This is a genomic window from Lentzea sp. CA-135723 (genome assembly GCF_050936595.1).
Lineage (GTDB): Bacteria > Actinomycetota > Actinomycetes > Mycobacteriales > Pseudonocardiaceae > Lentzea.
This window is the reverse complement of record NZ_JBNJMK010000001.1, coordinates 5,567,573-5,679,705: the sequence shown is the minus strand read 5'-3', so window position 1 is coordinate 5,679,705 and position 112,133 is coordinate 5,567,573. Positions and strand designations below refer to the sequence as shown.

The 112,133-nt window shown below is 68.8% G+C and carries 108 protein-coding genes, 5 tRNA genes, 1 other RNA gene and 1 pseudogene (2 of these 115 running past the window's edge); 69 read left to right on the top strand and 46 right to left on the bottom strand.

Features of this window, described 5'->3' with window-relative positions; all coding sequences use genetic code 11:
* From ACQEU1_RS26065 to ACQEU1_RS26015, 11 genes are all read left to right on the top strand, one after another.
* Positions 1-30, top strand: partial view of a hypothetical protein gene (locus tag ACQEU1_RS26065; RefSeq protein ID WP_433206826.1) — the end only. It extends 657 nt beyond the left edge of the window; the window shows 30 of its 687 coding nt (coding positions 658-687); its start codon lies off the left edge, out of view; its stop codon occupies positions 28-30.
* 6 nt (positions 31-36) lie between these two features.
* Positions 37-1,200, top strand: a complete 1,164-nt coding sequence (locus ACQEU1_RS26060) for a glutathionylspermidine synthase family protein (protein WP_433206823.1) — start codon at positions 37-39, stop codon at positions 1,198-1,200.
* Positions 1,201-1,221: 21 nt separating this feature from the next.
* Positions 1,222-1,674: a DUF350 domain-containing protein gene (locus ACQEU1_RS26055; protein ID WP_394614616.1), complete on the top strand. Its 453-nt coding sequence runs from the start codon at positions 1,222-1,224 to the stop codon at positions 1,672-1,674.
* Positions 1,675-1,791: 117 nt separating this feature from the next.
* Positions 1,792-3,039, top strand: a complete 1,248-nt coding sequence (serS, locus tag ACQEU1_RS26050) for a serine--tRNA ligase (RefSeq protein WP_433206820.1) — start codon at positions 1,792-1,794, stop codon at positions 3,037-3,039.
* 97 nt (positions 3,040-3,136) lie between these two features.
* Positions 3,137-4,507, top strand: coding sequence for a hypothetical protein (locus ACQEU1_RS26045; protein ID WP_433206817.1), 1,371 nt, complete (start codon positions 3,137-3,139; stop codon positions 4,505-4,507).
* A gap of 110 nt (positions 4,508-4,617) precedes the next feature.
* Positions 4,618-5,316, top strand: coding sequence for a UDP-N-acetylglucosamine acyltransferase (locus ACQEU1_RS26040; RefSeq protein ID WP_433206814.1), 699 nt, complete (start codon positions 4,618-4,620; stop codon positions 5,314-5,316).
* Between the two features lie 33 nt (positions 5,317-5,349).
* Positions 5,350-5,589: an acyl carrier protein gene (locus tag ACQEU1_RS26035; RefSeq protein WP_089907749.1), complete on the top strand. Its 240-nt coding sequence runs from the start codon at positions 5,350-5,352 to the stop codon at positions 5,587-5,589.
* The gene (locus ACQEU1_RS26030) at positions 5,582-6,316 is read left to right on the top strand and encodes an SDR family NAD(P)-dependent oxidoreductase (protein WP_433206809.1); all 735 of its coding nucleotides are present in this window, start codon (positions 5,582-5,584) and stop codon (positions 6,314-6,316) included. Before ACQEU1_RS26035 ends, ACQEU1_RS26030 begins: the two co-directional genes overlap by 8 nt.
* On the top strand, positions 6,313-7,686 hold the full coding sequence (locus ACQEU1_RS26025; protein ID WP_433206806.1) for an AMP-binding protein: 1,374 nt from the start codon (positions 6,313-6,315) through the stop codon (positions 7,684-7,686). The genes ACQEU1_RS26030 and ACQEU1_RS26025 overlap by 4 nt, the downstream gene beginning before the upstream one ends.
* Positions 7,683-8,738, top strand: a complete 1,056-nt coding sequence (locus ACQEU1_RS26020) for an acyl-protein synthetase (RefSeq protein ID WP_433206803.1) — start codon at positions 7,683-7,685, stop codon at positions 8,736-8,738. The genes ACQEU1_RS26025 and ACQEU1_RS26020 overlap by 4 nt, the downstream gene beginning before the upstream one ends.
* Positions 8,735-9,961, top strand: coding sequence for an acyl-CoA reductase (locus ACQEU1_RS26015; RefSeq protein WP_433206800.1), 1,227 nt, complete (start codon positions 8,735-8,737; stop codon positions 9,959-9,961). Before ACQEU1_RS26020 ends, ACQEU1_RS26015 begins: the two co-directional genes overlap by 4 nt.
* Positions 9,962-10,023: 62 nt before the next feature.
* Here ACQEU1_RS26015 and ACQEU1_RS26010 read toward each other — a convergent pair whose 3' ends face one another.
* The 6 genes from ACQEU1_RS26010 to ACQEU1_RS25985 all read right to left on the bottom strand — a co-directional run bounded on the left by ACQEU1_RS26010 (position 10,024) and on the right by ACQEU1_RS25985 (position 17,416).
* Complete coding sequence (locus ACQEU1_RS26010; RefSeq protein WP_433206797.1) at positions 10,024-11,421, bottom strand: glucosaminidase domain-containing protein; 1,398 nt, start codon at positions 11,419-11,421, stop codon at positions 10,024-10,026.
* Positions 11,422-11,450: 29 nt separating this feature from the next.
* Positions 11,451-12,815 carry an FG-GAP-like repeat-containing protein gene (locus tag ACQEU1_RS26005; protein WP_433206794.1) on the bottom strand — a complete coding sequence of 455 codons (1,365 nt, stop codon included), beginning with the start codon at positions 12,813-12,815 and terminating at the stop codon, positions 11,451-11,453.
* 136 nt (positions 12,816-12,951) lie between these two features.
* Positions 12,952-14,133 (bottom strand): L-2-hydroxyglutarate oxidase, encoded by a 1,182-nt coding sequence (lhgO, locus tag ACQEU1_RS26000; protein WP_433206791.1) that lies wholly within the window; start codon positions 14,131-14,133, stop codon positions 12,952-12,954.
* Between the two features lies 1 nt (position 14,134).
* The gene (locus ACQEU1_RS25995; RefSeq protein WP_433206788.1) at positions 14,135-15,337 is read right to left on the bottom strand and encodes a glycosyltransferase family 4 protein; all 1,203 of its coding nucleotides are present in this window, start codon (positions 15,335-15,337) and stop codon (positions 14,135-14,137) included.
* A gap of 4 nt (positions 15,338-15,341) precedes the next feature.
* Positions 15,342-16,322, bottom strand: coding sequence for a Gfo/Idh/MocA family protein (locus ACQEU1_RS25990; protein ID WP_433206785.1), 981 nt, complete (start codon positions 16,320-16,322; stop codon positions 15,342-15,344).
* A complete protein-coding gene (locus tag ACQEU1_RS25985) occupies positions 16,319-17,416 on the bottom strand; it encodes a DegT/DnrJ/EryC1/StrS family aminotransferase (RefSeq protein WP_433206782.1) in 1,098 nt (365 codons plus the stop codon). The genes ACQEU1_RS25990 and ACQEU1_RS25985 overlap by 4 nt, the downstream gene beginning before the upstream one ends.
* Before the next feature lie 226 nt (positions 17,417-17,642).
* Here ACQEU1_RS25985 and ACQEU1_RS25980 point away from each other — a divergent pair, with 226 nt between their 5' ends.
* Positions 17,643-18,656, top strand: a complete 1,014-nt coding sequence (locus tag ACQEU1_RS25980) for a lysylphosphatidylglycerol synthase transmembrane domain-containing protein (RefSeq protein ID WP_433206779.1) — start codon at positions 17,643-17,645, stop codon at positions 18,654-18,656.
* Positions 18,657-18,859: 203 nt separating this feature from the next.
* Here ACQEU1_RS25980 and ACQEU1_RS25975 read toward each other — a convergent pair whose 3' ends face one another.
* Entirely contained in the window at positions 18,860-19,663 is an 804-nt protein-coding gene (locus ACQEU1_RS25975; protein ID WP_433206776.1) for an HAD family hydrolase, read from the bottom strand.
* A gap of 63 nt (positions 19,664-19,726) precedes the next feature.
* Here ACQEU1_RS25975 and ACQEU1_RS25970 point away from each other — a divergent pair, with 63 nt between their 5' ends.
* Positions 19,727-20,632, top strand: coding sequence for an LLM class flavin-dependent oxidoreductase (locus ACQEU1_RS25970; RefSeq protein WP_433206773.1), 906 nt, complete (start codon positions 19,727-19,729; stop codon positions 20,630-20,632).
* Here the strand turns inward: ACQEU1_RS25970 and ACQEU1_RS25965 are convergent.
* The gene (locus tag ACQEU1_RS25965) at positions 20,622-22,589 is read right to left on the bottom strand and encodes a DUF6541 family protein (protein WP_433206770.1); all 1,968 of its coding nucleotides are present in this window, start codon (positions 22,587-22,589) and stop codon (positions 20,622-20,624) included. The two genes, ACQEU1_RS25970 and ACQEU1_RS25965, sit on opposite strands and share 11 nt — an antisense overlap.
* Positions 22,590-22,777: 188 nt before the next feature.
* On the opposite strand from ACQEU1_RS25965, the gene glf reads away from it, so the two are divergent.
* Together glf and ACQEU1_RS25955 are read left to right on the top strand one after the other, a co-directional pair.
* The gene (glf, locus tag ACQEU1_RS25960; protein ID WP_394614595.1) at positions 22,778-23,962 is read left to right on the top strand and encodes a UDP-galactopyranose mutase; all 1,185 of its coding nucleotides are present in this window, start codon (positions 22,778-22,780) and stop codon (positions 23,960-23,962) included.
* Between the two features lie 176 nt (positions 23,963-24,138).
* A complete protein-coding gene (locus ACQEU1_RS25955) occupies positions 24,139-26,040 on the top strand; it encodes a glycosyltransferase (protein WP_433206766.1) in 1,902 nt (633 codons plus the stop codon).
* Between the two features lie 274 nt (positions 26,041-26,314).
* On the opposite strand, the gene ACQEU1_RS25950 is transcribed toward ACQEU1_RS25955, so the two are convergent.
* From ACQEU1_RS25950 to ACQEU1_RS25915, 8 genes are all read right to left on the bottom strand, one after another.
* On the bottom strand, positions 26,315-27,127 hold the full coding sequence (locus ACQEU1_RS25950) for a carbohydrate ABC transporter permease (RefSeq protein WP_433206763.1): 813 nt from the start codon (positions 27,125-27,127) through the stop codon (positions 26,315-26,317).
* Positions 27,124-27,975, bottom strand: coding sequence for a carbohydrate ABC transporter permease (locus ACQEU1_RS25945; protein WP_433206760.1), 852 nt, complete (start codon positions 27,973-27,975; stop codon positions 27,124-27,126). The genes ACQEU1_RS25950 and ACQEU1_RS25945 overlap by 4 nt, the downstream gene beginning before the upstream one ends.
* Positions 27,972-29,198 carry an ABC transporter substrate-binding protein gene (locus ACQEU1_RS25940; RefSeq protein WP_433206757.1) on the bottom strand — a complete coding sequence of 409 codons (1,227 nt, stop codon included), beginning with the start codon at positions 29,196-29,198 and terminating at the stop codon, positions 27,972-27,974. Before ACQEU1_RS25940 ends, ACQEU1_RS25945 begins: the two co-directional genes overlap by 4 nt.
* A gap of 121 nt (positions 29,199-29,319) precedes the next feature.
* On the bottom strand, positions 29,320-30,222 hold the full coding sequence (glfT1, locus tag ACQEU1_RS25935) for a galactofuranosyltransferase GlfT1 (protein ID WP_433206754.1): 903 nt from the start codon (positions 30,220-30,222) through the stop codon (positions 29,320-29,322).
* A gap of 3 nt (positions 30,223-30,225) precedes the next feature.
* The gene (gene wzt, locus ACQEU1_RS25930; RefSeq protein WP_433206751.1) at positions 30,226-31,044 is read right to left on the bottom strand and encodes a galactan export ABC transporter ATP-binding subunit Wzt/RfbE; all 819 of its coding nucleotides are present in this window, start codon (positions 31,042-31,044) and stop codon (positions 30,226-30,228) included.
* Between the two features lie 16 nt (positions 31,045-31,060).
* On the bottom strand, positions 31,061-31,975 hold the full coding sequence (gene wzm, locus ACQEU1_RS25925) for a galactan export ABC transporter permease subunit Wzm/RfbD (RefSeq protein WP_433206748.1): 915 nt from the start codon (positions 31,973-31,975) through the stop codon (positions 31,061-31,063).
* A 59-nt stretch (positions 31,976-32,034) separates the two neighbouring features.
* Positions 32,035-32,886 (bottom strand): class I SAM-dependent methyltransferase, encoded by an 852-nt coding sequence (locus tag ACQEU1_RS25920; RefSeq protein WP_433206745.1) that lies wholly within the window; start codon positions 32,884-32,886, stop codon positions 32,035-32,037.
* A gap of 58 nt (positions 32,887-32,944) precedes the next feature.
* Positions 32,945-33,421, bottom strand: a complete 477-nt coding sequence (locus ACQEU1_RS25915) for a bacterial proteasome activator family protein (protein WP_382442309.1) — start codon at positions 33,419-33,421, stop codon at positions 32,945-32,947.
* Positions 33,422-33,512: 91 nt separating this feature from the next.
* Here ACQEU1_RS25915 and ACQEU1_RS25910 point away from each other — a divergent pair, with 91 nt between their 5' ends.
* Complete coding sequence (locus ACQEU1_RS25910; RefSeq protein ID WP_433206741.1) at positions 33,513-34,712, top strand: cysteine desulfurase-like protein; 1,200 nt, start codon at positions 33,513-33,515, stop codon at positions 34,710-34,712.
* A 21-nt stretch (positions 34,713-34,733) separates the two neighbouring features.
* On the top strand, positions 34,734-35,378 hold the full coding sequence (locus ACQEU1_RS25905) for a class I SAM-dependent methyltransferase (RefSeq protein WP_433206738.1): 645 nt from the start codon (positions 34,734-34,736) through the stop codon (positions 35,376-35,378).
* Here ACQEU1_RS25905 and ACQEU1_RS25900 read toward each other — a convergent pair.
* The gene (locus ACQEU1_RS25900; RefSeq protein ID WP_433206735.1) at positions 35,362-36,327 is read right to left on the bottom strand and encodes an NAD(P)H-quinone oxidoreductase; all 966 of its coding nucleotides are present in this window, start codon (positions 36,325-36,327) and stop codon (positions 35,362-35,364) included. The two genes, ACQEU1_RS25905 and ACQEU1_RS25900, sit on opposite strands and share 17 nt — an antisense overlap.
* Before the next feature lie 45 nt (positions 36,328-36,372).
* Between ACQEU1_RS25900 and ACQEU1_RS25895 the strand changes: the two genes are divergently transcribed.
* The gene (locus tag ACQEU1_RS25895; protein WP_433206732.1) at positions 36,373-36,999 is read left to right on the top strand and encodes a GNAT family N-acetyltransferase; all 627 of its coding nucleotides are present in this window, start codon (positions 36,373-36,375) and stop codon (positions 36,997-36,999) included.
* Positions 37,000-37,077: 78 nt separating this feature from the next.
* The gene (locus tag ACQEU1_RS25890; protein ID WP_433206729.1) at positions 37,078-38,589 is read left to right on the top strand and encodes a M28 family metallopeptidase; all 1,512 of its coding nucleotides are present in this window, start codon (positions 37,078-37,080) and stop codon (positions 38,587-38,589) included.
* Between the two features lie 146 nt (positions 38,590-38,735).
* On the opposite strand, the gene ACQEU1_RS25885 is transcribed toward ACQEU1_RS25890, so the two are convergent.
* Positions 38,736-38,820 (bottom strand) — tRNA-Ser (locus ACQEU1_RS25885).
* A gap of 29 nt (positions 38,821-38,849) precedes the next feature.
* Complete coding sequence (locus tag ACQEU1_RS25880; protein WP_433211760.1) at positions 38,850-39,281, bottom strand: MarR family winged helix-turn-helix transcriptional regulator; 432 nt, start codon at positions 39,279-39,281, stop codon at positions 38,850-38,852.
* Between the two features lie 164 nt (positions 39,282-39,445).
* Between ACQEU1_RS25880 and ACQEU1_RS25875 the strand changes: the two genes are divergently transcribed.
* From ACQEU1_RS25875 to ypfJ, 4 genes are all read left to right on the top strand, one after another.
* Positions 39,446-41,161 carry a bifunctional metallophosphatase/5'-nucleotidase gene (locus tag ACQEU1_RS25875; protein ID WP_433206726.1) on the top strand — a complete coding sequence of 572 codons (1,716 nt, stop codon included), beginning with the start codon at positions 39,446-39,448 and terminating at the stop codon, positions 41,159-41,161.
* Between the two features lie 99 nt (positions 41,162-41,260).
* Complete coding sequence (locus tag ACQEU1_RS25870; protein WP_433206723.1) at positions 41,261-41,821, top strand: hypothetical protein; 561 nt, start codon at positions 41,261-41,263, stop codon at positions 41,819-41,821.
* Between the two features lie 56 nt (positions 41,822-41,877).
* On the top strand, positions 41,878-42,642 hold the full coding sequence (locus ACQEU1_RS25865) for a hypothetical protein (protein ID WP_433206720.1): 765 nt from the start codon (positions 41,878-41,880) through the stop codon (positions 42,640-42,642).
* 574 nt (positions 42,643-43,216) lie between these two features.
* Positions 43,217-44,113 (top strand): KPN_02809 family neutral zinc metallopeptidase, encoded by an 897-nt coding sequence (gene ypfJ, locus ACQEU1_RS25860; RefSeq protein ID WP_433206717.1) that lies wholly within the window; start codon positions 43,217-43,219, stop codon positions 44,111-44,113.
* A gap of 42 nt (positions 44,114-44,155) precedes the next feature.
* Here the strand turns inward: ypfJ and ACQEU1_RS25855 are convergent, their stop codons facing one another.
* The 3 genes from ACQEU1_RS25855 to ACQEU1_RS25845 form a co-directional block, all read right to left on the bottom strand.
* Positions 44,156-44,863, bottom strand: a complete 708-nt coding sequence (locus tag ACQEU1_RS25855; RefSeq protein WP_433206714.1) for a class I SAM-dependent methyltransferase — start codon at positions 44,861-44,863, stop codon at positions 44,156-44,158.
* 143 nt (positions 44,864-45,006) lie between these two features.
* Complete coding sequence (locus tag ACQEU1_RS25850; protein WP_433206711.1) at positions 45,007-45,426, bottom strand: VOC family protein; 420 nt, start codon at positions 45,424-45,426, stop codon at positions 45,007-45,009.
* Between the two features lie 11 nt (positions 45,427-45,437).
* Positions 45,438-45,869, bottom strand: a complete 432-nt coding sequence (locus ACQEU1_RS25845; RefSeq protein ID WP_433206708.1) for a helix-turn-helix transcriptional regulator — start codon at positions 45,867-45,869, stop codon at positions 45,438-45,440.
* A 145-nt stretch (positions 45,870-46,014) separates the two neighbouring features.
* Between ACQEU1_RS25845 and ACQEU1_RS25840 the strand changes: the two genes are divergently transcribed.
* Positions 46,015-48,501, top strand: coding sequence for a hypothetical protein (locus ACQEU1_RS25840; protein ID WP_433206705.1), 2,487 nt, complete (start codon positions 46,015-46,017; stop codon positions 48,499-48,501).
* A gap of 122 nt (positions 48,502-48,623) precedes the next feature.
* Positions 48,624-49,373: a sulfite exporter TauE/SafE family protein gene (locus ACQEU1_RS25835; RefSeq protein WP_433206702.1), complete on the top strand. Its 750-nt coding sequence runs from the start codon at positions 48,624-48,626 to the stop codon at positions 49,371-49,373.
* Between the two features lie 3 nt (positions 49,374-49,376).
* Here ACQEU1_RS25835 and hisC read toward each other — a convergent pair whose 3' ends face one another.
* On the bottom strand, positions 49,377-50,444 hold the full coding sequence (hisC, locus tag ACQEU1_RS25830; RefSeq protein ID WP_433206699.1) for a histidinol-phosphate transaminase: 1,068 nt from the start codon (positions 50,442-50,444) through the stop codon (positions 49,377-49,379).
* Positions 50,445-50,520: 76 nt separating this feature from the next.
* Between hisC and ACQEU1_RS25825 the strand changes: the two genes are divergently transcribed.
* The 11 genes from ACQEU1_RS25825 (at position 50,521) to ACQEU1_RS25775 (ending at position 58,700) form a co-directional block, all read left to right on the top strand.
* Complete coding sequence (locus tag ACQEU1_RS25825; RefSeq protein WP_433206696.1) at positions 50,521-51,162, top strand: dienelactone hydrolase family protein; 642 nt, start codon at positions 50,521-50,523, stop codon at positions 51,160-51,162.
* A 211-nt stretch (positions 51,163-51,373) separates the two neighbouring features.
* Positions 51,374-51,847: a hypothetical protein gene (locus ACQEU1_RS25820; RefSeq protein ID WP_433206693.1), complete on the top strand. Its 474-nt coding sequence runs from the start codon at positions 51,374-51,376 to the stop codon at positions 51,845-51,847.
* Positions 51,844-53,169, top strand: coding sequence for a PPE domain-containing protein (locus tag ACQEU1_RS25815; protein ID WP_433206690.1), 1,326 nt, complete (start codon positions 51,844-51,846; stop codon positions 53,167-53,169). The genes ACQEU1_RS25820 and ACQEU1_RS25815 overlap by 4 nt, the downstream gene beginning before the upstream one ends.
* The gene (locus ACQEU1_RS25810; protein ID WP_433206687.1) at positions 53,166-53,921 is read left to right on the top strand and encodes an ESX secretion-associated protein EspG; all 756 of its coding nucleotides are present in this window, start codon (positions 53,166-53,168) and stop codon (positions 53,919-53,921) included. The genes ACQEU1_RS25815 and ACQEU1_RS25810 overlap by 4 nt, the downstream gene beginning before the upstream one ends.
* 75 nt (positions 53,922-53,996) lie before the next feature.
* A complete protein-coding gene (locus ACQEU1_RS25805) occupies positions 53,997-55,940 on the top strand; it encodes an acetoacetate--CoA ligase (protein ID WP_433206684.1) in 1,944 nt (647 codons plus the stop codon).
* Positions 55,941-56,095: 155 nt separating this feature from the next.
* Positions 56,096-56,185: transfer RNA gene (locus tag ACQEU1_RS25800), tRNA-Ser, on the top strand.
* A 42-nt stretch (positions 56,186-56,227) separates the two neighbouring features.
* A tRNA-Arg gene (locus ACQEU1_RS25795) sits at positions 56,228-56,300 on the top strand.
* A 94-nt stretch (positions 56,301-56,394) separates the two neighbouring features.
* A complete protein-coding gene (locus tag ACQEU1_RS25790; RefSeq protein WP_433206681.1) occupies positions 56,395-57,015 on the top strand; it encodes a hypothetical protein in 621 nt (206 codons plus the stop codon).
* Positions 57,016-57,224: 209 nt separating this feature from the next.
* Positions 57,225-58,067, top strand: coding sequence for an SAM-dependent methyltransferase (locus ACQEU1_RS25785; RefSeq protein ID WP_433206678.1), 843 nt, complete (start codon positions 57,225-57,227; stop codon positions 58,065-58,067).
* Between the two features lie 92 nt (positions 58,068-58,159).
* A complete protein-coding gene (locus ACQEU1_RS25780; protein ID WP_433206675.1) occupies positions 58,160-58,342 on the top strand; it encodes a hypothetical protein in 183 nt (60 codons plus the stop codon).
* 31 nt (positions 58,343-58,373) lie between these two features.
* Positions 58,374-58,700, top strand: a complete 327-nt coding sequence (locus ACQEU1_RS25775; protein WP_433206672.1) for a hypothetical protein — start codon at positions 58,374-58,376, stop codon at positions 58,698-58,700.
* Here ACQEU1_RS25775 and ACQEU1_RS25770 read toward each other — a convergent pair.
* Positions 58,684-59,505, bottom strand: a complete 822-nt coding sequence (locus ACQEU1_RS25770) for a serine hydrolase domain-containing protein (protein ID WP_433206669.1) — start codon at positions 59,503-59,505, stop codon at positions 58,684-58,686. The two genes, ACQEU1_RS25775 and ACQEU1_RS25770, sit on opposite strands and share 17 nt — an antisense overlap.
* A gap of 23 nt (positions 59,506-59,528) precedes the next feature.
* Between ACQEU1_RS25770 and ACQEU1_RS25765 the strand changes: the two genes are divergently transcribed.
* On the top strand, positions 59,529-60,440 hold the full coding sequence (locus ACQEU1_RS25765; RefSeq protein ID WP_433206666.1) for a ribonuclease Z: 912 nt from the start codon (positions 59,529-59,531) through the stop codon (positions 60,438-60,440).
* Here the strand turns inward: ACQEU1_RS25765 and ACQEU1_RS25760 are convergent.
* On the bottom strand, positions 60,385-61,230 hold the full coding sequence (locus ACQEU1_RS25760) for an NAD-dependent epimerase/dehydratase family protein (protein ID WP_433211757.1): 846 nt from the start codon (positions 61,228-61,230) through the stop codon (positions 60,385-60,387). The two genes, ACQEU1_RS25765 and ACQEU1_RS25760, sit on opposite strands and share 56 nt — an antisense overlap.
* Positions 61,231-61,308: 78 nt before the next feature.
* Here ACQEU1_RS25760 and ACQEU1_RS25755 point away from each other — a divergent pair, with 78 nt between their 5' ends.
* Complete coding sequence (locus tag ACQEU1_RS25755; protein WP_382442340.1) at positions 61,309-61,518, top strand: hypothetical protein; 210 nt, start codon at positions 61,309-61,311, stop codon at positions 61,516-61,518.
* A gap of 159 nt (positions 61,519-61,677) precedes the next feature.
* Here the strand turns inward: ACQEU1_RS25755 and ACQEU1_RS25750 are convergent, their stop codons facing one another.
* A complete protein-coding gene (locus ACQEU1_RS25750; protein WP_433206663.1) occupies positions 61,678-61,851 on the bottom strand; it encodes a hypothetical protein in 174 nt (57 codons plus the stop codon).
* On the opposite strand from ACQEU1_RS25750, the gene ACQEU1_RS25745 reads away from it, so the two are divergent.
* Positions 61,831-63,123, top strand: a complete 1,293-nt coding sequence (locus tag ACQEU1_RS25745) for a hypothetical protein (protein ID WP_433206660.1) — start codon at positions 61,831-61,833, stop codon at positions 63,121-63,123. The two genes, ACQEU1_RS25750 and ACQEU1_RS25745, sit on opposite strands and share 21 nt — an antisense overlap.
* Before the next feature lie 6 nt (positions 63,124-63,129).
* Here ACQEU1_RS25745 and ACQEU1_RS25740 read toward each other — a convergent pair whose 3' ends face one another.
* Positions 63,130-63,888 carry a hypothetical protein gene (locus tag ACQEU1_RS25740; RefSeq protein ID WP_433206657.1) on the bottom strand — a complete coding sequence of 253 codons (759 nt, stop codon included), beginning with the start codon at positions 63,886-63,888 and terminating at the stop codon, positions 63,130-63,132.
* Positions 63,889-63,950: 62 nt separating this feature from the next.
* Here ACQEU1_RS25740 and ACQEU1_RS25735 point away from each other — a divergent pair, with 62 nt between their 5' ends.
* Positions 63,951-65,156 carry a DNA cytosine methyltransferase gene (locus tag ACQEU1_RS25735; RefSeq protein WP_433206654.1) on the top strand — a complete coding sequence of 402 codons (1,206 nt, stop codon included), beginning with the start codon at positions 63,951-63,953 and terminating at the stop codon, positions 65,154-65,156.
* Positions 65,157-65,470: 314 nt separating this feature from the next.
* The gene (locus ACQEU1_RS25730) at positions 65,471-66,706 is read left to right on the top strand and encodes a thioester domain-containing protein (protein WP_433206651.1); all 1,236 of its coding nucleotides are present in this window, start codon (positions 65,471-65,473) and stop codon (positions 66,704-66,706) included.
* Between the two features lie 89 nt (positions 66,707-66,795).
* Here the strand turns inward: ACQEU1_RS25730 and ACQEU1_RS25725 are convergent, their stop codons facing one another.
* Positions 66,796-68,136: a BNR-4 repeat-containing protein gene (locus ACQEU1_RS25725; protein ID WP_433206648.1), complete on the bottom strand. Its 1,341-nt coding sequence runs from the start codon at positions 68,134-68,136 to the stop codon at positions 66,796-66,798.
* A gap of 164 nt (positions 68,137-68,300) precedes the next feature.
* Between ACQEU1_RS25725 and ACQEU1_RS25720 the strand changes: the two genes are divergently transcribed.
* The 4 genes from ACQEU1_RS25720 to ACQEU1_RS25705 all read left to right on the top strand — a co-directional run bounded on the left by ACQEU1_RS25720 (position 68,301) and on the right by ACQEU1_RS25705 (position 70,196).
* Complete coding sequence (locus tag ACQEU1_RS25720; protein WP_433206645.1) at positions 68,301-68,471, top strand: antitoxin; 171 nt, start codon at positions 68,301-68,303, stop codon at positions 68,469-68,471.
* A gap of 81 nt (positions 68,472-68,552) precedes the next feature.
* Positions 68,553-69,113: a putative glycolipid-binding domain-containing protein gene (locus ACQEU1_RS25715; RefSeq protein ID WP_433206642.1), complete on the top strand. Its 561-nt coding sequence runs from the start codon at positions 68,553-68,555 to the stop codon at positions 69,111-69,113.
* A 104-nt stretch (positions 69,114-69,217) separates the two neighbouring features.
* Positions 69,218-70,027, top strand: coding sequence for a Scr1 family TA system antitoxin-like transcriptional regulator (locus ACQEU1_RS25710; protein ID WP_433206639.1), 810 nt, complete (start codon positions 69,218-69,220; stop codon positions 70,025-70,027).
* Between the two features lie 13 nt (positions 70,028-70,040).
* Complete coding sequence (locus ACQEU1_RS25705; protein WP_433206636.1) at positions 70,041-70,196, top strand: DUF397 domain-containing protein; 156 nt, start codon at positions 70,041-70,043, stop codon at positions 70,194-70,196.
* Here the strand turns inward: ACQEU1_RS25705 and ACQEU1_RS25700 are convergent.
* Both ACQEU1_RS25700 and ACQEU1_RS25695 read right to left on the bottom strand, forming a co-directional pair.
* A complete protein-coding gene (locus tag ACQEU1_RS25700) occupies positions 70,193-72,295 on the bottom strand; it encodes a prolyl oligopeptidase family serine peptidase (protein ID WP_433206633.1) in 2,103 nt (700 codons plus the stop codon). The genes ACQEU1_RS25705 and ACQEU1_RS25700 overlap by 4 nt on opposite strands.
* 24 nt (positions 72,296-72,319) lie before the next feature.
* A complete protein-coding gene (locus ACQEU1_RS25695; RefSeq protein WP_433206630.1) occupies positions 72,320-72,916 on the bottom strand; it encodes a DUF4097 family beta strand repeat-containing protein in 597 nt (198 codons plus the stop codon).
* A 188-nt stretch (positions 72,917-73,104) separates the two neighbouring features.
* On the opposite strand from ACQEU1_RS25695, the gene ACQEU1_RS25690 reads away from it, so the two are divergent.
* The gene (locus ACQEU1_RS25690; protein WP_433206627.1) at positions 73,105-73,818 is read left to right on the top strand and encodes a helix-turn-helix domain-containing protein; all 714 of its coding nucleotides are present in this window, start codon (positions 73,105-73,107) and stop codon (positions 73,816-73,818) included.
* Positions 73,819-73,825: 7 nt separating this feature from the next.
* On the opposite strand, the gene ACQEU1_RS25685 is transcribed toward ACQEU1_RS25690, so the two are convergent.
* The 6 genes from ACQEU1_RS25685 to ACQEU1_RS25660 form a co-directional block, all read right to left on the bottom strand.
* Positions 73,826-75,010 (bottom strand): thiolase family protein, encoded by a 1,185-nt coding sequence (locus tag ACQEU1_RS25685; RefSeq protein WP_433206623.1) that lies wholly within the window; start codon positions 75,008-75,010, stop codon positions 73,826-73,828.
* A gap of 19 nt (positions 75,011-75,029) precedes the next feature.
* Positions 75,030-76,754 carry a hypothetical protein gene (locus tag ACQEU1_RS25680; protein ID WP_433206620.1) on the bottom strand — a complete coding sequence of 575 codons (1,725 nt, stop codon included), beginning with the start codon at positions 76,752-76,754 and terminating at the stop codon, positions 75,030-75,032.
* Between the two features lie 18 nt (positions 76,755-76,772).
* Positions 76,773-78,308: a hypothetical protein gene (locus ACQEU1_RS25675; protein ID WP_433206617.1), complete on the bottom strand. Its 1,536-nt coding sequence runs from the start codon at positions 78,306-78,308 to the stop codon at positions 76,773-76,775.
* A gap of 9 nt (positions 78,309-78,317) precedes the next feature.
* Positions 78,318-79,265 carry a prephenate dehydrogenase gene (locus tag ACQEU1_RS25670; RefSeq protein WP_433206614.1) on the bottom strand — a complete coding sequence of 316 codons (948 nt, stop codon included), beginning with the start codon at positions 79,263-79,265 and terminating at the stop codon, positions 78,318-78,320.
* Between the two features lie 39 nt (positions 79,266-79,304).
* A complete protein-coding gene (locus tag ACQEU1_RS25665) occupies positions 79,305-79,505 on the bottom strand; it encodes a hypothetical protein (protein WP_433206611.1) in 201 nt (66 codons plus the stop codon).
* Between the two features lie 199 nt (positions 79,506-79,704).
* On the bottom strand, positions 79,705-80,910 hold the full coding sequence (locus ACQEU1_RS25660) for a M20 metallopeptidase family protein (RefSeq protein ID WP_433206608.1): 1,206 nt from the start codon (positions 80,908-80,910) through the stop codon (positions 79,705-79,707).
* Positions 80,911-80,970: 60 nt separating this feature from the next.
* Here ACQEU1_RS25660 and ACQEU1_RS25655 point away from each other — a divergent pair, with 60 nt between their 5' ends.
* The 3 genes from ACQEU1_RS25655 (at position 80,971) to ACQEU1_RS25645 (ending at position 82,022) form a co-directional block, all read left to right on the top strand.
* On the top strand, positions 80,971-81,459 hold the full coding sequence (locus tag ACQEU1_RS25655) for a tRNA adenosine deaminase-associated protein (protein WP_382442357.1): 489 nt from the start codon (positions 80,971-80,973) through the stop codon (positions 81,457-81,459).
* Between the two features lie 14 nt (positions 81,460-81,473).
* A complete protein-coding gene (locus ACQEU1_RS25650; RefSeq protein ID WP_433211754.1) occupies positions 81,474-81,905 on the top strand; it encodes a nucleoside deaminase in 432 nt (143 codons plus the stop codon).
* Between the two features lie 32 nt (positions 81,906-81,937).
* Positions 81,938-82,022, top strand: a tRNA-Ser gene (locus ACQEU1_RS25645).
* Between the two features lie 65 nt (positions 82,023-82,087).
* Here the strand turns inward: ACQEU1_RS25645 and ACQEU1_RS25640 are convergent.
* Complete coding sequence (locus tag ACQEU1_RS25640; protein WP_433206604.1) at positions 82,088-82,261, bottom strand: hypothetical protein; 174 nt, start codon at positions 82,259-82,261, stop codon at positions 82,088-82,090.
* Between the two features lie 111 nt (positions 82,262-82,372).
* Complete coding sequence (locus ACQEU1_RS25635; protein ID WP_433206601.1) at positions 82,373-83,143, bottom strand: maleylpyruvate isomerase family mycothiol-dependent enzyme; 771 nt, start codon at positions 83,141-83,143, stop codon at positions 82,373-82,375.
* A 134-nt stretch (positions 83,144-83,277) separates the two neighbouring features.
* Between ACQEU1_RS25635 and ACQEU1_RS25630 the strand changes: the two genes are divergently transcribed.
* A complete protein-coding gene (locus tag ACQEU1_RS25630; RefSeq protein ID WP_433206598.1) occupies positions 83,278-83,604 on the top strand; it encodes a hypothetical protein in 327 nt (108 codons plus the stop codon).
* 49 nt (positions 83,605-83,653) lie between these two features.
* On the opposite strand, the gene ACQEU1_RS25625 is transcribed toward ACQEU1_RS25630, so the two are convergent.
* Positions 83,654-84,424 carry a maleylpyruvate isomerase family mycothiol-dependent enzyme gene (locus tag ACQEU1_RS25625; RefSeq protein WP_433206595.1) on the bottom strand — a complete coding sequence of 257 codons (771 nt, stop codon included), beginning with the start codon at positions 84,422-84,424 and terminating at the stop codon, positions 83,654-83,656.
* Positions 84,425-84,623: 199 nt separating this feature from the next.
* Between ACQEU1_RS25625 and ACQEU1_RS25620 the strand changes: the two genes are divergently transcribed.
* Positions 84,624-87,062, top strand: a complete 2,439-nt coding sequence (locus ACQEU1_RS25620; RefSeq protein WP_433206592.1) for an endonuclease/exonuclease/phosphatase family protein — start codon at positions 84,624-84,626, stop codon at positions 87,060-87,062.
* Positions 87,063-87,116: 54 nt separating this feature from the next.
* Here the strand turns inward: ACQEU1_RS25620 and ACQEU1_RS25615 are convergent, their stop codons facing one another.
* The 4 genes from ACQEU1_RS25615 to ACQEU1_RS25600 form a co-directional block, all read right to left on the bottom strand.
* Positions 87,117-87,749 (bottom strand): GOLPH3/VPS74 family protein, encoded by a 633-nt coding sequence (locus ACQEU1_RS25615; protein ID WP_433211751.1) that lies wholly within the window; start codon positions 87,747-87,749, stop codon positions 87,117-87,119.
* A gap of 2 nt (positions 87,750-87,751) precedes the next feature.
* The gene (locus ACQEU1_RS25610; RefSeq protein WP_433206589.1) at positions 87,752-88,432 is read right to left on the bottom strand and encodes a GOLPH3/VPS74 family protein; all 681 of its coding nucleotides are present in this window, start codon (positions 88,430-88,432) and stop codon (positions 87,752-87,754) included.
* 10 nt (positions 88,433-88,442) lie between these two features.
* On the bottom strand, positions 88,443-88,973 hold the full coding sequence (locus tag ACQEU1_RS25605; RefSeq protein ID WP_433206586.1) for a GOLPH3/VPS74 family protein: 531 nt from the start codon (positions 88,971-88,973) through the stop codon (positions 88,443-88,445).
* Between the two features lie 62 nt (positions 88,974-89,035).
* A tRNA-Ser gene (locus ACQEU1_RS25600) sits at positions 89,036-89,120 on the bottom strand.
* Positions 89,121-89,469: 349 nt separating this feature from the next.
* On the opposite strand from ACQEU1_RS25600, the gene ACQEU1_RS25595 reads away from it, so the two are divergent.
* From ACQEU1_RS25595 to ACQEU1_RS25580, 4 genes are all read left to right on the top strand, one after another.
* Positions 89,470-90,183 (top strand): hypothetical protein, encoded by a 714-nt coding sequence (locus tag ACQEU1_RS25595; protein ID WP_433206583.1) that lies wholly within the window; start codon positions 89,470-89,472, stop codon positions 90,181-90,183.
* 104 nt (positions 90,184-90,287) lie between these two features.
* Positions 90,288-90,626, top strand: a complete 339-nt coding sequence (locus tag ACQEU1_RS25590) for a YciI family protein (RefSeq protein WP_433206580.1) — start codon at positions 90,288-90,290, stop codon at positions 90,624-90,626.
* Positions 90,627-90,630: 4 nt separating this feature from the next.
* The gene (locus ACQEU1_RS25585; protein ID WP_433206577.1) at positions 90,631-91,803 is read left to right on the top strand and encodes an RNA polymerase sigma factor; all 1,173 of its coding nucleotides are present in this window, start codon (positions 90,631-90,633) and stop codon (positions 91,801-91,803) included.
* A 2-nt stretch (positions 91,804-91,805) separates the two neighbouring features.
* Positions 91,806-92,153: a maleylpyruvate isomerase N-terminal domain-containing protein gene (locus ACQEU1_RS25580; protein WP_433206574.1), complete on the top strand. Its 348-nt coding sequence runs from the start codon at positions 91,806-91,808 to the stop codon at positions 92,151-92,153.
* 78 nt (positions 92,154-92,231) lie between these two features.
* On the opposite strand, the gene ACQEU1_RS25575 is transcribed toward ACQEU1_RS25580, so the two are convergent.
* Complete coding sequence (locus ACQEU1_RS25575; RefSeq protein ID WP_433206571.1) at positions 92,232-93,968, bottom strand: beta-N-acetylhexosaminidase family protein; 1,737 nt, start codon at positions 93,966-93,968, stop codon at positions 92,232-92,234.
* Between the two features lie 115 nt (positions 93,969-94,083).
* Between ACQEU1_RS25575 and ffs the strand changes: the two genes are divergently transcribed.
* From ffs to ACQEU1_RS25550, 5 genes are all read left to right on the top strand, one after another.
* Positions 94,084-94,178: signal recognition particle sRNA small type (gene ffs, locus ACQEU1_RS25570), an RNA gene on the top strand.
* Positions 94,179-94,209: 31 nt separating this feature from the next.
* On the top strand, positions 94,210-96,264 hold the full coding sequence (locus ACQEU1_RS25565) for a DNA polymerase III subunit gamma and tau (protein WP_433206568.1): 2,055 nt from the start codon (positions 94,210-94,212) through the stop codon (positions 96,262-96,264).
* A gap of 480 nt (positions 96,265-96,744) precedes the next feature.
* Entirely contained in the window at positions 96,745-97,047 is a 303-nt protein-coding gene (locus ACQEU1_RS25560) for a YbaB/EbfC family nucleoid-associated protein (RefSeq protein WP_433211748.1), read from the top strand.
* A 3-nt stretch (positions 97,048-97,050) separates the two neighbouring features.
* Entirely contained in the window at positions 97,051-97,659 is a 609-nt protein-coding gene (gene recR / locus ACQEU1_RS25555; protein ID WP_433206565.1) for a recombination mediator RecR, read from the top strand.
* A 41-nt stretch (positions 97,660-97,700) separates the two neighbouring features.
* Positions 97,701-98,177, top strand: a complete 477-nt coding sequence (locus ACQEU1_RS25550; RefSeq protein WP_433206562.1) for a uridine kinase family protein — start codon at positions 97,701-97,703, stop codon at positions 98,175-98,177.
* Here the strand turns inward: ACQEU1_RS25550 and ACQEU1_RS25545 are convergent.
* Complete coding sequence (locus ACQEU1_RS25545) at positions 98,153-101,431, bottom strand: AfsR/SARP family transcriptional regulator (RefSeq protein ID WP_433206559.1); 3,279 nt, start codon at positions 101,429-101,431, stop codon at positions 98,153-98,155. The two genes, ACQEU1_RS25550 and ACQEU1_RS25545, sit on opposite strands and share 25 nt — an antisense overlap.
* A gap of 216 nt (positions 101,432-101,647) precedes the next feature.
* Here ACQEU1_RS25545 and ACQEU1_RS25540 point away from each other — a divergent pair, with 216 nt between their 5' ends.
* The 6 genes from ACQEU1_RS25540 to ACQEU1_RS25515 all read left to right on the top strand — a co-directional run bounded on the left by ACQEU1_RS25540 (position 101,648) and on the right by ACQEU1_RS25515 (position 108,129).
* A complete protein-coding gene (locus tag ACQEU1_RS25540; protein WP_433206556.1) occupies positions 101,648-103,327 on the top strand; it encodes an ABC transporter substrate-binding protein in 1,680 nt (559 codons plus the stop codon).
* A 96-nt stretch (positions 103,328-103,423) separates the two neighbouring features.
* The gene (locus ACQEU1_RS25535) at positions 103,424-104,428 is read left to right on the top strand and encodes an ABC transporter permease (protein ID WP_382443233.1); all 1,005 of its coding nucleotides are present in this window, start codon (positions 103,424-103,426) and stop codon (positions 104,426-104,428) included.
* A 5-nt stretch (positions 104,429-104,433) separates the two neighbouring features.
* Complete coding sequence (locus tag ACQEU1_RS25530) at positions 104,434-105,360, top strand: ABC transporter permease (protein ID WP_433206552.1); 927 nt, start codon at positions 104,434-104,436, stop codon at positions 105,358-105,360.
* A 6-nt stretch (positions 105,361-105,366) separates the two neighbouring features.
* The gene (locus ACQEU1_RS25525) at positions 105,367-106,365 is read left to right on the top strand and encodes an ABC transporter ATP-binding protein (RefSeq protein WP_433206549.1); all 999 of its coding nucleotides are present in this window, start codon (positions 105,367-105,369) and stop codon (positions 106,363-106,365) included.
* Positions 106,362-107,468, top strand: a complete 1,107-nt coding sequence (locus ACQEU1_RS25520) for an ABC transporter ATP-binding protein (protein WP_433206546.1) — start codon at positions 106,362-106,364, stop codon at positions 107,466-107,468. Before ACQEU1_RS25525 ends, ACQEU1_RS25520 begins: the two co-directional genes overlap by 4 nt.
* A 79-nt stretch (positions 107,469-107,547) precedes the next feature.
* On the top strand, positions 107,548-108,129 hold the full coding sequence (locus ACQEU1_RS25515) for a TetR/AcrR family transcriptional regulator (protein ID WP_433206543.1): 582 nt from the start codon (positions 107,548-107,550) through the stop codon (positions 108,127-108,129).
* Between the two features lie 20 nt (positions 108,130-108,149).
* Here ACQEU1_RS25515 and ACQEU1_RS25510 read toward each other — a convergent pair.
* A pseudogene (locus ACQEU1_RS25510) lies at positions 108,150-108,569 on the bottom strand (DedA family protein); the annotation flags it as partial.
* Positions 108,570-108,864: 295 nt separating this feature from the next.
* Between ACQEU1_RS25510 and ACQEU1_RS25505 the strand changes: the two are divergent.
* The 3 genes in view from ACQEU1_RS25505 to ACQEU1_RS25495 are tightly spaced (at most 30 nt apart) and all read left to right on the top strand, a layout consistent with a single transcriptional unit that may run on beyond the window.
* Positions 108,865-110,433 carry a discoidin domain-containing protein gene (locus ACQEU1_RS25505; RefSeq protein ID WP_433206540.1) on the top strand — a complete coding sequence of 523 codons (1,569 nt, stop codon included), beginning with the start codon at positions 108,865-108,867 and terminating at the stop codon, positions 110,431-110,433.
* Positions 110,434-110,463: 30 nt separating this feature from the next.
* A complete protein-coding gene (locus tag ACQEU1_RS25500; RefSeq protein WP_433206537.1) occupies positions 110,464-111,597 on the top strand; it encodes an MFS transporter in 1,134 nt (377 codons plus the stop codon).
* Positions 111,594-112,133 carry the 5' portion of a hypothetical protein gene (locus ACQEU1_RS25495; RefSeq protein ID WP_433206534.1) on the top strand. Its footprint extends 405 nt past the window's final position, so the window shows 540 of its 945 coding nt (coding positions 1-540); the start codon lies at positions 111,594-111,596; the stop codon falls past the right edge of the window. Before ACQEU1_RS25500 ends, ACQEU1_RS25495 begins: the two co-directional genes overlap by 4 nt.

Sequence of the window (112,133 nt, the reverse complement as noted above, 5' to 3'; positions counted from 1 at the left end):
AGCAGCGGATCGTCGAGCAGCGGAGGCTGAGCACACTTGCGCAGGGAAGCTTCACATCCGCGGCCTGACTGGCAGCGGACGGTCTCCGACCAGGGCCTGGTGTTCGGCCTGCCCGCGAAGTACGCGAACGGCGCCGACCGTCCTTACTGGGACGAGTCGGTGCACTACGTGTTCGAGATGAGCGAGATCCTCTCGCTCGAAGCCGACGTCGAGCTGCTCCACTCCATGTGCCTCGACGCGGTGGACAACGTCGTGCTCACCGAGCGGTACCGCGACTTCGGCATCCCCGAGTGGGTGTGGCCGCACATCGCCGAGTCGTGGCGGCGCCGCGACCCGCACCTCTACGGCCGCTTCGACCTGCGCTACGACGGCTCTGGCCCGGCGAAGATGCTGGAGTACAACGCGGACACCCCCACGTCGTTGCTGGAGGCCGCCTACATCCAGTGGTACTGGAAGGAAGAGGTCTTCCCGGACGACGACCAGTGGAACTCGCTGCACGAGCGCCTGGTCGAACGCTGGACGGAGATCGGGGCGAAGCTGCCCTCCGGCGAGCTGCACTTCAGCTGGTCGGGTGCCGACCCGTCCGGTGAGGACCACCTGACGACCGCGTGCCTGCAGGAGACCGCGGCCGAGGCGGGGCTCAACACCGTGGGCATCGCGATCGAGGACATCGGCTGGGACTCGCTGCTCAACCGGTTCGTCGACCTCGAAGAGGCCCCGATGGGCACGCTCTTCAAGCTCTACCCGTGGGAGTGGGTGGTCGAGGAGCAGTTCGGCCGCCACGCCGTGGAGTCGCTGCCCAGCACGCTGTTCATCGAGCCGCTGTGGAAGATGCTGCTCTCCAACAAGGCGCTGCTCGCGATCCTGTGGGAGATGTACCCAGGCCACCCCAACCTGCTCCCCGCGTACCTCAACGACCCCGGCATGCTCACCGAGTACGTGCGCAAGCCGCTGCTCGGCCGCGAGGGGTCGAACATCCAGATCGTCGCACCGGGCTACGAGACGCAGACCGGTGGCGTGTACGGCAAAGAAGGCTTCGTGTACCAGCTGTTCGATCCGCTTCCGGAGTTCGACGGCTACCGCCCCGCGTTGGGTGCCTGGGTCGTCGGCGACACGTCGGCAGGCCTCGGCATCCGGGAAACGGTCGGTCTGGTGACCGACGACGGCGCGGCGTTCGTGCCGCATCGAATTGTTGAGTAAGACTCCGAAAGGGAACGGGAAATGGACTACACGCTCGCGTTGGACCCCGGCTTCGGCTCGGCCATCGGCCGGGGCATCGGCGCGATCGCGCTGTACGCCGTCGTCGGTCTGGTCCTCATGGTGTTCGGCTTCTACGCGATCGACTGGACGACGCCGGGCAAGCTGTCGCTCCTGGTCCGCAACGGTGCCCCGAACGCCGTGATCGTCACCGCCTCCGGTCTCGTCTCGATGGCGTTCATCGTCGTCGTCGCGATGCTCAACGCCGTCGGCAAGCTCGACGAGGGCCTGCTCACCGCGTTGATCTACGGCATCGTCGGCATCATCGTGCAGGTGGCGGCCGTGCGGTTGCTGGAGTGGGTGACCAAGCTGGACATCGGCTCGATCATCGAGTCGGACGAGTTCGCCCCGGCCTCCGTCGTCGTCGCGGCTGCCCACGTCGCCCTCGGCCTCGTGGTGGCGTTCGCCATCTACTAGGCCACGCGCCTTCGGAAGGACCCGGTGCTCACGGAGCGCCGGGTCCTTCGTTCGTTGAACAGCGCGAACCGGATATCCGGATGAAGCCCACAACGGGCGGGGACTACCCTTCGCAGGGTGATTGACCTCAAGGTGTTGCGCGAGAACCCGGAGATCGTGCGCGCTTCGCAGCGTGCCCGTGGCGAGGACGAGGCCGTCGTGGACAGCCTGCTGTCCGCGGACGAGCGCCGGCGTTCCGCCATCTCCCGCGCCGACACCCTGCGCGCCGAGCAGAAGGTGCTCGGCAAGGAGGTCGGCAGGGCCAAGGGCGACGACCGCACCGCGTTGCTGGGCAAGGCGAAGGACCTGGCCGCGGAGGTCAAGGCCGCCGAGGCCGAGCAGCACGCCACCGCCGACGAGGTCAACGAGCTGCTGGCCAAGATCCCGAACCTGGTCCACCCGGACGCGCCCGTGGGCGGCGAGGACGACTTCGTGGTCGTCAAGACCGTGGGCACGCCGCGCGAGTTCGACTTCGAGCCGCAGGACCACCTCGACCTGGGCACCAAGCTCGGCGCCATCGACATGGAGCGGGGCGCGAAGGTCGGCGGCAGCCGCTTCTACTTCCTCAAGGGCGTGGGCGCGCAGCTCGAGCTCGCGCTGCTCAACATGGCGGCGGCGCAGGCCACGGCCAACGGGTTCGAGCTCATGATCACGCCGACCCTGGTCCGGCCCGAGATCATGGCGGGCACCGGCTTCCTGGGCGCGCACTCGAGCGAGATCTACCACCTGCCGAACGACGACCTGTACCTCGTGGGCACCTCGGAGGTGCCGCTCGCGGGCTACCACGCCGACGAGATCCTCGACGGCGAACGCCGGTACGCGGGCTGGTCGTCGTGCTACCGGCGCGAGGCCGGCTCGTACGGCAAGGACACCCGCGGCATCATCCGCGTCCACCAGTTCAACAAGGTGGAGATGTTCTCGTACGTGAAGCCCGAGGACGCCGAGGCGGAGCACGCCCGGCTGCTCGGCTGGGAAGAGGAGATGCTCGCCAAGATCGAGGTCCCGTACCGGGTCATCGACACGGCGACCGGTGACCTCGGCACGTCCGCGCACCGCAAGTTCGACTGCGAGGCGTGGGTCCCGACCCAGCAGAAGTACCGCGAGCTGACCTCGACGTCGAACTGCACGACGTTCCAGGCGCGCCGCCTCAACGTCCGCTACCGCGACGAGAACGGCAAGTCGCAGATCGCGGCCACGTTGAACGGCACCCTGGCGACGACGCGCTGGATCGTCGCGATCCTCGAGAACCACCAGCAGGCCGACGGCTCCGTCGTGGTGCCCGAGGCGATGCGGCCGTTCATGGGCGGCCTGGAAGTTCTGAAGTAAAACTTTTCCAAAACCTGTATTTCTGCGGACCTGACGGCGTCTTCATTGCAGAACACCACATGGGGGTGTGGTGTCCACAAGCAATGGGGGAGTCGTCATGTCCTTTGAAGCAGCTGTCGGCGAAGTCGACATCACGCCGGTCCACCCGCCCTACCCGAGTCTGTGGATGGGCGGGTACGGCTGGTCTCCGCGCGGCAACCACGGCGCGGTGGCGCGCCGGTTGCGGGCCCAGTGCCTCGTGCTCTGGGACGGCGGGACGCCGAAGGTCCTGCTGCGCGCGGACCTCGTCAGCATCCCGAGGGACGTCAACCAGCAGATCAGGACCACCCTCGTCAGCGAGGGGCTGGTCGCGGCCGAGGACCTGATGCTGCTGGCGAGCCACACGCACTCGGGGCCGTTGTTCGGGGACACCCGGCCGAGCCCGCAGGTGATGATGGGGCTCACCCAGGCCGACGTCGACGCGGTCAACGGCACCACGTCGATGATCACCGAGCTGATGGTCCAGCTGGTCAGGGACACGGTGGCCGAGCAGCGCACCGCCGTCACGCTCTCCTACGCGGAGGGGCAGGCCAAGATCGGCTACAACCGGGTCGCCGGCACCGGCGCCGTGCTGGACACCGTGCCTGTGCTGCGTCTGAAGAAGACCGGCGGCGCCCTGTTCGCGGTCGTCTTCGGGGCGGCGTGCCACCCGGTCTCGCGCGGCAACGACGACGTGTTCGACGGCGAGTTCCCCGAGGTCGCGGCCAAGCTGGTCGAGAACGCGCTGGGCGTGCCCGCGCTGTTCGTCCAGGGCGCGTGCGGTGACCAGGAGGCGAACGACCCGCACAGCCCGGCCACGACGGAGCAGCTCGGCACCGCGCTCGGCCAGGAGGTCCTCGACGTGCTGGCCGGTCCCGGCTTCAGCACCGTCACGGGCCCCGTCGCGACGGCGTTGACCGAGGTCAGCCTGCCGTTCCACACCGACACCACCGACCCGGCCGTGCGCGCGGCGGTGCTGCACAAGTACGAGATCCGCCGCCGGGTGCTGCCCAAGACGGACCCGAACCGCCGGCACGCCGACCTGATGGTGAAGTCGATCAACGCGGGCACCCTGCCCACGTCGATCCCGATGCCGATCCAGCGCTGGCGGTTCGGCGGGCTGAGCATCCTCGCCCTCGCCCACGAGCCGCTGTCGACCTACCACGTGCGGCTGCGCGCGGAGTTCGCCGGGAAGCTCTGGGTCATGGGGTACGCCAACGAGTGCGAGGGCTACGTCGCCGACAACGACACCCTGCGTTCGGGCGGCAACCTGCACTTCGGGTACGAGGCGGGGTGGAACAAGAGCGACCCCACCATCGCCGCCGAGGGCAGCTACTGCATCTCCTACGCGTGGCCCGGCCCGCTGAAGTTCAGCGACACGGCGGTCCCGGCCGCCGGCACCACTGAGCGCATCGTGATGGACGCGAGCCTGGGCCTGCTCAGCTCGTAGCCGGTCAGGCCCTGTCCTGCCCGTGAAGTAGAGTGGCCTACCGGCCCCGTCGGGTGGAAGTGCCCTGGTGACGTGGGTTACACCTCAATTCACGGGCAGGACAGGGAACAGTGGCGAACCGCATTCACGAGACCGCGATCATCGGCAAGGACGTCGAGATCGGCGACGACAACGTGATCGGGCCGTACACGGTCATCGCCGGGCCGGCCCGGATCGGTGACGGCAACTTCATCGGCCCGCACGTCAGCATCGGCGGGCCCGCCGAGTACCTGAGCGCCCCGCACCTCGCCGGCTGGGACGGCGAGAACGACGGCCCCGGCGTGGTGATCGGCGACCGCAACCGCATCCGCGAGTTCGTCACGATCAACCAGGGCGCCAAGGACGCGACCCGCCTCGGCAACGACAACTACGTGATGGGCCGCGCCCACATCGCGCACGACTGCGTCGTCGACAACAGCGTCGTGATCACGAGCGCCGTGCAGATCGCCGGCCACTGCCACGTGTGGAGCGGCTCCAACATCGGCCTGGGCACCGTGGTGCACCAGGGCACGCAGATCGGCCCCGGCGCGATGATCGGCCTCGGCTCGGCCATCCGCAAGGAGGTCGGTGCGTTCACCATCACCCTGGGCAACCCGGCCCGCACGACCGGCGTCAACGTCATCGGCCTGTCGCGCCGCGGCTGCGACGAGGCCACGGTCGCCGCTCTCACCGGTTTCCTCACCGGCAAGGAGGCGGAGCTCCCCGCCGGCCTGCCGGAGGAGCTCGCCGCGCTGCTCAAGGCGTGGACCGAGCGTTCGAACGAGCACTGAGACCCAGACCTCGAAGAGAGAACGAGAAAAACGATGGCCCTGAACGACCGTCTTCGCGGTGTCTTCGTGGACGCCCTCCAGCTCGACGACTCCGTGGACGTCGAGAACCTGAAGTACCGCGACATCGACGAGTGGGACTCGGTCGGCCACATGGCCCTGGTCGCCGCCATCGAGGACGAGTTCGACGTCCAGTTCGAGACCGAGCAGGTCATCGACATGAGCAGCTTCAAGGTCGCCGTCGACATGCTCAAGGGCTTCGGCGCTGGTGAGTGACTTCGCCGGCAAGGTAGCGGTCGTCACCGGCGGCACCCGCGGCATCGGGTTCGCGACGGCCGCGCTGCTGGCCGAGGCGGGCGCGACGGTCGTCATCACCGGCCGCGACCGGGAGACGGCCGAGAAGCGTGCCGCCGAGCTCGGTGACCGCGTGCACGGCGTGGCGCTCGACGTCGCCGACTCGGCCGCCGTCAAGACCGTCTTCAAGGACGCGGCGAAGGAGCACGGGCGCATCGACGTGCTCGTGGCCAGCGCGGGCGTGCTCGAGGGCGGCCTCATCGGCATGCTCACCGACGAGCACGTCAACAAGACGCTGACCACGAACGTCGCCGGCACGATCAACTCCGTGCAGGCGGCCGCGCGGGCCATGATGCGCAAGCGCACCGGTTCGATCGTGCTGATCGGCTCGATCGTCGGCGAGCGCGGCAACGCGGGTCAGATGGTCTACGCGGCGTCCAAGGCGGCGCTGGTCGCGGCCGCGAAGTCCGCGGCGAAGGAGCTCGGCAGGCACGGGATCAGGGTCAACGCGGTCGCGCCCGGCGTGATCGCGACGGACCTGATCTCGGAGCAGTCCGACGAGGTGCTGGAGCGGGTGAAGGGCGACACCGCCCTCGGCCGGCTCGGCACCGCGGAAGAAGTGGCCAAGGTGATCCGATTCCTGGTCAGTGACGACGCTTCGTTCGTCACCGGTCAGGTGCTCGGGATCGACGGAGGTTTGGTGCTGTGACGCTGCTGCACGCTCAGGCCCGCCTGCGTGACGCAACGACCGGTGAGCTGCTCGGCGGTGCCGAGCTCGCCGGTCGCGTGTCCGAGGCGGCGAAGGAACTCGCCGATCTGCCGTCCGGGGTGTTGTTCCTCCGGGTCGGCCTGGACCTGACGAGCGTGCTGCGGTACCTGGGTGCGTTCGAGGCGGGCCGCGCCGTCGCGCTGCTCGACCCGGCGCAGGACCGCGAGGTGCTGGACGGGCTCGTCGCCCGGTTCCGCCCCGCGGCGGTGCTGGGCATCGAGGACGAGCCCGCGCCGGGCTACTCGGCGGACTGGGTGCGCGAGGACGCGGATGGCGTCGCCCCGCACCCCGACCTGGCCGTGATGCTCCCGACCAGCGGTTCCACCGGCAACCCGAAGTTCGTGCGGCTCTCCCGCGCGGCGATCCTCGCGAACGCCGACGCGATCGCCGAGGTGCTCGGCATCGACTCCAACGAGGTCGCGCCGACCAGCCTTCCGTTGCACTACAGCTACGGCATGTCCGTGCTCAACAGCCACCTGCGCCAGGGCGCGACGGTGCTGCTGGAGGGCTCCGGCGTGGTGGCGCGGCCGTTCTGGGACGCGGTCACGCAGTACGGCGTGACGTCGCTCGCCGGCGTGCCGTACCACTACGAGATGCTGCGCCGGCTGCGGTTCGACCCGGCGAAGTACCCGACGCTGCGCACGCTGACCCAGGCGGGCGGCAAGCTCCGCAGCGACCTGATCAGCGAGTTCAACGACAAGATGCGCGCCGCCGGCGGGCAGATGTTCGTGATGTACGGCCAGACCGAGGCCGCGCCGCGGATGGCCACCGTGCCGGCCGAGCGCCTGGCCGAGAAGGTCGGCTCCGCCGGTCCCGCGCTGCCCGGTGGCACGTTCGCGATCCGCGACGAGGCCGGGAACGAAATCGCCGAGTCCGGTGTTGCCGGTGAGGTGGTGTACCGCGGTCCCAACGTGATGATGGGCTACGCCGAGTCCGAAGCCGAGCTCGCGCTCGGTGACGAGACCGGCGGCGTGCTCGTCACCGGCGACCTCGGATACCTCGACGAGGACGGGTTCCTCTACATCACCGGCCGGCTCAAGCGGATCGGCAAGGTGTTCGGCAACCGGGTCAACCTGGACGACCTGGAGCAGATCGTGAAGGGCTTCGGCGCGGCCGCCGCCGTGCCCGCGGGCGACAAGGTCGTCGTCTTCCTCGACAGGGCCGAGAAGGACACCTGCAAGCAGGCCGCGAAGTTGCTGTCCGAGACGCTGCACCTGCACGTCACGGGCTTCGACGTGCGGCCGGCGGAGGGTTTCCCGCAACTGCCCAGCGGCAAGATCGACTACCGGTCACTGGAGGCACAGGTATGAGCGTCTTCGGGCGCAACCAGGCCGAGCGCGAGACCGCGCTGCTGGCCGAACTGACCGAACTGACCGAGCACCACCGCGCGCACTCCGAGCAGTACGACCGCATCCTGTCGTCGCTCGGCATCACGTCGGGCGAGAAGTTCGGCTCGTTGAACGACCTGCCGTGGCTGCCGGTGCGCATGTTCAAGACGCACGAGCTGAAGTCCATTCCGGACTCCGAGGTCTTCAAGGTCCTCACCTCGTCCGGCACGACCGGTGGTGGCGCGTCGCGGATCTACCTCGACAAGGACGCCGCCGCGGTGCAGACGCGCCAGCTCGGCGCGACCCTGCAGGAGGTGCTCGGCGGCAAGCGGCTGCCGATGCTGATGGTCGACACCATCGGCATCATCAAGAACCGCCGCTCGTTCTCCGCCCGCGGCGCCGGTGTGCTGGGCATGGCGACGTTCGGCCGCGGCCACGTCTACGCGCTGGACGAGAACGACCGGCCGGACGTCGAGGCGGTCAAGGAGTTCCTCGCCAAGCACGGCAACGAGCCGTTCCTGATCTTCGGCTTCACCTTCATGGTGTGGCAGTACCTCTACGAGGTCGCGCGCGAGCACGAGCTCGACCTGTCGAACGGCATCCTGATCCACTCCGGTGGCTGGAAGAAGCTCATCGACATCGCGGTCGACAACGCGGAGTTCCGCAAGCGCTTCGCCGAGGACACCGGTCTGACCCAGATCTACAACTACTACGGGATGATCGAGCAGATCGGCACGGTCTTCCTGGAGGGCCGCTCCGGCAACTCGTTGTACTGCCCGGACTTCGCGGACGTCATCATCCGCAACCCGGAGACCTGGGAAGAGCAGCCGGTCGGCGTGCCCGGCGTGATCGAGGTCGTCTCGACGCTGCCGCGCAGCTACCCCGGTCACGTGCTGCTGACCGAGGACCTCGGTGTGGTGCACGGCATCGACGACGGCGACTGGCCGGGCAAGCGGTTCTCCGTGCTCGGCAGGCTCCCGCGCGCCGAGGCCCGCGGCTGTTCGGACACCTTCTCTGGAGCTGTTGCCTCATGAAGCGCCGTTTCCCGGCAGGCCCTGACGTCTCCTCGGTCGACGAGCTGCTCGCGAGCATCTCCGGCGAGCCCACCGACGGCCGCCTGAAGGTCGGCGACGAGCGGATCATCGACTTCCTGGTGAAGTTCGCGCGCAAGCTCCTCGCGCCGCAGATGGCCCGCCGCTACCCGGAGCTCGCCTCGCTCGGCTTCTTCCTGCGCCGCGGCGAGATCCAGAAGGTGCTGCGCCGGCTGGAGACCCCGGAGGGCGTGATGCGCTTCGGCCGCGGTCTCGTCTTCCACATCCCGCCGGCCAACGTCGACACGATCTTCGTGTACTCGTGGGCGCTCTCGGCCCTGGCCGGCAACAGCAACGTCGTGCGCATCTCGCCGCGTTCGGCCGGTGCGGCGGAGGCCGTCGTCGAGGCGCTGAACGAGGCGTTGCAGGACGCGCACCCGGCCGTCGCGCAGACTCAGGTCATGGTCACCTACGACCGCGACGACAAGGTGACCGCCGCGTTGTCCGCGGCGTGCGACCTGCGTGTCGTGTGGGGTGGCGACCGTGCCGTCAACGAGGTGCGCAAGCTGCCGTTGGCACCGCACGCGCGTGACGTGACGTTCCCGGACCGCGCGTCGTTCGCGCTGATCTCCGTCGAGGGCTGGACGAAGGCCACGCCGGAGCAGAAGCGCGAGGTGGCCGTCGGTTTCTACAACGACTCGTACTGGTTCGACCAGGCCGCCTGCTCGTCGCCGCGCGCGTTGTTCTGGGTCGGTGACGAGGTCGCGGGCCAGCAGGCGCGCACCGAGTTCCGGGCCGAGCTGAGCGCGGTGCTCGACGCGAAGAACCACGTCGTAGAACCGGCGATGGCCGTGCAGAAGCGCGTCTCCGCCTACGGTGTCGCGGCGGACGGCCACGCGAAGTCGATCTCCTTCGACGGCAACGCGGTGGCCACGCTGGAGCTGACGGCGGCGGCGGACGTGCCGCGCGAGTGGCTCGGCGCGGGCACCTTCCCGTTCGCCACGCTGCCGACGCTGTCCGCGCTGGTGCCCATGGTGCAGCGCAAGGACCAGACGCTGTCGGTGTTCGGCTTCTCGCAGGAGGAGCTGACCGCGCTGGCGCACGAGCTGTCCGGCCGCGGCATCGACCGCATCGTGCCCTTCGGCAACGCGCTGACGTTCTCGGACCACTGGGACGGCTTCGACCTGCCGGCGGAGTTCACCCGCCTGGTGACGGTCAAAGCCTGATCTGCCAACGCAAAACGCTCGGCTGGGAAGTCCCAGCCGAGCGTTTTGCTTTCTCCCCCAGATCAGATCAGGTGCAGGTTGGTGTTGGTGAAGCCGGTGGCGAAGATGACCTCGTTGTCCCAGGGGTTGTTCGCGAACCCGTGGTAGTTGTGCCAGGCCTTCACCCGGCCGTCGGGCAGGGCCGTGGCGATCTCGGCCTTGCCGTCGCCGTCCAGGTCCGCGAAGTGCAGGCTCTCGTTGGTGAAGCCGGATCCGATGATCGCCGCGTTGTCCCACGGGCTGTTGGCGAAGCCGTGGTAGTTGTGCCAGGCCTTGACCTGGCCGTCGGGCAGGGCGGTGATGATCTCGGCCTTGCCGTCGGCGTCGAGGTCGGCGAAGTGCAGGCTCTCGTTGGTGAAGCCGGTGGCGATGATCGCCGCGTTGTCCCACGGGTTGTCCGCGAAGCCGCCGCCGTTGTGCCACGCCTTGACGCTGCCGTCCGGGAGGACCGTGATGATCTCGGCCTTGCGGTCGCCGTCGAGGTCGGCGAAGTGCAGGCCCTCGTTGGTGAAGCCGGAACCGATGATGGCTTCGGCGTCCCAGGGCGATGCCGTGACGCCGCGGCCGTTGCGCCACGCCTTGACGTTGCCGTCGGCGAGGACCGTGATGATCTCCTTAGCGCCGTCACCGTCGAGGTCGGCGAAGTGGGCGTTGGTGTCGTTGAAGCCTGAGGCGACGATGGCGTCGGCGTCCCAGGGGTTTTCCGCGAAGCCTCGGCCGTTGCGCCAGACCTTCACGTCGCCGTTCGGGAAGATGTAGGCGATGTCGGTCTTCGCGTCACCGGAGAACGAGGAGCCCACCGCGCTCGGCCCGCCGGTGTTGAAGCGGTACAGGTTGTAGTTCTGCATCAGCGTGATGTTCTTGGTGGCGTAGTTCGGGTCCGTCGCGTACTTCTTGGCGACCTCGCGGATGAACTGGTCGGGGTTGTTGTCCCGGTAGGGCAACGCGCTGTCGTAGATGCCGCTGGTGGTGATGAGCCTGCCGTAGTCGCGGAACGAGTCCGTCATCGAGCGGTAGACCCGGAAGTACGCGGTGGTGACGTGGCAGGTGGGCGTGCACTCCTCGGTCTGGTAGGCGTGGCAACCGATCGCGATCGGGCCGGGGCTCGTCGGGTTCACGCACTTGAAGCCGAAGTAGTTCTTGTCGTTGGTGGAGAGCCTGCTGCGGCCCCAGTCGGACTCGAGGATCGACTGCGACGCGGTCACCGACGCGGGGATCCGGAACTCGGCCTGCACGGCCTGGGCTGCCGGGCCGGCGATGGCGATGTAGTCGTCCTGGAAGCCGGCGGCGGTCAGCGTGCTCGCCGTCGCGCGGTCCCGGATCTCCTGCTGTGACTCGGCTTCCGGCGGTGCCGCCTGGGCGGTGCCCATGATCAGACCCGCGAACGCGGTGGCGAGCAGGGTCGAGGTCAGCTTCTTCATGACTGTTCTCCGTTGCCTTTCGTCTCGGGTCAGATCAGGTGCAGGTTGGTGTTGGTGAAGCCGGTGGCGAAGATGACCTCGTTGTCCCAGGGGTTGTTGGCGAACCCGTGGTAGTTGTGCCACGCCTTGACGCGGCCGTCCGGGAGCGCGGTGGCGATTTCGGCCTTGCCGTCGCCGTCCAGGTCGGCGAAGTGCAGACCTTCGTTGGTGAAGCCGGATCCGATGATCGCGGCGTTGTCCCAGGGGTTGTTCGCGAAGCCGTGGTAGTTGTGCCAGGCCTTGACCTGGCCGTCGGGCAGGGCGGTGATGATCTCGGCCTTGCCGTCCGCGTCCAGGTCGGCGAAGTGCAGACCGGCGCTGGTGAATCCACTCGCGATGATCGCGGCGTTGTCCCACGGGCTGTCGGCGAACCCGCGGCCGTTGTGCCACGCCTTGACGGTGCCGTCCGGCAGGACCGTCATGATCTCGGCCTTGCGGTCGCCGTCGAGGTCGGCGAAGTGGATGTTGTCGTTCGTGAAGCCGGTGGCGATGATCGCCTCAGCGTCCCAAGGGGACGGGGTCACGCCGCGGCCGTTGCGCCACGCCTTCACGCTGCCGTCGGCGAGGACGGTGATGATCTCCTTGTCGCCGTCGCCGTCCAGGTCGGCGAAGTGCGCGTTGGTGTCGTTGAAGCCGGAGGCGACGATGGCGTCGGCGTCCCACGGGTTCTCCGCGAAGCCTCGGCCGTTGCGCCAGACCTTCACGTCGCCGTTCGGGAAGATGTAGGCGATGTCGGTCTTGCTGTCACCGGAGAACGAGGAGCCGGTCGACGTCCCCAGGTCCTCGACGATGTTGTTGTAGCGCTTGGCCATGTAGGACGCCGTGTAGGCGGCGGACCAGACCCGCTCCTCGGCGACCTGACCGAAGTCCCACTCCTCCCAGACGACCGCCTGGGTCTGCGCCGCGTCCGCCCAGCGCATGAAGAGCGCGATGTGCTGCTGGTCGCTGTTGTGCTTCCACAACGCGTCGCCCGGTCGCAGGTCGGACTTGTTGATGGTGTGCATGAACGGCTGCAGCGAGTACGTCGTGTAGCTGTTGTCCATGCCCCAGGCCAGGGACGTGAAGCCGGAGCAGTCCTGGCGGTAGCGGCCGTACTGGTTCGTGTACCAGACCGTCTGGCTGTACGGCACCCGTGCGTCGATCCAGGTGCGCGCCCGTTTCACCACCTCCGATCTCGCGATCGGGTTGTTGGCTTGGATCGTGAAGCTCGTTTCCGGCTCCGCGCCCTGCTTCGCGTACCCGCCGTCGTTGACCAGTGCGCCGGGCTCCGGCGCCGCCTGGCCGGTGCTCGTTCCCAGGAACGCCAGTGCCGCCGTGAGCAGGGCCACCAGGGTGGTAGTCCGTCGCAGTCGCATCGCTCGTCCTCCGTGAGTTCGTGTCCGTCCTGCTGACAACACGAACTCTGCGGGGAGGGTCTGCAAACGATCTACAAGGTCTCTGTCACCGGGCCTGTAGAAGTTCTACAGGCCCTGCAGAAGGCCTCTGACGTGCTCAGACGAGCATGGCGACGGTCTCGTCGGCGATGTGGCTGCCGATCTGGAGAGCACTGGTCGCGGCCGGCGACGGCGCGTTCAGCACGTGCACCTGGCGCGGGGCCGACTCGATCAGGAAGTCGTCCACCAGCGACCCGTCCGGCAGCATCGCCTGGGCGCGGACGCCCGCCTCGGCGCGCACGATGTCGGTCTCCTCGATGGCCGGCACCAGCCGGGCCAGGCTCGCCGCGAAACGCTTGCGGGAGAACGACCTCAGCACCTCGTCGAGGCCGGTCCTGCCGAACTTCCCGGCCAGCTTCCAGGTTCCGGGGAAGCGCAGCACGTCGGCGATGTCGCGCGGCGAGATCTGGCTCCAGCGGTAACCCTCGCGGCGCAACGCCAGCACCGCGTTCGGGCCCGCGTGCACGGAACCGTCGAGCATGCGCGTCAGGTGCACGCCCAGGAACGGCAGCGCGGGGTCCGGCACCGGGTAGATCAGGCCGCGCACCAGCTCACGGCGTTCCGGCCGCAGCTCGTGGTACTCGCCGCGGAACGGCACGATCGTCGCTTTCGGACGCAGCCCGGCGAGGCGGGCGATCCGGTCGCTGTGCAACCCCGCGCAGTTCACCAGCGCGTCGGCGCGGACGATGCCCTGCGGCGTGGCCACCATGACACCCGAACCTTCGGCACGGATGGCGAGAGCAGGGGAGTTGAGGCGGAGATCGGCGCCTTCGAGCAGCTTCACGAGCACTCGGCAGACGGCCGGGAAGTCGATGATCGCCGTCGACTCGACGCGCAGGGCGGAGACGGCGGACACCTCGGGTTCGTACTCGCGAACCTCGGCGGGGGAGATCAGCCTGGCCGGCACGCCGTTGGCCTCGGCGCGGTCGGCCAGCGTCTGCAACCGGGGCAGCTCGTCGGTCGACGTCGCCACGACCAGCTTGCCGCAGACGTCCACGGGAACGCCGTGCTCGTGGGCGAACGCCACCATGGAAGCGTTGCCCGCCACGGACATCCGGGCCTTGAGCGAACCGGGCCTGTAATACAGACCTGCGTGCACGACGTTGCTGTTGTGCCCGGTCTGGTGCGCGGCCCAGTGGGACTCCTTCTCCAGCACGGTCACGTCGTGACCGCGCCGGAGGAGTTCGCGAGCGGCGGAGAGTCCGAGGATCCCTCCGCCGATCACGACGACATGACTCACGTCAGGCCTTGCCCGACACGCTCTTGAGGATGTCGAGGTTGGCCTCGCAGATCTTCGGCATGTCGAAGTTGTCGAAGACCCACTGACGACCGGCCTCGCCGATCTTCTTGGCGACGCCCTCGTCCTCGATCAGCCGGTTGATCTGCTCCGCCAGCCCGGAGTGGTCGCCCGGCTTGGTGAGCAGCGACTCCGTGCCGTTGGTGATCACGGCGTTCGGGAAGTAGTCGGCCCGCTCGGCCATGACCGTCGGGACGCCCGCCGCCATCGCCTCGAGCGACGCGATGCCGATGCCGAAGCCCTGCAGGTCGTGGACCTCCATGTCGGAGCCCGCGAGCAGACCGGGGATCTCCGCCTTCGGCAGCGTGCCGGTGCACACCAGCGCGTGGTCGACGCCCAGTTCCTTGGCGATGTCCATGAACTGCGTGTTGTACAGGCCGCCGATGACCAGGACCTTGGTGTCCGGGTGCTTGCGGAGCACCTCGGGCAGCGCCTTGACCAGGTTGATCCGGTCGCGGACCGGGATCACGTGGCCGAGCGACGAGATGACCGGGCCGTCCCCGATCTCCGGGAACCGCTCGCGCATCTTCGCGCGCTCGGTGGCGTGGTCGAGGTCGTGGAAGCGGTCGAGCTCGACACCGACGGCGAGCTTCTCGATCCGCTCGTCCGGGGTCTTGTACCTCTTCTTGATGTACTCGTAGAAGATCGTGTCGATCGCGACGAGCTTCGTCGGCTTGTTGTACGACATGACCGGCTTGACGACGAACGCGTCGAGCATCCGGAAGACCGCGTGGATCGGCTTCATCGGGCTCTGCAGGCGGGTGTGCAGCGTCAGGACCGACGGCACCTTCCGCTTGCGCGCCCACAGACCGCTCTGCCAGGTCAGGTCGAAGAACTGGCCGTGCTGGTGGACGACGTCCGGCTTGAAGCCGTCCAGCAGCTTGAAGACCTTCTTGCGGTTGCCCCACTTCAACGCGAACGTGATGTCGAAGTTGAAGGAGATGCGGGTCTCCGGCAGCGTCCACGACGGCAGTCGCACGATCTTGATGCCGTCGCGTTCCTCCACCGGCAGCGCACCGCCGTACGCGGCCGTGATCACGAGGACCTCGTGACCCTGCGCCGCGTAGTAGCGCGCCAACGTGTCGGACACGTAGGCGCTGCCGCCCATGCGGGGCGGGAAGAAGTTGTTGATGATCGCGATCCGCATCGCGTCAGGCCTTCCCGTTGGTGGCCGAGATGGTCGCCTCGTGGACGACCTTGTGCGCCGGGAGGATCGCGTTGCGCTCAGCCAGCACCTCGTCCGAACCGGCGCCCAGCTCGAGCAGGTTCAGGAAGTGGTTCAGCTGCGCGGCGAGCGGCTCGGCGCTCTGCAGGATCGTCGGCAGCTCGATGACGGTCTGCGACTGGTAGCCGACGCCGTCCGCCGCGGGCGAGTCCGCCACGTGCCGGTAGATCGTGATGTCCCGGCGCAGCAGGTCGATCTCGATCAGGCGGTCGATCTCCAGCACCGAGATCTGCCGCACCTTGCGCTGGCTGATCCGCGACGCCGAGATCGTGGCGAGCGCGCCGCTCTCGAACGACATGGTGGCGTCCGCCGAGTCCTCGGACTGGTTGTCCTGGGACTGCTTGTGGAAGAAGCCGAACGAGCCCTTGACCGCGGCCGGCGCGTTGCCGACGAAGCGGATCGCGAGGTCGACGTCGTGGATGAGCAGGTCGCCCGCGACACCGGTCTTGATCCGCGGCACGAACGGCGAGTGCCGCATCGCGTTGATCTGCACGACCTCGCCCACGAACTGCTTCGCGGTGAGGATCGCCGGGTTGAAGCGCTCGAGGAAGCCGCAGACGAGCGGCAGGCCGCGCTTCTCCGACTCGGCGACGAGCTCCTCGGACTGCGCGTACGTGGCGGCCAGCGGCTTCTCGATGAGCAGCGGCTTGCCGAGCTCCAGCGCCTGCTTGGCGATGGCGTAGTGCGCCTCGGTGGCGGCCGCGATGACGACGGCGTCGACATCCTTCAGCCCGTCCAGCGAGTCCGTGTAGTCGATGCCGAAGCGGTTGGCGATCGCCTGACCGGTCTCGGCGTTGTGCTCCACGACGAACTTGAAGTCGACGCGGTCGGACTGCGACAGCACGCGGGCGTGCAGCGAGCCCATGGTGCCGGCGCCGACGAGGGCGACCTTGGGACGGGCGGTCACGCGCCGAACACCTCCCGGACGGACGAGACGATGGTCTCGAGCTCTGCGTCGGTCAGCTTCGGGTGCACGGGCAGCGAGAGCGCCTGCTCGGCGACCTTCTTCGCGACCGGCACGTCGGAGGCGATGACCTGGGGGTTGTCCCGGTAGCAGTCGTAGTCGAACACGAGCTTCGGGTAGTAGATGCCGTTGCCGATGCCCTTCTCGGTGAGCTTCGCCGCGAGCTCGTCGCGGGTCACCGGGGCGTCGTCGCCGACCAGGATCGTGTACTGGTGCCACACGTGCTCGCGGCCCGGCAGCACGGCGGGGACGGTGAGACCCGTCACGCCGTCGAGGCCCTTGGACAGCGCCTCGGCGTTGCGCCGGCGCGCGTCGGTGAGCTGCTGCAGCTTCTCGAGCTGCGGGATGCCCAGCGCCGCGTGCAGGTCCGTGAGGCGGTAGTTGTGGCCCGCCATCTCGTACTGGTAGCGGGCGCGCATGCCCTGGTTGCGCATGACGCGCAGCTTGTCCGCCAGCGCGTCGTCCGACGTCGTGATGACGCCGCCCTCGGCGGTGGTGATGTTCTTGGTGGCGTACAAGGAGAAGCAGCCGATGCCGAACGAACCGGCGGGCTTGCCCTCGAACGTCGCGCCGACCGCCTGCGCCGAGTCCTCGACGATCGTCAGGCCGTGCTGCTGCGCCAGCGGGACGAGGCGGCCCATGTCGGCCATCTGGCCGTACAGGTGGACCGGCATGAGGACCTTGGTGCGGTCGGTGACCGCGCCGCTGACCTTCTCCGGGTCGATGTTGAAGTCGACCGAGTCGATGTCCGCGAACCGAGCGGTAGCGCCCGCTTCCAGGATCGCGTTCAGCGTGGCCACGAAGGTGAACGGCGTGGTGATGACCTCATCACCGGGCTGGAGGTCGAGCGCCTGGATGGACGCGACCAGCGCGGTCGTGCCGTTGTTGACGGCGACCGCGTGGCTCACACCGGCAACGGAGGCGAAAGCGTCCTCGAACCGCTTGACCATCGGTCCCTGTGCGATGACACCGGAGCGGAGCACTTCCAGCACGAGCGGTTCGGCGTCCTGAACGTCGACGACGGTAATCGGAATCATGCAGCAGACTTTCCACTTCCGGAGACGGTTGGATGCGTCCGGTACAGTTGCCCCGCGGTGTTACTGCCAGGTGCAGACCAGGCGCGGACCACAGGCTACCTGCCTGATGGAGTGATCCTCTTCAGGGTCCGTTGTGGATCCGCAGCGCAGGAGAACGACCCTCATGGACGCCCAGCCCGCCGTGCCCGGCCCGTCGCTGGGAAGCGAAGCAGGAAGCGGAGAACCGATGACCGTCGAGCCCGACGTGGCTGCCACCGACGCTGAGAAGGTCGAACCGCCCGCTCCGGCGAACACGCGAAAAGCGCTGGTCATCGCTTGGGCGAAGCGACTGCTGATCGTCGCGGTGCTCGCCGCCGCCGTGTTCTCGGTGTACTCCCAGTGGGACGAGGTCTACCCGGCACTCGCCGCGCTGCCGTGGCAGTCGGTCGTGCTGTCGCTGATCGCGGTGTTCGTCGGCATCTTCCTGGGCCCGCTGGTCTGGAAGATCGTTCTGTCCGACCTGGGCGCTCCCGTCCGATTCGTCGACGCCTCGAAGTTCTACCTCGTCGGGCAGCTCGGCAAGTACGTCCCCGGCGCCGTCTGGGCCGTGCTGCTCTCGATGGAGCTCGCCCGTGAGGCGGGCGTCAACCGCGCGCGCAGCTTCACCGCCGGGTTGGTCGCTACCGGCATGGGTGTGCTCGCTTCGTTGATCGCCGGACTTGCTGCTTTGCCGGTCATGTTGAACGGCCGGCCTGAGGCGAACCAGCTGCTGTGGCTGTTCCTGCTGCTGCTCGTCGGGCTGCCGTTCCTGCACCCGCGCCTGCTGACCTGGTCGGTCAACCTGGTGCTGAAGGTGCTGCGGAAGGCTCCGATCGAGCGCCGGTTCACCGGGGTGGAGATCCTCAAGGCTCTCGGCACCGCCGTCGCCATCTACCTCTGCTACGGCGTGCACCTGTGGCTGCTGGTGAACTCGCTCGGGTCGCCTCGGTGGGACACGCTGATCCTGTCCACCGGTGCCATGGCGTTGTCCATGACCGCCGGGCTGCTGGCGTTCTTCCTGCCTTCCGGGCTGGGGGCCCGCGAGCTGGTCATCACGGCGACCATTGCGACCGTTCTGCCCTCTGGTGAGGCCATCGCGCTGGCATTGGTTTCTCGGTTGATGTTCACGATCGCGGACCTGGCGGCTGCCGGGTCGGCCGCTTTGATCGCTTACCTGCAGAAGCGGCGTGGTGGGCCGGTGCCGGTGCCTGCCGAGGACTGATTTTTGACTTTTGCCGCCCATTGACCGTTTTGGTCGATGGGCGGTTTTTTGTTTTGGCCGGGTTGGTCGCTTACCCGGCCTCAAGGCCGAGGCGAAAGGCGCCTCGGCCGGACCGAGCAGCAGCCAGGCATCAGCCCGTTCGGGCTGATGCCTGGGTGGCTTGCGGGCGTGGTGCGCTTTGCGTTGACGACTGCGGTTTGGCTCTAGAACCAGCGCTCCAGCACCTGGGCCACGCCGTTCTGCTCGTTCGACGCCGTGATCTCGTCCGCCACCGCCTTCAGGTCCGGGTGCGCGTTGGCCATCGCCACGCCGTGGCCCACCCACTGGATCATCGGGATGTCGTTGGGCATGTCGCCGAACGCGATCACGTCCTGCGCCGCGACTCCGAGGCGTTCGCAGACGTCGGCCAGGCCCGTGGCCTTGGTCACGTCCCGTTCGGAGACCTCGATCAGGCCCGCGTTGGTCGAGTAGGTGATGGCGAACTCGTCGCCGAGCACCGCGGTCGCGGCGGTCGTCATTTCGGCGCTGGTCATGTCGACTCGTCTGACCAGCAGTTTGATCGCCGGGTGGCCCAGGACCTCTGCTCGGGTGGCGGAGTCGTGGGTCTCCGGCCAGGCGTGCTGGTAGCCGTTCTCTGCGAGGAACGTCACGGTGTCCCCTGCTCGTTCGCCCACCCGTTCTGCCGCCACCGCGCAGCCCGGGATGGCCGTGTCCAGGGCGTGGACCAGGTCGGTGAGGCGGACCGGGTTGATGCCGCGCTGCCAGACGACTCGGTCCTCGCCCACGTGGTAGAGGACGGCGCCGTTCGCGCAGACCGCGTAGCCGGTGGAGTTCAGGGACTCCGCGATTCGGGGGACCCACCTCGGTGGGCGGCCTGTGACCAGCACGAACGGGGTGTTGTCCGCCAGGACCCTGCCCACCACGGCGGCGGTGTGGTCGCTCACCTGTTCGTGCGTGCTGAGGATTGTGCCGTCTACGTCCGATGCCACCAGTGCCGGTTTCTCCACGACGTCCATCCTCGCTGATGGCGGATTCGTTGAACTACGGAGCTGGTTCGCTAGGGTCGTCCGGTGCGAGTTGGTGTGGTGATCCTTCCCGAGTACCGCTGGTGGGTGGCGGAGCCCAAGTGGCGCGCGGCCGAGGAGCTCGGGTTCTCCCACGCGTGGACGTACGACCACCTCGGCTGGAGGACACTCGTCGACGGGCCCTGGTTCTCGGCGGTGCCGACGTTGACGGCCGCCGCGATGGTCACGTCGAAGATCCGGCTCGGCACGTTGGTCGCGTCGCCGGTTTTTCGGCACCCGGTCTCTTTCGCGCGCGAGATCCTGACGCTCGACGACGTGTCGGACGGGCGGTTGAACGTCGGCGTCGGCTCCGGCGGCACCGGTAGCTACGACTCGGACGCCATCGGTGGGCAGGAGCTCACGGCCGGGCAGCGCACTCAGCGGTTCGGGGAGTTCGTCGAGCTGCTGGATCTGCTGCTGACCAGGGACAAGACCACGTGGAAGGGCGAGTTCTTCGCCGCCGACGAGGCTCGTGGGCACCCCGGGTGCGTGCAGCGGCCGCGGGTGCCGTTCGTGGTCGCGGCGGACGGGCCCAAGGCCATGAACATCGCCGCCCGGTACGGGACGGGGTGGATCACCACCGGGTCGCGGCAGGTGGAGAACCCCGGCTACGAGGACTGGTGGCGTGGCGTCGCGCAGGTGACGCGGCGGTTCAACGACGAGCTCGCGTCGATCAACCGGGCCAAGGGCACCATCGACAGGTACCTGAACCTGGACTCGGCGCCGGTCTACTCGCTGTCCAGCAAGGGTGCGTTCCAGGACGCCGCCGGACGGGCCCGTGAGCTGGGGTTCACCGATCTGATCGTGCACTGGCCGCGCAGCGAAGGCGTCTACTTCGGGCACGAGACCGTGCTGGAGCAGGTGGCCGGGGACGTGTTCCCCGGCCTCGCCGACTCCGAGATCAGGGGCTGACCGGCGCGCCCGGTTCCGGGACCAGCTTGTAGATCGTCGAGTCCTGGTTGGAGAACACCTTCTGCACGAACGGCTTGCCGTCGAGGTTCTGCAGGCCCGCGACGCGGTCCTTGCCGCCGTGCACGTAGCCGACGTCCACGATGATGTACGTGACGTTGAGGTGCTTCACGGCGTCGCGGACCTCGGAGTCGGTCGCGTAGTCGTTGAACTCGGACTGCAGGGTCGCCACGGCCGGTGACTCGGCCGAGCCGTCGTAGTGGCCGACGACCGGCTGCACGCCCGCGAGCGCGTACATCCAGACCGTTCCGTCGCGGCGGTCGTTGAGCACCCGCTCGCCCGGCTTGACCAGCTTCGCGAGTTCCTGGAACGCGAGCACCTCTGTCGGGCTGACGACCATGTTGTGCCGGTCGGCGCCCGGCTGGTTGCCGTAGCCGAGCTTCACCTGGCTCGCGTTGAGGTTGTAGTAGAGACCCTGGCTGAGCAGCGCGAACGCCGCGAGGACCAGGCCGCCGGCGACGTAGCGCCCGGGACCCGCGGCCAGCTTCACCTTCGCCGCGCCGAGCTTCGCGAAGTCGTAGACCTGCGCGAGGCCGTGGCCCGCGACGACGGCCAGCGGCACGCACGCCAGCGCGATCAGGCGCCACTGGTCGTTCCACCACGGGCTGGTCACCTTGGCGACCCAGAACTGCGAGTACGACGCCGTCAGCACGAACACGCCACCGAAGAACGCGGCAGAGCCGAGCAGCCAGCGCAGGTCGCCGAGGCGCGAGGCGAAGATCAGGCCGACCCACAGCGCGAGCGCGAGCCAGTACTGCGGCAGCGCGATGACGTGCTGGAACGTCAGCAGGGCGCCGACCGACTGGCTGACCGGGAACGTCGACGGCCAGTCCACGATCGCGATCTTGCCGCCGACCGCGAGCGCGCCCAGCAGGTGCGGCAGCGTCACGACCACGGCGACGACCGCGGGCACGAGCAGCTTGACGAAGTCGCGCCAGATGATCCGCAGGTTGCCCCACCAGCGCTGGATGAACATCGGCAGCACGAAAAGGATGCCGCCGAAGAGCGTGCTGGAGTGGATGGCGAGCAGGCCGACCGCGACGCCGCCGAAGTAGATGCCCGTGTCGAGCGACGCGCGCTTGAGGTAGGCGTCCATCGCGATGGCCAGCACCGGCATGACCGCGATGCCGAGCGTGAACGTCAGCAGCGGGCCGCGCCACAGGTTGTCGTAGGTGGCGCTGGTGCAGGCGACGGTGACGAGCGCGGTGAAGACGGCGGTGACGGCACGGCCCTTGAAGTGCCGGATCATCGCGACCAGGGCCAGCGCGAGCAGACCGGGCAGGAGCACGGTGTTCGCGTTCAGCACGGCCGGCACGGCGGCACCGGTCAGCTTGAACACGAGCGCGCCGACCAGGTGGTAGGCGTTCGGGTAGAAGACGCCGTCCGGCAGCTCGTACCAGTTGACCTTGCCGGTCGCGTAGAGGCTGCCCTCGCCGGTCTCGGCGATGTAGCGGATGCCGTTCGCGTGGTAGGCCGCGTCCCAGTCCTGCGGGATCGAGTTGAGGTCCCAGCGCATCGCCGTCATCAGCACGGCGAACCCGACGACGGCGGCGGCCAGCAGCGTCACCGCGACGGCGACGTGCGCGGTGCGCGTCCAGGGCGACGGCTCGCGCTCGATCGGGCCGTTGCGGCGCACGACGAACCAGCGGGCGAGGCCGAAGAGCACGGTCACGACGACCGTGGTGACCAGGAACGTCCAGATGGTGAACGGGATCCCGATCTTCCACAGCCACGGGCCCGCCAGGCCTGCGATCAGGTACGTGAACACCGGTGCGCTCGCGGCGAGCGCCCAGCCCCGCACACCCGCGGCCGCGGCGGCCAGTCCGCCCGGCAGCCACAGGACGGCGAGATACGTCCCGATCGTCGCCACGGTCAGCAGCGTGCTCGCTTCGGTCGGCACAGGACCACCCATGTTTGCTCTGCAAGTGGATGTGCGGGAGTGACCCGCGATAACGCGACCAAGGCTATCCCGACCGGCGTTCTCGGCCGCCGACGGCCTCTCGCACGCGTTTTAGCTGATCAAGGCCGGTGCGGTTCGCGGAGGGGGTGTTGGGACCACGCCTGGGAGCACCGGTACCCTCCACGTTCGTGAGCTTCGCTGGTTTTGACCTCATCGTCGTCGGATCCGGTTTCTACGGACTGACCGTTGCCGAGCGCGCCGCCTCCCAGCTGAACAAGCGGGTGCTCGTTCTGGAACGTCGTTCCCACATCGGTGGCAACGCGTACTCGGAGGCTGAGCCCGAGACAGGAATCGAGGTGCACCGCTACGGTGCGCACCTCTTCCACACCTCGAACAAGAGGGTCTGGGAGTACTGCAACCAGTTCACCGAGTTCACGGGCTACCAGCACCGCGTCTTCGCGATGCACAAGGGCACCGCGTACCAGTTCCCGATGGGCCTGGGTCTGATCACCCAGTTCGTCGGCAAGTACCTGTCGCCGGACGAGGCTCGCGCGTGGGTCGCCGAGCAGGCGTCCGAGATCGACAGCAAGGACGTCACGAACCTCGAGGAGAAGGCGATCTCGCTGGTCGGCCGTCCCCTCTACGAGGCGTTCATCCGCGACTACACCGCGAAGCAGTGGCAGACCGACCCGAAGGAGCTGCCGGCCGCGGTCATCAGCCGCCTCCCGGTCCGCTACAACTTCGACAACCGCTACTTCAACGACACCTACGAGGGCCTGCCGGTCGACGGCTACACCGCGTGGCTCGAGAAGATGGCGGAGCACGAGAACATCGAGGTCCGCCTCGACACGGACTTCTTCGACGTGAAGGACGAGATCCCGGCGGGCACGCCGGTCGTCTACACCGGTCCGGTCGACCGCTACTTCGACTACTCCGAGGGCTGGCTCGGCTGGCGCACGCTCGACTTCGAGCAGGAGGTCCTCCCGACGGGTGACTTCCAGGGCACGCCGGTCATGAACTACAACGACGCGGAGTTCCCCTACACCCGCATCCACGAGTTCCGCCACTTCCACCCGGAGCGGGACTACCCGAAGGACAAGACGGTCATCGTCCGCGAGTTCTCCCGCGCCGCGGAGAAGGACGACGAGCCGTACTACCCGATCAACACCGCAGAGGACCGCGAGAAGCTGGAGCGGTACCGGGTGCTCGCCAAGAAGGAGGCGGCCGAGAAGAACGTCCTCTTCGGCGGCCGTCTGGGCACCTACAAGTACCTCGACATGCACATGGCGATCGGATCCGCGCTGAGCGCGTTCGACAACAAGATCGCTCCGCACCTCACCGAGGGCACGCCGATCAACGGCGACCTGGACTGATGGTGACGATTTAGTTCGTTTTTCGCCCGGCCGTACAACCTGTGCGGCCGGGCGATCGTCTTTGCACAATGAGTACTATGGGCGCTTGACGCGCCGCGCCACGACTACTTTCTGTGGCGGTAGCCATCCATGAAGCTGACCCGAACCGACCGCGTGCGGTTCGCCGGAGGAAGCACGTGACCGAGCAGGCCAAAGCCGCAAGCGCTACGAAGATCAACCCGACCCAGGTCCTGCAGCGGGTGATCATGCCGCGGGACGAGGACCCGCTGGACGTGCGACCGCTCTACCTCGACGAGCCGGCAAACGTGCACAGCCACGTTTCGGGCCGCCGCGCGGTGACGGTGCCGACCTCGGCGAAGGTGTCGTTCGCGTCGTACTTCAACGCCTTCCCCGCGAGCTACTGGAAGCGCTGGACGGTGATCGAGGACGTCGTGCTGCGCCTGCGCGTGCGCGGTGCCGGTCGCATCGACGTCTACCGCTCCAAGGCCAACGGCGACATCGTGCACCTCGACGGCCACGTCGTGCGCACTCCCAAGGCCTACTCCGACATCGCCATCAAGGTGTCGCTCAAGCCGTTCGAGGACGGCGGCTGGATCTGGTTCGACGTCTTCACCGACGACACCACGATCGAGATCGAAGAGGCGGCCTGGACCACCGAGCAGGTGCTGCCGACCCAGACCGTCGCCATCGGCATGACGACGATGCGCCCGGTCGACGCGGTCATCGCGCTGCGCACCCTCGGCGAGGACCCGGCCGTGCTGGCCGTCCTGAAGAAGGTCTTCGTCGCCGACCAGGGTTCGGTCAAGGTCCGCGACACCGAGGGCTACGCCGAGGCCGTCAAGGCGCTCGGCGACAAGCTGGAGATCATCGAGCAGGACAACCTCGGTGGCTCCGGCGGCTTCACCCGCGGTCTGTACGAGGCGATCGAGCACACCGACGCCGACCAGATCATGCTGATGGACGACGACATCCGCCTGGAGCCGGACGCCGTCCTGCGCTCGAACGCGTTCGCGCGCGCCGCGGCCCAGCCGGTCATCGTCGGTTCGCACATGCTGAACCTCCAGGCCCGCGCCCGCCTGCACAGCATGGGCGAGGTCGTCGACCTGGGCACCTGCTACTGGCGCGCGGCGCCTGGTGCGCTCACCGACCACGACTTCGGCGCCGAGACGCTGCGCGAGACCGAGGAACTGCACGCCCGCATCGACTCCACCTACAACGGCTGGTGGATGTGCCTGTTCCCGCGTGAGGTCGTCCAGCGCACCGGTTACCCGCTGCCGCTCTTCATCAAGTGGGACGACGCGGAGTACTCGCTGCGCGCCCTCGAGCGCGGCTACCCGACGGTGTCGCTGCCCGGCTCCGCCGTGTGGCACATGCCGTGGACGGACAAGAACGACGCCACCGACTGGCAGGCGTACTTCCACACCCGCAACCGCCTCGTCCTCGCGGCGCTGCACAGCCCGTACGACGTGCGGTCGACGCTGCTCAAGCAGGGCCTGAAGCTGTCGCTGCGGCACCTGCTGTCGATGGAGTACTCGACCGTCGCCGTGCAGCAGAAGGCGATCGAGGACTTCCTGGCCGGCCCGTCGAAGCTGTTCGACTCGCTGCGCACGGCCCTCCCGGCCATCCGAGAGCTCCGCAAGGACTACTCGGACGCCCAGGTCCTGCCGTCCGCCCGCGAGTTCCCGGCCCCGACGTTCGACATGGTCCGCGCCGAGCAGATGCTCACGCCGCCCACGAACCCGGTCACCATCGCGTCCGAGGCCGCCAAGGCGCTCATGCACAACCTGCGCGAGCCCCAGGCCGCCACGGCCGAGCGCCCGCAGATCAACGTGCCGGCGACCAACGCCCGCTGGTTCCTCCTGGGCAACCTGGACAGCGCCACGGTCTCCAACGCCGACGGCAGCGGTGTCGCGTTCCGCAAGCGCGACCCGAAGGAGTTCCGCGCCCTGATGAAGCGCGCGGTCCGCAACTACCGCCGGCTGTCCGCCGAATGGCCGCGGATGCAGAAGGTGTACCGCGACGCGCTGCCCGAGCTCACCTCGGTCGAGTCGTGGCGCAAGGTGTTCGAGAACAACTGATCCGGTTGTGAGAAAAGGGCCCTCGGAATTCCGGGGGCCCTTTCTTCGTGGGCCACTGAGCCTTGCGCATCTCTTCCTGCGCTTCCCGAAGCTCGACCGCTTCGTCTACACGGTCGCCCACCAGGAGCGCGAGCGACAAGTCGATGTTCGCCGACGCCACGCACCCACCCAGGCAGTGTGGTTGCGCTTCGCGTCCGCCTTGATCCGTGAGCTGCGGGGTTGTGCCTTCGTGCCGATTGCGGACCTGACAGGCGCGGAGTAGCCGTGCAACCGCTCATCCCTTGATTCCGGTCTCGGTGACGCCGCGCACCAGGAACCGTTGCAGTGCCACGAACACGATCACCAGCGGCGCAATCGACACCGCAGCCGCGAGGAACAGCTCGTGCAGGTTGAGCGCCTGCGCCGTGAGGAACGTCGACAGCGCCACCTGCACCGTCCACGAGTCCTGGTCCTGCGCGATCACCAACGGCCACAGGAACTGGTTCCACGACGTCACGAACGAGATCACGCCCAGCGCGGCGAAGAACCCGCGCGAGTTCGGCACCACGATCCGCCAGAACGTGCCCCAGTGGCCGAGCCCGTCGATCCGGGCCGCCTCCTCCAGTTCGCGCGGGAACGTCAGGAAGTACTGCCGGAACAGGAACGCGGTGAACCCGCTGAACAGGCCCGGGATCACCAGTCCGCGCAGGTCGGAGACCCAGCCGAGGGTCGACACCACCACGAACGACGGCACGAACGTCACTGCCGCCGGGATCATCAGCGTCGCGACCACCAGGTACAGCACGACGTTCGCGTACCGGTACGGGATGCGCGCCAGGCCGTAGCCCGCCAACGAGCACAGCAGCAGCTGTCCCAAAGTTTGCAGCACCGCGACGACGAGAGAGTTGAGCATGCTCCGCAGCAACGGCACGGCGGGGTCGTTGAACAGCTCGGCGAAGTTCTCCCAATGGACTTCGGAAGGCCACCACGTCCACGACGTCGCCGAGATCTCGGACTCGAGCGCGAGACCATTGCGCAGCACCAGGTAGAACGGCAGCAGGAAGAAGACCGTGACCACCGTCAAAGCCGTGTACCGCAGGGCTTTCATCGCGTGAACACCCGGCCCTGCGCCAGCGTCACGCCCGCGATCAGCAACGACAGGATCACCGCGCCCGCGCTGCCGTGCCCGAAGTCCTGACCGCCGCTGCCCAGCGACGTGTAGTAGAGGTACACGAGCGGAGGCCTGCCGAACGGGCCGGAGCCCAGCACGTTGTAGAACTCGTCGAACGCCTGATAGGCCGCGATCAGCAGAAGCAGCAGCACCGCGACCGATGTCGTGCGCAGCTGCGGCAACGTGATGTGCCGCAACGCCTGCCACGGCCGTGCGCCGTCGATCCACGCCGCTTCGTAGAGGTGGTGCGGGATCCGTTGCAGGCCGGCGATGAACAGGATCATGTAGAACCCCAGCTGGAGCCACAGCCGCAACGTCACGAGCACCACCCAGTACCAGGGCGGCGTGACGGTCCACGCGATCGGCTCCGCGCCGAACCAGCCCAGCACCGTGTTCGCCAGGCCGTACCGCACGCCGTTGAACAGCGACAGCTTCCACACCAGCGACGCGACGACGTACGAGCAGGCGAACGGCAGGAAGAACACCGAGCGGAAGAACGCCTGCATGAAGCGGATTCCGTTGACCAGCAACGCCAACGCCAGCGCGAGCACGAACGTCAGCGGCACCACGAACAACGCGAACACGCTGAACGTGCCCAGCGACTGGAGGAACGGGCCGTCGGTGAGCATGTCGGCGTAGTTGTCGAACCCCACGAACGTCGTCGGCGTGACCGTGTTGCGCGCGTCGAAGAACGAGAGCAGCACGCTCCACCCGATCGGCACGTACACGAACACCAGCAGCCCGAGGAAGAACGGCCCCACGAACAGCCAGAACGAGCGCGTCATCCGTAGAGGCGCTTCAGCTCGTCCCGCACCTTGCCGACCGCGCCGCGCAGCTCCGCCGAAGCGTCGGCGCCTTCCCGCACGACCTTCGCGACCGCGTCCTCGAACGCCGTCCGCATCGCCGACGTCCAGTCCGGCGGGTTGGACGACTTGGCGTTGTCCCGCACCAGCGTCACGGCCTCGGCGCCCGCACCGGTCTTCAGCTTCTCGGCAGCGGAAGCGAGCGAGGACCGCGGCGGGATGTGAAAGCCGTACGACTGGTTGAAATCAGCCTGGTAGTCGGTGCGTTCCACCCACAGCCAGCGCACGAACTCCTTGGCCTCGGCCACCTTCGCCGACCGGGCGTTCACCATCGCCCCGTACGCCCCGACCGGCACCGAGGCACGGCCGGAGGCGTTCAGCCGCGGCCACGGCAGCACCCCGAAGTCGTCACCCAAAGCCTTCTGCACGGCCGGAACCGTCCACAACCCCGTCCACTGCATCGCCACGAGCCCCTGCGTGAACGCGTCCGGCTCCGACCAGTCCTTCACCGCGCCCAGCAACAACGCCCCGCTCGTCTGCAACGACCGCAGCTTGCCGATCGCCTCCGCCGCAACGGGATCGTCGAACCCGACCTGGTGCTCGGGCGTCACGTAGTCGAGCCCCGCCGACCACAGCGCGGGCCCGGCGAGCACCTTCACGCCGGCGTCGTTGCCCGCGAACAGCCCCTTGACCCCGCTGGTCGTCAGCCGTCGCGCCGCGTCGACCAGTTCGTCCACAGTGGAGGGAGGAGAGACCCCGGCCGCGGCGAGCATGCTCTTGCGGTAGAACAACATCTGCACGTCGACGGCCTGCGGGATGCCGTAGAGCTGCCCGTCCACGGTGTGCCCGGCGAGGATCGACGCGGTGAAGTCGTCACGGGCGGACGCGATCACGTCGTCGAGCGGGGTCAGCTGCCCCGCCCGCACCGCGCTCACCTGCGTGGTGGCCTCGAAGACGTCGGGTCCGGTGCCGGACAGCAACGCCGTGGCGAGCTTCGAGTCGTAGTCGCCGGGGTTCCACTGCACGTCCACCGGCACCTTGCCGTACGCCTGCGCGTACCGCTCGACCGCCTGCTGCACCCCCGGCTCGCCGTACGCGTGGTACCACTGCCGAAGGCCCTGGGAGTCACGTCCGGTGTTCGATCCGCACGCCGAAAGCAGTGTCAGCGCACCAGCGGTGGTCAGAAGTCTGCGTCGGGAGATCACTACCCAACGTTTACTCCCCTTACCGGGAGTAGGCGATCACAACGCGCGAGAAACCGGCTACCGGCCGTGAAACGACGACGGCCCCCTCCCGGAAAACCGGAAGGGGGCCGTCGACCAGAGCTCACTTGCGGAAGAACTGCTCCCGCCGGCCCAGCCGGACCAGCTTCAGCCACTCCACGAACGCCTTCGGGTCCTTGCGGACGCCGAGGAAGTACAGGCCGAACCGGAACAGCTCCAGCAGCCCCAGCTTGCGCATGCCGGGCTGAGCCAGCAGGTAGCCGCGGTTGCGGTAGGTGTAGTAGCGCTTGATCGGGTTTTCCGGGTCCTGCGCGTGGAAGCGGCCACCGAGCATCGGCTTGAACTCGTCAGAGCCGTCCGGGTGCACGTACGCGACCTTCAGGGACGTGCCGAACGGCAGACCGCTGCGCACCAGGCGGCGGTGCACCTCGACCTCGTCGCCGCGGAAGAACAGGCGGTAGTCCGGCACACCGACGACGTCGAGCGTCGTGGCGCGGAACAGGGCGCCGTTGAACAGCGAGGCGATGCCCGGCAGGAAGTCGGTGCCGAGGTCGGCCGCCGAACGCTTCCAGGTCAGGCCCCTGCGCAGCGGGAACGCGAGCTTGTCCGGCGAGTCGATGTTCGTGACGACCGGCGAGATCTCGGCGAGGCCCCGGCGCTCGGCCTCCTCCAGCAGGACTTCCAGCACGTTCTCGTCGGCGGGGCGGCCGTCGTCGTCCGCGAGCCACACCCACTCCGCACCCAGCGACAGCGCGTGCAGGATGCCGAGCGCGAAGCCGCCGGCGCCCCCGAGGTTGCGGTGCGACGCCAGGTAGGTCGTGGGCAGGGGGCACTGCTCGACCAGGTCGTTGACCGGCTGGTCCGGCCCGTTGTCGACGACCACCAGGTGGTCGGGGACGCGCGTCTGCGTCGAGAGGGCCTTGAGCGACTCGGCGAGCAGCTCGCGGCGGTGGCGGGTGACCACCACCGCCACCACGGAGCCCTTGGGCAGTGCCTCGAGGTTCACTGTCTATTCGCCGCCGTTTCCGCTGAGGACGGGGGAGTCGTAGCCGAGCCTGGCCAGCTGCTCGGTGCTCATCCGGTCGAACGGGTCGAAGCCCTTGTACTCGGTCAGCACCTCGCGAAGACCACCGTGCATCTTGACACGGCCCTCGTCCATCCAGATCGCGCTGTCGCAGAAGTCCAGCAGCGTTTCGTCCGAGTGGTTCGCGAACACCAGCAGACCGGAGCGGGCCACCAGGTCCTTGAGGCGGTCCCTGGCCTTCGCCATGAACGCCGCGTCGACCGCGCCGATGCCCTCGTCGAGCAGCAGGATCTCGGGGTCGATCGAGGTGACCACGCCGAGCGCGAGCCGGACGCGCATGCCGGTCGAGTACGTGCGCAGCGGCATCTGCAGGTAGTCACCGAGCTCGGTGAACTCCGAGATGTCGTCGACGCGCTTTTCCATCTGCTTGCGAGTCATGCCGAGGAACAGGCCCCGGATCATGATGTTCTCGTAGCCGGAGATCTCCGGGTCCATGCCGACGCCGAGGTCGAAGACCGGAGCCACCTTGCCGACGATGCGGGACTGGCCGCGGGTCGGCTCGTAGATGCCGGCCAGCAGGCGCAGCAGCGTGGACTTGCCGGCGCCGTTGTGGCCGACCAGGCCGACGCGCGCGCCGTCCTTGAGCGACAGCGAGATGTCGTGCAGCGCCTCGATGATCGGCACCCGGCCCTCAGAGCCGATCTTGCCGCCGACCTTGCCGAGCGCGAGCTTCTTCAGCGACCTCGACTTGGCGTCGAAGATCGGGAAGTCGACCGATGCGTTCCAGACGTCGATGCTGACCATGGTGAGTCGACCTCCTCTAGACCCAGTAGGAAACGCGGGCGCGGTAGTTGCGCAGGATGACCATCGCGAGCCCCCAGCCGCCGACGGTGAAGCCGCCGACGATCGCCCAGTGGTGCCAGTCGACCGCGTGGCCGAGCAGCGGGGCGCGGACGACCTCGACGAAGTGGTACACGGGGTTGAGCTCGGCGATCAGGATGCGCCAGTCGTTGCTGCCACCGCCGGTGACCTTCTGCAGCACGCCCGCGTCCCAGACGATCGGCGTCATGAAGAAGACCAGGTTGATGAAGCTGGTCACGACCGGCGGGATGTCGCGGAAGCGGGTGCTGATGACGCCGAACGCCAGCGCGACCCACACCGCGTTGAGCGCGAGCAGTGCGAAACCGGGGATCGCGAGCACGATGGTCCAGCTCAGGCCCGGGTGGACGGGTCCGTTGGGGCTGATCTGGTACTGGTGGCTGAGCGCGGGGAAGAAGATCGCCAGCACGACCGCGTAGACCGCGAGGTTGTGCAGCAGGAACAGCACCTGGCGCCACACCATGCGCATCACGTGGACGGTGATCGGCGCGGGGAGGTGCTTGATGAGCCCCTCGTTCGCGATGAACACGTCCGTGCCCTCGGTGATGCAGCCGAGGATGAAGTTCCAGACGATGAAGCCGACCGTCACGTACGGGAGGAACGTCGGCACGTTGGTCTCGAACAGCACCGAATACAGCAGGCCGAGCGCGAGAGCCGTGGTGCCCATCGAAATGGTGATCCACAGGGGACCGATCACCGAACGGCGGTAGCGCTGCTTGATGTCCTGCCAGCCGAGGTGGCCCCACAGTTCGCGGTGGTCCCACGCTTCCCGCACGTCGGCGAACGCGCGCTTGAAGCTGCGCGACTTGACGGCAGGCGGCGCCTCGGGGTGCTCGAGGGTACTGGTGGCTTGCACGAGGACTGAGCGTACCGGCGTCCGTTCACCGACCTGGACGCCGGTACGTCACGGAGTGGTCAACGAGCGGGGATCTTGGTCACCCGCATGGCTACCTGCTCGTTGTCGTAGGTGAACGCCTCGTAGCCGAACTCGATGCCCGTCGCCTCGACGTACTCCGTCCAGGCCTTGTGCTCGTGGTCCTGCCAGCCGGGGAAGTTGAAGTACTCGTCGAAGTGGATGACGCTGCCTTCGACGAGCCTCGGCCCGACCAGTTCCAGCACGGTCTTCGTGGAGGAGTAGAGGTCGCAGTCGACGTGCAGGAACGTCACCGGGCCCTCGTGCTCCGCGAGGAAGCCCGGCAGCACCTCGTCGAACCAGCCGACGACGAGCTCGGCGCCCGGCACCTCCGGCAGGCCGTCGACGTTGAACGCGCCGGCGGGGAAGCCGTTGCGCCAGTTCTCCGGTAGGCCCTCGAACGAGTCGAAGCCGAAGACGCCCTCGCCGCCGCGCGCGGTGGCGATGATCTTCAGCGTGGTGCCCTGGTAGACGCCGAACTCCAGCGCGAGCCCGCCTTCGGGGGCGAGCGAGAGCGCGTGTTCGAGCGTCTCGTGCGGGTGGCCGAACTGCGGGACGTGCGGCATGTGCTCGCGCACGAACTGCGCGCTCTGCAGCGCGGCCTCCTGCTCGCCCGCGAAGACCAGGTCGCGGCGCGTGCGGATCTCCAGCTGGCGGGTCTGGTCGACGGACCTGTCGCCCTGGTGGCGGATCTCGTCCTGCACCTGCCGGCCGAGGTCGTCCACCTTGCGTTGCAGGTCGTCGACCTGCGCGCGGATCGGGGCGACGGCGTCCGCCACCAGTTCGATCGCCTTCACCCGCAGCTTGTGGCGCAGTTGCTTCGCCGACAGGGCACGGCGCACCTGCTCGAGCACGATGGCTCCTCTCCAGGAAGTTCAGCGGGCATCGTAGAACCAACACCCGGTCCCTCGGCTAGAGGTACTGGCCGGTGCCCTTGCCCGTGATGCCACCTTCCGCGCCCTCGCCACCGCTGCCCGCGGGCAGCGCGCGGCCGCGCATCTGCTCCAGCTGGGCCCGTGCCGCCATCTGCTGGGCGAACAACGCCGTCTGGATGCCGTGGAAGAGGCCCTCCAGCCAGCCGACGAGCTGGGCCTGCGCGATCCGCAGCTCGGCGTCCGAGGGCGTGCCCTCCTCGGTGAACGGCAGCGACAGCCGCTCCAGCTCCTCGCGCAGCTCGGGCGCGAGGCCGTCCTCGAGCTCCTCGATGGACCGCTTGTGGATCTCCTTGAGGCGGTTGCGGCTGGCCTCGTCCAGAGGTGCCGCGCGGACCTCCTCCAGCAGCTGCTTGATCATCGTGCCGATCCGCATGACCTTGGCCGGCTGTTCGACGAGGTCGGCGATGTCGCCGTCCTGGCCGCCGACGATTACGACGGGCTGCTCCTGGTTCATGGTCTCCATCCTCGCGCCATTCACGTTTTCGAAACCAATCGGGGTGGGGCTGGTAGTTGCTGTGTTTGCCCATATACGTACGGTGTGTGTCATGGCGTTCGACGTCGCACGGGTACGAGGGCTCTTCCCCGCGCTCGGCGACGGCTGGGTCCACCTCGACGCACCGGCCGGCATGCAGGTGCCGGAACAGGTCGCCACCGCCGTCTCCACCGCACTGCGCGCCCCGGTCTCCGGCCCGGGAGGCATCTTCCCCGCGTCCCAGCGCGCCCAGGGCATCGTGGACGCCGCCCGCCGGTCGGTCGCCGACCTGGTCGGAGGCGATCCCGCCGGTGTCGTGCTCGGGCCGTCGTCAGCGGTGATGCTGCAACGGCTCGCGGACGCGATGACGGACGACTGGTTCATGGGTGACGAGGTCCTGGTTTCCCGGTTGGACCACACGGCGAACATCGCGCCGTGGCTGCGGGCGACCCAGCGGACCGGCAGCGCGGTCAAGTGGGCCGAGATCGACATCGAGACGTGCGAGCTGCCGAGCTGGCAGTTCGACGAGCTCGTCACCGACCGCACGAAGCTGATCGCCATCACGGCGGCGTCCGGCGTGGTCGGCACCAGGCCCGACCTGGCGAAGATCTCGTCCGTGGCGCGTGCGCACGGCTCGTTGATGGTGGTCGACGCCTCCGCCGCGGCGCCGTTCGTGCCGTTGGACATCGTTGGCATGGGTGCCGACGTCGTGGCTCTTTCGGCCGGGCAGTGGGGCGGGCCGCCGGTCGGCGCGCTGGTGTTCCGCGACCCGTCGGTGCTGGAGCGGCTGCCTTCGGTATCAGTGGATCCGATGGCGCGCGGCCCGGAACGGCTCGAGCTCGGCCCGCACGCGTATCCGATGCTCGCCGGGCTCGTTGCGTCCGTCGAGTACCTCGCGGACCTGGACGACGCGGCCTCCGGTACGCGCCGCGAGCGGTTGCTCACGTCGCTCGGGTCCGTGAAGGCCTACCAGGCAGGACTGCTCGCTAACCTCATCAACGAACTGCGGTCGCTGCGACACGTGATGGTGATCGGCGACGCCATGCGGCGGGTGCCCGCGCTGGCGTTCTCGATCGCCGGGGTCAAGGCGGAGGACGGCGTCGAACACCTCGCGTCGCGGGGCGTCTGCGCGTTCGCCGACCCCGGCCAGCACGGCGTGTTCTCGGTGCTGGGCGTCGGTGAGATCGGTGGCGCCATCCGCATCGGGCTCGCGCACTACACGAACGCCGTTGAGATGGACGACCTGGTGCGGGCGGTGGCCGAGCTGGGCTGACAGGGTTTGGAGAGATCCTCTTTGGACGACTCGCTGGCTCGCGAGCTGGCTGATCTCTCGGCCCTGCAGCGCATCGGCTCGTTGAACACCGAGTACCTGCCGGCGACCGTCGGCGACCTGAGGCCCGCGGCACTGGTCGCGGTGATGGACGAGGTCGTGCTCGGCGCGCGGACCGTTCTGGTGGAGCTCGGGTGCGGGGCGTCCTCGGTGTTGCTGGCGCGTTTGTTGCAGCAGCGCGGTTTCGGGCACCTGTTGTCGATCGAGCACGACGAACGGCTCGCTGCTTTCGTTGCGTCGCAACTTCGTCGTGAGGGGTTGGGCTCCGTTGCTCGCGTCGTGCACGCGCCGTTGTCACGGCATCCGGCGGCGTTGTCGCGACACGGCCAGTGGTACGCGCCGCAGCAGGTGCACGACGAAGTGCTCAGTTACGTAGAACGGTTCGGTCTGGTGGACCTGCTGCTCGTGGACGGTCCTGGGTTCGGCGACTCGCGTTATCCGGCGTTGCCCGTGCTGCGGGCCGTGCTGGCGCCGGGCGCGACGGTGCTGGCCGACGACGTGGACCGGCCGGACGAGGCGGCGGTGCTGGCGCGGTGGTCCGAGGAGTACGGGCTGGAGTTCCGCACGGCTCCCCGGACCTCGCTCGCGGCGGCTACCGCTCTCGCTTGAGCAGGACCTTGCCGAAGACGTCGCCGTTGTCGAGCAGCCGGTGCGCCTCGGCGGCGTTCGACATCGGCACGACCTCGCCGACGATCGGGTGCACGGCGCCGCTCTCGATCAACGGCCAGAGGTGTTCGCGGACCTGGGCGACGATGGCGCCCTTGCTCTCGACGCTGCGGCCGCGCAGGCCGGTCGCCATCACCGACGCGCGTTTCGCGAGCAGCTTGCCGATCGGCAGTTCGCCCTTCACGCCGCCCTGCATGCCGATGATCATCAACCGGCCGTCCGGTGCCAGCACGTCGATGTTGCGGCCCAGGTAGGAGGCGCCCATGTTGTCGAGGACGACGTCGGCCTTCTCGACTTCTTCGACGAAGTCCTGGGTCTTGTAGTTGACCGTGATGTCCGCGCCGAGCTCCTTGCACTTCGCGAGGCGCTCGTCGGAGCCCGCGGTGACCGCGACCGTCGCGCCGAGGGCCTTCGCGACCTGGATGGCGTGCGTACCGATGCCGCCGGCGCCGCCGTGCACGAGGAACGTCTCGCCGAGCTTGAGCCTGCCGTCCATCACGACGTTCGACCAGACCGTGCAGGCGACCTCGGGCAGCGCGGCCGCCGTGACGACGTCGACGTTGCTCGGAACCGGCAGCACCTGGGGGGCGGGCACGACGACCTTCTCCGCGTAGCCGCCGCCCGCGAGCAGCGCGCACACCTCGTCGCCGACGCTCCAGCCCGTGACGCCCTCGCCGAGCGCTGCGATCGTGCCGGAGCACTCCAGGCCGATGATGTCGGACGCGCCCTTGGGCGGCGGGTAGAAGCCCTGGCGCTGGAGCAGGTCCGCGCGGTTGACCGCACTCGCGGCGACGTCGATCAGCACCTCGCCCGGACCCGGCACGGGGTCGGGGACCTCGGTCCAGGTGAGCACCTCTGGGCCGCCGGGTTCGTTCACGGTGATCGCACGCATACAGTCGACCGTAATACCGTTCGACAGGTCCGGCACCATCGGATCATGGACGCCTGGCCGTTGCGACATCTCGTTCTGCGCACCCCGCGCCTGGAGCTGCGCCCCGACGACGACGCCTCGTTGCACGAGCTGGTCGAGGTGGCGCGCGAGGGCGTGCACGATCCGTCCGAGATGCCGTTCAACGTGCCGTGGACCGACCACCTCGGCGACGGGCGTGGGCTGCTCCAGCACTTCTGGGGGCAGCGGGCGAAGTTCTCTCCCGAGGACTGGGTGATCGCGTTCGTCGTGCGGTACGAGGGCAGGGCGATCGGCGTGCAGGACGTCGGCGCGCGCGACTTCGCCACGTTGCGTGAGGTGGGCACCGGGTCGTGGCTCGGCAAGAGGTTCCATGGCAACGGATTCGGTACGGAGATGCGTGTTGCCGTGCTGCAGTTCGCGTTCGACCACCTGGGTGCGGACGTCGCTCGTTCGGCGGCATGGCTCGGTAACCACGCGTCCAACCGTGTGAGCGCCAAGCTCGGTTACGTGCAAGACGGCACGATGCGCCTCGCACCGCGCGGAGAACGCCTTGAGCACGTGCGACTGCGTCTGGACGCCGCCGATTTCGTGCGCCCGGAGTGGGACGTGACTGTCGAGGGGCTAGCGGAGTGTGTTCAGCTGATCACCAGCTGAACTCCCGCCGACCGACGGATTGTGTCGTGGGTCTCCCTTTTGTGAGGGTTCAGCAATCTCGAACGAAGGGGAACGTTCATGTCCGGCAGATCCAAGCTGGCGGCTGTGCTTGCCATCTCGGCACTAGTCGCTGCCCCTACCGCCACGGCGTCCGCCGCCGCTGAGCCGGCTGGTCCCGCTCTCGCGAAGAAGCTCGCGAAGAAGGTGACGACCGAGGGCGTCAACCGTCACCTCATCGCGTTCCAGCGCCTCGCCGACCGCAACGGCGGCAACCGCGCGGCCCTCACCCCCGGCTACGACGCGAGCGTCGACTACGTCGCGGGCAAGCTCCGTGACGCGGGCTTCATCGTCAGCACGCCGAACTTCAGCTTCGACATCCCGGTCAACGACGCCGAGACCGCCCGCGTGGACGGTGTGAACTACCAGGCGATCGTGATGATCGAGTCGCCGCAGACCCCGGTGGGCGGCATCACCGGCCCGTTGCGCGTCGTCCCGGAGGACACCACCACGGGCTGCGAGGCGTCCGACTTCGCGGGCCAGAACTTCACCGGCTCCGTCGCCCTCATCCGCCGCGGCGGCTGCACGTTCGAGCAGAAGCACCTCAACGCGTTCGCCGCGGGCGCCGTCGCCGTCCTGGTCTCGAACAACACGGCCGGCCCGCTGAAGGACGTGACGCTGACCAACCCCGGCAAGATCCCGACCGGCGGCATCTCCCAGGCCGACGGCACCACCCTCGCCGGCAAGGCGGGCGCCTCGGTCACCGTGGACATGCGCTTCCACACCGAGTCCCGCACCCAGCGCAACGTCATCGCCGAGACCCGCACGGGCCGCAAGAACAACGTCGTCATGGCCGGCTCCCACCTCGACAGCGTCGAACTGGGCGCGGGCATCAACGACAACGGCTCCGGCTCCGCCGCCCTGCTGGAGACCGCACTGCAGCTCGGCTCCAACCCGAAGGTCGACAACGCGATCCGCTTCGCCTGGTGGGGCGCGGAAGAGCGCGGCCTCATCGGCTCCGAGGAATGGGTCCGCTCCCTGACCTTCGAGCAGCAGCTCGACATCGCCCTCTACCTGAACTTCGACATGGTCGGCTCCCCGAACGCCGCCTACTTCATCTACGACGGCGACGACAGCGACGCCACGGGCGCGGGCCCGGGCCCGTTCGGCTCGGCCCAGATCGAAAAGGCCTTCGCCGACTACTTCGCCGCCAAGGGCGTCCCGACCGAGGGCACGGACTTCTCGGGCCGCTCCGACTACGGCGAGTTCATCGCGCAGGGCATCCCGGCAGGCGGCCTCTTCACCGGCGCCGAGGGCGTCAAGACCGCGGCCCAGGCAGCCAAGTGGGGCGGCACCGCAGGCGTCGCCTACGACCCCTGCTACCACGCCAAGTGCGACAACCTCGGCAACATCGACCGAGTCGCCCTGGGCCGCAACGCAGGCGCCATCGCCTTCGTCACGGCCGCGTACGGCGTGTCGACGGAGGACGTCAACGGCGTCCCGCCGCGCCAGAAGCGCGCGGAGGCCCGCAAGTCGGCAACGCTGATGAAGTCGGCTTCCGCGGCCGACCACTCACACGCAGCCGCGTCGTAGTTTCCCTTTGATGAACGGCGGCGGTGCCCACTCGGGTACCGCCGCCGTTTAGTTTCAGCCCGAGGCGATAGCCGCTGTGAATGGGCGAAATGAAGACTTGTCCGGCGTGAAGGCCGTCAGACGGCCCGCACACCCCTCGCTACTTGCGGAAGCGGAGGGATTTGAACCCCCGGACGGTTGCCCGTCTCCCGCTTTCAAGGCGGGTGCATTCGGCCGCTCTGCCACGCTTCCAACGGCGCCACGAAGCGCCACCGGCAAGCCTAGCCGTTCGTGTCCCGCAGGTGTGTCATGACCCGGTCGAACACCTTGGCCAGCACCTCGCCCTCCTCCGGCGAGATCAGGTCCACGATGTGCGCCCGCACGCCGCGCAGGTGCGTGGGAGCAGCGGCGACCAACTGGGCGAGACCGGCGGGAGTCAGTTCGGCCAGCACGCCGCGTCCGTCCTCGGTGCACTCGCGGCGGGAGACGAGGCCGGCCTTCTCCATCCGCGCCACCTGGTGCGAGACGCGCGACTTGGACGAGGCGACGTCCTCGGCCAGTTGCGTCATGCGCATGCAGTTGTTGGGTTGCTCGGACAGGCGCACGAGGATCTCGTAGTCGGCCAGTGACACTCCGTGGGTGTCCTGCAGTTCGCGGTGCAGGCGGTCCATGAGCATCGAGGAACCGTTCACGTAGGTGCGCCACGCGCGCATCTCGCCCTCGTCGAGCCAGCGCGGCTCCTGCTCACTTGGTGTCACGGGAACAAGGCTAGACGGCAGGATGACGATCCTGTCATTCCTCTGGAAAACGGCGCAGCGAAAAGGCAGACTCCCGGGCCGTACACGCGCGTTAACCACGCCTTCGAGAGGCTCTACCCATGAGTTCGTTCAGACGGCTTTCCGTTCTGGCGATCACCGCCGCCGCGGCCACTGTCATCAGCGCTACCGGGCCTGCCCAGGCCGATGTCCAGTCACTGCGCGGTCGGGGCACGGTTGACGTGCGCCTGATCGGCATCAACGACCTCCACGGCAACATCGAGCCGCCCAGCGGGTCTTCCGGGCGCGTCGTGCTGGCCGACGGCACGACCGTCGACGCCGGTGGCGCCGCGTTCAACGCCACGCACATCAAGAACCTCCAGAAGGAGGTCAAGAACTCCGTCATCGTCGGGCAGGGCGACCTGATCGGTGCCTCGCCGATCGTGTCCGCGCTGTTCCACGACGAGCCGACGATCGAGGTGCTCAACAAGGTCGGCATGGACGCGACCGCGGCGGGCAACCACGAGTTCGACGAGGGCTACAAGGAGCTGCTGCGCATGCAGCGCGGCGGCTGCCACCCGGTGGACGGGTGCCAGTTCAGCGAGAAGTACAAGGGCGCGAACTTCCCGATCCTCGGCGCGAACGTCACGGACGCGAAGCACGGGCTGCCGGCTCTGCCCCCGTTCTGGGTCGAGATCCGGGACGGCATCCCGATCGGCTTCATCGGCATGCCGCTCAAGGACGTGCCGATCCTGGTCGACCCGAACGGCATCAAGGACATCAAGTTCGGGGACGAGGTGAAGGCGGCCAACAAGTACGCCAACCTCCTCGACGCCATCGGCATCAAGTCGATCGTGCTGCTCGTGCACCAGGGCGACCAGGTCACGGCGCCGACCGGCGGGCCCAACGCGTGCAACGTCGCCCCCAACAACCCCGGCAGCGTCATCGCCACGCAGGTCAGCCCGAAGATCGACGCGGTCTTCTCCGGCCACAGCCACCAGCACTACAACTGCGTGGTCAAGGACCCGGCCGGCAACCCGCGGCCGTTCATCGAGGGCCTGGCCTTCGGTCGTGAGCTGAGCGTCGTCGACCTCAAGATCGACCGCCGGACGCGCGACGTCATCCGCGGCGAGACCAAGGCCGACAACAAGATCGTCACCCGCACGGTCACGCCGGACCCGCAGGTCCAGGCGATCGTCGACCTGGCCAAGACCAAGTCCGGCCCGATCGCGAACAAGCAGGTCGGCACGATCAGCGCGGACATCGTGCGGGCGCAGAACCCCGCCGGTGAGTCGCCGCTCGGCAACCTGATCGCCGACTCGCAGCTCGAGGCCACCAAGGGCAACGGCGCGGTGCTCGCGCTGATGAACCCCGGTGGCGTGCGCGCCGACCTCACGTACGCGACGTCGCCTGCGAACGAGGGCAACGGTGTGGTCACCTACGGCGAGGCGTTCACCGTCCAGCCGTTCGGCAACATCCTGCAGACGGTCACGCTGACCGGCGCGAACATCAAGGCCGTGCTGGAGCAGCAGTTCACCGCGGCCAGGACGTTCGTGCTCCAGCCGTCCTCCGGCCTGAAGTACAGCTGGTCGGCGTCGGCACCGTTCGGTTCGAGGATCTCGAACGTCACGCTCAACGGCGTGGCACTCGACCCGGCCGCGAGCTACCGCGTGACGATCAACAGCTTCCTGCAGGGCGGTGGTGACGGCTTCAGCGAGTTCACCAAGGGCACGACCATCACCGGTGGTGGCATCGACCTGGACGCGTTCTCCGGCTACCTGAGCACGCACCCGAACACGGCGCCTCCCGCGCTCGACCGCATCACGCAGCTGCCGTAGTCGCAGACCGCGGCAAGAAGGCCATCCCGGCGACGCGATGTCGCCGGGATGGCTTTTTTCGCACCCCTGACTGCTCCATTTGATCTAGGGTGAGGGCCGATGTCGTGGTTGCGTCGGCTCCTGCTGCTCGCCGGTCTGGTGACCGGCGCCTGGCTGCTGGGCGGCGCAGGCCAGGCGAACGCCGACGTCCGGGTCGAGATCGGCCAGCTCGGGGTCGAGGTGAAGCTCCCCGTCGTCGAGATCGCGCTGAAGGTCGAGACCGCGCGGCCGGAGATCCCCGTCCCGCCGGCGACCGAGCCGGACCCGCGCGTCGAACCGGCTCCCGAACCGGCACCGGCACCGGCACCGCAGCTCGCCCCGCACCGGCCGGCAGCACCCGTGCACGCCGAAGCGCCCCAACAGCAGCAGGAAGCGCCGGCAGCACCCGCGACGGCACAGGACGAGCCCGCACCCGCCCCGCAGCCTCAGCAGGCCGAGCAGCCGGTCCCCGGCACGCTCCCGCAGAGCGGCGCGGGCAGCAGCACGAGCAACCAGACGCCGGTGGGCACGCTGCCGCACGGAACAAGGCCGCCCACCACCACAGCGCACCTCACGAACTCCGAGCACCACGACGTGCCGCACACCGTGCGCGCGGAGGAGCCGACGTTCTCCCCTGACTGAACCCCGGACGCCATCGAGCCGGAAGGGACCAGTCAACTCAGGGAGAACCAGAAGTCATGCGCAAGAACCTCAACCGCACCATGTCCGCGGCCCTGCTCACCGGTGGCCTGATGGTCGCGACCGCCGGCTGGGCCCAGGCGATCCCGGTGCCGGTCAACGTCGACGACGAGGTCCGCGTCGGCAACCTCGTGAGCGTTCCGGTCAAGGTCTGCGGCAACGCGATCAACGTCCTCGGCCACAGCGACTCGACCTGCGACACGAAGTCCGGCGAACGCCTCCAGGCCGACAAGGCGCTGGTCTCCGCTCCTGTCACGGTGTGCGGCAACTCGGTCGGCGTCGCCGGCGGCGGAGCGGGCAGCTGCGGCGAGACCAAGCCGGAGCCGGCGAACGGCACGATCGAGGCCCCGGTGACGGTCTGCGGCACCGCAGCGGGCGTGCTGGGCACCGCGAGCGGCGACTGCGGCAAGACCGAGACCCCCGAACAGCCGGGCGAGAACCCGGAGCAGCCGGAGCAGCCGGGCGAGAACCCCGGTCAGAACCCCGGCGAGAACCCCGGCGGCAACCCGGGCAACGAGAACCCCGGCAACGGCAACCCCGGCGGCGGCAACAACCACGACAACTCCGGCAGCGGCACGACCGGCGACGACTCGGGCGCGGGTCTCCCGCAGACCGGCAACAAGGCCTCCGAGCACGCCGCCCCGGTCATCCCGAACCTCTCGAAGACGGGCGCGGACCCGCTGGAGTTCCTGCTGGTCGGCCTCGGCCTGATGACCGCCGGCGTGATGGCACGGCGCGGCGCGCGCCGCGTCACGAAGGCCTGATCACCAAATACCCGATCTTTTCTCACAATCGCCCGGCGAGATTCTTTCTCGCCGGGCGATTGCTGTCTGCAGTGTCGATCTCCGCAGGTCACCCGTCCGACTTCACCAATTCAGGTTTGCGGTGAGGTGTTGTGAAACGTGGCGATCAAGCGCATAGTCGATAACGAGCTGGCAACCGGCAGGTGAATGAACTAGACCACCCGGTGGCCACGCCCAGAAGGGGTAGGTGGTGCTGTGCAGGTATCTCCTCGCTGTGGCGAAACGCGGTCTGTCGCATCCCCGCGAGCGGATCGGACGTGACCGGTCCGGTCGCGACTGTGTAGCGGCGGACACGAGGTTTCGGGTGCCCAGGCGCCGTCAGGCGTTCGCTCGGCGCACTCCGACGCTGTTGAGCTCGGCATCGGTGTCGTCTCAAGGCGTCACCGGCTGAGCGCCACGCCACCTTCGTGGGCCGTAGTCGTCACAACCAAATGGGAAAGCCCAGGTGCGGTGCCCCGACGTCGGGTCCCGCACCTGGGCGTCTTTCGTGCTTTATCGTGTGCCGCCTACGGGTCCTTGGCCATGGAGGCACGCGGTGCAGTTCAACGAAGGCGCGGAACTCGACCTTTCGCAGGTTTCGGACCAACGCGGCGTCGGTGGCCGGGTCGCCGGTGTCGGCGGCGGCCTCGGCGTGGTCGGCCTCATCATCTACTTCCTGTTCCAGCAGTTCACCGGGATCCAGCTGCCCGCGAGCGGCCTGGAGGGCATGGGCAACAACACCCAGGTCGAGTCCGGTCAGCTGGCGGAGAAGTGCAAGACCGGCGCCGACGCGAACCGCGACAGCGACTGCCGGGTCGTCGCCACGATCAACTCGATCCAGTCCTTCTGGACCGACCAGTTCGCCCGCTCGGGCAACACCTACCAGGTCACCAAGACCAACTTCTTCCGCAACAGCGTGAACACCCGCTGCGGCAACGCGACCTCGGCGGTCGGCCCGTTCTACTGCCCCGCCGACTCGCAGGTGTACATCGACCTGGACTTCTTCAACGAGCTGCGCACCAAGTTCGGCGCGACCGGCGGCCCGTTCGTCGAGGCCTACGTGCTCGCCCACGAGTACGGCCACCACGTGCAGAACCTGCTGGGCACCTCGGACCGCGTCCGCCCCGGCACCGGTCCGACCTCGGACGGCGTGCGCCTGGAGCTGCAGGCCGACTGCTACGCGGGCGCCTGGGGCAAGGCGGCGACGACCGTCCCGTCCGCCAACGGCCAGCCGCTGATCACGAACATCACCCAGGAGGACGTGAACGCGGCCCTCGACGCGGCGGCGCGCATCGGTGACGACTTCATCCAGCGCGAGCTCGGCGGCGGCAGGGTCGACACGACCAAGTTCAGCCACGGCAGCTCGCAGCAGCGGCAGAAGTGGTTCACGACCGGCCTGGAGACCGGCGACCCGGCGCGCTGCAACACGTTCGACACCAACAACCTGGGCTGACCGGGACGAGCGGCCCGCCCCGAGGGACGGGCCGCTCGGTTCTCACCGACGTGCCACGGCCAGCAACCGGTGGCTGCCCAGCCGGAACGCGCTGCCGTCGACGTCGCCGAACAGCTCGACCGACGAGAACCCGGCGGTGTTCAGCATCCGGGTCAGCTCGCCGGCCGTGTAGACGTGCTGCACGCAGGTCGACTCCTGGACCCGGTCCCCGTCGGTGAACGTGAAGCGGATCAGCAGCCGCCCGGTGGCGACGTCGTAGGTGTTCACGGCGACGCAGTCCACGCCGCCGAACGACATCCGCAGCTCACCCGGCAGGTTCGGCAGCAACGACTCGGCCGTGCAGCCGTAGTCGATCACCAGCACGGGCGCGGCGGCGGCCAGGTCGCCCAGGAACCGCTGCGAGCCCTCGTGGTCGAGGTACCCGAAGCTGTTGCCCAGGCAGAGGGCCAGGTCGGCGGTCACGCCGAACGAGCCCAGCGACGCGAGGTCGCCCTGCCGCCAATCGAGGTCCGGAGCCGACGCACGGGCGTGCGCGATGGCTTCAGAAGAGATGTCGATTCCAACCGTCGTGTAGCCACGGCGGGTCAGCTCGATGCTGTGCCTGCCACTGCCGCACGGCGCGTCCAGCACGCGTGGACCGGCGCTGAACCCGGTGATGAAGTCGATCTCGGCCGAGGTCTGCTCCGGCTGGACGGCGCCACGCCAGAACCTGTTGGCGAGATCGGTGAAGAACGAGGTGTACCAGCTCAAGGTGATGCTCCTGGTGATCGCGAGAAACAGAAACGCGAGTTGTCACCGGGTACGGCTGAAGCACCCGGTGCGTCCGGGGGCTGCCATGGCATCGACCTTCTCCGTGTAACCGCCTTGTGGCACTACTGAAGCACAGCGGCGTCCTAACCGGGAAACGGATTTCGGCGCGTCGACGAGAAGCGGATCATGTTGCCGGACGGGTCGCGGAAAGCGCAGTCGCGCACGCCGTAGTACTGGTCGATCGGCTCCTGCATCACCTCGGCGCCTGCCCCGCGGACCTGCTCGAACTTCGCGTCCACGTCGTCGTGCGTGAAGATGATGCCCTGCAACGATCCCTTGGCCAGCAACGCGTGCAACGCCTCGTGATCGGTCGGCGGGACGGGCGGGCCGATCAGGGCCAGTCCGATCTCGACCTCCGGCTGCTCAGGAGGACCGACGGTGAGCCAGCGGTAGCCGTTCTCGATGGTGGCGTCCGTGCGCACCTCGAGACCGATGACGTCGCGGTAGAACTTCAACGCGACGTCCTGGTCCTGGACGAAGAGGAACGTGTGCGAGAGCTTCATGCCGCAGAACCCTAGGTACGCGGTGAAGGAGTCGCTTCTCGAAATCTGCTCGGTCGGGTCAGGCCCTTCAACTGGCAGCCGGGCACCGCCGCCAGCGCGTCGTGCGAGCGCGCCCGGTAGGCCGACGGCGTCTCCCCGACCAGTTCGGTGAACCGCGCCGAGAACGACCCGAGCGACGTGCAACCGACCTCGACGCACACCTCGGTCACCGACAGCTTCCCCAGCCGCAGCAACGCTTTCGCACGCTCGATCCGGCGCGTCATCAGGTAGCCGTACGGGGTCTCGCCGTAGGCCGCGCGGAACTGCCGGGAGAAGTGCGACGGCGACATCAGCGCGGCACGGGCCATCGCGGGCACGTCCAACGGCCGCGCGTACTCGCGGTCCATCAGGTCGCGGGCGCGGCGCAGGTGCGCGAGGTCCTCCGGCGTCACGACGTCCAGCATGCCACCCCGAGAGCAGACGAACCCCCGCGATGCTCACGCTCGAAGAGCCCTGCCGGTTGCCCTGGTCGACGAGAAGTTCGAACCGGGTCTTTGACACTGAACAAAGGGCTTTTGCCAGGTCACAGCCTTGCGGTACGGTCCGCGCGTGGTCAAGACCGGTGTGCTGACAACCGTCCTGATGCTCGCCCTGAGTACGACACCCGCCCTCGCGCAGGACGCCCCCACTGGCGGCATCTCAGGCGTCCTCTACATCGACAGGAACGACAACGGCACGCTGGACCCCGGCGAGATCGCCAAGGGCGCCAAGGTGACCGTCATCGACTACTGGGCCAACGCCGAGTTCGAGACCACGACCGACGACCAGGGCACCTTCGCCTTCGCCGACCTCCCGCCCAGTGAGACCTACGAGGCGTTGTACGAGCTGCCGGACGGCTGGGTCGTGCACAGGGGCGAGCGGGAGGACTACGAGTTCGAGGTCGTCGCCGGCCAGACCACGCAGCTGACCGCACGGGGCGAGCGCCCGTACTCGGAGCAGCTGAAGGTCACCACGTCGGCCGACCGCGACAGCTACCGCTCCCCGGCGACGGCGAAGATCACCGTGACCCTGGAGAACGTCGGCACCCGCCGGATCGAGGGCATCGAGGGCGAATGCAGGCGCCTGGTCTCGGCCAGCACGGACTGCATCACCGCCGCCTGGTTCGGACTCGGGGGCACCCGGGGCATCGCGCTCGATCCCGGCCGGCGGATCACGTACGTGGTCGAGCAGCCCCTGCCGGAGGACGCCCTACCCGACGGGAAACTCCTGATCGAGGTGGGGTTCGCGCCGCACGTGGGCTCGAACACCGACGGCCCGAAGTCGCGCATCGAGATGAAGCTGACCGGCGGCCTCGACCACAGCATGGTCCTCGGCGAGGACCGGAACGCCGACCAGCGCATCGACGAGTCTGAGCTGGTCAGCGGCGCGCGGGTCGTCCTGGTGAACCCGAAGGACGGGACGCGGATCACCGAGCGCACCAGCGGCGCCGACGGCAGGATCGACTTCAGCGGCCTGAGCGACGGCGAGTACCAGGCGTTGCTGGTCGGGTCGTGGGACTTCACCGACGACGGCCAGCAGCGCGTGGTCGTGCCCGCCCGGAGCGGCGGCGTCAAGTTCCTCAAACGCGCGGCACCGGCCGCGTTGAGCGCCACGTTGAAGTTCGACAAGCCGCGCTACGGGTCGCACGAGACGGTGCGAGTCGACCTGACGGTCACGAACACCGGCGGCAGGACCGCGGAGCTGTTCAAGGTGATCCCCGACTTCCAGGAAATCGGGGTCGACCCCGGCACCTGGCAGGACCTGATGGTGGTCGGGACGCGGATCCCGGCGGGGGAGTCGCGCACGTTCAGCGCCACGGGCACGATCTGGTCCTTCACCGACAACGAGGTGGGCGCCTCGGTGTGGATCAAGTACTTCGGCCTGGAGGAGGACTGGAAGGTCAGCGCGGAGAAGGCCGAGATCGTGCCGACCGCCGGGAACGTCACCGGTGTCGTCTACGTCGACCGCAACGTCAACGGGCAGCAGGATCCCGGCGAGGAGGCCCCGGACACCGTGGTCGAGGCCAACGGCGGTGCGCCTTACGGCTACTTCAAGACGACGACGGACGCCCAGGGCCGGTTCACGTTCCGCGACATGCCCTCCGGCCAGTACGTGTTCGGCTACACGCTGGCGGACGGCTGGATCGTGCGCTGGGAGACCGAGAACATGCTGCACGGCGTCGGTCCGGAGGAGCAGCTGCAGCTCGTGGCCCGCGCCGAGCGCCCGTACAGCGAGAAGCTCGGCGTGCAGGTGGTGCTCGACAAGTCGTTCTACGCGGTCGGTCAGGAAGCCAGGATCGCCGTCACCCTCACCAACAAGGTCGGCTACCCGTTGAAGGGCATCCAGGCCTACTGCAACCCGGCGGGCAAGCCGGACGAGTTCGGCGGCAGGCCGATGCCCGACGGCTGGGGCGACTTCCGCGACAAGGGCGTCGACCTGGCACCGAACGAGACCAGGACGTTCACCATCGTCGAGAAGGTGCCCGAGGGCGCGCGAACCCTCAGCCGGGTCACCGCGAACTGCGAGTTCTCGTCGTTCGTCGAGTGGAACGAGGACGGCCCGACGGGGTACGACTGGGCTTCGATCTCCGGCGAGACCGGCAACCTCAGGGCGACGCTCGCGCACGACGTGAACGGCAACGCATGGCTCGACCCCGGTGAGGCGATCGCGAACGCCCGTGTCCTGCTGATGTCCGAACGCGAGTTCGGCGGCATCGTCGCCGAGGCCACCTCGGACGCCTCGGGCACGGTGCTGTTCGAGCAGGTGCGGCCCGGCACCTACTGGGCGAAGGTCGACGGCCCGTGGAAGTTCACGGGCGACCTGGACCAGGTGTGGGTCGCCGCCGGCCGGGAGGAGACCAGGTCGTTGTGGGTGGTGCCCGGTCCGCCGCCGGCCCAGCCGGCCCAGCCGGACCCGCCCTCTGCCGACACCCCCGAGCCCGGCGGCAGCAAGGCGCTCGCCAGGACGGGGGCCAGCGTGCTCGGCCTCGGAGTGGTCGCCCTGCTGCTCGTCGCGTTCGGCTTCGGCGCTCGTGTGGCGGCCCGCCGCCGAACCTGATCAAGCCTGGAACGGCAGGCCCGGTGCTCACGCTGAGTACCGGGCCTGTTGTCATGAGCGCCACAGTTCGTGGTCCCGAGTCAAGTGTTAGCGTCGCGAACCATCGGGTACCTGGGGGTGACATGTCGTTCTGGGAAGCAGTTGCCGTGGTCATCGCGGGTGTGTTCGCGGGCGGCATCAACACCGTCGTCGGCAGCGGCACCCTCGTGACGTTCCCGGTGCTGCTCGCCGTCGGTTACCCACCCGTGGTCGCGAACGTGTCGAACAGCCTCGGCCTGGTGCCGGGCTCGCTGTCCGGCGCGTGGGGCTACCGCGAGGAGCTCAAGGGCCAGGGCGACCGGATCAAGCGGCTGCTGCCCGCGTCCATCCTCGGTGGCGTGGTCGGCGCGATCCTGCTGGTCACCCTGCCGGACAAGGCGTTCACCGCGATCGTGCCGGTGCTGATCGTGATCGCGCTGGTGCTCGTGGTCGCCCAGCCGTGGCTCAACCGCAAGCTCGCCCACCGCCGCAACGACAACGATGGCGGCGTGCTGCTGTGGTTCGGCGTCTTCGCCGCGGGCATCTACGGCGGCTACTTCGGCGCGGCCCAGGGCGTGCTGGTCATGGGCCTCATGGGCGTGCTCGTCAGCGAGCACCTGCAGCGGATGAACGCGCTGAAGAACGTGCTGACGGCGTTCGTGAACCTCGTCGCCGGCGTCATGTTCATCTTCATCGCCGACGTGGCGTGGCTGGCCGTGCTGCTGCTGGCCGTCGGCTCCGTGGTCGGTGGCCAGATCGGCGCGAAGATCGGCCGCAAACTCCCACCCGCCGTGCTGCGCGGCGTCATCGTGGTGGTGGGAGTCGCGGCGATCGTGCAGCTGCTCACCAAGTAGTTCCTAGGCGAGGAACGCGCGGGCGGCGGCCAGGAAGGCGTCGTTCTCGTCCGGCTCGCCGATCGTCACGCGTGCGCCTTCGTCGACGAACGCCCGCACGACGACCTTGTGCTCCAGGCAGTGCGCGTTGAACTCGGCGGTGCGTTCGCGCAGCGGCAGCCACACGAAGTTCGCCTGCGTCTCCGGCACGTCGTAGCCCATGGCCAGCAGTTCGCCACGCACGCGCGTGCGTTCCGCGACGATCGCACGGCAGCGGACCATCAGCTCGTCCTCGGCGTCGAGCGACGCCATCGCGGCCACCTGGGCCAGCGCGTTCACCGAGAACGGCACGTAGACCTTGCGCAGCACGTCCGCGACGACCGGCGGCGCGACCGCGTAGCCGATCCGCAGGCCCGCGAGGCCGTACGCCTTGGAGAACGTCCGCAGCACGGCGACGTTGTCGTGGCCGGCCGCCCACTGCTGCTTGGCGAGCTCGACGCCGTCCGGCACGTGCGCGTCGTCGACGAACTCCTTGTAGGCCTCGTCGAGCACCACGAGCACGTTGCGCGGGACCTTCGCGATGAACGCCTCGATCTCCTCGGTGCGCAGCGCGGTGCCCGTCGGGTTGTTCGGGTTGCAGACGAAGACCATCCGCGTGTTCGGCGTGATCGCCGCCAGCATCGCGTCCAGGTCGTGCGTGTGCTCCGAGTTCAACGGCACGCGGATCTGCTTCGCGCCCGCCACGTGCGTGACGATCGGGTACGCCTCGAAGGACCTCCAGGCGAACAGCACCTCGTCGTTCTCGGTGCAGGTGGCCTGGACGAGCTGCTGGCACAGGGTCACCGAGCCGCAGCCGAGGGCCAGGTGGTCGGCAGGGACGCCGAGCCGCTCCGAAAGCCGGTCGGTGAGTTCGACGCAACCCGAATCGGGGTACCTGTTGATGCCGGTGGCCGCGTCGGCGATCGCCTTGACGACGCTCGGGAGCGGTCCGGCGGACACCTCGTTGCTCGCGAGCTTGATGGCGCCGGGGATGGACCTGCCGGGCACGTAGGAAGGCAGGGACGCCAGGTCAGCACGGGTTCGCACGGTCATGCCACCGATCCTCGCATTGCTCCGTCCGATTGGTCACGTTGACTGGAGTTCACCCCGTCGTGGAAGGGTGGGAATCATGACCAGTACCCGCGTCGAGACGCTTTCCCTCACCGACGGCCGTGAGCTGAGGGTGACGATCGCCGAACCCGACTCCGCCGTCCGTGGCGGACTCGTGGTGCTGCACGAGGCCCGCGGTATCACCGCCGGTGTGCGCACGCTCGTCAGCAGCCTGGCGGACGAGGGATGGCTCGCGATCGCCCCGCACCTCTACGACGCCGACCGCGTGCACGGCGACGACATCAGGGACCAGGTCAGCAAGCTCAACGGCGACCGGTTGCTCGCGGACACCGACGTCGCGTTCGTCTGGCTGGGCCAGCAGGGCGTGAGCGCCGATCGGATGGGCGTCGTCGGGTTCGACATCGGCGGCACGATCGCCATGGTCGTCGCCGCGAGCCGCACGATCGGCGCGGCCGTCACCGTGCAGGCACCGGGCATCCTCGAGCCGCTGTCGGAGGGCCTTCCCGCCCTGGTGGACGTGGCCGGCGACCTCACCTGCCCGTGGCTCGGCATCTACCGGGACGAGGACTCGGAAGAAGTGAGCAAGCTTCGCGATGCTGTGATCAGCTCCGAAACCGCGTCAGATCTGGTCCGTTTCACCGTTTCGAGTGACGAAGCATGGGTTCGTGCGTTGAACTGGTTTGACGCTCACATGAGGTAAGAGTCTTTCCGGCGGATTGGAACCGAACTGTCGTCCAGGTACATCTAAGAGGTGCTTCGGACGGCTGGCTGGGTGTAGCTGTGAGTAACGCCCAGCGCTGCGGTGACGAGTTATGCAGTGCAGGGGGTTATGAGGGATGGCTGAAGGCACTGGGACAGGCACCACCACTGGTACGACGACCGGTACAACTCCGACGACAGGCGCTCCGCCGGTGACGCCGGACGTTTCGACGTCGGTCACCGCGCCGATCACCGCTGAGCAGCTGGCGGCGGCGAAGCCCGTCCTCCAGCAGCAGATGCTGGCGGACAAGGCGGACGCGAGCCACGCGGCGGCCAAGCTCGACGAGGCCGCCGACTCCGGCAAGCTCACGCTCGACGTCGAGGCCGCCGACGCGCTGATCAAGGCCGTCGACACCGCGCGCGACCAGGTGATGGACCTGTGGCAGCGCGCCACCGACCAACTGGCCACCCCGCTGCAGCTGGGGGAGAACCCGGTCGCCAAGGCGATCAGCGCGCGGTTCTCCGACCTGGCCGTCGGCGAGGACTCCGGCGCCGCCAAGGCGTTGCTGGACCTGTTCAAGGTCCTGGACGACATCGGCAACGCGCTGCGCCGCAACCGCGACAGCATCCGCGATGCCGACGAAGAAGCCGAGAAGTCGATGAAGAACGCCGGGGGGTCCTGGTGAGCCACGGTTCGCACGGCAACAAGGGCAACGACAACAGGGGCGACGACAAGGACAACAAGTCGTCGCACCACGACGACGACAAGTACGACCGCAGCGACCTGCACGAGCCGGTCGACTGGATGACGTACACGCACGAGCAGCTCTACAACATGGTGCACACGGGCGTGAACCTCGACGGCGCCCAGGCCGCGGCCACGAACTGGAAGAAGATCGGCGAGGACATCGCCGGCGTCCGGACGAGCCTGCTCAAGGCCGTCGAGGACTCCTCCGTCGGCTGGGACAGCGAGTCCGCGCGGCTCGCCCGCGGTGGCATCACCGAGGTCACCAACTGGGTCGACGACACCGCGAACTACGCGACCAAGGTGTCGGCCGCGATCACCACGGAGACCAGCAACGTCGAGGCCGCCCGTGCCGCGATGCCGCCGCCTCCCGCCGCACCCGCACCGCCGGTGCCGACGGACGCCGCGCTGGTGAACCCGAACCTGGCGAACCCGGCGTTGGCGAACCCGGCGCTCGTGAACCGGTTCCAGGCCGTCGACCAGGTCGACAGCTTCAACAGCCCCGTGCTGCGCGAACAACTGCTCACGCCGAACACCGGTGAGTTCGCGGGCTTCCAGACCGTCGGCAGCAGCCCCGTCGACACGCTCGCGGCCAACGACGCCTCGCACCGCCTCGCGGCGGACGTGATGGCGGCGTTCCAGCGCAACTCGGCGGCGGTCGACCAGACCGTGCCGTCGCAGTTCACGCCTCCGGTCAACCCGCTCGCGCCGACGCCGACCGGTCCCGACATCACCACCCGTGGTCCGGGTGGCGGTGACGGTGGCGCCGGTGGTGGTGGCGCTGGTGGCCCGGTCACGACGACGAACCCGCAGAACGCGCAGAACCGCGGCACCACGAACACGTCGTCGCGCTACGGCGGTGGTGGCGGCGGTGCCGGTGGCCGAGGTGGCGCAGGAGGGTTCGGCGGCTTCGGCGGCATGGCCCGTCCGTTCGGCTCCGGCAACCAGGGCGCGGCCGCCAGCGGTGGCGGCAGTGGCGCCGCCGGTGGCGGTATCGGCGGTGGCGCGGCCGGCGTGAGCGAGGGCTCGCGCGGTGGTGGCGGTGCCGGTGGTGCGGCGGCGGCAGCTTCTGCGGCGCCGGGCAACACGACCAAGGCGTTCCAGAACCCGCTCGCGATGGGCGGCGCGCCGATGGCGGCCGGTGCTCCCGGCGCCGGTGGCCAGAACGACTCCCGCGAGCACAAGACGGCGAGCTACCTGGAAGAGGACGACAACGTCTTCGGCCTGGACCGCAAGGCGGCCCCGCCGGTGATCGGTCAGTGAACCAACGCCAGTTCACGGTGAGCTCGCAGGAGTTCTTCCTGCTGTGGCAAGCCGTGCACGGCGAGGACCGCGTCGTGCCGCTCGGCACGCCCCACGTGGGCGCGACCAGGGCGGCACGGCAACGTCTCGTCGAACAGAGCTCGCAGACGCTTTCGGCGCGGCGGCTCGGCACGATCCAACGTCCGGACCCCGACCTGCGCGCCCTCGTCGCCGGTCTGGGCGAGTTCGACCGGGCGCTGGAGATCGCGTACTTCAAGGGGACCGAACTGGCCCGCGGCATCGCCTGCGCGGGCTGGGGCGGTGCCTTCGCGGCCCGCGTGAACGACCAGGTGCACCTGTACCCGTTCCACCCGACCGCGCTGGCCTCGGCCACGGTGTCATCGTTGCCAGGCCTCGCGCCCGGCACCGGCCGTTCCGTGAACGTGCGCTGGGACGACTACGTCCGCGCAGGTCAGGCGGGCGAGCAGGAGGGCAAGCAGGCGTTCCTCGAGATCCTGCGGGACGCCGGCATCCGCGAGCCGGAGGCGCAGAACCTGATGCGGATCGTCACGTCCCGCATCGGCGGCGGTGAACTGGGCCTGACCGCCCGCAACCGCGACGGCGTGCCGCGCCCGACCGGCCGTTCGGTCTCGTGGCTCGACACTCGTGAGGGCCGCTACCTCCTGCGCAAGCAGGACGGCTGGCTGGTGCTCGCGCCCGCCGACGCCTCGCGCCTGACCAGCGCCGTCGACGAGCTGATCGCGGCGGGCTAGATCCACACAGGTGGGCTGCGGCAAGTCCGCCAATCACACATGGACGTGCGGTTGTGCCTCGGTTAGACATGGGGCATGACCGACACCGACGTCGAACTGCTGTGGCGCCCGGACCCCACGAGGGACAACGGGATGACCGCTTTCCGCTCGTGGCTGGCTGACCGCGGGCATTCTTTTGGTGACTACGAGTCGCTGTGGGAGTGGTCCGTCTCCGACCTCGAGGGGTTCTGGGGCGCCATAGCTTCGTACTTCGACGTCCGGTTCCACACGCCCTATGAGCGCGTGTTGGGGTCTGCGGAGATGCCCGGCGCCTCGTGGTTCCCCGGCGCGACCCTGAACTACGCCGAGCACGCGTTGCGTTCAGGCGGCGACGACGACCTCGCCGTGATCTTCCATCGCGAAGACGGCGTCGCATCTTCTTTGACGTTCGGCGCGCTGCGTTCCCGCGTGGCCTCTTTCCGGGCCGCATTGGCGTCTCTGGGCGTCTCCGCCGGCGACCGGGTGGTGGCACTCGTCCCGAACGCCCCCGAGGCCCTCATCGCCTTCCTGGCGGCCGCCTCCCTGGGCGCCACGTGGTCGTCCTGCTCCCCGGACTTCGGCGCCCGCGCCGTGGCCGACCGCTTCACCCAGATCGAGCCCGCGGTCTTCGTCGCCGTCTCCGGGTACGTCTACAACGGACGGTCGTTCGACTGCCGCCCGGTCGTCGAGGAGATCCGCTCCCAGCTGCCGGGCCTGCGCGCCACGGTCCTGATCGACTACCTGGACAACGGCTCGACGCTGCCCGACACGCTGTCGTTCAGCGAGTTGGTGGCCGAGCACGAGGGCGCGGCGCTGGAGTTCACACCGGTGCCGTTCGACCACCCGCTGTGGGTGCTCTACTCGTCCGGCACCACGGGCCTGCCGAAGGGCATCGTCCAGGGCCACGGCGGCATCGTGCTGGAACACCTCAAGATGCTGGGCCTGCACAGCGACCTCGGCCCCGGCGACCGCTTCTTCTGGTTCACCACCACGGGCTGGATGATGTGGAACTACCTCGTCGGCGCGTTGATGGTCGGCACGACCATCGTGCTGTACGACGGCAGCCCCGCCTACCCGTCGCTGAACACGTTGTGGCACTTGGCCGAACAACACCGCGTCACGTACTTCGGCACCTCGGCCCCGTACGTCCAGTCGTGCCTCAAGGAGGGCCTCGACCCCTCCTCCCGCTACGACCTGACGGGCCTGCGCGTGGTCGGCTCCACCGGCGCACCCCTGACGCCGGAAGGCTTCCGCTGGATCGCCGAGGCCGTGGGCAAGGACGTCCAGATCGCCTCGGTCTCCGGCGGCACCGACCTCTGCACGGCCTTCGTGGCCGCCTCCCCTGACCGCCCGGTCTGGCTGGGCGAACTCTCCTGCCGAGCCCTCGGCGCCGCCGTGCAGGCCTTCGACGAGGCGGGCTCCGCCCTGGACGACGCCGTGGGCGAACTCGTGATCACCGCCCCGATGCCGTCCATGCCGGTCTTCTTCTGGAACGACACCGACGGCTCCCGCCTCCGCGACGCCTACTTCGACACGTACCCGGGAATCTGGCGCCACGGCGACTGGATCCGCATCACCCCGCGCGGCTCGGCCGTGATCTACGGCCGCTCCGACTCGACCCTGAACCGAGGCGGCGTCCGCATGGGCACCTCGGAGTTCTACCGCGTGGTCGAAGGCGTCCAGGGCGTCGTCGACTCCCTGGTGATCGACACCTCGGGCGTCGTGGAAGGCGAGCTCCTCTGCTTCGTGGTGCTCGACGGCGTATCGCTGCCCGACGTGGAACCGTTGCTGCGCAAAGAACTGCGCTCGTCCCTCTCCCCGCGCCACGTCCCGAACCGCTTCGTGGCCGTCGCCGAGATCCCCAGGACGCTGAACGGCAAGAAGTGCGAGGTCCCGGTCAAGAAGATCCTCGCCGGCGTAGACCCCGACAAGGCAGTGAGCAGGGGCGCGCTCCGCAATCCGGAGAGCCTCCAGCCCTTCCTGGAAATCGCGTCGGAATGATCTAGGTCACTCCGCACGCGGTGACCAGGCGTTTAACGCCCCTCTCCGACCCGCTGAACATGCTCTGACCAGCAGGTTCAGGTGTTAGAGGGGGGCGTTTTGCAACTCGGTTGAGGACCTGTGTAACCTATGTCCCGTGGCCAAGGATGGTCCCGGGAGGCTTCGCCTAGTCTGGTCTATGGCGCCGCACTGCTAATGCGGTTTGGGGTAACCCCCCATCCCGGGTTCAAATCCCGGAGCCTCCGCAAGGCCGAGCCTCTAGGGGATCGGTTACAATTGAATAGCCTGCGCTCGTAGCTCAACGGATAGAGCATCTGACTACGGATCAGAAGGTTACAGGTTCGAATCCTGTCGAGCGCGCTCACGACGAAGCCCCGCGGAAACCCGCGGGGCTTCGTCGCATTCCAGGCGCTCATGCTCGTAACGACGTTCGGGCCCGACCCGAACAGTGAGCATGCGCCGAACCGCCACCACCGCCCTGGCCGTCGTGACCGCAATCCTGACCGCGTGCTCTTCGACCCCGCCGCCGCTCTCGGCTCCGCCGAGCAGCACCGCGCCCTCTGTGCCGTCGATGAACCAGTCGAGCCCGGCATCGTCCGCGCCGTCCCGGTCGCCTCGTGGACTGCTCCAGAAAGCCATCGGCCAGAACGCGGGCTTTTCGGATCAACAGACAGGTGCGCAGCAAGCGGACTTCAGCGTCGACGCGATCGAGGTCGACCCGAAGTGCGGCGGTCAACACGTCGAGAAACCCGAGCACGGACATCGCATCGTGCTCACGTTCACGGTGAAGACCACCCCGCAGTTCCGAGCAGACCAGGGATGGATGATCACCGGACACGACTTCGCGATCGTCGGCCCGGACGGACTGACCGAGACCGCTCTGGTGACGGGCGCTGCCTTCATGTGCCACGACCAGCAGGAGTGGCTGCCTACGAATCCGTTCGCTCCGGCCTCGACCTACCGCGGGAAACTTCCGCTCGACACCCGCAACACGAGCGGGACGATCACGTACCGGCCTCCGCTGTTCGGAGTTGCCGCCAACGGCGGTTGGGAATGGCAGATTCCGACTCCCTAGCCGACTGTCGCACCAGCGAACTCCCCAGCGCGAACCAAGGTGATGGCCATGATCAGGGCCACGTCCGCCCGCGAACCGGGATCGTGGACAACTGGTTGAACCGGCTACTACGTTGAGTTCGCCGGTGCTGGTCGACTTCGGTGTGGCCGACGAGTTCTCGCTGGCCCCTCGACGATCGGCCGCGAGCTCAACACGAAAGGCCGGGTTTGGTGAACACCACTGTCGAGCAACAGGTCCGCGAGTACTACAACCACGCAGGGCCCGCCTACCACGCGCTCATGGGGCAGTTCTGGCACCACGGGGACCTGGAGGCCGATCGGGCGGGACTGTCGCCCGAGGACGCTGCCAAGGCGTTGGCGCGCAAGCAGGTGGACGCCGCCGGCCTGCGGCCTGGTGACACCGGGCTCGACTTCGGCAGCGGGGTCGGCGGCACGGCCGTCTTCACCGCGGAGATCTCCGGCGCGAACGTCGTCGGCATCTCCAACAACGAGTGGCTCTCGGCGCGGGCCCGCGAGTACGCGGCCGAGCACGGTCTCGGCCACCAGGCCGTGTTCCTGACGGTCGGCGACGAGGACTACAAGACCCTCACGCCGTGGCCGACGGGCTCGCTCGACATGGTCAGCTTCTACGAGTCGGTCTGCCACCTGCCCGACAAGGCGGCCTTCTTCGCGGCCGCGTTCCGCGTCCTCAAGCCCGGCGCGGCACTGATCGGGGTGGACTGGATCCGCCGGCCGTTCGGGGACTACCGGACCGAGGAGCAGATCGCGCCGTTCATCCGGCCCGTCGAGGAGGTCATCTCCATCCCCGGGCTCGGCACGCTGGACGAGTACCGCGAGATGATGTCGGCGTCCGGGTTCATCATCGAGGCCGCCGAGGACCTCTTCCCCGACGTCGAGTGCTGGGGGTCGACGCCTCCGGACGACGGGCAGGGCTGGGGCGAGTACGAGGGCGAGCAGAACACCGTGATCCACGACGGCAAGCGGGTGCTGGACGCCGCGCGGGCCGCCGGCGTGTTCTCGGTGGCGCGGTGGGTGGCCCGCAAGCCTGGCTGACGACTCGTGCCACGTACGCCGTTCGGCGCGGGCAGCGTCCTTTCGCCGACGCGACTGACCGTTGGCGCCGCCGGAATCGCCATCATCGACGGATGGCGGTTCCGGCGGGCAAGGCCGTGGTCATCACCGAGCCCGACCAGGCCGAGGCGGTGGTCGACACCTGCACGGCGGCGTTCGGCCGCATCCGGGTCAACACCGTCGCCGGTCGACGACATCGCCGAGGCCTTCGAGGAGCGGTTCGAACCCGCAGGGTCCGATGGGGTGCCAGAACGTGACGGACGCCTGATCAACAGGCAGAGTGGCGGCGTGGAGCAGCGGGAGATCATGCAGCGGGCGCTCGGCGTCCTCACGCTCACCTACGACGGCGCCGGCACGAACGACTACCTGCGGACGGCGCTCAAGTCGTTGCAGGAGGGTGTGTTCAGCTACGAGGTCAAGGTCGACGGCGAGCTGAACGAGGCCGGCGCGCAGGCCCTCAAACAGGCGATGGACCAGGTCCTGTCGCAGTTCGGCTGGTTCACCGCGGGCCTGCTCTACGCCTTCCACGGCGTCGCGCAGGCCTACGAGAACGACTACGAGGAAGCCGACGTGCAGGAGATCCTGCGCCAGCTCGCCCTCAGGCTCGCCGACTGACCAGCTCGGCGCGGACGCCGTCGGAGAACGGCGTCCACGCCTCGACCGCCCACGGCCCGAACCGCAGGTCCGTCAGAGCGACGCAGGCCGCCGAGATCGTCGGGTCGACCCACAGGAACGTCCCGGACTGCCCGAAGTGGCCGAAGGTCGACGCCGAGAAAGAATTACCCGTCCAGTGCGGCGACTTCGAGTCGCGAATTTCGAACCCGAGCCCCCAGTCGTTCGGCTTCTGCATTCCGTAACCGGGCAGCACGCCGTTCAGCTCAGGGAAGACGACCGACGTCGCCGCGGCGACCAGCTCGACCGACACCAGCTGCGGCGACAGCAGCTCGGCGGCGAACAACGCCAGGTCGGCGGCACTCGACTCGGCGCCGGCGCCCGCCGATCCGACCAACGCCGACGACTTCATCCCCAACGGCTCGAAGACCGCCTCGTGCAGATAAGTCGCGAACGGCATTTCGCACGCCTCGCCCACAAAAGAGGCCAGCACGTCGAATCCCGCATTCGAGTAAATGCGCCGCGTGCCGGGAGCGGCCTGCACCTCGGCCTTGTCGAACGCGTACCCCGCCGTGTGCGAGATCAGGTGCCGCACCGTCGCACCCTCCGGCCCCGCCGGCTGGTCCCACTCGACCGCGCCCTCCTCCACGGCCACCAGCACCGCGTACGAGGTCAGCAGCTTCGTCACCGACGCCAGCGGGAACACCCGCTGCTGGTCACCCAGCGCGCCCACCACGCCGTCAGGCGTCACCACGGCCACCGCGACGTTCTCGACAGGCCAAGTCGCCGCAACTTCCACGCTCCGCATGGGACAGACGCTAGCGTCAGGGGGTGACAGTCCGGGAACTGATCGTCCTGGGAACGGCCAGCCAGGTCCCGACCCGCCAGCGCAACCACAACGGCTACCTGCTCAGGTGGGACGGCGAGGGCTTCCTCTTCGACCCGGGCGACGGCAGCCAGCGCCAGCTCCTCAGATCAGGTGCCGCCGCGAGCGACATCACCCGGATCTGCATCACGCACTTCCACGGCGACCACTGCCTGGGCGTTCCCGGCATCGTGCAGCGGCTGTCCCTCGACCGGGTCCCGCACACCGTCCACGCCCACTTCCCGGCCTCTGGCGCGCACTTCTTCGAACGCCTCCGCTACGCCAGCGCGTTCTACGACGCCGCGGACATCAAGGAGGTCCCGGTCACCGACGACGGCGAGATCGCCAACGGGAAGTTCGGCAGGCTGGAGGCCTACGAGCTCGACCACGGCATCGACAGCTTCGGCTACCGCCTGGTCGAGCCGGACGGCCACCGGATGCTGCCCGAGAAGCTCAGGGAACTCGGCATCCAAGGGCCGCAGGTCCGCACGCTGCAGCAGGAGGGCGAGTTCAACGGCGTCCGCCTCGAAGACGTCAGCGAACCCCGCAAGGGCCAGCGGTTCGCGTTCATCATGGACACCAGGCTCTGCGACAACGTCTTCGAGCTCGCCGACAACGCCGACATGCTCGTGATCGAGTCGACCTACCTCGCCCGCGACACGAGACTCGCCGGCGACCACGGCCACCTCACCGCCCAGCAGGCCGCCCGCGTCGCCCAGGACTGCCGGGTCCGCAAGCTCGTCCTCACGCACTTCAGCCAGCGCTACGACGACCCCGCGGAGTTCCACGCCGAGGCCGCCGCCGAGTTCGACGGCGAGATCGTCATCGCGAAGGACCTCGACCGGATTCCGGTGCCGAAGCGAGCCACTGGTCCCTGACGATCTCCTCCAGCGCCGAGCGGCGGGGTTCCCAGCCCAACGCCCGCAGCCGCGAGGTGTCCGCACGCAGCGAACGGACCTCGCCGGGGTGCGCGGGCTTCCAGGTGACGTCCACGGCCCGTCCGGTCACCGCCTCGACGGTGTCCAGCACGTCCCGCACCGAGGCCGCGGTCCCGCTGACGTTGTAGACCGACGACGTGCCCACCTCGCACGCCTCCAGCGCCACGACGAACGCACTGGCGACGTCACGCACGTGCACGAACTCGCGCACCGCCCCGCCGTCGCCGTAGACCTCCATCCCGGGCACGGTCCCGGCGGCGCACGCCACGGCCCGCGTGATCACCCGAGTGGTGTCCGTGTCACCACCTCCAGCGACGTTGAACAAACGGAGAGTGGTCGCCCCGATCTGCCCCGACCGCGCCGTCCACGCCACGAGCTCCTCGGCGGCGGCCTTCGACGCGGCGTACGGGGAGGAGGGTTCGAGGGGTGAGTCCTCGGTCAGCACGGCTGCCGAGGGGCGGTACACCCCACCAGTCGAAGCGAACAGGAATCGTTGCCCTTCAAGGGCCTTCAGCATGTCGAGCGTGCCGACGACGTTGGTCTCGTAGTACGAAATCGGGTCATGGAACGACTCCCTGACCCGGGCCGCTGCGGCCAGGTGGATGACGGCGTCGACGCCCTCCACTTCGACTGGTTCCGACAGGCGCCGACCCCACGAAACGGGTTCATGACCGTGAACCCGCAGCTCACGCACTACCTCGCGGCCTACGTACCCCGTGGCGCCGGTCACCAGAACTCGCACGAGTTGACCCTAAAGGTCGACGCTGACCGCGCCGATAACACCCAAGTGAGTTACCCCCATCGCGCTGTGCACACGAGCATCGCCGGACTCCTGCACGATCACGCCGTGCACGAGTTCAAGCGGCAGGAGTTCCTGCGCAACGTGGCTGAGATCGTGGGAGCCGCACCCGCACCCCAGCCCGCAGAGCTCACGGCACCGCTGCCGTCGATCAACCCGAAGCGCAGCTTCCTCAACCGCGTTGACCAGGTCCTCCGGGACGCGGCACGCTCGCTCTGAGCAGCGAGATCATCAGCAGGTCCTCTTGAGAGCGGGCTTGAGCCGACAGGCCCGCAGCAAGATTCATCCGGCCGTTGCCGGACCGTGCTTCGACACACATACCGGGTGGCTCTACGCTACGCGCTACCCGGCATTCGCCGGTCACGTCCTCCGCTTCTCTTAAGCGAGTTTTCGGCGATGAATCATGTCCTCACCGCGCTCAACGAGCGCCTCGGCAAGTTGTTCGGTGACCGGCTGGTAGTGCTGGCCGGTGGTACCCGTCTGGCGAAGCGCGCGCAGGAACTCCATGCGCTCGGCGCTCGCCATACGCTCGTGCTCGATACCGACGATCACGCGCCGCTGCATGATTCGCAGATCGCCCGCTGGGTCTCGCTGGGCATCAAGGGCAGCCTCGTCGCGGTCGAGCAGCGCCGTCTCGGCAAGCTGCTGACCAAGCCGGGCGCCGAGGTGAAGGCGATCCTGGGCGAGTTCGACGCGCAGCGCGAAGCCGTCGTGATCAGCACGCCCTACAACGAGATCAGCGAGTTCCAGGGCCGTCCGGTGATCAACGCGCGCGAGCACGACTGGGTCACCCTGGAGAACAAGACCACCATCGACGCGCTCTGGGACGAGCTGTCCGCCCGCCGCGCGCCCGCGATGGTGTTCGACCTCGACTTCGAACGCCTCTGGGGCGCCTCGGAGATGCTGGACCGCGGCGCCGGCGTCGTCTGGTCCGGTGACGGCCCCGCGATCAACGGCGGTGCCAACTTCGTGCGCCGCGTGCGGTCGTACGAGGAGGCCAAGGAAGCCTTCGAGGTGCTCGCGCCCAAGTGCGACCAGGTCCGGGTCATGCCGTTCCTGGAAGGCATCCCGGTGAGCGTGCACGGCATCGTCTTCCCGGACGGCACCGCCGTGCTGCGCCCGATCGAGATGGTCGTGCCGCGCCGCCAGGGCCAGGCCAAGTTCCTCTACGCGGGCTGCGCGTCGTTCTACGACCCGCCCGTGTGGATCCGCGACGAGATGCGCAACCTGGCCCGCCGCGTCGGCGAGCACCTGCGCGGCACCGTCGGCTACCGCGGCACGTTCACGCTGGACGGCATCGCGACCGAGGACGGCTTCCTGCCGACCGAGATCAACACCCGCTACGGCGGGGCGATGGTGTGCTTCGAGGACGCCGTCCCGACCCTGCCGCTCGCGCTCGTCCAGGTCGCCCTCGTGGCCGGCTGGGACCTCGGCATCTCCTCGATGGAGTTCGAGGAGCTCGTGCTGCAGGCCGCGGACAACCACCGCGCCGGTGCCGTGGGCGCCAACGTCCGCGCCGTGCAGCCGACCGAGGTCGACGAGCGCCGGGTGATCTTCACGGGCTGGGCGTGCCGCCTCGCGCACGCCGACGAGCCCGCGCACGCGACGCTGCGGCTGTCCCCGTCGCCGATCGGTGGTCGCCTCGACCTCGACCTGCACCGGGAGAACATGCCGGTGGGCGCTCCGGTGGCCGCGCTGACGGTGGCCGCGTTCGCGCTGGCCGACCAGGAGTGGGGGACGGGCCTCGGTGCCCTGGAACCCGCGATCGCGGTCGAGGACACGACGCCGGTCGAGGAGACCTTCGAAGAGGCCGTGATCGCCTAGAACGGACTACCAGGCGCCCTCGTCGCCGTACGCGGAGACGAGGGCGGACCGGTAGCCCAGCAGGGCGGCGGTGACCTCACGGGGCTGGTGCGCGGGCCGCACCAGCCCTTCGCCGAGCACCTTCGGCAGGTCCACGTCGAGTAACTCGGGAGCGTCCTTCAGCAGCGCCACGGCGATCTCCGCGGCGTCCGCGAGCATCTCCTCGTTCGGCAGGTCGACCATCTCGTTCATCAGCCCGACGACGAACGACGGCAGCTTCTCCGGCACCGCGCAGGCGAGCGCGACGAGGCACGCGACCCGTTCGGACGCCAGCGCCTCGAAGATCTTCGGCGCGCCCTGGGCGACGGCGTGGCGGGTCTGCGTCAGCCAGTCCGGCGCGGTGCGGGGCAGCTCGCGGCCCAGCGCGTTCCAGCGGCGGTGCGTGCGCCTGCCGTCCTCGGTGAAGCCCTTGCCCGCCAACGCCATGGCGGCCAGCAGGAAGATCACCCGGTCCCGCACGTCGCCGGTGACCTTGTAGGACGCCCCCAGCTCCACCAGGAACGGCACGGCGCAGAACGAGGCCTCCGACACCGTGTCGTCGGTGAGAAGCCGGTCAGCGAGCGATGAGAGCGCATCCAGGCGCACGTCCGCGTTCGCGTCCATCAGGGAGCGCAGCAGCCGGGGCACGCGACCGGCGCCACCCCGGCCGTCGTAGACCTCGGTCCAGGAAATCCTGTCGAGGCCGCGCAACGGGTCGGGCCGTTGCCAGGCGCGCGGCAGCTCCATAGGCGGGAAAGGTACGGGATGGCACGGAAACCTCCTCGGCGCCTCGCCCGTACGATCTCGCCGTGTCCTTCTCGGTGGCCGACATCTTCTCGGGTGCGGGCGGCATGAGCTTCGGCTTCCACGCCCACCGCGACTTCCGGGTGGTCGGTGCCGCCGACGCGCAGATCGGCAAGCCGAGCTCGAAGCTGGGTTCGTTGCGCTGCAACGACACCTACCGCGTCAACATCGGCGTCGACCCGCTGGAGGTCGACCTCGGCAGGGTCTCGCCCTCGGCGTTGCGCGAGGTGTGGGGCCTCAAGCGCGGCGAACTGGACGTGCTGCTGGCGTGCCCGCCGTGCTCGGGCTTCAGCCGGATCAGCTCCCTGAACCACCTGCGCGACGACCCGCGCAACTCGCTGGTCGGCCGGATCGCGGTGTACGCGCAGGAGCTGCGCCCCAAGGTCGTGCTGATGGAGAACGCACGCGAGCTCGTCAAGGGCAAGCAGCGGCACCACTTCAACAGCCTCGCCGAGGAGCTCACCCGAATCGGGTACTCCGTCTGGGGTGGCACGCACATGCTCTCGAAGTTCGGCCTGCCGCAGCTGCGCGAGCGGACGCTGATGGTCGCCGTCGACGGCGGTCTACCGCTGCTGACCTTGGACGACCTGTGGGAGGGGCGGGTGATCCGGCCGTCCGCGACCACCGTTCGCCGGGCCATCGGCAAACTGCCCGCGGTCGAGGCGGGCCTGGCCGATCCGGAAGACCCCATTCACGTCTCGCCGACCTTTTCCCAGGACCGCAGTCTCGAAAGAATGCGGGCGATTCCGGCGAACGGCGGATCGTGGGCTGATCTGCTCCGCTCACCCGAGACCGCCGAGTTGTTGAATCCGGCACAACGCAAGATCGTCGAACAGCAGAACTGGGGTTCCCACCCGGACGTCTACGGCCGGATGTGGTGGGACGAACCGGCCAGGACGATCAAAAGGGAATGCGGCCACGTCGGCAACGGGCGATATGCCCACCCCGTCCAGCACCGGCTGTGCACGGTCCGCGAGATGGCGCTCCTGCAGGGGTTTCCGCGCCAGTTCCGCTTCGACGTCTCGATTCTCGGGAACGCGTACCGGCACGTCGGAGACGCCGTTCCGCCACTCATCGCCTACCAGTTGGCCGGACTCACGCGCTGGATTCTCACCGGCGACCGCCCGGAACCCCGCGAGATGTGCCTGCGCGGCACCTCGCTGCGTCCGGGTGACATTCGTCCCACCGAAGTCGCCGAATTGGTCGCGTAGTCGGTTGAACCGCTAACGGTGATCATCCGTAGCAGGTTGCACCAATTGGTAACTGTTCGGCAACGAATCTAACGTCACCTGACGGAATGAATGCATCGCAGGCCTATCCACTGTGGACACCCTGAGTATGTTTTGGCTGCTCACGCATAGTGGGTGATGCTCTCCTTACCTCACTCATACGTGTGTCACCCCATCGGCTAACGTCCCGGTCGCTTCCTGTCGGTTCAGTGTCGATGTCGACGTGCCGACCGTCCCGACGGATGTGACTGCTTCCCGCCGCGTTCGGGCTAACTTCAGTGAGCAAGAGGAGACCCATGGCTTCCCGGTTCAGGATCGGCACCGCGCTGCTCGGCGCGACCGCCGCCCTCGCGTTCTCGGCCCTTCCGGCCAACGCCGATGTCGTCATCACCCCGGACCGCGGCGACCAGCCCAAGGGCGAGAACGTCGCGCTCAAGCGCGGCGTCGGCAACCTCCCGGACCACGGCGAGAACTACCTCGACACCTCGGTCATCAAGCTCCGCATCAAGGACCAGGACGAGACGAAGGTCTACGCCTACTGCGTCGAGCTGCCGACCCCGCTCAAGGACGGCGACCACCTCCGCGAGTCGCCGTGGGGCACGCACCCCAACAAGGACTCGAAGTTCCCGCAGAACGCGGGCAAGGTCCTCTGGATCCTGACGAACTCGTTCCCGGCCCTCTCGATGGACGACGTCAAGAAGAAGTGGGGCAACCAGTTCTCGAAGGAGGAGACGATCGCGGCCACGCAGACCGCGATCTGGCACTTCACCGACGGCGCTGAGCTCGACACGAACGACGGCCGCAACAAGCAGGACGTCAAGGACCTGTACGCGAAGCTCGTCGAGCAGGCCGAGAAGAACGAGATCAAGGACCAGCCGAAGCCGACGCTCGAGATCGAGCCCGTCACGCAGACCGGCAAGACCGGCGAGAAGATCGGCCCGTTCACGGTCACCACGACCGCGTCCGAGGTCAAGCTGACGGCTGACCTCCCCGAGGGCGTCACCATCACCGACGAGGCCGGCAACCCGCTGCAGGTGCAGAAGAAGGGCGACCAGCTCGCCGTTCAGGGCACCGGCGACAAGATCTCGAAGTTCTTCGTGAACGTCCCGGCCGGCGCCAAGGACGGCGAGGCGAAGTTCAAGCTCTCCGCCGAGGCCACGCTGCAGGCCGGTCGCCTGTTCGTCGCGAAGGACAAGGCGTCGAACGGCGACGACGGCAAGGCCCAGTCGCTCGTCGTCGCCCAGCCGACCAAGGCCAAGGTCGAGAAGGAAGCCAAGGCGGACTGGAAGGCCGGCGTCGTGCCGCCCACCACGACCACCACCACGGCCACGACGACCACCACCACGACGACGGACTCCACCCCGCCGTCGACCACCTCCTCCACCCCGGCCAACCCGGCTCCGGGTGGCGGCGAGGACGACCTGGCCTCGACCGGTGCGTCCATCCTGTGGCCGCTGCTCGGCGGTCTGGTCCTCGTCGGCGCCGGTGTCGGTGCGCTGTTCGTGGTCCGTCGCAAGAAGGCCGGCGCCTGATCTAGGCAGCCAGCCCCCAAGACGAACGCCCCCTGGTTCCGCGCCGGAGCAGGGGGCGTTTGCCTTTCCTCAGAACAGTTCCGAACGGCTCACCAGCGGCTCTTCACGCCCGCCACGGAGATGTCGCCGTCGGCGATCGCGGCGTCCCGGTCGGACGACGCACCGGAGAAGATCGCGCGGGCGGGGTCGCGGAAGTTCTCCACGACCTCGACGCGCTGCACCGGCTTGGCCGTCGGGATGACGGTCTCCGGCGACCAGAAACGACCCAGCCGCACCAGGTACGTGTTCACGTTCGGCTTGCCGTCCTCGGTGGCGTAGACGCGCCACGTGAACAGGTCCACCTGCTCGACCTCACGGGTGCGCAAGCCGCGGGCGACCTCCTTGGTCTCCCACTTGCGACCGTTCCAGACGGACAGGAAGTTGTGCAGCGGGCCACCGGCCTCGTCGCCCATGAACCACAGCACGAACGGCTGCCCCAGGGTCGAGCCGACCTGTTGGATGTAGTCGGGCGACTTCACGTTGTTCGGCAGGGTCAGCGGGGTCTCCGCGATCTTCAGGTACTTCTCCTGGTCGGCGTCGTCGATCTGGGTGCCCAGATCCTTGCCGGACGCCGAGTAGAAGTGCCGGTTCTGCGGGTTGAACCACGTGTAGTACATGTTGCGGTGGTAGCGGTCGTGCTTGTTGCCCTCGGGACCACCGCCGGCGAGCGTGTAGGCGATCAGCACGCGGCCGTCGTCCTGCAGGCGGAGCTGGCCGATGTAGATCTCGTTCATGTTGTCCGCGCGGGCGGTCGAGCCGATCGCGAAGCGGTCACCGGTCAGTTCCGTGGAGGTCTTCCACGTCTTGCCGTTGTCCTTGGACACCACGTAGAGCATCGGGCGCGTGTCGGTCGGCGTCGTGCCGTCGAGGTCACGCGTCGTCTCGCGGTAGAACACGTAGATCGTGCCGTCACGCGTGACGAACGGCATCGGGTACGTGGCCGCGTTCTTCGAGAGGAGCGTCTCTTCCCAGACGCCGTCCGCCGAGTTGGGCTGGGGCGAACGGGACATGCGCAACTCGACGTTGTGCATCCCGCGGAAGATCAGCAGGTGCCCGTCCCTGGCCTGGACCATGGTCGGGTAGTTGTGCGTGTCGTTGGCGCCGTCCGCGATGCGGTTCGGCGCGGACCACGTGGACTTGCGGTGGTCGTACGTCTGGACGTAGCTGTCCTCGTACTGGCCCGCCCACGAGATGAACGTCTTGTTCACCTTCTTGTCGTAGACGCCGCCGGCGACCGGACGCCGGTCACTGCGGGCCGCGACGGACGAGGCCGTGGTCGTCACCGTGAACTTCGCGTTCCCCTGAACGTCGGCCGTGGCGTTGGCCGAGGAGACCGCGACGAGCGGCAACAGCAGCACTGCGGACATAACTCCACGCAGGAGTCGTGCCATCGAACATCCTCCTGGTTCTGACCGCGACGGCGGCCGACCCAGGCGGCGGTATCGACATCTTTGTTGTCACCCAGCCAACTTGTCCAGGCACAGTTAGCGTGATCGCGGCTATCAACACGCGGGGCCCACTCGGGTACCCTGCGTCAGGGACGAAGGAGCACCACATGAACTTCGACGAGATCAAGAACAAGGCCATGGACCTCGCCGAGCAGCACCACGAGCAGGTCGACAAGGGCGTGGACGCCGCGGCGGACTTCGTCGCAGGCAAGTTCGGTCACGAAGAGCAGGTCGACTCGGTTGCCGAGAAGATCAAGGACATCCTTCCAGGTGGATGAGTGAACTCCTTCAACGCCACTGACGCAGGGCGGGTCACCTCTACCGGAGAGACCCGCTCTCCTTCTGCCCGCAGGCCGGACATGATCACCTGGCAGGGCATCCACGAGCCGAGGCTGGAGCAGGTCCGCCTGCTCCTCTCCAGCGACCAGCGCCTCAGGGCGTCCGGCCGCCTGGTCGCCGCAGGCCCCGACGAGCAGTTCAACGCCTCCTTCGAGGTGTCGGTGGGCGAAAGCGGCCAGGTCAACCGCCTGCTGCTGCGCACGGCCACCGTCCTCGAAGAGCGCCAGTGCTCGCTGTCCCGCACCGAGGACGGCGCCTGGCTGGTCGACCACGGCCAGGGCAGCAAGCGCGAGACGTTCAACGACGCCCTCGACGTCGACGTCCAGTTCGCCGTGCTGTTCAACGCCATCCCCATCAGGCGCCTCGGCCTGCACCGCGAACCGGGCGAACACGCCCTCCCCGTAGTGCGCGTCTCGCTGCCTGATTTGTCCGTTCGCGCCGTCACCCAGACGTACAAGACGGTGTCCGTGGGGGACGACGTCTCGGTGGTGCGGTTCAAGAGCGGCGGCTTCGAGCAGAACATCAAGGTCGACCCCAACGGCCTCGTGCTGGAGTACCCGCTCATCTCGAAGCGAATTTAGAAGGTTTCCAAGAAGTACTTCCTTCGTGGCGAGTCGCATCCAAACGATGGAAGGGAAGCCCGCGGTGGTCCTAGCTTCCGACCATGCCGAAAAGAATTTCGAGCGTGGTCGGCCGCTCCTTCGGTGATGGCGTCCGCGACACCATCCACGCAGCAGGCATGACCCAGCGCCAGGCCGCCGAGCGCGCCGGCTGGGAAGAGCCCAAGGTCTCCGACCTGGTCAACGGCAAGGGCGGCGTCACCGAGGTAGAGCTGGCCCTGCTGCTGGGCCTCTGCCACACCCCACCGGACGACGCTCAGCACCTGCTTGCCCTCTACCGCGAATCGCGAGAAAAGGGCTACCTCGTCTTCCCCGAAGACGGGTTCACCGACCAGGTGCGGTCGCTCATCGAGCAGGAGCGCCTCGCCAACAAGATCACCATGTGGTCGATGAACGTGATTCCGGGTCCCCTCCAGATCCCCGATTACATCCGCGCACTCATCGAACGGTCCGTTCGCGCCAAGAAAGTGAACGTTGCCGAGGTGATCGCCGCGAAGACGGCGCGCCAGGGGATCTTCCACTACAGCCGAACCTTCCTCTTCTACCTCCACGAGCACGCCCTCCGGCTGCAGGTGGGAGGCGCCGACGTGATGCAGAACCAGCTCCTGCACCTCCTCGCCATGATCAACCGGAGCTACGTCACCGTTCGCGTCGTGCCCAGCTCCTACGGGGCACACGCAGGGCTTTCCGGTTCCTTCCGGCTCCTCAACTACGACAAGTTCGAGCCGGTCGTGTTCACGGAAACCGAGAACTCGGGCCTCTTCGTCGAGGACAAGACATCTCTCGCCACCTACGTCGACGTGCTGAAGCTGCTCGACGCTCAAGCCTTGGATGCGGAACAATCAAGGGAGCTGATCACCAGCATCCTGGCTTGAGGAGGCCCTCGGCATGTCGATGTGGCGGAAGAGCAGCTACAGCCCCGTGGACAACTGCGTCGAGGTCGGTCGTGGCATCGGTATCCGCGACAGCAAGGCGCCGACCACGCACCTGCCCGTGTCGGACAAGGCGTGGTCGGCGTTCCTCAGCACCGTGAAGTCCCGCTAGAGCATCTCTCCCAGCACCTCCGGGTCGATCACGATCGGCGCCGGCCGGTACGCGGGCGGCTCCACCCCCATCAGCGCGCGCACCAGGAAGTCCCACGCCTTCGTGCGCACGTAGGCCATCCGGTCGATGAACAGGTGCTCGGCACCGGGCACGATCACCAGCTCGAACTCCTTGCCCGCCGTGATCAACGCGTCCGCCAGCCGCAGCGAGTGGTCCGGGTGCACGGTGTCGTCCAGTTCGCCGTGCACCAGCAGGAGCTTGCCCTCCAGCCGGTCCGCGATCTCGACGTTCGACGCCCGCTCCCACGCCGACGGGTTGTCGGCGCCGTCGACGTTCTCCGCCCACCCGAGCCCGATGTAGCGGGCGTCGTGCGAACCAGACAGAGCCACACCGGCCCGGTACGTCGAGGGGAACTCCAGCATCGCTCGGCCTGCGGCGAACCCGCCGCCGGAGTGGCCCATGACGCCCACTCGACCCAGATCCATCCACGGTCGTGACGCGGCCAGTTGTTCCAGTGCCGCAACGTGGTCTTCCAGGCTGCCGGCCGAAGCAAGACTGCCGGAGAGGAACGCGGCCGAACGGCCCGGCGTGCCTCGGCCGTCCAGGGCGACCACCACGAAGCCGAGTGCTGCCAACGGTTCCGCGTCCAGGCCCATGCCGCCGGGGTCGAAGCACGGGTCGACTCGCGTGACCTGCGGGCCGGGATAAACGCTGTCCACCACGGGATAGCTCGAACCGGCATCGAAGCCGGCGGGCTTGTAGAGCACGCCGTACACATCGGTCACGCCGTCGGCCGCCTTGACGCGGAAGCGTTCCGGGGCGGTCCACCCCGTTGCCGCCAGCCGGCTCACGTCCGCGGTCTCCAGCGGTACCAGCACCGAGCCGTCCCACGAGCGCACGACAGTCACCGGCGGTGTGTCCACAGTGGACGCCGAGTCGACGAACCACTTGCCGGACGGCGAGACCGTGACGACGTGGTCCAGCGAGTCGTCGGTGACGACCCTGAATCCGGTCCCGTCCAGCCCGACCTGGCACACCGTGCGCCGGTACGGGTCCTCGGGAACCAGGCCCGACGCCACGAACGACACGACCCGGGATGCCTCGTCGACGTGCAGGATCTCGCGGACCAGGAACGAACCGGACGTGACCTGGCCCAGCAGTTCGCCGGTGTGCAGCGAGTGGCGGTACAGGTGGCCCCAGCCGTCGCGCTGCGAGAACCACAGCACCTCGTCGGCGAGCACCCGGACGAGCGGCTGGCCGTACATGAACTGGTTGGGGCCGACGCGATCGGACGAGGTCTCGCTGACCACGTCCCGCACCTCGCCGGTCCGGGCGTCCATCCGCCGGAGCGTCAACGTGCGCTGGTCGCGGGGTCGCGACAGGAAGTAGACGGCCGTGCTGTCCGAAGACCACCAGGCCCAGCCCGCCATGATCGGCGAGAACTCCGGCATCAGCAGCGGGTCGCACTGGGCGAAGACGGTGGTGCCCGCCTCCACGTCGAACACCACCAGCGAGGCCAACGGCATCGACGGGTCGCCTGGGTAGGCGTAGTGCTGGACGTGGGAAACCGGGGCGCCGCCGGAGGCCGGACGCGATTCCAGCAGCACCGTCTGGCGCACCGAACGCTGGTCGGTGCGGTGGGCGAGGACCTTCGACGAGTCGGGGGACCAGGCGACAGCGGGGGGCATGTGCGGCATGCCGAACTTCCGCATCAGCGTGCCGTAGCTCATGGCGTCCGGGCCGTAGCCGTAGCCGAAACCCGGAACCCCATCGGACGTCAGCGCCCAGGAACGTTCGCCGGAACGTGCCTGCAGGTCGTGGCCGGAACGGGAGACCGCGATCTTGCCGTCCGGCGAGGTGACCTCCAGCGGGTTGCCGGGGGCCGGGATGAACGGCATCGGGTCGAAGCCGGGGGTGCGGGTGCCCGCGGCCACGTCCACGACCACGAACTCCCGGGCGGCGCCGTCGCGGACCTGGTACCAGAAGCGGTCGCCGTCGATCCACTGTGGACGGACGCGGTCACCGACGACGAGCTCGCCGGGGGCTGCGGGACGGCGGAGGAGTTGTTCTGCGGCTTGGTAGTGGGCGTCGGTGATCATGGAAGTCTCCCCAGTGGTGAAAAGTCAGAGGCTGCGGGCGGTGATGTCGCCGTACGACGTGGTGGCGCGGATGGTGATGGCGTCCGTGCCGTCGTTGCGCAGCGAGTTGGTGACGCGGCCGTACGAGGTGCCGGCGTCGAGCGATGCGGACAGCGGTGAGGCGACGGTGATGTCGCCCTTCAGGGTGGTGATCTCGGCGGATCCGGTGAGGCGGCCGATCGTCACGTCACCGGCCTGGGTGTTCACCCGCACCGCACCGGCCTCGTCGATCTTGATGTCGCTCTGCGCTGCCTCGAACGCGATGTCGCCGAGCCGGCCGACGCCGCGGAACTCGGCGCTCGCGGCCTTCGCCTCGACGCGGGAGCCGGTGGGCAGCTGGACGGTCACCTCGACGGCGCCGGACGAACCGAGCAGCTTGCTCGGCGAGGAGTTGATCCGCAGCACGCCGTCGGCGAACGAGACCTCGACCTTCGAGGCGGCGCGCACGTCGCGGCCGTGCGAAGCGTCCAGGGGCAGGACCTCGACGGCGGTGTCGGCGCGGTCCGCGGCGATGAACTGGACCCGGCCGGCGGGGATGTCGAGGACGGCGGCGATGGGGGCGGGGGTGGCGAAGGTCTGCATCTCGATCTCCTGTGGCTCGTTGTTTCCGATGTGCAAAAAGCTACGTTGCGTTTCCGGATCTCGGCAACAAGTTCGTTGCGACGAGAGTGAGGAACAGCAGCTCAAAGCCACAAGATCGTTGCAACGGGCTGTAGATCTAATGCAACGTGCGTTGCAATGAAATCACGGTGAACGCTATGCTTGAGCGCATGCCAGGAGGTCGACTCACCCAGCAGGAACGCCGCCAGATCGCGATCGGGCTCGCGGACGGTCTCGCCTACGCGGAGATCGCCAGAAGCCTCGACCGGCCCACCTCGACGATCACCCGCGAGGTCATGCGCAACGGCGGCCCGGCCGGGTACAAGGCCGACATCGCCCACCTCGCCACCGAACGCCGCGCCCAGCGCCGCAAGCAGGCGACGCCCCGCAGAAGCCAGGTGCCACCACGCGCTGACGGCCGCGACCCCGAAGCCGTGCGGGCGTTCGAGGAGGTGTTCGCGGGCATCTTCATCGGCCAGGGTCTGCCGAAGATGCCGGCGAGGGCGCTGGCGAGCCTCTACGCCACCGACGAGGGCAGCCTCACCGCGTCGGAACTGGTGGCACACCTGCAGGTCAGCGCGGCGTCGGTGTCGAAAGCCGTGGCGTACCTGGAAAGCCAGGGCCTCATCGGCCGCGTGCGCGACGAACGCCGCCGCGAGCGGTACGTCGTCGACGAGGGCGACATCTGGTACCAGTCGATGATCGCGAGCGCCGCCGGTACGACGACGCTCGCCGAGGCCGCCCGCCACGGCGTGAGCAGCCTCGGCCCAGGCACCCAGGCCGCGACGCGACTGGAGAACATCGCGCGGTTCCTGGACTTCGTGAGCGAGAGCATCGTGCGGGCCGCCGAACAGGCCCGCGACATCCTGCACCCCAAGAGCTAGTGCCGGGCTAGACCCGCACCGCCACGGCCACGCCCTGCCCGACGCCCACGCAGGCCGCCGCGATCCCGATGCCGCCACCTCGTGCCCGCAGGTGGCGGCACACGTCGACGATCACCCGCGGCATCGACGCGCCGAGCGGGTGGCCGTACGCGATCGCGCCGCCGTGGACGTTGACCTTCTCCTTGTCGATCTCGGGAAGGTGGTGCACCACCGACAACGCCATCGCCGCGAACGCCTCGTTGATCTCCCACAACGCGACGTCCGCCGCGTCGATGTGCAGGCGCTTCAGCAACTTCCGGATCGCCGACACGGGCGCGACGGTGAACCGGTGCGGCTCCTCGCCGGTGGTCGCCGACCCGAGCACCTCGCCCAGCGGTTCGACGCCGAGCTCCGACGCGATCGCCTCGGTGCCGAGCAACGCGGCCAGCGCGCCGTCGTTCAGCGGCGACGCGTTGCCGGCGGTCACCGACCCGTTCTCGGAGAACGCGGGCTTGAGCTTCGCGAGCTTCTCGACGCTGGTGTCCGCGCGGACGTTCTCGTCGCGCCGGATCGCCGTCCCGTCCGGCAGCTGCACGGGGAACGCGAACCCCTCGTGCACACCGGCATCCCAGGCCGCCGCCGCACGCCGGTGTGAGCGCAACGCGAAGTTGTCCATCTGCTCGCGCGTGATTCCCAGCTCCACAGCCACGTTCTCGGCCGCGAGCCCCAACGGCACGGTGTAGTGCTTGGGCATGCGCGGGTTCACGAGCCGCCAGCCGAGTGCCGTCGACACGGTCTCGAGCCGGTCGGGGAACGCCTTGTCGGGCCGGGCCGTCACGAACGGCGCCCGCGACATCCCCTCCACGCCGCCGGCGACGATCAGGTCGGCGTCCCCGGTGATCAACGCCCGCGCGCCCTGGATGATCGACTCACCACCCGACGCGCACAGCCGGTTCAGCGTCACGCCCGGCACGGAGACCGGCAGCCCCGCCAGCAACGCGGCCATGCGCGCGACGTTGCGGTTGTCCTCGCCGGCCCCGTTCGCGTCCCCCAGCAGCACGTCGTCGATGCGTGCCAGGTCGAGCGACGGGTAGCGGCGCAGCAGGTCGACGATCGGCAGCGCCGCGAGGTCGTCCACGCGGATGCCGGACAGACCTCCCCGGTACCTGCCGAACGGCGTGCGGGCGGCGTCGATGATGAGTGCGCGGGCCATACGACCCATCTTGGAGCAATCAGGGCTTGAGCAAAAAGGGAACGTACCCCGTTTCCGGATGTACCTCTGAATCGGTGCTGAACGCCTTCACCTCGATGGCGTGCGCCCCGGCGGTCATGGCCGTGGCGTTGAGGGAGATCCGCCACCTGCCTGCGGCGGAGGGCCCGTCGGCGGTCGTCGGCACGGTCGCGATGTGGTTGCCGTCGAGCCTGATCTCGAACCCGGCGAGGCCGGCGACGGCCGTGTCCAGGGCGGCGATCCGCACCTCCAGCACCACCCGGCCGCGGTTGAACGCGGCGCCGTTCTCGACGGGCTGGCCACTCGCGTCCAGGACCTCGGGCACGGGGTCGGCGAGCGTCGGCTTGGCGTCGACCAGCGGCGTGCCGGGCTGGCGTTGCGGGGTGGGTTTCGACCCGGTCAGCTCGACGTCGGTGTGCGTGATCTGGATGCGTTCCTGCGTCTCCAGCTGGACGTTCACGTTGTCCGTGAACGCCTCCCTGGGCAGGTCGGCGACGGCCGGGTACTCCGCGCCCGGCTTCCACGGCGTGCCCTCGACGGCCGGGCGCAGCGGCACCGCGACGCCGTTGACCTTGATCGACGTCAGCGGCTCGCTCTCCCGCGCGGGGATCAGCGCGATGCGCAGCTGACCAGCGGTGACGTCCGGAATGGGATGGGCGCTGGTGGCGGCTGGACCGTCCACGCGCACCTGCGGCGTCGGGCCCGTGGGCGGCACGTCGACCTTGGCGGTGCGGTAGCCGATCAGGTCGACGCCTGCCCGGATCCGGTCGCCCGCCAGCGCCGCGACGCCGATCAGCGCCGTCGCCTCACGCCACTGCGGCACGAACGGCGAGGTGGCGACGACCTCGCCGTTGCGCAGGACCCTGGTGCCCTCGGAGGTGAGCGCGATCTCCCACAGCACGCTCACGCCCGGTACCGCGGGTGGGATCGCCTTGACCGAGGTGCCGTCCGGGGTGAGCTCGACGATCGAGTTGCCGGAGTTGTCGGTCGAGACCGTGGCGCGGACGGTGTTCGGCGGCGCCGGGTCGCCCTGCACGCTGACCGGGCCCGGCACGAGGTCGAGCAGCAGCTTGCCGCCGGTGCCGGGGGCGTCGGTCTCGACGGACAGCCTGCTCTCGCCGTCGTCGGAACGGACGAACGGCGTGCGCGACCTGAGCGTCACGGCACGGGTTCCGCAGCTGCTGCTGATGATCAGCCGCTTGCTGTCCTCGCCGTCGCCGGAGGTCGCGCGGGCGCAGTCGGTGCGCTTGGAGAGCCTCCACCGCTGGAGGTCGGGTTCGTCGTTCTGGTCGAAGCGGTCGGCGTAGGTGTACTCGGTGCGGTCCGCCTGCGGGCTCGCGGTGGCCTTCGCGGGCTGGGAGCGCTGGCCGAACTCGTCCACCGCGCGGATCTCGACGTCGACCGGCCGGTCGTTCTCCAGGCCGTTCAGCTGGGTGCCGGGCCTGGTGACGAGCTTGACCCCGCCTGCCCAGCGCACCTCGTACGCGGGCGCGTCGCCGGTCCAGGCGAGCCGCAGCCGGTGGTTGCCGGGGTCGGCCTTGACGCTCGCCGGCACGCTCGGCCTGGTCTGCGGGCCGGGCACCAGCACCTGGTCGGCGACGAACGGCTTGAGCTTCGTCGGCGGGGGAGGTGCGGACGGCAAGCCGTCACTCCCGCCGGTGTCGCGGAGCACGATCACGCCCGCCACCAGCGCGATGCCCACGACGGCGAAGGCGACCCGCTTCATAGCGTCACGCTAAGGCGTTCACCCCAGCTGGAACACGGTTTCCGCGATAACGGGTTCGCCACCGTCCGCCGGAAGGACGCTGAGCTTGAGCCGAGCGAGTGACCCGGCGGGCACCGAGCCGGTGTCGAGCCAGAACTCGTGCCTGCCCGGCACGCCCTGGCCCTGCTCGTTGGTGGGCAGCGCGACGATCCGCTTGCCGTCGAGTTCCAGCTCGATGCCGCGGTGGCCGATGGCGTTCACTTCGGCCGTGACGAGCACACGGCCGTTGCGCGGCAACGGTTGTGGGGGCTTGGTGCCGTCCTCGTGCATGACGTGCAGGCGTGGCCCGCCGGTCTTGATGCCCGCCGGCCGGTCCGTGAGGCGGGGGAGCGCGCCGGGGCGGCTCTCAGGCTTGCGGATGACGACGAGCTGGGCGTTCAGGTCGGCAGGGACCTTCCTGGTCGCGAGCGGCAGGTCGGTGACGTTGTTGTCCGACACCAGCTTCGCGGCGACCGCGTCCGGCGGCAGTTCGACGTCCTGGGTGAGGGGGAGGACCTCGGTGGGCACGACGCGTTCGGGCACGCCACCGACGCCGAACGCGTCCAGGAACCCACCGCCGTCGATGCGCACACGCGGGTGCACCAGCCGTTCCTTGATCGCGACGGGCTCGTAGGCGACGACGACGCCGTCGCGGAGCGCCACCACGGCGTCCGGCAGCACCCGCATCTCCCAGCGGTGCCGCACGCCCGCCACGAGCCCGGTCATGGGGGCGTCGCCGAGGGCGATCTGGCGGTCCGTGCGGGGGAGTTCGGGGTCGGCGATGATCCGCGTGCCCTGCGTGGTGACGTCGAGGCTGACCGCGCCCTTCGGCTGCGCGTCCGTCTCCCTGAGGTACTGGTAGGGATCGGGCAGCAGGGTCAGCCTGACGTGGCTCGACTCGACGGCGCCGGCGACGCTGATGATCGCCCGGCCGGTCGCGCCGTCGCTCGCGGGCACCCCGAACCTGATGGGCGTGTTGGACTGGAACGCCGCCATCGGGCAGTCGACGTCGATGCGCTTGGCCGTGCCGAACGGCCGCAGCCCGAGGCACTCGGGTTCCGCCTCGACCCGCCACTTGCGGGGGTCGAGCGCCTCCGGCCCGTCGAACCTGTCGGTCTGGCCGACGAGCAGGTCGTCCCACTTGTCGTCGTAGACGTCCTTGGGCGTCGCGGCGATGCGGAGCGGCTCACTGCGCTTCCCCGTCGCGCTGACCGCCCGGACCTCGACCTGCGTCTCCTCGTCGGGGTTCAGCCCGGCCAGCTCCACCTCGGGCGTGGGCACGAGCTGCTCGTTGCCGTTCCAGCGCACCTCGTAGGCCGACGCGGAGCCGTTCCACGCGATCTGCAGCGCGTCGGCGTCCAGCGCCTGAGCCCTCGGATTGGCGGGCCTGGTCGGCTCCTGCGACGCCACGACCTCGACGCCGTCGGCGACTTCCTTCTTCAGCGTGTCCGGCGCGTCCCCGCTCCGAAGTGCCACGACGGCACCGACGACGAGCGCGAGACCACCGAGCCCACCGGCGAGCGTCCGTCGATCCACCCGGCGACCCTACGACGTTTCCGCGTGGGCGGTGCTGCCGTTCAGCCCAACCACCCGTCCACCGCGGGACCCGAGATTCCGGAGGGCCGCGAGCGCCCCCGGCTTGGTCAGATCGATCGTGATCGGCGTCCTGGTGGGCTGGTTGACCAGCGCGTTCCTGCCCTCGTGCCCGGCCTCGATCGTCTTGGCGAGCCCCCCGGTGGACGCCAACGACCCGCGCGCCGCCCCCAACCTGCCGAGCGCGTCGTCCACGGCCATCAGCAGCGCGTCCCGGTTCCCCTCGCACATGGCCCGCACGAGCTCGGGCCGACTGCCCGCAACCCGCGTCCCGTCCCCGAAGCTGCCGGCGGCCAACGCCATCGCGAGCGGCCCGCCGTCGGCCCCGACGGCGGCGAGGATCGCGGCCATGATGTGCGGCAGGTGACTGATCCGCGCGACCGCCTCGTCGTGCTCCTCGGGCGTCGTCGGCACCACGTGGGCCCCAAGGTCGAGCGCGAGCTGCACGACGTCGTTGAGGTGGTCGTCAGCCTCCTCCGGCGTGACGACCCAGGCGGCGTTCCGGAAGAGGTCCGCCGTGCCCGCGTCCCACCCGCTCCTGCTGGTGCCGGCCATGGGGTGCCCGCCGACGAACCTGGTCTCGGGCGCGTACCGGTGCACGGCGTCGTGCACGGGCCCCTTGACGCTCGTGACGTCGGTGAGTCTCGTGCCTTTCGGGACCTTCCGCAGCAGGTCAGGCAGTGCGGGCAGCGGCACGGCCAGCACGACCAGCGCCTCGGGGTCACGGCCGAGAGCCTCGTCCACCGTGACGATGTCGAAGCCCTCGGCCCGCGCCTTCTCCGCGTCCTCTTTGCTCGCCGTCGCACCCCACACCGTGCGCCCGGCAGCCTTGGCGGCCCGCAGCACGGAGCCGCCGATCAGTCCCAGTCCGATCACGCACACGTCTCGCACGGCGCCCATCATTCCGTGCGACGCGTACCTGCTCCTACGACGGTCTGGTCATCCGCTGCTGGTGAGGCGCCGAAGCACGACCACGGCGCCTCGCCAGCTCAGGCTGGTGACCGCGACGGCACCGGCGACCGTGCCGAGGGTGGTGAGCGCTGCGGCGAACGGCTCGTAGCCGTGGTCGATCAGCCACACCGTGAAGCAGAGCGTCGCGGTGATGACCAGGGCGTGCGGCATCGCAAGCGGTTGATTCATTGCCTGAACTCCATCGAAATCGACGATTGGCCGAGCCGGTCCGGTAAAGGAGCTGACACATCCTCACCGGACCGGCGAACCGATTCAACCACGTCGACCAAAGGGTTTGCGCACGTCAGGCTGTGCATAACCCTTTACCGCTCGCGTTTCGCTTTACCGTCGGAATTCGTGTTCACCGAAATACGATTTCGGTGAAAGCTCAGCGGAGGGCGTCCAGCGCGAACGCCGCGTACATCGCCACCCCGTGCTCCATCGCGGCCTCGTCGAACAGCACCCGGTTCGAGTGGTTGGGCGCCGCGTCGTCCAGCTCGATCCCGCGCGGGCACGCCCCGAGGAACGCCAGCGCCCCCGGCACCCGCTGCAACACGTACGAGAAGTCCTCGGCGCCCATCAACGGGTCCGCCATGGGCTCACTCCACGAAGCGCCCATCGCCGTCGCCGCCAGGTCGACGACGTGCGCGCCCACCACGTCGTCGTTCACCGTCACCGGATACCCCGGCACGATGCTGACCTCGGCGTGGCAGCCGTATGCGGCGGCGGTGTGCTTCACGGCCTGCTTGAGTTCGCGGTGCACGAGCGCGCGCGTCTCCTCGGAGAGGGTGCGGATCGTGCCGTCGAGCGTGGCCACCTCGGGGATGATGTTCGTGGTCGTGCCAGCGTTGATCTGCGCGACCGTCGCCACGGCGGGCTGGTGCACGCTCACGCGCCGGCCGAGCATCGTCTGGATCGCGCCGACCATCGCGGCCGCTGCCGGGATCGGGTCCAGGGCGTTGTGCGGCATGGCGCCGTGGCCGCCGCGGCCCTTCACGTGCACGTGGAACGTGTCGGCGGACGCCATCATCGGGCCCGGCCGGCAGGTGACGACGCCCGACTTCATGGTCGAGGTGATGTGGAGCGCGAACGCCTTCTCCACGCCGTCGTCGAGCAGGCCCTCCTCGATCATGTACCGGGCGCCGTGGTGGCCCTCCTCGCCCGGCTGGAACATGAAGAGCACGCGGCCGCGCAGGGCGTCGCGCCGGTCCGCCAGCAGGCGGGCGGAGGAGGCCAGCATCGCCACGTGCGTGTCGTGGCCGCAGGCGTGCATGGCGCCGTCCACTTCGGACGCGAACGGCAGGCCCGTCTCCTCCTGCAGCGGCAGGCCGTCCATGTCGCCGCGCAGCAGCACCGTCGGGCCCGGCTGGTCGCCTTCGAGCACGGCCACGACCGAGGTCGTCGACTCGCCCTTCGTGACCTTGAGCGGCAGCCCGTCCAACGCGTGCAGGATCGCCGCCTGCGTCTTCGGGTTCTGCAGTCCCTGCTCGGGGTGCTTGTGGATCTGCCGCCGCAGCGCCACCGTGCGGGGCTGGAGCGAACGAGCCCCTTCGAGCAGTCCGGCGAGACGGGGGTCCGGCGTAGTTGTGCTCATCTACCGATGGTGCCACCACCTCGGCTACCGGGAAGGTCGTCTGGGCCCTACGGTGTGCACATGACACAGCAGGAGCCGGTCAACGGCTTCGCGGTCGCGGTGGTCCGGGAGGACGGCCGCTGGCGGTGCAGCAGGATGGACAGCTCCGCGCTGTCGGAGCTGGACGCGGCGATCACGGAGCTGCGCCAACTGAGGTCGACCGGAGCCGTGTTCGGGCTCCTCGCCGTCGACGACGAGTTCTTCATCATCCTCCGCCCCGTGCCGGGAGGTGTGGCGCTGCTGCTGTCCGACGCGGCCGCCGCCCTCGACTACGACATCGCGGCGGACGTCCTCGACCTCCTGCGCGTCGAACCGCCCGACGAGGAGGACAACGACATCTGGCCGGAGGGCGACCTCGGCATCGTCGCCGACCTCGGCATGCCGTCGCACGAACTCCAGATCATCGTCGACGAGGTCGACCTCTACCCGGACGAGCAGCTCCAGATGATCGCCCAGCGCATCGGCTTCATCGACGAGTTCACGAAGCTGCTCGACACGATCCAAGCGTGATCACCTCAGAAGCCATGATCAGAGCCGCCCTCAAGGCGGCAGCGTCCTCCGGCGACGACGTCCCGATCGGCGCCGTCGTCTTCGCCCCGGACGGCACCGTCCTCGCCGAAGCCTGCAACGCCCGCGAGGCCCTCGGCGACCCCACCGCCCACGCCGAGATCCTCGCCCTCCGCGACGCGGCTCAGAAGCACGGCGACGGCTGGCGCCTCGACGGCTGCACCCTCGCCGTGACCCTCGAACCCTGCACGATGTGCGCCGGCGCGTTGGTGCTCGCCCGTGTTTCGCGTCTCGTCTTCGGCGCCTGGGAGCCCAAAACGGGCGCCGTGGCCTCCCTGTGGGACGTCGTCCGGGACCGCAGACTCAACCACCGGCCGGAGGTCGAGGGCGGCGTGCTCGAACAGGAGTGCGCTGACCTGCTCGAACGCTTCTTCCGGACCCAGCGTTAAACCGCTTTGGACGGCTGTGTATTGTTCTTATCGGTGGCGTGTCCGAGCGGCCGAAGGAGCACGCCTCGAAAGCGTGTGAGGTGCAAGCCTCCGTGGGTTCAAATCCCACCGCCACCGCTGCTCAGAGCCCCGATCACCACATCCGGTGATCGGGGCTCTGACGTTTCGTCTCAGTTGTCGTCTCAGTTCGTCTTCCGCTCGACCGCCGCTGCCCTCCAGTGATCGGGCGCGTAGATCGCGGCGATGTCGCCTTCCGCGTCTCTGATGACGAGGTGCCCATCGCTGGTGTTGATCGTGTGCTCCCCTTCGTACTCGTCTCTGGCTGCCGTACCTGCGACCTTCACCACAACGCTCATGCGAAGAGCGTCGGCCTGTTGAGATCGATCGTTACGCCGCATCGACGTTCGAGCTTGGCTTCCAGAGCAGCTCACCGACACGCTGTGCCACGTCACGCCCTTCTTGCGTCTTCAGAACCTCATCGCCGCCAGGAACTTCTCCAGCAGCCCCGCGTCCCCGCTCACGGCGAGCCCTTCCGCCCCGCGCCGCTGGTACAGCGCCAGCACCAGGTCGAACGCCGGCCCGCGCACCGTCACGTCCGCCTGCGCGCGGTCCGGCACGACCCGCGGCACGTCACCGGTGAGGTCGACGGTCCACTCGCGCCGGACGTCGGTCGCCTCGAAGCACAGGCGGCCTGCCCCGAGCAGTTCGGACGCGGCAGGGCGCAGCTCGAAGATGATCTCCACGATGGTCGTCATCCACTCGTGCAACGCGTCGTCGGCCAGCCGCTCCTCGACGGAGAACGGCAGGCCGAGCGCCTCGAACGCGTCGAAGCGGTGCATGACCGTCTCCTGGGCCATGCGGGTCGACCAGAAGTCGGGACCCGGCCTGCCGGGGCGCAGCACGGCGATCATCTCGTCGGGGTGCACCTCCGACATGGCCGCGGAGATCAGCGATGCGCCCTCCAGCAGCCACGGGCCGAGCTCGGCGGCGCTCTCGCCCGTGTACCCGTCGACCGAGTGCGCCGAGCTGAGCGACCTGTCGATCTCCGGGAACCGCTCGGCGACCATCTGCGCGACCCAGCGGTGCGCATGGCCGACGTGGCGCAACAGCTGGTTCAGCGTCCAGCTCGGCGTCGCGGGCACCGGAACCGACAGATCGGCGTCGCCGATGCCGTCTACCAGCAGAGAAGTCTCGGAAACGATCACGGCGAGGCGGTCCGGGTAGCTCAACGTCCCCATGACTGAAACGTACGCCTGTTCACGTACTTGATCACTGCCTGAGAGCTGCCTGTCGACTCTCGGCAAGAGGTTGATACTTCAACCTCTGCTCGGTAGAGGTGTTCGTGGGCGCACCGTCTACGAAGGAGCGAAGGATGCGCAAAGCGTTGACCCGCACCGTGATCGGCCTCGCGGCTGCCACGGCGCTCGCCGGCGCGGCAGCCATGCCGGCGGCCGCCACGCCTGCAGACCCGGAGACCGGGCTGTCGTTCTACGTCTACAAGCAGTGGAAGTTCGTCGCGAACTTCCCGCAGCCCGACACCGGGTGTCACCTCTTCCCGCAGGGCGCCGACCTGCTCGTCGGCTGGAGCGGCCTGGAGAACGTCCGCGCCTACTCCACGCCTGACTGCACCGGGCAGTACGCGTCGCTCGGTACGCTGCGCAGCGTCGTCCCGGGCTACGTCTCCTTCCGCACCGAGTAGCGGTCGAAGGTGGGCCCGCGCCCGGACGGGGTGCGGGCCCACCCGGACGTCAGAACTTCACGCGGTCCAGCATCAGGTCCAGCAACGCGCGGTCGCCGAACACCTCAAGCCCGTCGAGAGGCCCCCGCCGGTACACGGCCAGCACGAGGTCGACGACGGGGCCGCGCACGGCCACCGACGCCTTGGCGTGCCCCTCCGTCACGACCGGCGCGGCGCCCGTGAGATCGATCACGAACTCCGCCTCCACGTCCGTCGCGTGCAGGTGCACGGTGCCGCTCCCGGCGAGAGCCGCCGTCTCCTCAGGCCAGCGCGTGAAGGCGTACGGCAGCGCGAGACCGGTCCACTCGCGCAGGGTGTCCTGCGCGATCTCGGGGTCCAGCGTGAACGGCACGCCCACGGCGTTGCACGCGTCCCACCTGTGGATCACTGTCTCGTGCGTCATCCGCCTCGACCACACGCGCGGGCCGGGATGGCCGCCCAGCGGCGCGATCATCTCGTCCGGGTCGGTCGCCCGCAGCACCTCGGCGAGCGACGCCGCGCCCTCCCGCAGCCACGGGATCAGCACGGACGGCGACTCACCCACATACGACGACAGGTGTTGCGCGCCGTTGCGGGAGAAGTCGATCTCCGGCAGCCTGTCGCGCAGCATCGAGTCGGCCCAGCGGTGGGCGTGGCCGATGTGGCGGAGCAACTGGTTCAGCGTCCAGTCCGGCGCTGACGGGACCTGAATGCCCAGGTCGACGTCGTCCAGGGACGAAACCAGCAGTTCGGTTTGGTTGACGATCTCAGCGCAGCGGCGCTCGTAGCTCGGGATCCCCACACGCCAAATGTAGGGACGCCGGCCGGTGCCTGGGAGGGGCCCACTGGCCGGCGTTCCGAAATCGAGCATACACCATGATCGAACACTTGTTCGAGTGATCATTGGCGACACAACCGGTTAACCGTTAGTAACAACGGCTACCAAAGCTCACTCGATCGAGGAAAGATGCGTCGGTCCGCCGCATCCCCTGGAGGAAGTTTTGAGACCCACCCTGCCCGTCGTCGGGACAGCGGTGGCGGCACTCGTGCTCGCCGCCGTCCCCGCCGTCGCCGCACCCAGCACCGACGCGTTGATCTCCGAGGTCTACGGAGGCGGCGGCAACTCCGGCGCCACGCTGACCAACGACTTCGTCGAGCTCGCCAACAAGGGCGCGACCCCGGTCTCCCTCGACGGCTTCAGCGTCCAGTACATCTCGGCCAGCCCCGGCGCGAGCACGCAGTGGGGCGTCACCCCGCTGACCGGTTCGGTCGCGCCCGGCAAGACCTACCTCGTCGCCGAGGCCAAGGGCACCGGCGGCACGGTCGCGCTGCCGACCCCGGACGCCACCGGCACCATCGCCATGAGCGCCACCGGCGGCACCATCGCGCTGGTCTCCGGCACGACGGCGCTCACCTGCAAGACGGCGGCGGACTGCGCGGCCGACAGCAGGATCAAGGACCTCGTCGGCTTCGGCACGGCCGCGGTCCGCGAGGGCACCGCGACGCCCGCCCTCACCAACACCACCTCGGCGTCGCGCAAGGCCGGTCTCCCGGACACCGACGACAACTCGGCGGACTTCACCACCGGCAACCCCACCCCGGTCAACTCCAAGGGCGAGACGACTCCGGGCGGCGGCGACCCGGACCCCGACCCCGAGGACCCGACCCCCGGCGACAAGCGCATCCGCGACATCCAGGGCGTCACGCGCGTCTCGCCGCTGGTCGGCCAGAAGGTCACCAACGTCCCCGGCGTCGTCACCGGCACGCGCGCCACGGGTGACCGCGGCTTCTGGATCCAGGACACGGCTCCGGACAACGACCCGCGCACCAGCGAGGGCGTCTTCGTCTACACCGGCGGCAGCGCGCCGACCGTCGCCGTCGGCGACAGCGTCGTCGTGAGCGGCACGATCGCCGAGTACCGGCCGGGCGGTGAGACGGGCTCCCTGCAGACCCTCACCGAGATCACCACGCCCACCACGATCACGGTCTCCAAGGGCAACCCCGTCCCGGCGCCGGTCGTCGTGAAGAACGTCCCGGCCGGCTACCTGCCCGCGCCCGGCGGCAGCATCGAGCAGGTCCCGCTGGAGCCGGCGAAGTACGGCCTCGACTACTTCGAGTCGGTCGAGGGCATGCTCGTCCAGGTCGACGACGCCCGCGTCGTGGGCCCGTCCAACACGTTCGGCGAGGTCTGGGTGACGGTCAACCCCGACCAGAACAAGAACCTGCGCGGCGGCACCACGTACCCGAGCTACGACCAGCAGAACAGCGGTCGCCTGAAGATCAAGACGACGGGCACGCTGCCCGCGGCGAACGTCGGTGACGTGTTCGCCGGCGCGACCGTGGGCGCCATGGAGTACACGAACTTCGGCGGCTACACGCTGGCGGCGCTGAACCTCGGCCAGCACGCGTCGTCCAACCTGCAGCGCGAGATCACCGCGCAGCAGAAGGAGTCCGAGCTCTCGGTCGCGACCTACAACGTCGAGAACCTCGACCCGTCCGACCCGCAGGAGAAGTTCGACCGGCTCGCGGACGGCGTCACGACCAACCTGCGCAGCCCTGACGTCCTCGTGCTGGAGGAGATCCAGGACAACAACGGCGCCACCAACGACGGCGTCGTCGCGGCGGACCAGACGCTGCAGAAGTTCTCCGACACGATCTTCGCCAAGGGCGGCCCGCGCTACCAGTGGCGGCAGATCGACCCGGAGAACCTCAAGGACGGCGGCGAGCCCGGCGGCAACATCCGCGTCGGCTTCTTCTTCAACCCGCAGCGGGTGTCCTTCGTGGACCGTCCCGGCGGCGACTTCAAGACGCCCGTCCAGGTCGTCAAGAAGAACGGCCGCGCCGCGCTTTCCGTCTCACCGGGCCGGATCGACCCGCTGAACGACGCGTGGGCCAACAGCCGCAAGCCGCTCGCCGGCGAGTTCAAGTTCCGCGGCCGCACGGTCTTCGTCGTCGCGAACCACTTCAACTCCAAGGGCGGCGACGAGGCCATCCACGGCCGCTTCCAGCCGCCGAACCGCACGTCCGAGGTGCAGCGCGCCAAGCAGGCCACCGCGCTCAAGACGTTCACCGAGCAGATCCGCGCGATCGACAAGGGCGCCAACGTGGTGCTCGCGGGCGACCTGAACGACTACCAGTTCTCGCCCGCGCTGAAGACGCTCACCGGTGACGGCAACCTCAAGGCGCTGATCGACACGCTGCCCGTCAACGAGCGGTACAGCTACGTCTTCGAGGGCAACTCGCAGACGCTCGACCACCTCGTGATGAGCAAGAACATCACGCGCTTCAACTACGACGTGGTGCACATCAACGCGGAGTTCGCCGACCAGGCGAGTGACCACGACCCGCAGATCGTCCGCGCCCGCCCGTCCACGGGTGACGCGAACGTCGACAAGATCGTGTTCGCGATCGAGGACATCCTCGACTGCCTGAAGAAGTAAGCACGGCAACGAGAAGTGGCCGCCACCTCGGTGAGGTGGCGGCCACTTCCGCGTTCACTCCCCGGACGCGGCGGCGGTGGCCGCGGCGGTCACCCCGGCCTGGATCGCTTCCACCGCACGGCGAACGGCGTCGCCCGCCCAGTTGCCCCGCGCGATCTCCTTGGCCCGCCGCCTGATCTCGCGCTTGTCGCCAGCGAACACCTTGTGCACGGCGTCCACCGCGTGCAGCAACGTGATCAGCGACCCGATCCGCGCGTCCGCACCCCGGTACCCGTGCACGACCTCGCCGACGTCCTCGCGCAGCTTCGCGGCCCCGGCCTCGTCGACGATCGGGTAGCTCTTCGCAGGGAAGATCCCGAGCACCTTGCGCGGCTCGACCCGGATGGTCCCGTGGTCCTGCAGCTGCCGGATCACGTTGTCCCACAACCGCTTCCGCACGCGCTCGACCGCCGACTGCGGCCGCAGCGGCTTGGTCAGCAGGCCGAGCGCGTCGTTCAGCACCTGGTCGTTCAACGGCGACGGGTCGACCATCGCGAGCTTCTTGCCGTTGGGCTCGAACGCGACGCGCCCCGCCTCGACGAGCTCGATCAGCACGGCGCCCGCCAGCGCGTTCTCCGCCGCAGACCCGCTGACGTGCAGCCGCCCGGTCTCCGGGACGACGAGCAGCAGCGCCGGCTCTCGGGGCAGCGTCAGCTGGAACCGCCGCCCGTGGAGGCCGTCGCCGCCGTCGAGGCCACCACGGCCGCGATGACCGCGGCCTGCACCGCCTCCAGCGCCTTCTTCACCGCGTCGCCGGCCCAGCTCCCGGCAGAGATCTCCTTGGCGCGGGCGTTCATCTCGCGCTTGTCGCCGTTGAAGACCTTGTGCAGCGCCTTCACCGCGTACAGCAAGGAGATCAGCGCGCCCGTGCGGTCGTCCGGCCCCGCGTACCCGAGCGCCACGTTGCCCACCCGGTCGCGGATCTCGCCGTACGCCTTGGCATCGTTGATCACGTACCGCTTCGAGGGGAAGATCCCGAGCTTCTTGGTCTTCTCGACCGTCAGCACCCCACGGCCTTCGAGCCGCGCCAGCACGTTGTCCCGCACGTGCGCCCGCAACCGCTCCACCGCGCGCTGCGGCTTCATGGGTTTGTTGAGGCGCGTCAACGACTCCTGCAGGAACTCGTCGCGCAACGGCGTCGGGTCGACCACGGCGAGCTTCTTGCCGTCCGCCTCGAATGCCACGCGCCCGGAGTTCACCAGCTCCAGCAGCACGGCCCCGGCCAGCGCGTTCTGGACGGACGTCGAATCCATCAGCACGCGGCCGTCGGTCTCGTCGATGAACAGCAGCATCAGGTCTTCAGGCAGCATGTTCCCACGGTAGTTGCTCATCGCCGCCTCCTCAGGACGAAGCGGCGGCCGCAGCCGCGCGCCTGGCTCGGACCGCCTTCTTCACCGCTTCACCGGCCCACTCACCACGGGCGATCTCCTTGGCCCGCGCGTTCATCTCGCGCTTGTCTCCGTCGAAGACCTTGTGCAGCACCCTCACCGCGTACAGCAAGGAGATCAACGCCCGCGTGCGCTCGTCCGGCGCCGCGTGCCCGAGCGCGACATCGCCGACCGACCGCCGCACCTCGCGAACGTCGTCGGGCCGATGCAACACGTGCGTGCGCACGGAGAAGATCCCGAGAACCTTGGTCCGTTCCACCGTGAGCACGCCCCGCGCCTCAAGCCGCGCCATCACGTCCCGGCGCACATGCCTGCGCAGCTTCGCCACGGCCTTGTGCGGCCTGGCGGGTTCGGGGACCAGGCCAGAGCGGACCTGGTCCAGCAGCGCGGCCCCGGCGAGCGCGTGGTCGGCCGACGCCGCGTCCACGCGCACGCCACCGGCCACCTCGTCGATCAGCAGCAGCATCAGGTCCTCGGACAGCATGCCCCTACAACGCGCGAAGGGCGCCGGACGTTGAAACGTCCGGCGCCCTTCTGCGACGAGAGCGGAGGATACGGGATTTGAACCCGTGAGGGGGTGAACCCAACACGATTTCCAGTCGTGCGCACTAGGCCGCTATGCGAATCCTCCGTGGAGAACCTTACCGGACGGGGTGGTGACCACCCAAAACGGGGGGTCGGAACGGGTGCGCTACTGGACCTGCGGGCTCGCAAAGCGTTCGGTGGCAACACGATTGCCGAGATCGAGACGTGGGGGTGTGGACGCGCGGCAGTGCTGCCGTGCGGGATGCGCAGGCCAGGAGGTGACTCACGTCACCCCGCGAGCCCGGTCGAGTGCGCTGCGTCCTGGCGGGCCAGTCTGGGTGAGGCAGCGCATTCCACTCGACGCGGGTGCTGTCGTTTCCAGTGCTGTCCAATTCAACTATTCATTCACTCGAATGTTGGCCGTTGACGCAGTCGGAATCCAATAAAATCAATCGGTGGTCGAATGGTGGGAGCTGTGGACTGCGTGGTGGTCGGGACGGCAGGTGGGGCAATCGCAATTGGTGGGTTGGCCTGTGCTGTACTGGGGTCGCCTCGGTAAGGTGTTGCAGTTCGCCGCCGGTCTCACGGTGTTGTTGGACCTCATAGGTCCAGACCCGTTGCGCGCCTTCGGGAAACGCCTGACGCGAGTTCCCTGGGCCAAGGGATTTCGTCGTACTTCCGAGGTCGTGGCCGTCGTCGTGTTCGTGGTGTCCTTGATCGCGTACGCCGTGTTCTGGGTGGTTTCGGTCCTGCCGGACTTGATCCCGCCTGTTTCGGACCTTCTGGTGCGAAGAGCGCCTGCGGAGCCCGTCGAACTCGGTGTCTGGGGACCCGTTCTGGTGTTCGTCGCGGTTTGCGTTTTCTTCGGTCTGATCTTCCTCACGCACTGGTTGATTTATGAGCGGGGGCAAGCGAGGACTCCGAAGTCGAAGGCTCAGCTCAAGGACGAGGCGACGAACGCCATGTTCTTCGTTCCTGTCGTCGCGGTGGCCGCGCTGTTGGCGGGCGCTGTCCTGCTGCCCTGGCTCGTGTTCATCTACGGCCTCTGCGTGCCGGTCAGTCGTGGAGCCGCCTGGCTTCTTGATCGGGGAAGGCCCGCTCACCCGTTGCGATGGGCTGCGCTGGTCCTCTTCGTGATCGGATTTCAGTTCGACCTGCTCGCCTCGTGACGAATGGGCAGTCCGCGGGTCGCCGAAAAAAGTTCGGCGGCCGTGTCGATCTGGCGAGGGCCCGCTCGTCGTGATCCCGTAAGACCGGACCGAGGAGGGCATTCGTGAAGTACATGCTGTTGATCTACGCGGCCTCTGACCAGCAGGCGACCTGCACCGTCGAGGACTGGATCGCCTACGAGAAGGAGATGAAGGACGCCGGCGTGCTGGTCTCCGGCCACTCGCTCGCCGACCTCGTGACCGCCACCACCGTCCAGGTCGGGCCGGACGGCAGGCGCAGCGTCACCGACGGGCCGTTCGCGGAGACGCGGGAAGTGCTCGGCGGGTACGACGTCATCGACGTGCCTGACCTCGACGCGGCGCTGGAGTGGGCCGCGAAGTGCCCCGGGTCGCGGGAGGGCGGGGCCGTGGTGGTCAGGCCGATCGCCGAGTTCGACTTCTGAGCCGATGAACGTCGAGCAGGTGTTCCGGGAGGAACGCGGCAGGCTGCTCGCCACCCTGGTCAAGCGCTTCGGCGACCTCGACCTGGCCGAGGAGGTCACCTCCGACGCGATCGAGGCGGCGTTGCGGCACTGGCCGGTGGACGGGGTGCCGGACCGGCCCGGCGCGTGGTTGCTCACGACCGCGCGCCGCAAGGCCGTCGACCGGCTGCGGCGCGACCAGGTGCACGCGGCCCGGCTCGCGATCCTCCAGATCGAGGTGGACCGGGCGGACGCGCCGGTGGCCGACGCGTTGCCGGACGAGCGGCTGGAGTTGTTCTTCACGTGCGCGCATCCCGCGCTCGCGGAGGAGGACCGAGGGGCGCTCGTCCTGCGGTGCCTGGCCGGGTTCACGACGCCCGAGGTCGCGCGGGCCTACCTGGTGCCGGTCACGACCATGCAGCAACGGATCGTGCGCGCGAAGAAGAAGATCAGCCAGGCGCGCATCCCGTTCCGCGTGCCGGACGCGGACGAGTTGCCGGAACGCCTCCCCGGCGTGCTGCAGGCCGTCTACTCGATCTTCACCGAGGGGTACGCGGCGCAGCGCGACGACCTGGCGGAGGAGGCGATCAGGCTGGCCAGGATCCTGCTCGGGCTGCTGCCCGACCGCGAGGTCGCCGGACTGCTGGGGTTGATGCTGCTGATCCACGCCCGGCGCGACGCCCGTGGCGAACTGCTGGAGGACCAGGACCGCCAACTCTGGGACCGCGAGATGATCGCCGAGGGGAGCGCACTGGCAGAGCGCGCGCTGACGGGCGGATACGGCCCGTACGGCGTGCAGGCGGCCATCAACGCGTTGCACGACGAGGCCGACGACTTCGCGGGCACGGACTGGCCGCAGATCGTGGCGCTCTACGACGTGCTGACGAAGCTCGCGCCGTCACCCGTGGTGGCGGTGAACCGGGCGGCCGCGATCGCCATGCGCGACGGGGCCGCGGCCGGGCTCGCGTTGCTCGACGCGCTGGCCGGCGAACCCCGGCTGCGCGACTACCACCCGTACCGCGCGGCCCGTGCCGACCTGCTGCACCGCCTGGGCCGCGCCGCCGAGGCCGCCCAGGCCTACCGCGAGGCCATCTCACTCGCGGGCACCGACTCCGAACAGGACTTCCTGCGCCGCAGGCTCGCGGCCGTCGAGGAGTGACCATGATCATGAAGTGGCTGGAGGCCGAACGCCTGGGCGTCGCGGACCTCCTGGAAGACCTGACCGACGACGAGTGGCGGCGCGAGACGCTCTGCACCGGCTGGACCGTGCGGACGATGGCCGCCCACCTGACCACGTCGACCCGCACGGGATGGCGCGACGTGCTGACGGGCGTGGTGAAGGCGCGCTTCGACTGCATGGAGGACCTGAAAGCCCGGGCGATCGCCGCGAGGTTCACTCGATCGGAGTTGATCGAGCAGATCCGCGCGACCGCGGCCTCCCCGAAGCGCGCCCCGATGGCCGCGCAAGCGTTTCCGCGACACCGGTGTCCCCGCCCTTCCGGCCCCTGAACTGCTGCTCCTCGCCACGGGCCGGAAGTTGTCCACAGGTGGGGACAACTCTGTGGGCAACTCGAACACACGTTCGATCTAGAGGTTCGGCGCCTTGGCGAGGAACTTGTCCAGGGTGCCGTTGCCCAGCTTCAGCTCCTTGTTCAGCTGCTTCACGATCTCGGCGGACTCGGCGAACCGCTCGCGCCTGCCGTCCAGCCCGTCGACCGTCGCCTGCAACGCCCTGCCGTACAGCTCGGTCTGGGCGAGCCACGGCTCGGAGTCGGTGACGAAGCCCTGGTCGACGCGGTCCCTGATCGTCTTCGGGGCGCCGGCCAGCACGTCGGCGTAAGTGCGCAGCTTCGCGACGGCGGCCTTCTTGTCGCCGGTCCTCCACTCGTCTTCGAACTCGTTGAGTGCATCGGCGAGGCGCGGGGCCGTCCACGAGCTCATGTCGAAGAACGAGAGCAGCGCGATCCGCACACGCTCGTCACCGCCCGCGAGGATGTTCGCGTAACCGAGCTCCGACGCGTCCTCGTCGTACATGGCGTCGTTCCAGGCGTAGTCCGCCATCTCGAACATCGCGACGCGGCTCGCGTAGGCCTGGCTCATCGGGTTGCTGAGCAGGCCGACGACGCTGAGGCCCGGTTCGCGGCCGGAGTAGGAGCCGAGCAGCAGCCTGCCCTTGGCGTCCGGGTAGTCGGCGACGGGGTAGTTGTCCCAGATCAGGGTCTTGCGGCCCCACAGCTGCTCGGCGCGCCGCGAGTGCTCGCGGGTGATCGTCGGCGGGATGACGGCCGTGCCGGTCCACATGACGACCACGGACTTGTCGAGGTTGTCGCGGAAGACCCGCTTGTACGGGGTCTGCTCGATGTCGCCGTACTCGGTGAGCACGGTGATCAGCGCCTTGCTGCCCGGCAGCTGGTTGCGGATGGTCAGCGCCGTGTCGTTGAGCAGGTCGTTCTGCGCCTTGGCGGCGTTCTCCTTGCTCGGCGGACCGTAGGTGTCCTGGTCCTCCTGGCAGTTCCACTTGCCGTAGTCGATGTCGTCCAGCAGCAGCGCGAACGACCTGATGCCCGCCTTGTGCAGCTGGGTGAGCTTGGCCAGGACGAGGTCGCGTTCGGAGTCCTTCGAGTAGCACATCGACAGGCCGGGAGCGAGCGAGTAGGTGAACTCGATGTGCCTGTCCGCGGCGCGTTTCGCCAGGTCGGCGATCTGGGCGAGGCGGTCCTCCGGGTAGAGGTCGCGCCAGCGGTCGCGGTGGAACGGGTCGTCCTTCGGCGCGTAGATGTACGAGTTGAACTTCACCGAGGCGGCGAAGTCGAGCTGGGCCTGCTGCTCGGCGTACGTCCACTGCCGTCCGTAGAAGCCCTCGACGATCCCGCGCCGCGGCAGCGACGGCCGGTCGTCGATCCGGACGCCCGCGAGCTTGCCCTGCCGCACCAGCTGGCGCAGCGACTGCGCGGCGTAGAACGCGCCGGCCGGGTCCGCGCTCGACACGCTGACCTCGGAAGCGCCGACGGTGATCTTGTACGCCTCCGCCGACAACGCCTTGTCGGTGCTGAACCGGATCTTCAGCGCGCCGCCGCCGGAGCCGCCGGCGAGCGCCTTCTCCACGACCTGCTTGGTGGCAGGCTCGACGTCACCCTCGATGCTCACCGAGGAGGGGATCTGGACGTCCGCCGTGACGCGTTCGATCGTCTGGGGCGCGGGCCACACCGTGACGTCCGTCGCGCGCTTCGGCTCCGGATCGGCGTTGTTCCGGTAGACGACGACTCCGACGACCGCGGCCGCGGCCACGACGACAACGGCCACGATCAGGCCCGATTTGCGCATGTGGATCAGTGTGCAGGACGCGTGTCCAGTAAGTGTGTGCCTGCTGTCCACAGTTGTGGACAACACTGTGGGCAACTCGAACACACGTTCGAAACTGATCGTTCGCTACACTAGCGACGGACCTCGTGCGGCACACATCTCGCGAACCTCCCCAGGGCCGGAAGGCAGCAAGGATAAGCGGGCTCTGGTGGGTGCACGGGGTCCCCTTTTTGTGTCGGTGGCCACCGGTACTGTTCCGGGCGTGGCCCTCGCTCTGTATCGCAAGTACCGCCCGGCCACGTTCTCCGAGGTCGTTGGCCAGGAGCACGTGACCGACCCGCTGCGCACCGCGCTGGCGGCGGGCCGGGTGAACCACGCGTACCTCTTCAGCGGTCCGCGCGGCTGCGGCAAGACGTCGTCGGCCCGCATCCTCGCCCGCTCGCTGAACTGCGTGAACGGCCCCACGCCCGACCCGTGCGGCGAGTGCAACAGCTGCGTCGGCCTCGCGCCCAACGGCACCGGCAGCGTCGACGTGGTCGAGCTCGACGCCGCCTCCCACGGTGGTGTCGAGGACGCGCGCGAGCTCCGTGACAAGGCCTTCTACGCGCCGGCAGAGGCCAAGTACCGCGTCTTCATCATCGACGAGGCGCACATGGTCACCACGCAGGGCTTCAACGCCCTGCTGAAGATCGTCGAAGAGCCGCCGGACCACCTGATCTTCATCTTCGCCACGACCGAGCCGGACAAGGTCCTCCCGACCATCCGCTCGCGCACGCACCACTACCCGTTCCGCCTGATCCCGCCCGGCGTCATGCGCAGCCTGCTCGAACGCAACTGCGCCGCGGAGGGCGTGGCCGTCGAGCCCGCCGTCTTCCCGCTGGTGATCCGCGCGGGCGGCGGCTCTGCCCGCGACACCCAGTCCGTCATGGACCAGCTCCTCTCCGGCGCGGGCCCCGACGGGGTGAAGTACGAGCGCGCCATCACCCTGCTGGGCGTCACCGACTCGGCCCTGATCAACGACGTGGTAGACGGCCTGGCCGCGGGCGACGGCGCGTCCGTCTTCAGCACCATCCACCGCCTGGTCGACGCGGGCCACGACCCCCGCCGCTTCGCCTCGGACCTCCTCGACCGCCTGCGCGACCTGGTCCTGCTCTGCGCCGTGCCGGACGCCGCCGACCGCAACCTGGTCAGCGCCCCGGAGGACGAGCTGGCCACCATGGCTGCCCAGGCGGAACGCATCGGCCCGGCAGCCCTGACCCGCTACGCCGAGATCGTCCACCAGGGCCTCGTCGACATGCGCGGAGCCACGGCCCCCCGCCTGCTCCTGGAACTGCTCGTCTCCCGAATGCTGCTCCCGTCAGTGAGCCAGTCGGAAGCAGCACTCCTGCAACGCCTGGAACAACTCGAACGTCGCCCCCCGGCCACCATCGCCGCCGCGACCGGCGAGGCCCCGCCGTCAGGCGCAGCTCCGGTCTCAGCCGCAGCCCCGGTCTCCAGCGCTGCTCCCGCCACCGGCGGCCCGGTCTTCACCCGCCGCTCCCAGCAGCCGGCGGAGCCGACCCCGGCCCCGGTCGCGGCACCCGCACCCGCAGCCGCAACCCCGGCCGCGGCTCCTGCCCCGACGCCTGCAAGGCCGACGCCGGCACCTCAGGCGACCCCGGCTCCCGCAGCCCCCGCCGCCGTGGCACCGGCCGCACCGGCCGAAGGCCCAGGTGCCCCGACCACCACGGAGATGGACGCGACGGCGGTCCGCCGAATCTGGTCGGAACTGCTGGCGGCCGTCCGCTCCACCAGCCGCAGCACCGAGGCGATGCTGACCAACGCGATGGTCAGCGAGGTGGACGGCAACGTCGTCACGATCACCCACACCTCGGCCCCGCTGGCCCGCCGCCTGGCCGAGTCCCGCAACACGGAAGCGATCGCGACCGCGCTGTCCTCGGTCCTGGGCGGCACCTGGCAGGTCCGCTGCACCCACGGCACCCCGGGCGCCACCCCTCAGGCCGCCGCAGCGCCGAAGGCGGCCCGCCCGGCCCCGACCCGCCCGAGCCAGGCCAACCAGCCGGCCCGCCCACAGCCAGAACCCCAGCAGTCCCAAGCCCCGCGCCCACCGGCGGACGACGTCCCACCCCCGCCGGAGCCGCCAGAGCCCGACGACCCCCTCCCGCCGGAGCCGGACGACGAGGAAGCGATGCTGGCGGAGGCCGCCCGCCCGGCGGACCCGGACACGGTGATCGTCACCCAGTCGAACGACCCTGAGTCGGTGGTGCTGAAACTCCTGGCCGACGAACTGGGAGCCCGCCCGCTCAAGAAGGCGTAGCGGCAAGGCGAGCCAGACCGCAGCTGCGATGCCGAAGGCGAGCCGTCTTTCCCATGCGTGCTGGGTGGGGTGGCTTCGTCACGAGTCGTGCCACAGCTCTTGCTGCACCGGAGGAGGGGTGTCAAACCGCCACGCTTTTCGGCGGTTTGACACCCCTCCTCAGGTGTGGCCCGCTCTTGGCTCGACTCGTGACGAAGCCACCCCACCAACGCAACCAACCTACGAAACAGCAAGCCGCCCAACACAAACAGGCGTGCCATCTACCTGCCGAGGGCGCTGGCCCCGGCTTTTGATCAGATTGGCGGGGTCCGGGGCAGCGCCCCGCGCACGAAACAGGAACCCGCCCGCACCAACGCCCACCAACCCAAAGCCGCGTCATCAAGAGGCTCCGACAAGATCGGATACCAAGCCCGTACGCTGGACACATCCACTGAACCACCCCCACCGAGAGGACCAGCGGTGCAACCCGGTCAGTTCGACATGCAGGCCCTTCTCCAGCAGGCCCAGTCCATGCAGCAGCAGATGGCAGAAGCCCAGCAGCAGCTGGCCGACACGCAGGTCACCGGCAACGCGGGCAACGGCCTGGTCACCGCCACCGTCACGGGCGGCGGCGAGCTGGTGGACGTCGTCATCGACCCCAAGGTCGTGGACCCCGAGGACGTCGAGACCCTCCAGGACCTGGTGGTCGCGGCCGTCCGGGACGCCAACACCAAGGCGCAGCAGCTGGTCGAGCAGAAGCTCGGTCCGCTGGCGCAGGGTGGCCTCGGCGGATTGCTCGGCTAAGAGATGTACGAAGGCCCGGTACAGGACCTGATCGACGAGCTGGGCCGGCTGCCCGGCGTCGGACCCAAGAGCGCCCAGCGCATCGCCTTCCACCTGCTGGCAACGGAAGCCGCTGACATCGAGCGGTTGCAGAACGCGTTGCAGAAGGTCAAGGAGGGCGTGGTGTTCTGCGACGTCTGCGGCAACGTGTCCGCCGAGACCCGGTGCCGCATCTGCCGCGACCCCAAGCGCGACCTCAGCCTGGTCTGCGTGGTCGAGGAGCCGAAGGACGTCCAGGCGATCGAGCGCACCAGGGAGTTCAAGGGGCGCTACCACGTGCTGGGTGGCGCGCTTGATCCGCTCAGCGGGATCGGGCCGGACCAGCTGCGGATCCGGCAGCTGCTGAACCGCATCGGGACGGCGACGGACGGCGTCGACATCTCCGAGGTCATCATCGCCACGGACCCGAACACCGAGGGCGAGGCCACGGCCACCTACCTCGTGCGGATGCTCAGGGACTTCCCCGGGCTCACGGTCACGCGGCTGGCGAGCGGGTTGCCGATGGGCGGCGATCTCGAGTTCGCCGACGAACTGACGCTCGGGCGTGCGCTATCTGGTCGCCGGAGCATGTAGCGAAGGCCCCACCGCGGCTGGGCGCGACGCGCCTGGTCGCGGTGGACGGTCCGTCGGGCGCCGGCAAGTCGACGTTCGCCAGGCACCTCGCGACGCAACTCGACGCCCAGCTCATCAGCACCGACCACTTCGCCACCTGGGACGATCCCACGACGAAGTGGTGGCGGCGGCTGCAGGAAGCACTCGACCAGATCGAGCGGAACGAGCCCGCCAGCTACCGGAAAACCGACTGGTCCCAAGGCTTTCCGTGCGTCGAAGCAGGCGACGAGGTCACCTTCACTCCACAAAGGACCATCGTCCTGGAGGGCTTCTCCTCGGCCAGGAAGGCGAACACCAGGACCAGCCTGAACATCTTCGTCGACTTCGAGGACGAGAAGGCCAGGCTGGAACGAGTCACGCAACGAGATGGCGAACACCAGCGGCAGCACTTCATCCGTTGGCAGCAGTACGAAAGAGGCTGGTTCGCGATAGACGAAACCCGCCAACGAGCCGACTACGTTGTCACGTCGAGCAGCTGAGCCCGCACGACCGAAGCCTCTGGCGTCCCGATGGCGACGAAGACGTCCAAAGCCGAAGCCCACTGCGCACGGGCAGAAGTCAGGTCGCCCAACGCAAAGGACGCGTCACCGGACAGCTGCAACGCACGTCCCAGCACCCAGCGGTTGCCGGAGTCCGAACTGACCGCGACCGCGCGCAGAGCGCAGTCCAGCGCGGCGGAGGCGTCCGACGTGTCGAGGTGCGTGCGGCCCAGCACGAGCAGCACCTCCATCTCCGCCTGCCGGAACTGCGACCGGCCCGCCTCTACCAGCGCCGAGGTGGCCATCGTCAGCGCGTCCTCGTACCGGCCGGCCGCGCGGTACGACGAAGCGAGTCCGCGCCGCGCCGAGCAGACGCCCCACGAGTAGCCGGTCTCCACCGCGATCGCCAACGCCGACGAGTGCTGCTGGGCGGCCTCGGTGTACCGCCCGGCGCCTTCCAGTGCGCGGCCGAGCAGGTTGCGCGCGTCGCACACGCTCTTCACGTTCTCCAGGTCCTGCGCGATCCGCATCGCCGCGGCGGCTTCGACGGCCGCCTCCTCGAACCTGCCGCGCATGATCAGCGTGATCGCCAGGCCCTCGTGCTGCGTGTGACCGAAGTTCCGGGCCGCCGCACGCTCGTAGAGGTCGCTCGCGCGCTCGAAGTACGACGCGCCGAGCTCCGGTTCGCCGCGGTACGCGTAGACCTCGCCCAACGCGCGCATGGCGTTCGCCTGGGTGATCCACGAGTCGATGCGCGTGCCGACTTCCAGGGCTTCCTCGAACGTCGCGGCTGCGGGGGCGAGGTGGCCGAGTTGCATGTAGACGCCGCCGAGGTTGAACAACGCGTTGGCGAGCACCTGCGCCGCGCCGACCTTGCGGGCGATCACCAGCGCGCGTTCCAGGTGGTCGGCGGCGTGTTCGAGCTCGCCCAGGTCGATCAGGACGCTGCCGGCGTTCGACAGCACGGCGGCCTTGGCCTCCGGCAGTTCGATGCGTTCCTGCAACGCGATGGCCTGCTGGTAGTGGTCGAGCGCGTTGCGGTGCTGCCCGGTCACCCAGTACAGCGTGCCCAGCGAGGACAGCATCGAGAGCTGGCCGAGCTCGTCACGGGGCGCGCGGGCGCCCACCAGCCCGGCCTTGGCCGTCTCCCGCCACTCCGCCGTCAGCCCCTGCGTGTAGAAGTAGCCGCGCAGCGCGTCGGCCAGCTGCCACGGCGAGTTCTCCGGATCGCGTTCCACGGCGTGCGCGACCAGCGCCACCAGGTTGGCGCGCTCGACGTCGAGCCAGGTCAGGGCCTCGGTGGAGGTGCTGAACGCGCGCGGCACCACGCCGTCCAGCGGTGCCGGGCGCGGGAAGCGGAACAGCGTCGACTTCATCGCGGCCGTGGCGTTGTCGACCGAGCGGACCGCCCAGTCCTGCAGCCGCCGCAACGCGAGCCGCGAGTCCGCTCGCCCTTCCTCGAACGCCAGCCGTTCGGCCGCGTAGTCCCGCAGCAGGTCGTGGAACTGGTAGCGGGACGGCGCGTGGTTCGAGATCAGGTTCGCGGTGGCCAGGCGGTCGAGGCGGCGGCGGGCGTCCTGTGTGGTCAGACCGGACAGCGCGGCGGCCACCTCCGGCGTGAAGTCCGTGCCGGGAACCAGGGACAGCAGCCGGAACATCTGCGCGAGCTCCGGCTTCAGGGCCGTGTAGGACAGGTCGAACGCCGCGTGCACCGCGACCCGTTCGTCGCCCTCGACGGCCAGCGCGGCGAGGCGGTTGCCCGCCCGCAGCTCTTCCACGTAGTCCGCAATGGACAGCTCCGGACGCGACACGAGGTTCGCGGCCGCGATACGCAAAGCCAATGGCAGGTGCGCGCACAGAGCAGCGAGCTCCAGCGCCGCGTCCTCCTGGGACGCCACCTCGTCGGCGCCGAGGATGCCCGCGAGCAACGACTTCGTCTCGTGCCAGTCGAGGACGTCGAGCCGCACGTTCGACGCCGCGTGCGACACGGCGAGTCCCCGCAGCGTGTCGCGCGAGGTCACCAGCACCGCGCAGCCGGGCGAACCCGGCAGCAACGGCCGGATTTGCTCGGCCGACGACGCGTTGTCCAGCAGCAACAGCACGCGCTGCCCGGTCAGCGTCGACCGGAACATCGCCTCCTGCTCGTCCTGGTCCAGCGGCACCTGGTCGGCCTCGGTGCCGAGCGCCCGCAGGAACCGCGGGAGCACGTCCACCGCGCTCAACGGCGGCCCCGGCGCGTATCCGCGCAGGTTGACGTACAGCTGACCGTCAGGGAAGTCCGCGCGCATCCGGTGCGCCGCGTGCACGGCCAGCGCCGTCTTGCCCACCCCGGGAGGCCCGGCGAGCGTGACGACCGGCACACCCTGGGCGGTCCGCAGCAGCGCCACGATCAGCGACACCGCCTCGTCGCGGCCCACGAAGTCGGGGATGTCGGCCGGGAGCTGCGACGGCACGACCCGTTCGGGCTTCGCGGCCACCACCGGCGCGCCCGAGGACGCCGCCACGGAGTCGACCGACCCGGACAGCACCTGGCCGTGCACCCGCCGCAGCTCGTCGCCGGGGTCGATGCCCAGCTGGTCGCCCAGCAACCGCGAAACGCGCTGGTAGGCGGCCAGCGCCTCGCTCTGCCGCCCCGACCGGTACAGCGCCACCATCAGCTGCGCCCAGAAGCGTTCGCGCAACGGGTGTTCGCTGGTCAGGCGGGACAGCTCTGCCACGAGCTCGCCGTGGCGGCCGAGCTCCAGGTCGACCTCGACCCGGCGTTCCAGCACGTGCAGGCGGCGTTCGTCGAGCCGCGGCACCTCGTCGCGGTGCAGCAGCCCGGACGGCACGTCGACCAGGGCCGGACCCCGCCACAGGGCCAGCGCGGCGGCGAACGAGGACGACGCGGCCCCCAGATTTCCGGCGGCTCGCGCCTGTTCGCCCTGGTCGATCAACGGTTCGAAGCGCATCAGGTCGATGTTCTTCTCGTCCACGTCGATCAGGTAGCCGTCGGGCACGGTCCGGATCGGCACGGACGGCCCGAGCAGCTGTCTGAGACGCATCACATACGTTTGGAGGGTCGCGCGTGCCCGAGCGGGCGGATCTTCGCCCCAGACGTTGACCGCCAGCTCGTCCACGGTCACCGAGGTGCCCGCGCGCAACAGCAGTGACACCAGCAACGCCCGCTGCCTACCGGCTCTGACCAGCAGCGGTTCACCGTCGAGCAGTACCTGGAGGGGGCCGAGCACGCGGAACTCGACCGATCTGCTCATGCGACCTCCTCCGCGTGTCGTTGTTGTTTCTACAGCCTAGGAGAGCGTCCGACGCATCTGCCGTGCTCACGTTGGGTCAGCGGCCGTGCGCCGGACGTATCAGAATGCCTGGTCTAGTGGCCGGATCGTGACCTGAGTAACCCCGGACGGGGTATGAACAACGGTTATGGTCGGCGACCACACCGTGAGATGTGCGGATTGTCCAAGGGGTGTTTGATGGTCCACTCAGTAACGGCTCGCCGCCGTTGGGTTGCCGCGATCGGCTTCCTCAGCGTCAGCGCGCTCGCCCTGTCCGGTTGCGCGCAATCCCAGCGCGACTCTGGCGGCGGCGGCAAGGAAGGCGGCACGCTGACTTTCGGCGCCGCCGGCGCGCCGAAGCTCTTCGACCCGTTCTACGCGACTGACGGCGAGACCTTCCGGGTCTCACGCCAGATGTTCGAGGGCCTGGTCGGCTTCAAGCCGGGTACCGCCGAGGTCGAGCCCGCGCTCGCCACGAAGTACGAGCCCTCCGCGGACGGCAAGACGTGGACGTTCACCCTCAAGGAGGGCGTGAAGTTCCACGACGACACGGACTTCAACGCCGAGGCCGTCTGCTTCAACTTCAACCGCTGGTACAACCAGAAGGGCGCCGGCACGTCCGACGCCGTCTCCCAGTACTGGCTGGACAACTTCGGCGGCTTCGCGAGCACGCCGGACAAGCCCTCCCTGTTCAAGTCGTGCAAGGCCACGGACGCCAAGACCGCCGTCGTCGAGCTGAACGAGGTCACCTCGCAGTTCCCGTCGGTCCTCGGCTTCACGTCGTTCTCGATCTCCAGCCCCACGGCGCTGCAGAAGTACGACGCGGACAACGTCCAGGCCGCCGGTGACGCGTTCACCTTCCCGGCGTACGCGAACGAGCACCCGACCGGCACGGGCCCGTTCAAGTTCAGCAAGTACGACAAGGCCAACAACACCGTCGAGCTCGTCAAGAACGACGGCTACCACGGCACCAAGGCCAAGCTGGACAAGATCGTCTTCAAGATCATCCCGGACGAGACCGCCCGCAAGCAGGCGCTCAAGGCCGGCGACATCGACGGCTACGACCTGCCGAACGCGGCGGACTGGGCCGGTCTGAAGACCGACGGCTTCAACGTGGCGATCCGCCCGGCGTTCAACGTGTTCTACCTGGGCATCAACCAGAAGAACAACCCGAAGCTCGCCGACCTCAAGGTCCGCCAGGCGCTGCAGTACGCGATCAACCGCGAGCAGCTCGTCAAGTCGCAGCTGCCCGAGGGCGCCAAGGTCGCGACGCAGTTCATGCCGGACACCGTCAACGGCTACAACAAGGACCTGAAGGCCGTCGGCTACGACGTCAACAAGGCCAAGTCGCTGCTGGCCGAGGCCGGTGCCACCGACCTGACGCTGAAGTTCTACTGGCCGTCCGAGGTCACGCGCCCGTACATGCCGTCCCCGAAGGACCTGTTCGGCGCCATCTCCGGTGACCTGCAGGCCGCCGGCATCAAGATCGACGTCGTCACCAAGCCGTGGAACGGTGGCTACCTGACCGACGTCGACGGCGGTATCCCCGACCTGTTCCTCCTGGGCTGGACCGGCGACAACGGCACGGCGCACAACTGGGTCGGCACGTTCTTCGGCCGCACCGACAACCGCTTCAACACCGGTGTGTCGCCGTGGGGCGCCACGCTCGCCGCGGACCTGGCCAAGGCCAACTCCGAGCCGAACGAGGCCAACCGCACGAAGCTGTACGAAGAGATCAACAAGAAGATCATGGAAGAGGACCTTCCGGCGATCCCGATCTCGCACTCCCCGCCCGCGTTGGTGCTCAAGTCCGACGTCAAGGGTCTCGTGCCCAGCCCGTTGACCGACGAGAAGTTCGGCCCCGTCTCCAAGGGCTGAGCCTGAACCGGTGCCTCGACCGGCAGCCTCGGCCCCGGTCGAGGCCGCCGGTCCTGGCGCCCACTCCCACCACAAGAGAACAACGGGGTAGCTCAAGTGCTCCGCTACACCATTCGACGGCTGGTTCAGCTGGTCGGCGTGGTGCTGGTGCTCTCGCTGCTGCTCTTCTCCTGGTTGCGCGTGCTCCCAGGAGGGCCGGTCTCGGCCCTCCTGGGAGATCGTTCTACTCCGGAGAAGGCGGCGGAGCTCACCAAGCAGCTCGGCCTCGACCAACCGATCGTCCTCCAGTACTTCAAGTTCCTGGGTCGCGCGGCGACCGGCGACTTCGGCGTCTCCACCGGTGTTCAGCCCGGTGACTCGGCGCTCGACATCTTCCTGACGCGGTTCCCCGCGACGCTCGAGCTGAGCTTCTTCGCGATCCTCATCGCGATCGCGGTCGGCGTTCCGCTCGGGTACCTCGCGGCCAAGCGCCGCGGTGGCATCTTCGACAACCTCAGCGTCGTCGGCTCGCTCATCGGCGTCGCGGTGCCGGTGTTCTTCCTGGCCTTCGTGCTCAAGGGCGTCGCCTCGTCCGCGCTCGGCCTGCCTTCGAGCGGCCGGCAGGACGCCATCGACGCCACCCGCGTCACCGGCTTCTTCACGCTCGACGGGATCATCACCGGCGAGTGGGACGCGACGTTCAACGCGCTGGAACACCTGATCCTGCCGTCGATCGCGCTCGCCACGATCCCGTTCGCGGTGATCTTCCGGATCACCCGCGCGGCCGTGCTCGACGTGCTCGACGAGGACTTCGTGCGCACCGCCGAGTCCAAGGGCCTCACCGCCCCGGTGATCCGCCGCCGGCACGTGCTGCGCAACGCGATGCTCCCGGTCGTCACGACGATCGGCCTGCAGACCGGCGCGCTGCTGTCGGGCGCGGTGCTCACCGAGAAGGTGTTCGGCTTCCCCGGTGTCGGCGAGGCGCTCGCCATCGGGTTCGAACGGCGTGACTACCCGGTGCTGCTGTTGTTGATCATCATGGCCACGAGCGTCTACGTCGTGGTCAACCTGCTGGTCGACCTCTCGTACGCGCTCATCGACCCGCGCATCAGGACGAGGTGAGACCAGTGGCTCTTGGTGTTACCAGCAAGAAGGACAAGATCGACGGCCTCGCCGAGACCGCGGGTGTCTCGCTCGCGGCGAGCGCGTGGAAGCGGCTCAAGCGCAGCCCGGTGTTCCTCACCGGCGCGGTGATCATCGGCATCTTCGTCGCGGTCTCGCTGCTCTCGCCGTGGCTCGCGCCGCACGACCCGTCCAGCCCGATGCTGATCGACCAGGTCGTCAAGGCGCGCAACGAGATCCCGCCCGCCCAGCCCGGCCACCCGCTCGGCGGTGACCTGCAGGGCCGCGACTTCCTGTCGCGCCTGCTGATCGGCTCGCAGCAGACGTTGATCGTCGGCATCGGCGCGACGATCATCGGCCTCACCGGCGGCCTGATCCTGGGCACGCTCGCGGGCGCGCTCGGCGGCTGGGTCGACTCGGTCGTCATGCGCGTCGTCGACGTCATGCTCTCGCTGCCGTCGCTGCTGCTGGCGTTCTCGATCGCGGCGATGTTCGCGCGGCCGAGCCAGTTCACCGTGATCCTCGCGGTGGCGATCGTGCAGATCCCGGTGTTCGCCCGGTTGCTCAGAGGCTCGATGCTGGCGCAACGGCACAGCGACCACGTGCTGGCCGCGACGGCGCTCGGCGTGAAGAAGGGCGCGATCGTGTTCCGGCACATGCTGCCGAACTCGCTCGGCCCGGTGATCGTCCAGTCGACCCTGGTGCTCGCCACGGCGATCATCGAGGCGGCCGCGCTGTCGTTCCTCGGCCTCGGCAACCCGGACGACCGGATCCCGGAGTGGGGTCAGATGCTCGGCGACGTGCAGAAGGTGTTCGACACCCACCCGCAGCTCGCCGCGTACCCCGCCATCTGCATCATCATCGTCGCGCTCGGCTTCACGCTCATGGGCGAGACCCTGCGCGAAGCCCTCGACCCGAAGAACAGGCGGTGAGTCGTCGTGGCACTGCTCGAAGTTCGTGACCTCTCCGTCGTGTTCCAGCGTCGTGGCGAGGAACCGTTCACCGCGGTCGACGGCGTCAGCTTCGACGTGGAGCCCGGCCAGACGGTCGGGCTCGTCGGCGAGTCGGGCTGCGGCAAGTCCGTGACCTCGCTCGCGATCATGGGTCTGCTGCCCAAGCGCGGCGCCAAGATCACCGGCACTGTCTCCTACGACGGCACGGACCTGCTGAAGCTGTCCGACAAGCAGATGCGCGACAAGCGCGGCAGCGAGCTCGGCATGGTCTTCCAGGACCCGCTGTCGTCGCTCAACCCGGTCATCCCGATCGGCCTGCAGGTCACCGAGGTGCTCGAACGGCACCGCGGCCTGGCCCGCAAGGAAGCGATGATCGAGGCCAAGGACCTGCTGGACAAGGTCGGCATCCCGGACCCGAACCGGCGGCTCAAGGAGTACCCGCACCAGCTCTCCGGCGGCATGCGGCAGCGCGCTCTCATCGCGATCGCGCTCGCGTGCCGGCCGAAGCTGCTGATCGCGGACGAGCCGACGACGGCGCTGGACGTGACCATCCAGGCCCAGATCCTCACGCTGATGAAGGAACTGGTCCAGGACCTCGGCACGGCGCTCGTGATGATCACCCACGACCTGGGTGTCGTCGCGGGCCTGTGCGACGAGGTCAACGTGCTGTACGGCGGCAAGGTCGTCGAGAAGGCGCCGCGGCACCCGCTCTTCTCGGAGCCGCGCCACCCGTACACGCACGGCCTGCTGGCCTCGATCCCGCGCCTCGACGCCGGGCGGGGCGAGAAGCTCACGCCCATCAAGGGATCCGTCGCGGACAACATCCCGTGGACGAGCGCCTGCGCGTTCGCTCCCCGGTGCCCGAACGCGCTGGACATCTGCCGTGCGGAGACACCGGCGGAGGAAGACCAGCTGGGCCGTCTGCTCCGCTGCCACAACCCGGTCGTGCCGGGAACTCCCGCCGCCGAGGAGGTGCCGGTATGAGCGAGACCCTGGTTTCCGTCCAGGACATGAAGGTGCACTTCCCGATCAAGCGGGGGGTGTTCTTCGACCGCACGGTCGGCCACGTCTACGCGGTGGACGGCGTCGACCTGGAGATCAAGCGCGGCGAGACGTACGGGCTCGTCGGCGAGTCGGGCTGCGGCAAGTCCACCCTCGGGCGGGCGATGCTGCGGCTCAACGAGCCGACCGCGGGCAAGATGGTCTTCGACGGGCAGGACTTCTCGGCGCTGAAGGGCGAGGAGCTGCGCAAGATGCGGCGCCGGATCCAGATGGTGTTCCAGGACCCGCTGTCGTCGCTCGACCCGCGTCAGTCCGTCGAGTCGATCCTGGTCGAGGGCCTGCGGGCGCACGGCCTGGACGAGGGCAAGGAGTCCACCGCCAAGAGGCTGCGCGAGCTGCTGACGGCCGTGGGCCTGCCGACGACGGCGCTGCGCAAGTACCCGCACGAGTTCTCCGGCGGTCAGCGGCAGCGCATCGGCATCGCGCGGGCGCTGGCGCTCAACCCGGACCTGATCGTCGCCGACGAGCCGGTGTCCGCGCTGGACGTGTCGGTGCAGGCCCAGGTCGTGAACCTGCTGGAGGAGCTCCAGGAGCAGTTCGGCCTGACCTACCTGGTGATCGCGCACGACCTCGCCGTCGTGAAGCACATCTCCGACCGCGTCGGCGTGATGTACCTCGGCGGCCTGGTCGAGGAGGCCACCTCCGAGGCCCTCTACGCCGAGCCGCTGCACCCGTACACGCGGGCGCTGCTGTCGGCCATCCCGGTGCCCGACCCCGTGGTCGAGGACCGGCGCGAACGGATCCTGCTCGCGGGCGACCTGCCGTCGCCCGCGAACCCGCCGAACGGCTGCCGGTTCCACACCCGGTGCCCGTGGAAGCAGGCGACGAAGTGCGACACCGAACGGCCCGTGCTGCGTGAGCTCAAGCCGGGGCACAAGGTGGCGTGCCACTACGCCGAGCAGATCCAGTCCGGCGAGATCCAGGCGCACGAGGTGAAGCCGATCCTGGTGGAGGAGGGCGACGGCCTGTCGCCCGACGTGCCACTCGTCGGACCGGCGTCGGTCACCGAGGCGCTGAACCCGTAGGAACCGTCGTGAACGATCCGGGGCCACCTTTCGAGGTGGCCCCGGTCGTTTCTCCAGGGCTTTCCGCTGTCCTCGTGCCATGGACAGTCGTGGCTCGATCCTCCTTCGCGCGGCGGAGATCGCGTCCGTCGACGGGCTCGAAGGAGTCACGATCGGGCGGCTCGCGGTCGAGCTCGGCATGAGCAAGAGCGGGGTGTTCTCGCACTTCGGCGCGAAGGAAGAGCTCCAGATCTGCACCGTGCACACGGCCGCGGAGATCTTCGCGCGCGAGGTCGTGGTGGCCGGCGGGACGTTGCTCGACCTGGCCGAGCGCTGGCTCGACTACTCGAAGCGCCGCGTGTTCCCCGGCGGCTGCTTCTTCGTCGTCACGCGGTCGGAGTTCGCCGCCAGACCTGGCCGCGTGCGGGACGCGTTGATGCTCTTCAACCTGCGCTGGGTGTCACTGCTGGAACGGCTGTCCGGCGACGCCCAGATGGCGTTCGAGGTGGACGCACTGCTGACGGCCGCGGACCGGTTCGCGGTGCTCTACGACGACGCCTCGGCGTACGAGAGAGTGCGGCTGGCGTTGCGCGCACGGATCGCCATGCCGATGGGGATGGAGATGAGCGTGGCGACGCCGAACGACAACAGCATCGCGAGCCACGCCTCGTCGACCAGCTGACCGCCGATGTACCCGACGGTCGCGGGGTAGAGGCTCCACAGCGTCGACCCCAGCGCCGCCACCGGCACGAAGCGCCGCAACGGCCACTTCAGCGCCCCCGTCAGCAACGCCCCGACGATGCCGCCCGCCGGCAGGAACCGCGCGGCGATGAGGATCGTCTCGCCCTTGGACGCGAGCTGGTCGGCCGTCCACACGACCATGGCGCGCGCCTTGGCGTTCTTGTTGACCTTGTCGAGCGCCTTCATGCCCATCCGGCGCCCTGCGGTAAAGTTGATCAAGTCGCTGACCAGGCAGCCCGCCGCGGCGACGAGCACGACGAGGTAGAGCGGCACCTCACCGGACGCGGCCAGGACACCGGCGCCGATGAGCACGGCCTCCGTCGGTGCCAACGGCACGACGGCGACCAGGAACAGCACGACGAGGCTGGCTGCGGTGCTCATGATCGGTGAACGTACGTGACCCAGGTGAACAATCCCGGCCAGGGTCTTTCTTCAGCGCGTCCACAGGATCCGGTCCACAACGGATCGAACCCGTTGTGGCTGTTCGTTCGGGCAGAGCTGGGCCCGGCGCCGCTCCTCGTGTGAGCCAGGTCATGGCCGGTGCGGTGGTCCTGTCCGCGCCCGGCCCGCCTCCATCTCGTTGACCTGCGAGTTCGGCCGCCCCTACCTTCCGAACTCAATTGGAAAGCTTCTTAACCAATCCTTCGAGCCGCCGCCCCTTGCCCAGGAGGACGAAGTGATCAGAAAACGCACCCGGACGGGTGTCGCGCTAGCGCTCCTCGCGCTGGTGGTCCCGCAGCTCGCGGGCTCCGGCACGGCGCACGCGGCCGACACCCTGCTCTCCGCGAACAAGCCCACCACCACGTCGTCCGTCGAGGCCGAGACGTTCGGCGGGGCCAACGCCGTCGACGGGGACCCCGCCACCCGGTGGGCGAGCCTCGAAGGCGTCGACCCGCAGTGGATCGCGGTCGACCTCGGCGGCGTCGCCACGATCGCCAAGGTCAAGATCAGCTGGGAGGCCGCGTACGCCTCCGAGTACAAGATCCAGACGTCGAACGACGGGTCGTCGTGGAGCACGAAGAAGACCCTGACCGGGCAGAACGGCGGCGTCGACGAGACGGCGCTGTCCGCGTCCGGCCGGTACGTGCGGATCTACGGCACCAAGCGCGGCACGACCTACGGCTACTCGATGTTCGGCCTGGAGGTCTGGGGCGCCAACCCCAACGGCGACACCACGGCGCCGACCGCACCGGCAGGGCTCGCCGCGACCGCGACCACGTCGAGCTCGGTCAGCCTGCAGTGGACGGCCGCGACCGACAACGTCGGCGTGACCGGGTACGACGTGCTGCGCAACGGCAGCGTCGTCGGCACCCCGACGGGCACCACGTTCACCGACACCGGCCTCGCGTCGGGCACGCAGTTCGCCTACACCGTCAAGGCGCGGGACGCGGCCGGCAACCTCGGCCCGGCGAGCAACGCGGTGCAGGCGACCACCAAGCCCGCCGCGCCCGGCGACACCATCACGGTCGTCGCCGCCGGTGACATCGCGTCGCTGACGAACACCGAGCACTACGAGACGGCGAAGCTGATCGAGCAGATCAAGCCGAACCACATCCTCACGGTCGGCGACAACCAGTACGACTCCGGCACGCTCGCGGAGTTCAAGGCGCACTACGACAAGTCGTGGGGCAAGTACAAGAACATCACGCACCCCGCGACGGGCAACCACGAGTGGGAGGACAACCTCAACGGTTACAAGTCCTACTTCGGCACGCAGGCGTTCCCGCAGGGGAAGCCGTACTACAGCTGGGAAGCGGGCGAGTTCCACTTCGTGTCGTTCGACTCCCAGAAGGTGTACGACACCGGCGCCGACTCGACGCAGCTCAACTGGCTCAAGGCCGACCTGGCCGCGAACACCAAGGCGTGCGTCGTCGGCTACTGGCACCACCCGCGGTTCAACTCGGGCGAGTACGGCGACAAGGCCGTGATGGCGCCGCTGTGGAACGCGTTCGCGGACGCCAAGGCCGACCTGGTGCTGAACGGTCACGACCACCACTACGAGCGGTTGAAGCCGTTGAACAAGAGCGGTTCGGTCGACGAGGCCAACGGCCTGCGCTCCGCGATCGTGGGCATCGGCGGTGACTTCCTCTACGACGAGGTCACGCCCCGCAAGGGCGTCGAGAGCTGGTTCGCGGACACCCACGGCGTCATGAAGCTCACCCTGTCCGGTCGCTCCTTCTCCTGGGAGATCATCGACACCGCGGGCAAGGTGCGCGACAAGGCCGGTCCTTTCAACTGCCGCTAGCCGTTCTTGGCTGCTGAGCCGGAGGCCGTCGTGTACATCGCAACAGCAAGACAAGCTCCAGCGGCGGGTGGCACCGGCAGGATCGCGGGCAACGTGCTCGCGCTGGGCGCGGTATCGCTGCTCACGGACGTCTCGTCCGAGATGGTCACCGCCATCCTGCCGCTCTACCTCGTGCTGGGGCTGGGGTTCTCCCCACTGCAGTTCGGTCTGCTCGACGGCATCTACACCGGTGTGACGGCACTCGTTCGCGTTGCCGGCGGTCACGCTGCGGACCGCTGGCAACGGCGCAAGTTCGTGGCCGGACTCGGGTACGGGATCTCGGCGCTGGGCAAGCTAGGCCTGCTCGCCGCCGGGACCTCGGCCACCGCGATGGGGCTCGTGCTGGCCGGGGACCGGACCGGCAAGGGCTTGCGCACCGCGCCGAGGGACGCGCTGATCACGTTGAGCAGCGAGCCCTCGGCGCTCGGACGGGCCTTCGGTGTCCACCGCGCGATGGACACCGTGGGCGCGTTCCTCGGCCCGCTGGTGGCGTTCTGCCTCCTGTGGACGTTGCCTGCCCGCTACGACGTGGTGTTCGTGGTGAGCTTCTGCTTTGCCGCTGTTGGGTTTCTGGTCCTGGTGCTGTTCGTGCGGGATCACCGGGACGTGCTGCCACGCGTCGCGGTGTCGTTGCGATCGGCGTTCGGACTGCTGCGGTCCAGGCCGTTCCGGCGGGTCTGCCTGGTCGCGTGCGGGCTCGGCTTCCTGACCTTGGGCGACGGGTTCGTCTACCTGTTGCTGCAGAAGAAGCTGGACGTCGAGGTCGCGTACATCGCCCTGCTGCCCCTCGGCACGGCCGGCGTGTACCTGCTCGCCGCCGTGCCGCTCGGGTCGCTCGCCGACCGGGTCGGGCGGTTCCGGGTGTTCGTGTTCGGGCACGTGGCGCTCGCCGGCGCGTACGTGTTGTTGGTCGGTGCGTCCGGGATTTCGTTGCTCGTAGGGGTTCTGGTGCTGCACGGGTTGTTCTACGCGTGCACCGACGGAGTGCTGATGGCTGTGGCCGGGCCGATGATCCCCGACGAGCTGCGCACGTCCGGTCTGGCCCTGCTGCAGACCGGGCAGGTGCTGGCCCGTGCCGCTTCTTCCGTGCTGTTCGGTGCTCTGTGGACGTGGTTCGCGTGGTGAGGATCCTGATCGTCGTCGTGGCCGTGCTCGCGTTGGGTGCCGGTGCCACCGCCTACGCGTTGCGGACGCCGGACGTCGTCTCCGTCGCGGTGGAGGAGGGACCGGTCGAACTGGAGTCCGGGCGGCTGGTGTTCGTGGACGAGGTGAGCGGGAAGGTGGCTTCGGTGCCGCTGACCGCGCCGGGTGGGCCGCGACGGGTGAGTTCGTTGTCCTGCAAGCGCTTCTTCACGGCGGCGGGCGAGGGGCTGTGCCTCGCGGACGGCTCCGGCCCGTTGCCCGGCTCGTCGGCGGTGTTCGTCGACCGGGCGCTGAACGAGCGCAAGCGCATGGCCGTGGCGGGCGTGCCGAACCGGGCGAAGCTGTCGGCGGACGGGCGGATGGCGTCGTGGACGACGTTCGTCACCGGCGACTCGTACGCGCAGGCCGGGACGTTCTCGACGCGCACCGGCATCTACGACCAGGAGACCGAGGTCTACTCCAGCAACGTCGAGGGCACCCGCGTCGAGGGCATGAAGACGACCAACGACATGAACTGG

Bases quoted from the DNA above. Each gene is read 5' to 3' on its own strand.
- ACQEU1_RS25900 (WP_433206735.1), bottom strand. From the start codon at position 36,327: ATGCGTGCGATCACCGTGAACGAACCCGGCGGCCCAGAGGTGCTCACC.
- ACQEU1_RS26020 (WP_433206803.1), top strand. From the start codon at position 7,683: ATGAGCGTCTTCGGGCGCAACCAGGCCGAGCGCGAGACCGCGCTGCTG.
- ACQEU1_RS26035 (WP_089907749.1), top strand. From the start codon at position 5,350: ATGGCCCTGAACGACCGTCTTCGCGGTGTCTTCGTGGACGCCCTCCAG.
- ACQEU1_RS25880 (WP_433211760.1), bottom strand. From the start codon at position 39,281: ATGCGCGCGTGGCGCACCTACGTGAACGGTTCCTCGATGCTCATGGAC.
- ACQEU1_RS25890 (WP_433206729.1), top strand. From the start codon at position 37,078: ATGTCCGGCAGATCCAAGCTGGCGGCTGTGCTTGCCATCTCGGCACTA.
- ACQEU1_RS25910 (WP_433206741.1), top strand. From the start codon at position 33,513: ATGGCGTTCGACGTCGCACGGGTACGAGGGCTCTTCCCCGCGCTCGGC.
- ACQEU1_RS25770 (WP_433206669.1), bottom strand. From the start codon at position 59,505: ATGCGGAGCGTGGAAGTTGCGGCGACTTGGCCTGTCGAGAACGTCGCG.
- ACQEU1_RS25865 (WP_433206720.1), top strand. From the start codon at position 41,878: ATGCGCAAGAACCTCAACCGCACCATGTCCGCGGCCCTGCTCACCGGT.
- ACQEU1_RS25670 (WP_433206614.1), bottom strand. From the start codon at position 79,265: ATGGGCGCCGTGCGAGACGTGTGCGTGATCGGACTGGGACTGATCGGC.
- ACQEU1_RS26045 (WP_433206817.1), top strand. From the start codon at position 3,137: ATGTCCTTTGAAGCAGCTGTCGGCGAAGTCGACATCACGCCGGTCCAC.
- ACQEU1_RS25610 (WP_433206589.1), bottom strand. From the start codon at position 88,432: ATGAGCAACTACCGTGGGAACATGCTGCCTGAAGACCTGATGCTGCTG.
- ACQEU1_RS25700 (WP_433206633.1), bottom strand. From the start codon at position 72,295: ATGATCACCGACGCCCACTACCAAGCCGCAGAACAACTCCTCCGCCGT.
- ACQEU1_RS25995 (WP_433206788.1), bottom strand. From the start codon at position 15,337: ATGCGGATCGCGATCATCAACAACTTCTTCCCGCCCCGCATGGGCGGC.
- ACQEU1_RS25605 (WP_433206586.1), bottom strand. From the start codon at position 88,973: ATGCTGTCCGAGGACCTGATGCTGCTGCTGATCGACGAGGTGGCCGGT.
- ACQEU1_RS25685 (WP_433206623.1), bottom strand. From the start codon at position 75,010: ATGGCCCGCGCACTCATCATCGACGCCGCCCGCACGCCGTTCGGCAGG.
- ACQEU1_RS25665 (WP_433206611.1), bottom strand. From the start codon at position 79,505: ATGAATCAACCGCTTGCGATGCCGCACGCCCTGGTCATCACCGCGACG.
- ACQEU1_RS25950 (WP_433206763.1), bottom strand. From the start codon at position 27,127: ATGAAAGCCCTGCGGTACACGGCTTTGACGGTGGTCACGGTCTTCTTC.
- ACQEU1_RS25790 (WP_433206681.1), top strand. From the start codon at position 56,395: ATGCGCCGAACCGCCACCACCGCCCTGGCCGTCGTGACCGCAATCCTG.
- ACQEU1_RS25640 (WP_433206604.1), bottom strand. From the start codon at position 82,261: ATGAGCGTTGTGGTGAAGGTCGCAGGTACGGCAGCCAGAGACGAGTAC.
- ACQEU1_RS25660 (WP_433206608.1), bottom strand. From the start codon at position 80,910: ATGAGCACAACTACGCCGGACCCCCGTCTCGCCGGACTGCTCGAAGGG.
- ACQEU1_RS25980 (WP_433206779.1), top strand. From the start codon at position 17,643: ATGACCGTCGAGCCCGACGTGGCTGCCACCGACGCTGAGAAGGTCGAA.
- ACQEU1_RS25895 (WP_433206732.1), top strand. From the start codon at position 36,373: ATGGACGCCTGGCCGTTGCGACATCTCGTTCTGCGCACCCCGCGCCTG.
- ACQEU1_RS25725 (WP_433206648.1), bottom strand. From the start codon at position 68,136: ATGGCACGACTCCTGCGTGGAGTTATGTCCGCAGTGCTGCTGTTGCCG.
- hisC (WP_433206699.1), bottom strand. From the start codon at position 50,444: ATGACCGTGCGAACCCGTGCTGACCTGGCGTCCCTGCCTTCCTACGTG.
- recR (WP_433206565.1), top strand. From the start codon at position 97,051: ATGTACGAAGGCCCGGTACAGGACCTGATCGACGAGCTGGGCCGGCTG.
- ACQEU1_RS25680 (WP_433206620.1), bottom strand. From the start codon at position 76,754: ATGAAGCGGGTCGCCTTCGCCGTCGTGGGCATCGCGCTGGTGGCGGGC.
- ACQEU1_RS25560 (WP_433211748.1), top strand. From the start codon at position 96,745: ATGCAGGCCCTTCTCCAGCAGGCCCAGTCCATGCAGCAGCAGATGGCA.
- ACQEU1_RS25715 (WP_433206642.1), top strand. From the start codon at position 68,553: ATGATCACCTGGCAGGGCATCCACGAGCCGAGGCTGGAGCAGGTCCGC.
- ACQEU1_RS25635 (WP_433206601.1), bottom strand. From the start codon at position 83,143: ATGGGGACGTTGAGCTACCCGGACCGCCTCGCCGTGATCGTTTCCGAG.
- ACQEU1_RS25545 (WP_433206559.1), bottom strand. From the start codon at position 101,431: ATGAGCAGATCGGTCGAGTTCCGCGTGCTCGGCCCCCTCCAGGTACTG.
- ACQEU1_RS25850 (WP_433206711.1), bottom strand. From the start codon at position 45,426: ATGAAGCTCTCGCACACGTTCCTCTTCGTCCAGGACCAGGACGTCGCG.
- ACQEU1_RS25945 (WP_433206760.1), bottom strand. From the start codon at position 27,975: ATGACGCGCTCGTTCTGGCTGTTCGTGGGGCCGTTCTTCCTCGGGCTG.
- ACQEU1_RS25650 (WP_433211754.1), top strand. From the start codon at position 81,474: ATGATCAGAGCCGCCCTCAAGGCGGCAGCGTCCTCCGGCGACGACGTC.
- ACQEU1_RS25835 (WP_433206702.1), top strand. From the start codon at position 48,624: ATGTCGTTCTGGGAAGCAGTTGCCGTGGTCATCGCGGGTGTGTTCGCG.
- ACQEU1_RS25915 (WP_382442309.1), bottom strand. From the start codon at position 33,421: ATGAACCAGGAGCAGCCCGTCGTAATCGTCGGCGGCCAGGACGGCGAC.
- ACQEU1_RS25705 (WP_433206636.1), top strand. From the start codon at position 70,041: ATGTCGATGTGGCGGAAGAGCAGCTACAGCCCCGTGGACAACTGCGTC.
- ACQEU1_RS25805 (WP_433206684.1), top strand. From the start codon at position 53,997: ATGACCGACACCGACGTCGAACTGCTGTGGCGCCCGGACCCCACGAGG.
- ACQEU1_RS25655 (WP_382442357.1), top strand. From the start codon at position 80,971: ATGACACAGCAGGAGCCGGTCAACGGCTTCGCGGTCGCGGTGGTCCGG.
- ACQEU1_RS25575 (WP_433206571.1), bottom strand. From the start codon at position 93,968: ATGCGCAAATCGGGCCTGATCGTGGCCGTTGTCGTCGTGGCCGCGGCC.
- ACQEU1_RS25870 (WP_433206723.1), top strand. From the start codon at position 41,261: ATGTCGTGGTTGCGTCGGCTCCTGCTGCTCGCCGGTCTGGTGACCGGC.
- ACQEU1_RS25585 (WP_433206577.1), top strand. From the start codon at position 90,631: ATGAACGTCGAGCAGGTGTTCCGGGAGGAACGCGGCAGGCTGCTCGCC.
- ACQEU1_RS25520 (WP_433206546.1), top strand. From the start codon at position 106,362: ATGAGCGAGACCCTGGTTTCCGTCCAGGACATGAAGGTGCACTTCCCG.
- ACQEU1_RS25695 (WP_433206630.1), bottom strand. From the start codon at position 72,916: ATGCAGACCTTCGCCACCCCCGCCCCCATCGCCGCCGTCCTCGACATC.
- ACQEU1_RS25515 (WP_433206543.1), top strand. From the start codon at position 107,548: ATGGACAGTCGTGGCTCGATCCTCCTTCGCGCGGCGGAGATCGCGTCC.
- ACQEU1_RS25540 (WP_433206556.1), top strand. From the start codon at position 101,648: ATGGTCCACTCAGTAACGGCTCGCCGCCGTTGGGTTGCCGCGATCGGC.
- ACQEU1_RS25875 (WP_433206726.1), top strand. From the start codon at position 39,446: ATGAGTTCGTTCAGACGGCTTTCCGTTCTGGCGATCACCGCCGCCGCG.
- ACQEU1_RS25690 (WP_433206627.1), top strand. From the start codon at position 73,105: ATGCCAGGAGGTCGACTCACCCAGCAGGAACGCCGCCAGATCGCGATC.
- ACQEU1_RS25780 (WP_433206675.1), top strand. From the start codon at position 58,160: ATGGCGGTTCCGGCGGGCAAGGCCGTGGTCATCACCGAGCCCGACCAG.
- ACQEU1_RS25630 (WP_433206598.1), top strand. From the start codon at position 83,278: ATGCGCAAAGCGTTGACCCGCACCGTGATCGGCCTCGCGGCTGCCACG.
- ACQEU1_RS25720 (WP_433206645.1), top strand. From the start codon at position 68,301: ATGAACTTCGACGAGATCAAGAACAAGGCCATGGACCTCGCCGAGCAG.
- wzt (WP_433206751.1), bottom strand. From the start codon at position 31,044: ATGGTCAGCATCGACGTCTGGAACGCATCGGTCGACTTCCCGATCTTC.
- ACQEU1_RS25825 (WP_433206696.1), top strand. From the start codon at position 50,521: ATGACCAGTACCCGCGTCGAGACGCTTTCCCTCACCGACGGCCGTGAG.
- ACQEU1_RS26010 (WP_433206797.1), bottom strand. From the start codon at position 11,421: ATGAAGAAGCTGACCTCGACCCTGCTCGCCACCGCGTTCGCGGGTCTG.
- ACQEU1_RS25845 (WP_433206708.1), bottom strand. From the start codon at position 45,869: ATGCTGGACGTCGTGACGCCGGAGGACCTCGCGCACCTGCGCCGCGCC.
- ACQEU1_RS26055 (WP_394614616.1), top strand. From the start codon at position 1,222: ATGGACTACACGCTCGCGTTGGACCCCGGCTTCGGCTCGGCCATCGGC.
- ACQEU1_RS26015 (WP_433206800.1), top strand. From the start codon at position 8,735: ATGAAGCGCCGTTTCCCGGCAGGCCCTGACGTCTCCTCGGTCGACGAG.
- ACQEU1_RS25730 (WP_433206651.1), top strand. From the start codon at position 65,471: ATGGCTTCCCGGTTCAGGATCGGCACCGCGCTGCTCGGCGCGACCGCC.
- ACQEU1_RS26005 (WP_433206794.1), bottom strand. From the start codon at position 12,815: ATGCGACTGCGACGGACTACCACCCTGGTGGCCCTGCTCACGGCGGCA.
- ACQEU1_RS25740 (WP_433206657.1), bottom strand. From the start codon at position 63,888: ATGGAGCTGCCGCGCGCCTGGCAACGGCCCGACCCGTTGCGCGGCCTC.
- ACQEU1_RS25580 (WP_433206574.1), top strand. From the start codon at position 91,806: ATGATCATGAAGTGGCTGGAGGCCGAACGCCTGGGCGTCGCGGACCTC.
- ACQEU1_RS25985 (WP_433206782.1), bottom strand. From the start codon at position 17,416: ATGATTCCGATTACCGTCGTCGACGTTCAGGACGCCGAACCGCTCGTG.